Raw genomic sequence first — 113659 nt, 5'->3', positions numbered from 1 at the left:
CTGTGGGCACCTCGGACCGCCCGCGGACCCGGAGTGTGCGCTGGACGCCCTGGTGGCGAGCGGTGCGCTGCGCCCGGCACGGCTCGCGGCGCTGCGCCGGGTCCTGGTCGCCCTGCGCTGACCGGTGTTCGCTAGCGTCTGGCGCCATGGCGGTGAGGGTGGCGCGCGGGCCCGCGTGGCCCGTCCTGCTGCTCACCGTGCTCGCCGGCTTGGTCACCGCGTGTGGGCCGGGGCAGCCGTCCGACGCCGCGCCACCGGGCCTCCCCAAGTTCTACGACGCCACCCAGCTGCTCGACGTCCTCACCCAGCGCCGCACGGCCGACCCGACCGCCCAGCTGTCGGTCGTCGGCGACGTCACCGGCTCGGTACCGGTCACCTTCACCGCGCAGGGCGGGCTGAGCCTCGTGGGTCCGACGCCCGCGCTCGCCCTGGACCAGACGATGACCTGGCCGGGAGCCGCGCCGCAGCAGACCGGCTTCGTGCTGCGCGACGGCGAGGTGTGGCTGCGCACGGCCGACGGCGGGACGCCGTGGCTGCGGGCCGGGTCGGCGACGACGCAGGCCGACCGGATGCGCGTCGCGATCGCCGACGCGCTCGGCGACGCCACCGACCCCACCGCCAACCTGTCCCGCTACGCCGACGCCACCCTGGTCTCCGACGCCGCCGACGAGGTCGTCGACGGCGTGCCCACCGTCCGGTACACCCTGGTCGTCGACCTGACCAGGGCCTCGACGATCGAGCCCGACCCCGAGCTCAAGGCGCAGCTCGACCAGCAGATCCGCGACGGGCTCACCCGCATCACCTCGACGTTGTGGGTCGACGCCGACACCCGTCCGGTCCGCACCCAGCAGCGTCAGGGGCTCGCCGACATGGGCACGCTCGCCACCACGGCCGACTACCGGTCGTGGGGCACGTCCGTCACGATCAGCCCGCCCCCGCCCGCCGAGGTGCGATGACGACGACGGACCCACGGTCGGTCGGCCCGTTCACGATCCACCGCGTCCTCGGCGAGGGCGGCATGGGCAAGGTGTACCTCGGCCGGTCCCGCGACGGGCGGCAGGCGGCGGTCAAGGTGGTGCGCTCCGCGCTGGCCGACGACCCGGAGTTCCGCGCCCGCTTCCGCCAGGAGGTCGCGGCCGCGACGCGGGTGCACGGCGTCTACACCGCGGCGCTGCTCGGGGCCGATCCCGACGCGCCCGCGCCGTGGATGGCCACGGAGTACGTCCCGGCGCCGTCGTTGCGCGAGGCGGTCTCCGAGCACGGCCCCATGCCCGCGGAGTCGGTGCGCCGGCTGGGCATCGGGCTCGCCGACGCGCTGGCCGCGATCCACACGGCCGGCGTCGTGCACCGCGATCTCAAACCCGGCAACGTCCTGCTTGCACACGACGGCCCGAAGGTCATCGACTTCGGCATCGCCCGCGCCACCGACGCGACGACGCTCACCCGCACGGGCGCGGTCATCGGCACCCCGGGGTTCATCGCGCCGGAGGTCCTGGCGCACGGCCGCGCGGGCCCTGCCGCCGACGTGTTCGCGCTGGGCGGGGTCCTGCTGCACGCCGCGACGGGCCGGGCACCGTTCGGTGAGGGCGACGCCGCGGCGCTGCTCTACCGGGCGGCCAACATCGACCCGGACCTGTCCGGGGTGCCGCCCGCGCTGGTGCCGACGGTCGCCGCCTGCCTGCACCGCGACCCCGCGCAGCGACCCACACCGGCGCAGATCCGCGACGCGCTCGGCGGCGACCGTGACCGTCCGACGGCGGGGTGGCTGCCGGGCCGGCTGGAGCCGGCACCGCCGAAACCGGTGGCGCGCAAGCCGTTCTCGCCCGTGCTCGCGATCGGGGCCGTCGCGGCGGTCATCGCGGTGGTGGGTGGGATCGTGCTGGCGCTGCGCCCCGGCTCGACGCCGCAGAACCCGCCGCCCCCGCCGGCCGCGACGGCCACCGGCATCGCCCCGCCCACGTCGGGCGCACCTCAGACCTCGACCCAGGCCTCGACCCAGACCTCGACGGCCCCCGCCGACCTCACGGTCTCGCCGTCGGCCACGGGGTTCAGCACACCGTCGAACAACATCGCCTGCTACGTCTCGCCCAACTCGGTGCGCTGCGACATCTCCGAGCAGTCCTGGGACCCGTCGACGATCCCGGCGCGGCCTGCCGACTGCCAGGGCGTCTGGGGCGACTCGCTGACGGTCAGCGGCGGGGACCGCCCGACGTTCACCTGCCACGGCGACACTGTCTTCGGCACCGGGCCCGTCCTCGACTACGGCAGGTCCCTGCGGGTCGGCGACGTCACGTGCACCAGCCGGACGACGGGCGTCGAGTGCCGGGTGGGGGCCAGCGGGCACGGCTTCTCGATGTCCAAGAGCGGCTACCAGTGGTTCTGAGGGGTCAGCCCGTGAACCGGCCGATCAGCAGGTCCAGCCTGCCCTCCTGACCGTCCGGGGGGATCCGGCCGCTGTCGGCGAGGACGGCCATCCCGTGCACGGCGCTCCAGACGACCTCGGCGAGCGGCTCGCGATGCTCGTCGCCCGCGGGGAAGCAGCCGACGAACTCGTCGAAGCACGCCCGCATGGGGGCCGGCGTCTCGTCCGTCGCGAACGCGAGATCGGTGGGCATCACGAACATCGCCTGGTAGAGCGCGGGGCGTTCGGCGGCGAAGCGCAGGTAGGCGCGGCAGACCGCCCGCAGCGCCACCGGCCCCGGCGCGGCCACGGCCGCCCGTGCGCGACCCAGTTGCTCCGCGAGCTCACCGAACCCGTCCAGCGCGACCGCGCTGACGATGGCGTCCTTGCCCGCGAAGTGGCTGTAGAGGACCGGCTGGCTGTACTCGACGCGCTCGGCCAGCCGCCGGGTGGTCACCGCGTCCCAGCCCTCCGTCTCGGCGAGCTCCCGCGCGGCCGTGACGATCAGCTGGTGGCGCTGGGCGCGTTCGCGTTCGCGGCGCCCGGTGACGGCGGACATGCACCCATCCTAGCAGTGCTAGACATTCTGCCGACGGCAGGTTAGCGTTGACCTAGTTTCTAGCAACGCTAGATTCCGTCTCCGGAAGGACCTCTCATGCTCGTCACCGTCGCGAACGTGCTCGCCGGGCTCGTCGCCGCCGGCATCATCGTCATCGGCGCGCGGGTCTTCTGGGCCCCACGCGCCGCCGCCGGCTTCGGCATCCCGCACACGCCGACCGAGGACCGCACCGTCCAGGCCTGGCTGACCGTCAAGGGCGTGCGCGACATGGCGTGCGGGCTCTTCGTCGTCGTGCTGATGCTCACCGCGACGCCGCACGTGCTGGGCTGGTTCATGCTCGCCGCCGCCGCCATCCCCGTGGGCGACGGGCTGATCGTGCTGCGCAGCAAGGGCGCGAAAGCCGTCGCCTTCGGCGTCCACTGGGGCACGGCCGCGGTGATGGTCGTGATCAGCGTCCTGCTGCTGCTGTCGTGACCCCGGGCCGAACCACCCGTGCCGCTCACCGGGCTTGGTGCGGGTACGTGTGGTCGGTCGGCGGGACGAGGGTCTCCTTCACCGCGCGCGGACTCGTCCACCGCTGCAGGTTGTAGACCGAGCCGGCCTTGTCGTTGGTGCCCGACGCCCGCGCCCCGCCGAACGGCTGCTGCCCGACGACCGCACCCGTCGGCTTGTCGTTGACGTAGAAGTTCCCGGCCGCGAAGCGCAACGCCCCGTGGGCCGCGTCGATCGCGGTGCGGTCGGTCGCGAACACCGAACCGGTCAACGCGTAGGGGGTCGCGGAGTCGACGGTCCGCAGCACCTGGTCCCAGCTGCCGGGCGCCGCGTCGTCCCAGACGTGGACGGCGAGCACCGGCCCGAACAGCTCCGTGGTGAAGACGTCGTGGCCCGGGTCGTCGCCGACCAGCACCGTCGGCTCGACGAACCAGCCCTCGGCGTCGTCGCAGCCACCGCCCGCCAGCACCTCCAGGTCGCCGCGCACGCGGGCGAGCACACCGGAGAGCCGGGCGAAGGCGCGGCCGTCGATGACGGCGCCGCCGAACGTCGACAGGTCCTCGACGTCGCCGAAGCCGACCGTGCGCGTCGTGTCGGCCAGCGCCTCCCGCAGCCCCGACTTCCACAGCGACGCCGGGACGAACGCCCGCGAGGCCGCAGAGCACTTCTGGCCCTGGTACTCGAACGCGCCCCTGACCAACGCCGTCACCAGGGCGGCCGGGTCGGCCGACGGGTGCGCGACGACGAAGTCCTTGCCGCCGGTCTCCCCGACCAGCCGCGGGTAGGACCGGTAGCGCGGCAGGTTGTCGGCGACCGAGCGCCACAGGCGCCGGAACGTCGCCGTCGACCCGGTGAAGTGCACGCCGGCCAGCTCCGGCGACGCGAGCGCCACCTCCGAGACCGCGGCGCCATCGCCGGTGACCATGTTGACCACCCCGGGCGGCAGCCCCGCCTCCTCCAGCAGCCGCATCGTGTACCAGGCCGCGAGGGTCTGGGTCGGGCTCGGCTTCCACACGACGGTGTTGCCCATCAGCGCGGGGGCCGTCGGCAGGTTTCCGGCGATCGCGGTGAAGTTGAACGGCGTGATCGCGAGGACGAAGCCCTCCAGCGGCCGGTGGTCGAACCGGTTCCAGACGCCAGGGCTCGACACCGGCTGCTCGGCCAGGATCCGGCGGGCGTAGTGCACGTTCCAGCGCCAGAAGTCGATCAGCTCGCAGGCGGAGTCGATCTCGGCCTGCTGGACCGACTTGGACTGGCCCATGACCGTCGCGGCGTTCAACGTCGCCCGCCACGGCCCGGCGAGCAGGTCGGCGGCCCGCAGGAACACCGCCGCGCGCTCGTCGAACGGCAGCGCCTGCCACCCGGGGGCCGCGTCGCGGGCGGCGGCGACGGCGGCCTCGACGTCGGCGGCCGTCGCCTGTGCCGACACCCCGAGTACCCGGTGCCGACGGTGCGGGGAGACGACGTCGATCCGCTCCCCGCCGCCCATCCGGCGTACCCCGCCGACGGTGCCGGTGAGCTCGTGGGGGGTGCCGTCGAGCTCGGCGATCCGGGACCGCAACGCGGCCCGCTCGGGGCTGCCCGGGGCGTGCCCGAGTACGGGCTCGTTGCGCGGTACGGGGACGTCGGTGACACCGGTCAGCGCGGACATTCCTCCAGCGTGGACCCGTCACGCGGCCGTGTCATGCCCTGCCGGGCTACGCGTCGCCCGGTTGCGGGTGGCAAGCTTCCGGGCATGACAACGGGGGGCAAGGAAGGCGCCGGACCACCCGAGCGACCCGAACCGGTTCCCGACCGGACGGCGCCCGCATCCTCGCCGGGGCCGCCGCCGCTGCGGATCGGCACCGCGGAGCGCGAGTCGGCGGCCAAGGCGCTCGACGCCCATCTGGAGGCGGGACGGCTCGGCGTCGAGGAGTACGCCGACCGCTCGGCGGCGGCCGCGGTGGCGACCGTCGCGAGCGAGCTGCAGGCGCTGTTCGTCGACCTCCCCGAGCCGCACCCGACGCTGCCCGGCACCGCCGTGACGCCGGTCGCCCCGGCGGCCTCGGTGCCCGCGCCGACGGGCGCGCAGCCGCCCGCCGAGCGCTCGCCGCTGTCGAGCTGGGGGCCGCGGATCGTGGCGATCACGCCGATCGTCGCGCTCGCGCTGTTCCTGGCGCTCAACGGCGTCTTCGCGCAGGCCTGGATCTTCTTCCTGCTGATCCCCGCCGTCGGCGGGCTCGTCTACGGCCGCGAGCGGGGCGACGACCGGGATCGGGACCGGGAGCAGCGCCGGCTGCTGCGCGACGACCGCCGCCGGCTCGACCGCGGCGACGGGGACCGCCCCTGAGGTCGCTCACGGGATCGGTGGCCAGGGAGGGACGACGTCGGGGTAGTCGCCCGGGACGCGTCCGGGATAGACGGCCGGGCGCTTCTCCAGGAACGACGCCACGCCCTCCGCCGCGTCGGGGCCCCGGCCGAGGAGGTCGATCGCGCGCGAGTCCAGCCGGTGCGCCTCCCACGGTCCCGGCGCGCCGAGCATCGACCACAGCAGCTGCCGCGACACCGACACCGACACCGCCGACGTGTTGTCCGCGATCTCGCGGGCCAGCGCGTGCGCGGTACCGAGCAGGGCGTCGTCGGGAACGACCCGGGACACGAGCCGTCCCGCGAGCGCCTCCGCGGCGTCGAACACCCGGCCGGTCGCGACCCACTCCATCGCCTGCGAGATGCCGACCACCCGCGGCAGGAACCAGCTCGACGCGGCCTCCGGCACCAGCCCCCGGCGGGCGAAGACGAACCCGAACCGGGCGGACTCCGCCGCGATCCGCACGTCCATCGGCAGGGTCATCGTCGCGCCGATGCCGACCGCGGGCCCGTTGATCGCGCCGATGACCGGCTTGCGCGAGGCCGCGACCCGCAACGACACCACACCGCCCCGGTCGCGGGGAACGCCGTCGACCTCGCCGTGACGCTGGTCGGCGGCCCGCGCACCGTCGGACGCGTCGAACGTCGACGCGCCGCGGGAGAGATCGGCGCCCGCGCAGAACCCCCGGCCGCGCCCGGTCACGATGACGACCCGGACGTCGCCGTCGGCGTCGGCCGCGTCGAACGCCTCGACGATCTCGTCGGCCATCGTCGAGGTGAAGGCGTTGAGCTTGGCGGGGCGGTCGAGCGTCAGCGTCGCGATGCCGTCGACGACCTCGTACGCGATCTCGGTGAACTCCACGCGGTTCCTCCTCGGCGAGCGGCTGCGCCTCCGTTCTAGCCGACGACGTCGCCGTCCGCGATCACGGGCCCGCTCGCGCGGCGGGACGGCCGCCGGGCACCTACCCTCCGGCGATGAGCGCCCAGGATCCCGGCGAACCGGACGTCGCACAGGCCGACACGGAGCGCACGTTCGACCGCCTCGTCGACGAGGGCACGCAGCGGCTCGGCCGCTCCTGGTCCGGCCTGCTGTCGACGGGCACGCTCGGCGGCCTCGACATCGGCGTCGGCGTGCTCGCGCTGCTGCTGGTCGAGCACGCGACCGGCGACAAGCTGCTCGGCGGGTTGGCGTTCTCGCTCGGTTTCGTCGCGCTCACCCTCGCCCGCAGCGAGCTGTTCACCGAGGACTTCCTCGTGCCGGTCGCCGCGGTCGTCGCCCGCGCGAGCACGCCGCTCGCGCTGGCCCGGCTGTGGGGCGTCACCCTGCTGACGAACCTGGCGGGCGGCTGGGTCATCACCTTCGTCGTCGTCGCGGCGTTCCCGTCGCTGCGCGAGACCGCGATCGAGTCGGCGCAGGGCTACGTCCGGCTCGGGATCGGCTGGCACGCCTTCGCGCTGGCGCTCGTCGGCGGGTTCCTCATCACGCTCATGACGCACATGCAGCACTCGACGGACTCCGACGGCGTGCGGCTGGTCCCGGCCGTCGGGATGGGCTTCCTGCTCGGCGCGGGCTCCGTCGACCACGCCGTGGTCGCCTCGCTGTTGTGCTTCGCCGCGCTGCACGCCGGCGCGCCGTTCGGCTACGCCGACTGGCTCGGCCTCGCGTCGTTCGCCGCCCTCGGCAACATGGTCGGCGGCCTGCTGCTGGTGACGATGCTGCGGCTGCTGCAGGTACCGCACAAGGTCGCGCAGGAGCGCCGCCAGAACGTCCCCGAGGTCACCGCGGAGTCGTGACGGGGCGGCCCCGACCCCCGGCCGGCCGGACTCAGCCCAGCTCCACGACGAATGCGATCTCCGACGGGGCGTACCAGGCCAGCTCGTGGTCCTCGGCCTCGCCGACGAGGAACTCCGCGTCGAGATCACCGAGGTCGGCCGCGTCGACGGCGCCCGCGGCCTGGCGGACCGCGTACTCGGCCTCCTCGTTGTCGACGTGGACCGCGGCGATCGCCGACGCCGGCACCGGCCCCGAGATGCGCACGGCACCGTCGTCGAGGTCGGGACGCAGGGTCACGTCGTCGACGTCGGCGGCCACGACGACCCGTCGCGCGGGCGTCCCCTCCTCACCGAGTCCGAGCTCGACGCCGAGCAGCCGCAGCGACGCGCGCGCCGCCTCCAGCATCGCGGCGTACTCCAGCTCCTCGTCGTCGCCGGACACGTAGGACTCGCGCAGCCGCGGTGTCAGCGCGAACGCGGTGCCGCCGATGGGCTCGAAGTTCCCCGTCTTGACCAGCCGCGCCAGCATCGGCCACGTCCCTGGCAGGTAGATCCGCACGTTCGCCTCTCCCGCACCTGTTCGTCAGCCGGCCGTGGCCAGCAGCTCATCGAGCGCCTCGTCGACGAGGCCGGCGAGGACGTCGACGTCGTGCATCGCGTCCCGGTCGCCGTTGAAGCCGTAGTACACGCCCCCGTCGTAGCTGGTCAGGCCGATCGCGAGGGCCTGCCCCTTGGCCAGCGGAACGACCGGGAACATCTCCAGCATGCGCGCACCCGCGGCGTAGAGGGGGAACTGCGGGCCCGGGACGTTCGTCACGACGAGGTTGAAGATCCGCTTCGAGAACCCGCTCGCCGCGCGGGCGCCCAGCGCGTGCAACGTCGGCGGGGCGAACCCGCCGATCCGTACCAGGGTGTCCGCGCCGACGGACTGGCCGCCCGCGGTGTGCTCGGCCATCGCGTGCGACACATGCCGCAGCCGCACCAGCGGGCTCGCCTCCCCCACCGGCAGGTCGACCAGGAACGACGACACGCGGTTGCCCAGCGAGCCCGCCGTCGCCGAGCTGGGCACGTCGGCCTCGCCGCGCACCGACAACGGGACCATGGCGCGCACCGTGGCCGACGCCGTGACCGGCTCCCCGCGGGAGAGCAGCCAGTTCCGCAGCGCACCGGAGATCACGCTCAGCACCGCGTCGTTGACCGTGCAGCCGTGCGCCGCCCGGATCCGCCGGTAGGCCTGCAGCTCGGTCCGCGCCACCGCGAACCGGCGCTGCGTCGAGATGTCGACGTTGAGCGGGGTCCCCGGAGCGCGCCGCGACGCGGTGCGCGCCACCGTGAACAGCTTCGTCGCCACCCCCGCGACCTTGCCGGCCGTCGCCAGCGCGTCGCCCGCGGCGGTGCGCACGTTGTCGACCAGCTCGCTCGGCCGCGACACCATGTCCCCCAACGCCTCCAGCATCAGGGTGGCGCTGCCCGGCTCGGGGTGGGGCATCCACAGGTCCTCGGGCAGGACCCGCGGCTCGGGCGAGACGTCGAGGATCACCTGCGCGATGTCGATGGCGCTGATCCCGTCGACCATCGCCTGGTGGGTCTTGGTGACGACCGCCGCCCGGTTGTCGGCCAGCCCCTCGACGAGGTACATCTCCCAGAGCGGCCGCGTGTGGTCGAGCGGGCGCGACATCAGCCGCGCGACCAGCTCGGCGAGCGCCTCGTCGCTGCCCGGCCGGGGCAACGCGCTGCGGCGCACGTGGTAGGCGATGTCGAAGTCCTGGTCGTCGACCCACACGGGCCGGGCGATGTTCCCGGGGACGTGGCGCACCTTCTGCCGGTACCGCGGCACCAGCGCGATGCGCTGCTCGACCAGGTCGACCAGCCCGTCGTAGTCGAAGCCGGCGGGCGGGCGCTCGAAGATCGCGACGCCGCCGACGTGCATGGGCGTCGTCGCCTCCTCCAGGTAGAGGAAGGACGCGTCGAGCGCGGAGAGCCGGGGCGGCATGCCGATGATCCTACGGTCGCGTGGGACCCTGGCGGCGTGCCTGAGCCGCGTTCATCGACCCGTTCGCCCAAGGACACGTTCATCACGGTGTACGGGCGCAAGCCGGTACTGGAGGCGCTGGCCGACGAGTCGCTGGTCGTCGACAAGGTCCTGCTCGCCGAGGGCAGCCGGGGCGAACCCGTCCGGGCGATCCGCGACGCCGCCCGCGCCCGCGGCGTGCGCGTCGAGACGGCGTCGGCGCACCGGGTGAAGGTGTTGGCGGGCAACGGCCGGCACGACCAGGGCGTGCTCGCCGACGTCGTCGCGCCGCGGATGGCGCCCGTCGAGGAGTTCGTGTCCGACCTGGGCACCCGCCGCGGCGCCTCGGTGCTGGTGCTCGACGCAGTCACCAACCCCGCCAACGTCGGCATGATCCTGCGCAGCGCCACCGCCGCCGGGCTCGACGGGGTGCTGCTGCCGCGCCGCGGCGTCCCGGCCATCGACCCGCTGGTGATCAAGGCGTCGGCCGGCGTGGCGTTCTCGGCACCGGTGCTGCGCTCCGCGACCGCGGCCCAGGGGTGCGCCGTGCTCAGGGCGGCCGGGTTCGCCGTGCACGGGCTCGCCGCGGGCGGGGACTCGCTGCTCGAGGCCGAGCTGCCCGAGCGGGTGGCACTGGTGCTGGGCAACGAGTCCGAGGGCCTGTCCGCCGACGTGCGCGAGGAGCTCGACGGGACGTTGGCCATCCCCATGTTCGGCGGCGTGGAGTCGCTCAACGTCGCGAGCGCCGGGGCCGTCGCCGCGTACGAGCTGCTCCGCAGGCGGCGCTGATCGGCGGCACGGCGCGCACCGTGACACACCCCGTGGGTGACGGAGTCCGGCCGGCAGCGCCGGGCCGGGTTCAATGGAGCCGATGGAGCCCGTGACGCGCGACGCCGAGCCCGCCGCCGCGGTCCCCGCTCCCGGGGCCGCCGGCCGGCGACGGCTGCCGGCCGGGCGCGTCGTCCCTGCCGCGGTGGCCGGCCTGCTGGCACTGCTGGCCCTCGGTCTGTCGACGGGCCTGCTGCTCGGGAGCCCGGTCGGCGCGGGCGACAACGGCGACGGCGCCCGCCTGTGGTGCGGCGCAGGGCTGGTCCCCAGGACGCCGGACGGTTCGTCGAGCTGGAAGGGCGGTGTCGTCCTCGACTTCACCACCGGCGCTCCCGCCTGCGACGACCCGCTGCCGTCGTCGGCCCTCGACGTGCTGCGCGCCGTCACCCCGGCGGGTCCGGGCACCTGGTCGTTGACCACGCTCGGCTGGACCTACCTCGGCGTCGCCGTCGTCGCGGCGGCCGTCGCCGGATGGGCGGCGTCGGCGCGCGGGCCATGGCGGGCCACCCTGCTGGCCGCGCCCCTGCTGCCGGCGGCCGAGCCGGCGTTCGGGCGGTTCCTGATCTCGACGTTCAGCGAGCCCGCCGGTCTCGTCGGCGTGTTCGTCCTGCTCGTCGGGGTGGTGACGGTGGCCGTCACGCGGCGCGACGACCGCGCCGAGCGAACCGTCGGGCTCGTCCTCGTCGCGGTCGGCGGCGTGCTGGCGGCGACCGCCAAGACCGGCTACGTACCCGTCCTCGCGGCCGCGGTGCTGGTCTGCCTGGTGACCCCGGTCGGGCCGCGCGGGCGGCGCGGGCGGGTGCCGGGCACCGTCATGGCCGTCGCGCTCGTCGCCGTCGCCGTCGGCCCGATCGTCGACACCGCGGACTGGCAGGCGCGGCACTACGCGACCGTCAACACCGTCGACGTCGTCTTCACCACGGTGCTGCCCGAGGTCGGGCACACCGCACTCGGCCCGCTCGGGCTCCCCGCCGACGCCGCGCAGCGTTCCGGCCAGGCCTACTTCCCCCGCGCCGACGAGAGCCTGCCCGGCACCGCCGCCATCGCCGCCGACCCCGACGGGGTCCGCGACGCCGCCTGGACCGAGCTGGCGTCGAGTCCCGGGGCACTGCTGCGGTCGGTCGGGGTGGCCGTCCAGGCGACGCAGGGGCGGGCGATCGACTACCTGCCCTCGGCGCCCTGGACCCCCGCGACGCCTGCGCCCGCCCTCGGCGGCACCACCGGCCCCGTCGGCGCGGACACCGCGACGATGCGCGCCTGGCTCGACGACATGGCCGTGCCGTGGTGGCCGTCGGCGGTGCTGCTCGCGGGCGTCCTCGCGGGCGTCGCCGGGCTGGTCGGCCCGCTGCGCAGACGGTTCCCGGCGGCGACGACCGTCGGGCGGGTCGGCGGGCTGAGCGCGGCCACGTCGCTCGTGCTGGCCGTGACCGCGGTGCTCGGCGACGGGTATTTCGAGATCGCGAAGCACGTCTGGCTCGCGGCCTACCTCGTCGACACCACGGCGGCACTCCTCGTGGCGACGGCCGTCGCGGTGACGCTCGACCTGGTCCGCTCACACGGGGTTCAGCCGGGGCCTGCGGCTGCTTAGGGTGAGGCAATGGTGCACCGCCGCATGCCGAAACCCTCCGAGATCCTGCCGCTCCTCCGACCGGCGCCGATCCGGTGGGACGCGACGGAACGCCGCCTCGCGCGCGCCGCGAACATCGCCGACCTGCGGGAGATCGCCCGCCGCCGCACCCCGCGCGCCGTCTTCGACTACACCGACGGCGCCGCCGACGGTGAGCTGAGCCTGCGCCGCGCCCGGCAGGCCTTCTCGCGCGTCGAGTTCACCCCCAGCGTCCTGCGTGACGTCTCCGAGATCGAGACCGGCCGCACCATCCTCGGCAAGCGTTCGACGCTGCCGTTCGCGTTCGCGCCCACCGGCTTCACGCGCATGATGCACACCGAGGGCGAGAGCGCGGTCGCGGCCGTCGCGCAGGAGGTCGGCATCCCGTTCACGCTCTCGACGATGGGCACCACGACGATCGAGCAGATCGTCGACATCGCGCCGGACGTGCGCCGCTGGTTCCAGCTCTACCTGTGGCGCGACCGCGCCTACGCCAAGGACCTCGTGCAACGGGCCGCCGACGCCGGCTACGACACGCTCATGCTGACCGTCGACACGCCCGTCGGCGGGGCCCGGCTGCGCGACGTGCGCAACGGCCTCACGATCCCGCCCGCGCTGAGCCTGCGGACCTTCCTCGACGGCGCGCGGCACCCGCACTGGTGGTTCGACATGTTCACCACCGAACCGCTGGCCTTCAGCAACCTCGAGGGCACCGACGGCACGATCGCCGAGATGATCAACCGCGTGTTCGACCCGGCCCTGACCATGGCCGACGTCGAGTGGCTGCGCGGCGCGTGGCCCGGGACGCTCGTCGTCAAGGGGATCCAGAGCGTCGCCGACGCCCGCCGCGTCGTCGACGCCGGCGCCGACGCCGTCCTGCTCTCCAACCACGGCGGCCGCCAGCTCGACCGCGCCCCCGTCCCGCTGGAGCTCATCGAGCCGACGGTGGCCGAGCTGCGCGGCGAGGCCGAGGTCCTCGTCGACACCGGGATCACCCACGGCGCCGACATCGTCGCGGCGATCGCGTTGGGCGCCAACGCCGCACTCGTCGGCCGCGCCTACCTGTACGGGCTCATGGCGGGCGGGAAGCGGGGTGTGGAGAAGGTCGTGCAGATCCTGCGCGGCGAGATCGAGCGCACGCTGGCGCTGATGGGCGTCACGCGCGTCGACGACCTCCGTCCGGAGCACGTCCGCATTCGCCCGTACGGGTGAGCCCCGGGTGGCGCCCGCAGCCCGACAGGACCACAGTGGCCGCCATGGGATTCATGGACAAGGCCAAGGAGATGCTCGGTCAGCACGACGACAAGGTCGACCAGGGTCTCGACAAGGCCGGCGACCTGGCCAAGGAGCGCTTCGCAGGACACGACGACCAGATCGACGGCGCCGTAGGGAAGGCGAAGGAGGCGACCGGCGAGGGTGACACCACGGCGGCACCCGCCGAACCCCCGGCCGACCAGCCGCCGCCCGCCTGACGCCCGTACGACTCACTCGAGGTGGAGGTCCAGCAGGACCTCCACCTCGAACACTGTCGTCGCGGCATCGACGTGGCCGACGACGATCGCGCCCGCCTCGCGCGCGCCGCGCAGGTTGGCCGGCTCGTCGTCGACGACGACGCAACGTTCCACCGGCACCCCCACGGCCCGGGCCGCCGCCCGGAAGGCCGCGGGGTCGGGCTTGCGTGGGCCGTCGTCGCCGGTCACCACCACGTCGAACAGCGCCGCGACCTCGGCCGGGACGGCGCGGGCATCGGTGAGCAGTGCCGTCGGCACGCCCGCCCGGCGCGCCCGTTCCGGGAGCGTGGCGACGGGCGGGCCGTCGGTCATGACGCCGCCGTAGTCCATCACCAGCGCCGCCGCGGCAGGTGCCGTCATCGGCCTCGCGCCGTCGCCGACGGCGTGCGTCCGCGCTCGCTCACGGGCGTGTGGCCTCCTCGCCTGCGGGGGTGTGTCCTTCCTCGCCCGTGGGGGTGTCGTCCGCCTCGGCTCGGGCGAGCAACTCGGTGAGGTAGCCGCGGATCTCGTCGCCCGCGACCGGCAGCCAGGCCCGCGACCGCCCGGCGAGATCGGCCGTCGCCGCCCCGAGCACGTCGCGACCACGTGGGCCGAGCGTGATCCCGACCGTCCGACGGTCGTCGACCGCCCGGTGCCGGCGGACCAGATCCTGATCGTCGAGAGCGTCGAGGACCGGCGTCAGCGTCGCGGGAGCGACGCCCACCGCGGCAGCGAGATCGCGGTGCGACGTGCTGTCCGCGCCCGCAAGCGCCTCCAGGACCGCCAGCCCCGTCGTCGTCAGGCCGTGCGCCGCGACCACCTCGCGCCGACGCCGCTCCAGCGCGCGCCCCGCCCGCACGAGCAGCACGTCGAGACCTGATTCGATCGGCGCCACGAACGGACCGTACCCGCGCGACCGTCCGGTGGCGGACGGTTCGTCGCCTCACGATGCGGATGCGTACGGGTGCTAACGCCCGCGCTCCCGCGCGCGGCGAACCGACCCTGCCCACATGAGCGCCGACTCCGACCGCACGACACCCGACGCAGCGCCCGTCCGGCGGGTCCGGCTGCGCGTGCTGCACCACGAGCCGGACGCCGAGCCGATCCCGCTACCACCACCCGCCCCGAGGGGCTGGGTGCTGGTCGGGTCGGCGGTCCCCGTTCCGGAGAGCACCGTTCCGACGTGGCCTCCCCCGGCGGTCCGCGCCGCACCGCCCCGCCCTGCTCCCGACCGGGAGACACCCGCCGCGGCGCCGGCCGGCGACCCCGGGATGCGCGCCGCCGTCGCCCACGCGCTGCGGTTGTTCGTCGAGGTCATCGGCGGGCGGCTCCCGGCGAGCCGGCTCGGCCGCGTCGCGACGCCGTCCGTCGTGCGCTACGCGGCGGCCACCGTCGCGCGCCCCGATCTCCGACGTGCCGTCCCGGTCCGGTCGCATCCCACTGCGTCACGGGCGGGTTCGCGGGAGCGCCCGGCGGGAGCGCCCACGCGATCCGCTGTTGTTGCGCCGCAACGGGTCGGCGACCGCATCTGCTCAGTCAGGTTCGACCAGCCTGCTCCGGGAGTCGTCGAGGTCGCCGCCGTCTGCCGCTTCGGCGACCGGTTCCGCGCGCTCGCCGCTCGCTTCGAGCAGGACCGTTGTCGGCGCACCGGGATCGAGGACGACGCGGACGAGGAGCTCGCGGCCGAACCGCACCGCACCGAGCCGACACACCTCACCCCGCAGGTCGGCGCCGGGCAGGACACCCGCGGCACCGACGGGGCCGCGGGCTCCCGATGGCGCTGCGTCGCGGTGCGCCTCGGCTGACCGCGCGAGCGCCACATGTGCGCCGGTTCCGGGGTGGGGTCGCAACGCGTCGACGACAACCCGGCGAAGGTTGCCTGCCCGGTCCGCCGGGTGCACGCCCCAGTGGCGCCCGCACCGGACTGCCACGCGGCGACAGCGCGCCCGGACAGCGGGCGTGCTCTCGACGCAACCCCGGAGCACCGGCACGCGGCGGCGCCGGGTTCCCGTCGACACCGCACCCCACGGCGAGCCCCGGCTACGGCCTCGTGCTCAGCTCACCGGCCCCGGCGGCGGGCCTTCTCGGCCTCGCGCTGCGCGGCGCGGCGCTCCGAGCGGTTGCCCTGTCCCTGGCCGGCGGGCTGCCGGTTGGGCCGGCGTCCGCCGCCTCCGCGCACGGCCTCGCCGCCGTCCTCGTCGGGACCGCTGTAGCGCAGGTTCTCCTGCTGTCGCGGGCCGCCGAAGATGGCGGGCAGGACCGTGGTCGCGTCCTCGTCGGGCTGCGCCCGACCCGCCGGCACCCGGCTCGGCTGCCCGTTCCCGTTGCGCCCGTTGCCGTTCGTGACCGGCGGCGTCACCGGCACCTCGGTGGTGACGGCCGCGTCGGCGGCGACGGGCTGCGGCTCCGGCTCGGCGACCTGCACCTGAACCTGGAACAGGTGGCCGACCGTCTCCTCCTTGATGCCCTCGAGCATGCGGGAGAACATGTCGAAGCCCTCGCGCTGGTACTCGATCAGCGGGTCGCGCTGCGCCATCGCGCGCAGGCCGATGCCCTCCTTGAGGTAGTCCATCTCGTAGAGGTGCTCGCGCCACTTGCGGTCCATGACCTGCAGCAGAATCTGGCGCTCGAGCTCGCGCATGCCGCCCTGCTCGCCGATCAGCGCGTCGATCTCGGCCTCGCGACGGTCGTACGCCGCCGCCGCGTCGGGCAGCAGCACCTCGAGCAGGGACTCCTTGGTGAGGTCGTCGAGGTCGCCCTCGTCGGCCAGGCTCCTCCAGTCGACCGAGACCGGGTAGATCGTGCGCAGGGCGGTCCAGAGCCGCTCGAAGTTCCAGTCCTCGGCGTAGCCCTCCGCGGTCTCGCCCTCGACATAGGCCGTCACGACGTCGTCGAGCATGTTGCGGATCTCGTCGCGGACGTCCTCACCGTTGAGCACCCGGCGCCGCTCGTCGTAGATGACGGTGCGCTGCTGGTTGAGCACCTCGTCGTACTTCAGGACGTTCTTGCGGATCTCGAAGTTCTGCTGCTCGACCTGGGTCTGCGCGGAGCGGATGGCCTTGGTGACCATGCCCGCCTCGATCGGCACGTCGTCCGGGAGGTTGAGCCGGTTCATGATCGTCTCGACGAGCTGGCCGTTGAAGCGCCGCATGAGCTCGTCGCCGAGCGAGAGGTAGAACCTCGACTCGCCCGGGTCGCCCTGGCGGCCGGAACGACCACGGAGCTGGTTGTCGATGCGCCGCGACTCGTGCCGCTCGGTACCCAGGACGTAGAGGCCCCCGGCCTCGCGGACCTCCTCGGCCTCGGCCACGACCTGCGCCTCGGCCTCGGCGAGCGCGGTGTCCCACGCGGCCTCGTACTCCTCGGGCGTGGACACCGGGTCGAGCCCGCGGGCGCGGAGCTCGAGATCGGCGATGAACTCGGGGTTGCCGCCCAGCATGATGTCGGTACCGCGACCGGCCATGTTCGTCGCGACCGTGACCGCACCGGGGACACCCGCCTGCGCCACGATCGTGGCCTCGCGCTCGTGGTGCTTCGCGTTGAGCACCTCGTGCGGGACCTGGAGCTGCAGCAGTAGCTTCGACAGGTACTCCGACTTCTCGACGCTGGTCGTACCCACCAGCACCGGCTGACGCTTGGCGTACTTCTCGGCGATGTCCTCGGCGACCGCCGCGAACTTCGCCTCCTCGGTCTTGAAGATGACGTCGCCGAGGTCCTGCCGGATCATCGGCCGGTTCGTCGGGATCGTGACGACGCCCAGCTTGTAGATCTGGTGCAGCTCCGCCGCCTCGGTCTGGGCGGTACCGGTCATGCCGGAGAGCTTCTCGTAGAGCCGGAAGTAGTTCTGCAGGGTGATGGTGGCCAGCGTCTGGTTCTCGGCCTGGACCTCGACGCCCTCCTTGGCCTCCAGGGCCTGGTGCATGCCCTCGTTGTACCGCCGACCGGCGAGCACACGACCGGTGAACTCGTCGACGATCATGACCGCACCGTCGCGGACGATGTAGTCCTTGTCCTTCTTGAACAGCTCCTTGGCCTTGATGGCGTTGTTCAGGTAGCCGACCAGCGGCGTGTTCGCGGCCTCGTAGAGGTTGTCGATGCCCAGCTGGTCCTCGACCAGCTCGACGCCTTCCTCGGTGACGCCGATCGTGCGCTTGCGCTCGTCGACCTCGTAGTGGACGTCGCGCTTGAGCATCGGCGCCATCCGCGCGAACTCCTGGTACCAGCGGGCGCTCTGCTCGGCCGGGCCGGAGATGATCAGCGGGGTGCGCGCCTCGTCGATGAGGATCGAGTCCGCCTCGTCGACGATCGCGAAGTTGTGCCCGCGCTGGACGAGGTCGTCCTTCTTCCACGCCATGTTGTCGCGCAGGTAGTCGAAGCCGAACTCGTTGTTCGTGCCGTAGGTGACGTCGGCGGCGTACTGCTCGCGGCGCTCGGCGGGCGTCATCTCCGAGAGGATGACCCCGACGGTCAGCCCCAGGAAGCGGTGGATGCGGCCCATCTTCTCGGCGTCGCGCTTGGCGAGGTAGTCGTTGACCGTGACGACGTGGACGCCCTGCCCGGAGATCGCGTTGAGGTAGGAGGGCAGCACACAGGTCAGGGTCTTGCCCTCGCCGGTGCGCATCTCGGCGACGTTGCCCAGGTGCAACGCCGTCCCACCCATGACCTGCACCGGGTAGGGCCGCTGACCCAGCGTGCGGCTGGCCGCCTCGCGGACGACGGCGAACGCCTCGGGCAGCAGGTCGTCGAGCTCCTCGCCGGCCTCGTAGCGCTCCTTGAACTCGTCGGTCTTCGCCCGCAGCTCGGCGTCGGTCAGTGCCTGGATGTCGGCCTCGAACTCGTCGACGTGGTCGGCGATCCGGGCCAGCCGCTTCACCAGCTTCGTCTCGCCGGCGCGGAGCAGACGGTTCAGGAACGACACTGGTCGACCTCATTCACGATCGCGGCACGGGCACTCTGACACGGGGCTGACTGCGGGCCCACGGCACTACGGACGCCGCACCCGGAGGTCCGGCGCCGTCCATGGTAGAGGCACCCGCGGGGTCTCGGCCCCGCAGCGCCGACGGGGGCGATCCGGCTCGCGCGGGCGCGCGGCCGGACCACCCCCGTCGGTGGCCGCAGGTGGCGTCAGCCGCCCAGCCGGATCAGTCCGTAGTCGTAGCCGCGACGCCGGTAGACCACGCTCGGCTCGCCGCTCTCGGCGTCGGAGAACAGGTAGAAGTCGTGGCCCACGAGCTCCATCCGGGCCAGCGCGTCGTCGACGCTCATCGGTTGCGACGTGTGCACCTTGCGCCGCACGATCCGGCCCGGACACGGGTCCGGGTCGCCCGGGCGGTCACCACCGTGCTCTGCCGCGATGGTCTCGGCGTCGATCTCGGCGAAGCCGTCACCGTCGTTGTCGTCGAGATGCTCGTCGTGCGCACGCGGGGTGGGGATGAGCGCCTCGTCGACGCCCGGGACATCGGGGAGTTCGTCGGCACCGGCTGGCACGCGGCCGGCCATCGCGCGCACCCGGCGGTTGCCGAGCCGGCGGCGGTCGTGCGAGCGGCGCAGCCGCCCCTCGAGCTTGGAGATGGCCAGGTCGAGTGCGGCGTAGAAGTCCTTCGCGGTGGCTTCCGCTCGGGCGACGGAGCCGCATCCGCCTCGCCCGGTGATCTCGACGCGTTGACAGGTCTTGAGTTGGCGACGGTTCGGCTCGTGGAAGAGCTCGACGTGCATGCCCATCAGTTTGTGGTCGTAGCGCTCGAGGCGACCGACCTTGTCGGTGACATGGACCCGGAAGTGGTCCGGCACCTCGACGTTACGGCCGGTGACGACAATCTCCACTAGGACATCCCTCGCTTTCGACGTCGATTCGACGAGTCAGCAGCTGGTGTCGGAGGCTCGTCCCCCGACGACCGGATGGTGTGCCGGTTACCTCCCGAAGCGGGACGGGGACTGTTGGGTGAGCACCGTAGCCCGGATCACGATTCGGCAACAGGGGGCGGCGAACACTGTCGCTGACGCGTGTGGTATCGACGAATGACATTCCCTTCGGCCACCCACGTCGGTAACGTCACGTGGTCGGGCGATCACGATCGGATGTCGCACGACGGAGCCCCGGGAGCGACGTCGAGCCGGGCCGATCTCCCTCCCGTTCATGGCTCTCCGCTGGTCATCGCCCCTGTACGGCTGCGGCGACCGCCGGCCGGCCGGCGCTCGCGTCGCACAGCACGAGAGCGGCCACCGGCGTCACCGCCGCGCTCTCGAGCACCCGTCGGCAGACCCGGAGCGTCGCTCCGGTGGTGACCACGTCATCGACCAGCAGCACGCGTGCGCCAGGTGGCGGCAGCCCGGCCCGGCGGGCGCGGACCCGGCCCGTCAGGTTCGTGGTGCGCTCCCCCGCGTCGAGGCCGACCGAGTCGAGCGCCCCGCCCGAGAGCGCCAGCGCGGGCGCGACGGCCACGTGCCCACCCGACACCGCGAGCAGTTCCGCGAGCCGGTGGCACAGCACCAGGACGTGGTCGCCGCCGCGGGCGCGGGCGGCGGCCGGTCGTGACGGCACCGGGACGATCCAGCGCACCGGCCCGCGGTGCCCGCCGGCCCACGCCGGACCCGGCCACGTCGCCGGCGGCATCGCCGCGGCGAGCGTGGTCGCGAGCAGCCCGGCGAGCGCCGCCGCCAGATCGCGCCGGCCTCGCTCCTTGTAGGCGATCAGCGCCCGGCGCAGCGGGCCGCCGTAGCGACCTGCGGCGAGCACGGGGGGTCCGCCGCGACCCCGGGTCCAGTGCGGCGGCCCGGCCCGCGCCGCGCACGTCGCGCACCACGACGGGCCCGGCAGGTCGCAGCCGCCGCAGCCACCGGGGAGCAGCAGGTCGAGCAGGGCAGGGAGCAGCTCGGTCGTTCGCATGACACGGATCATGGCCGGGCCGACCCACGGCGCGCCCCCGCTCCGGGCCCCGGACACCGAGTTGTCCACAAGCGTGCGCTCACCAGCGCTGCCTGTGGACAACTCCTGCAGCCGGCACGGGCCCGGGATAGAACTGTTCCCGACCCCGTAGGACACCGCGACGGAGGGAGGGACGAGAGGGTCAGCCCGGATAGAACGGAACCGCGTCGGGCATCCCGCCCGCGACGAGCCGCCAGGTGTCGAGGTCACCACCGGAGAAGCTCCACACCCCGCCCTGGTCGGCCACGAGCAGCGGCAGGTTGGGCGAGGCCGCGACGGCCCGCAGCGGCGGGGTCAGGTTCGAGCCCGACACGGTGTCCAGTGCCAGTCCGTCCACCGACACCAGCGACACTGCCCGGTCGCTTCGCGCGCTCGCGACGACCAACGTGTCGGTCGAGCGCCAGTCCACCGCCACCACGTCACCGAGATCCCCGGGGCGCAGCACCCGGGCACCGCGCAGCGTCACCGACCCGTCGGCCGCCCGGGCGACCGACGCCGTCACCAGACGACTGCCCACGACCGCCGCGACGCGCACCCCGTCGCGCGACATCCGAAGGGAGGTGATCGGACCACCGAGTGCAGTGAGTGCCGAGGCGTCGACCGTGCCGCGCCGCGGAGGTGCACCTGCCTCGGTGATCACGCGGGCGACGGTGGAGCCGTCGACGACGGTCCAGACCTCGGTACCGCCCGGCGTCCAGGTCGGCCGGGTCAGCGTCGAGCCGGTGACGTCGGTGACCTCGAGCGGCTTGTCGCCCTCCCCCACGATGAGTCGGTTGCGGCCGCCCTCACGGGAGACGACGGCCTGATGGGAGCCGTCGGGGGTGAGCGCGGCCGCCGCGACGTCGAACGCACCGTTTCCCGTCTGCCCCGGGATCGGCGTCCCGGAGTCGTCGCCACCGAGCTTGCGGACGCGGCCGCCGCTCACGACCAGCGGTTGCTGCTGCGGGGCGGCGGCGTCAGCGGCGTCCGCGGCAAGGGCGGCGACGTCGCTGCGGGTGAGGTCGGGCGTGGCGGGCAGGAGCGGCACGCCGTCGACGAGCAACCGGACCCGGCCGACGTTGATCTCCGACAGCGTCAGCACGACCTGTGCGGCCAGCTGGCGACGGCTCGCGTCGTCGAGGTCACCGAGCCGGGTGAGGTCGACGACGAGCCCGCCGTCCGCGGCGGTGGCGACGTTCGCGTGCAGCCCGGTCGTCGGGAGCAGCCGGCTGGTGACCGAGCCCGCCAGCGCAGGCGACGGCCCGCCCAGCAGCATGTCCACGGCTTGAGCCGCCTGTGCCTTCGCCGGCACCGCGGGCAGGTAGCGCAGGTCGGGCACTACACGCCCGCGAGCGGGGTCGACGAAGTACACCCTGATCGTGCGGTAGTTCGACCGCAGGTCCGAGAGCCGGACGAAGACGCCTTCGGGAAGGGAGGCGATGCGCCACTGGCCATCGCGACGCACGACGGTCACGTCGGCCTCGACGGGAGCCTCGTCGGGCTCGAACGCACCGGTCGAGGACAGCATCCCGATGCGGGTGCCGCGGATGCGGACGGTCGTCGAGTCGGTGCCGGTCGCGACGGGGACGGTGCCGAATTGCTCGTCGAGGACGGTCACGGAGGCGGCGTCGTCCCAGCCGGCCGCCTCTGGCGCGAGGAACCGGCGGGCGGCGCCGTGCCGGTCGGCGCTGCTGCCCGAGGCGTAGACGAAACCGCGGACGAGGTCGAGCGGGTTGGTGCCGTCGGCGGGCCCGGGCGGGGCCGGCGGTGCCGCACCGTCGCTGACCTTGCGCAGCACCTGCACCGACGAGTCGCCGGGAACGGTCGCGCAACCCGCCGCGAGGAGCCCCAGCACGACCAGGAGTGCAGCCAGCACAGCCCGACGGCGCCGGGACACGGACGGCCGGCCGTCCCCGGGACAGCGGCGGGCCGACACGGGACGACGAGCCGGCACGGGACGACGGGCCGACGAGGAACGCCCGAGGGTCGACAGGGAACGGAGGTGCGCTGATGAGGAACGGCCGCGGATCGACGAGGAACGCCGGCGCGCCGACGCGGATGGCCCACCAGCCGAGCGGTCCGCGGGGGCGGCCGGTCGACCGCGCGCGCCGCGTGCAGGCTCGGTCGATGCGCCGACGGGCGGCGCCGCGGGCTGTGCAGCGGCCGTCGGCCCCGGCTCCTGGTGGACCGGCCGTTCCTCCCGGGCGGTCATCGCCGACCACCAGGCCGGCTCACCGGTGGCGCCCCCTGCACGGTGGCCGGGTCGTCGGACTCGTCGTCGCCGTCGAGGAGCCCGCGTGGGATGCCGAGGGGCGGCGTCGGGACGGAGTTGGTCTCGGCCGGGCGGGTGCCGTCCGGCCCGAGCGGGAGGGGGCTCGTCGTGATCTTGCCGTTGACGGTGCGGGGCAGCGTCAGCCGGAAGGTCGAGCCCTCACCGGGGCGACCCCACGCCTGCAGCCAGCCGCCGTGCAACCGGGCGTCCTCCAGGCTGATCGAGAGGCCGAGCCCGCTCCCGCCGCTGCGCCGGGCACGGGACTCCTCGGCACGCCAGAACCGGTTGAACACCAGCCCGGCCTCGCCGGGCCGGAGCCCGACACCGTGGTCCCGCACGGCGACGGCCACGGCGTCGTCGTCGCCGGCCAGGGTGACCTCGACCGGGCGGCCCTCGCCGTGGTCGATCGCGTTCGCCACCAGGTTCCGGATGATCCGCTCGACGCGCCGGGAGTCGACCTCGGCGACGACGTCGATCGGCAGGTCGAGGACGAGGGGCGTGCCGCTCTCCTCGGCGAGGCCCCGGACCGCCTCGACCGCGCGGGAGACGACGCCGTGCATGTCGAGCCGTTCGGCGCCGAGCTCGGCGACACCCGCGTCGAGCCGGCTGATCTCCAGGAGGTCGGCGAGCAGGGCCTCGAACCGGTCGAGCTCGGTGACGAGCAGTTCCGAGCTGCGGCGCAGCGCGGGCAGCAGTTCCTCGCGAGAGGCGTACAGGACGTCGGCGGCCATCCGGACCGTCGTGAGAGGAGTGCGGAGCTCGTGGGACACGTCGGAGGTGAAGCGGCGTTGCAGCGCGCCGAACTCCTCGAGCTGGCGGATCTGGGTCTGGATGCTCGAGGCCATCTCGTTGTACGACTCGCCGAGCCGAGCCATCTCGTCGTCGCCGCGGACCGGCATGCGCTCGTCGAGGTGCCCGTCGGCGAACCGCTCGGCCACCTCCGCGGCCTGCCGCACGGGCCGGACGACCTGCCGCGTCACCAGGCTCGTGATCGCCGCGAGGAGGATGATCAGCACCAGCCCCGAGACGATCAGCGTCGACTGGACGAGGCCGAGCGTCCGCTGCTCGGCGTCGAGCGGGAACAGCAGGTAGAACTGCAGGTCGCGGCCTGCGGTGGTGACGGGCTGGCCGATGATCAGCGTCGGGGTGTCGCCGACGGTGACGTACTTGCGGGCCAGCCCTCCCGCGGCGACGGCGGCGGCCATGTCGGGCGGGATGTCGCCGACCGTGCCCGCCGAGACGGGCCTGCCGGAGCCGCCGGGGGTGTCGCCGGTGGTGAGGACCGCGCGGAACTCGCCCGCGGTCGGCGATCCGGGCTGGTCGGCGATGCTGGAGTTGGTGAGCTGCTCGAGCGCGTTGGTCAGCGTCGCCTGGGCGCCCTCCCGGTCGGGGTCGACGCCGGAGAGGTCGCGTTCGAGCACTGCCCTGGCCGACTCGGTCTGGGTGACCGCGGCGTCGAACTTGCCCTGCACGAGGCGGTCGGCGATCTGGGTCTGCAGCACCAGGCCCAGCACGAGGACCACTGCCGTCGAGAGCGCGAGCGTCGACACGGCGACGCGCAGCTGCAACGACCTGCGCCAGGCGGCCGCGAAAGCGTTGCGGACCTCGGTGACGCCGAGGACGGTGTGGTGCCCGACCGTGGCGAGCCGCCGGGCGACACCGGTGCGGGCCAGCCGTCGACCGACCCGCCCGAGGAGCCGGCCGACACCGCGGCCGGCGCTGATCATCCCCAACCGCCCGACGGCACGCACCGCCCGTACGGCGCGCACCCGCCCGCCGGCGCCGGGCCACCCGGCGTCCGGGCACCCGGCCGCGCACAACCGGGCCGCGCACACCCGGGCGCGGACCCGCGCAGCCCGCACCCGGCCAGCGCGGACCCGGGCAGCGCGGACCCGGGCAGCGCGGACCCGGGCAGCGCGGACCCGGGCAGCGCGGACCCGCGGAGCACATTCCCAGGCCGCGCATACCCGCAGATCGCGCGCCCACGGAGCACGTTCCCGCGGAGCACGTTCCCGCGCGGCGCGTTCCTGCGGTGCGCGTACCCCCGCCGCGCGTTCCCGGAGGGCGCGGCGCCGGTCACGGCGGGCCGGCCTTGTACCCGACCCCGCGGACGGTCAGCACGACCTCGGGGTGCTCGGGGTCGCGCTCCACCTTCGAGCGCAGCCGCTGCACGTGCACGTTGACCAGCCGGGTGTCGGCGGCGTGCCGGTAGCCCCACACCTGCTCGAGGAGCACCTCGCGGGTGAACACCTGCCGCGGTTTGCGCGCGAGCGCGACCAGGAGGTCGAACTCCAGCGGGGTCAGCGCGATCGGCACGCCCCCGCGGGTGACCTGGTGGGCGGGGACGTCGATGTCGACGTCGCCGATCGAGAGCTGCTCGGCGGGCTCGTTCTCCACCCGCCGCACCCGGGCGCGGATACGCGCGACCAGCTCCTTGGGCTTGAACGGCTTCACGACGTAGTCGTCGGCGCCCGACTCCAGGCCGAGGACGATGTCGACGGTGTCGCTCTTCGCCGTCAGCATCACGATCGGGACACCGGACTCCGAGCGGATCGCCCGACACACGTCGATCCCGTTCATGCCGGGCAGCATGAGGTCGAGCAGGACGACGTCGGGCCGCAGCTCCCGGACGGCGGGCAGGGCCTTGGTCCCGTCGCCGACGACGGCGGTGTCGAAGCCCTCCCCGCGCAGAACGATGGTCAGCATCTCGGCCAGTGCCGGGTCGTCGTCGACCACCAGAACGCGCGACTTCATGTGCGCAGCATCCCACCACCGTGCGACACGAGCGGCCGGGGGCCTCGGCTCACACCCGCTCGACGCGGGTGGCGAGAGCGGCGGCGTCGACGGGCGCGGCGCCGTCGACGACCTCCCACTCCGACAGCCACGACGCGGCGGCGAGCTGCGCGTAGACGGCCGCGGTCCGCGCCTGCAGGGCGTCGTCGGACTCGTAGGCGTCGCGGTCGCGGCCGGCCTCGGTGCGCGCGCGGCCGGCCGCCCGCGCCGCGGCGACCGACTGCGGCACCTGCAGCAGCAGCTGCAGGTCGGGCACGGGCAGCCCGAACCGCTCGATCTCCAGCTCGCGCACCCACGCGACGACCTCGCCGGACGCGTCCTGGTGCAGGCGTGCGGCGTTGTAGGCCGCGTTGGACGCGACGTACCGGTCGACGATCAGCACGTCGTGCGCGGCGAGCAGGTCGGCGAGCACGGGCACGGCCGCCCGCCGGTCGAGTGCGAAGAGCACGGCCATCCCGTGCACCGAGTCGGACAGGTCGCCGAGCCGGCCGTAGAGGGCATCGCGGGCGAGCTCGGCGTGCACGTCGTCGTCGTAGCGCGGGAACGCGAGCCGGGCGGTCGAAGCCCCGGCCGCGTCCAGGGCGGCGCACAGCCCGTCGGTCAACGTCCGTTTGCCGGCCCCGTCGAGCCCCTCGATCACGACCAGCCGTCCCACGGACGCGGAACCTATCCGGCGAGCCCCACGCCGCGGACCGCGGGCCAGCTCGCGGCGAACCCGGGGTGCAGGGGTACGTCGCCGAGACCTGCGACGGGCGTCCAGGCGAACTCGACGCTCTCCGCCCCGCGCACGGCGACGGGGGGCATCACGGGCAGCCAGAGCGCGACGGTGGTGTAGGTCCAGCCGCCGTGGTCGTCGACGAACTCGCCGGCGGCGTCGATGCCCACGACCTCGAGGTCGGACTCCTCGGAGACCTCCCGGCGGGCCGCGTCCTCGGCGGACTCGCCGAGGTCGCGGGCGCCGCCGGGGATGCCCCACGTACCGCCGTGGTGGCTCCACGACGCACGGTGCTGCAGCAGCACCCACTCGGCCCCGGCGGGGTCGCGATGGCGCGCGAGCAGGCCGGCCGCACCGTGGATCCCCCAGTGCTTGTGGCCCTGGGCGCAGTACGTCCAGCCGTCGCCCGACGTGCGGGGCGCGACCCCGGCGGTCACCGTGCGCGGCCCGTCAGTAGCGGTAGTGCTCGGGCTTGAACGGGCCCTCGACGTCGACGCCGATGTACTCGGCCTGGTCCTTGCTGAGCTTGGTCAGCTCACCACCCAGCGCCTGCACGTGGATGCGCGCGACCTTCTCGTCGAGGATCTTGGGCAGCCGGTACACGTCCTTCTCGTACTCCTCGTGCTTGGTGAACAGCTCGATCTGGGCGATCGTCTGGTTCGCGAACGAGTTGGACATGACGAACGACGGGTGCCCGGTCGCGTTGCCGAGGTTCATCAGCCGGCCCTCGGACAGCACGATCATCGTGCGGCCGTCGGGGAAGATCCACTCGTCGACCTGCGGCTTGATGTTGATCTTCTTGATGCCCGGGATGCGCGCGAGGCCGGCCATGTCGATCTCGTTGTCGAAGTGCCCGACGTTGCCCAGGATCGCCTGGTGCTTCATCTTCTTCATCAGGTCGACGGTGACGATGTCCTTGTTGCCCGTCGTGGTGATGACGATGTCGGCCTGGCCGATCACGTCCTCCAGGCGCGCGACCTGGTAGCCCTCGAGCAGCGCCTGCAGGGCGCAGATCGGGTCGACCTCGGAGACGATGACCCGGGCGCCCTGCCCGGCGAGCGCCTCGGCGGACCCCTTGCCGACGTCGCCGTAGCCGGCCACGACCGCCACCTTGCCGCCGATCAGCACGTCGGTGCCGCGGTTGAGGCCGTCGATCAGCGAGTGCCGGATGCCGTACTTGTTGTCGAACTTGCTCTTGGTGACCGAGTCGTTGACGTTGATCGCCGGGAAGAGCAGCAGCTCCTGCTCGGCGAGCTGGTAGAGCCGGTGCACGCCGGTGGTGGTCTCCTCGGTGACACCACGGATGTCCGACGCGACGCGCGTCCAGTACTGCCCGTCGGCGGCCAGGCTGCGGCGCAGCGTGTCGAGGATGATCCGGTACTCGTCGGAGACCGTCAGGTCCTCGTCGTCGACGGTCGGGACCACGCCGGTCTTCTCGAACTCCACGCCCTTGTGCACGAGCAGCGTGGCGTCACCGCCGTCGTCGAGGATCATGTTCGGGCCCACGACGGCGCCGTTCTCGTCGCGGAACGCGAACAGCTGCTCGGTGCACCACCAGTACTCCTCCAGCGTCTCGCCCTTCCAGGCGAACACCGGGACACCGGCAGGCGCCTCGGGGGTGCCCGTCGGGCCGACGACCGTCGCGGCCGCGGCGTGGTCCTGGGTGGAGAAGATGTTGCAGCTGACCCAGCGGACGTCGGCGCCCAGCGCGGTCAGGGTCTCGATCAGCACCGCGGTCTGCACGGTCATGTGCAGCGAGCCCGCGATGCGGGCGCCGTGCAGCGGGCGGGCCTCGGCGTACTCGCGACGCAACGCCATCAGCCCGGGCATCTCGTGCTCGGCGAGCCGGATCTCCTTGCGCCCGAAGTCGGCAAGCCCCAGATCGGCGACGGCGAACTCCAGACCGTTGCGCTCCTGGCGCCGGGCTCCGGGGTCGGTCGTCGTCGTGTCGGTCACGCTCATCGGGTGGTCAGTCCTCCTCGTGTGCCGCGCGCGCTCTCGGCACGCGGCGGTGTTCCGTCATGATGCTTCGGGAGCGACGCCGGCGATCAGTGACGCCGCGACGGAGGGGGACGACATGCAGGCGGCCTCCTCCGACGAGTGAGGCGCCCTTCGTTCAGCAATGGCCCGGTGGTCGAGCGTGGCGGACATCCGTCCGTCGCAGCGCCCCTCGACCCCGACTCAGCGATCGCACCTTCCAGCTTCGTCGCCCGGTGCGGCCGGTGTCAACTCGCGTCCCGGAAGGCGGACCAGGACGTCCGGACAGCCGCCTCCGGTTGTGACCGCAGTCACGAAACCGCAGGTCCGCACGGTGGGCGCGCGTCGGCACCGGGGGGCGGCCGACCCCGGTCCCGGGCCGTGCCGACGCGGTACCGGAGAGGTCGCCGCTCACGGCAGGGGTCAGCCGAGCACGTGGTCCTGCAGCAGCGCCTCGGCGACGTCGGCCCGGCCGTCGGCCGCGAGCAGTCCCGCGGGCGCGAGCACGATGTCGTTGTCGACGACGACCCGCGCGCCGTCGAGCACCGGCGCGAGCACGGCGTCGGCCCGCAGTGTGGCGACGACCGCGCGCAGCCCACCGTGGTCGCGCTGGCGGAACACCCCGCCCGAGAGCACGACGAGACCGGGCGGCCGCGCCGCGTCGGGCGGGGCCGCGGCCAGGTGCCTGCGCACCGCGACCGACGCCGCGAGCGCCGCGATGCGCCGGTCCTCGGCCGCCCCACCGGCGTCGCGCGGGACCCAGCCCGGCTCGGCGGCCATCCGTTCGACGGCCGGCCCCAGCAGGTCGGCCTCGACCGGGTCGACGAGCCCCTCGGCCTGGCCCTCGGTCAGGACTCCCGTCGCGGCGCTGCGCATGCCCAGGTCGCCCTCGACGGTCCGGCTCGCCTCGCCGTCGGGGTCGGCGAGGTGGACCGACGTCGTCGCGGACCCGACGTCGACGAGCAGCACCCGGCCTCCGGTGACCCGCGCCAGCTCGGCGACGCCGCGCGCCACCGCGTCGGGCGTCGCGAGCCGCACCAGCCGCCGGAACCGCGGCGCCGCCGACGGTCCCTGCACCCCGACGACGTGGCCCGCGAACATCTCGGCCACGACCTGCCGCGCCGGCTCGGCCACCACGGTCCCGACCTTGGGGACGACGTTGTCGCACACGACGACCGTGCGGCCTGTCGAGCGCAGCAGGGCGAGCGCGTCGTCGCGGGCGGCGACGTTGCCCGCCAGGACGATCGGGTACCGCACGCGGGCCCTGGCGAGCCGTCCGGCGTTGTGCAGCAGTACCGCGGGGTCGTCGCCGTCGGCGCCGCCGATCAGCAGCAGGGCCCCCGGCCGGTGCCCGCGCACGACGCGGACGTCCTCCGCGCTGAGCGCGCCCGCGTGCACGTGCACGACGCGCGCCCCGGCCGAGCGGGCCACCCGGTGCCCCGCCTCGGTCGCGGCCAGTGCGTCGGTCCCGATGACGACGAGGCGCAGCCCCCCACCCGCCGACGACGAGGCCAGCACCGTCGGCTCCCCGTGGGCGCGGGCCGCGGCGGTCACCGCCCCCACCGCCGCGTCGACCCCGGCGAGGACGTCGGCGGTCGTCGTCGGGTGTTCGGCGAAGCCCTGGATCGTCCCGTCCGACCGCACGAGGACGGCCTTCGTCCAGGCCGAGCCCACGTCGAGGCACACGGTGGCGCCCGCGAGGCGGTCCGTGGTCATGGCGGACGAGCCTACTGGTGATCCCGCTCCCGGTCGGCCGACGACGCGGTCCCGACCGGGCGTCACGCGGCGCATGTCCGATCCGTCGGAGCCCGGTAACGTGCGTCACGATGGTGGCGTCGAGGCCACCGGATGCGTCGCCAGGAGGTTCCATGCGCGGGCTCATGCAGGATCGGCCGCTCACCCTGCCCCACGTGTTCCACCGCGCCGAGCAGCTGTTCGGCCACAAGACGCTCGTCACCGCGACGGCCAACGGCCGCACCCGCACGACGATCGCGGACTGGGCCGGGCGGGTCCGCCGGCTGGCCACCGCGCTCGACGACCTCGGGCTCACCGCGGACGGGCGCGTCGGCACGTTCTGCTGGAACACCGACCGCCATCTCGAGCTCTACATGGCCGCCCCGTGCACCGGCCGGGTGCTGCACACGCTCAACATCCGGCTGTTCCCCGAGCAGCTGGTGTACATCGTCGAGCACGCCGAGGACGAGATCGTCTTCGTCGACCGGTCGCTGCTGCCGCTGCTCGTCCCGCTGATCGACAAGATGCCGACCGTGCGGCGCTACATCGTGATCGACGACGGTGCCGACGTGCCGGTCCCCGACGACGACCGGTTCGGCGACTACGAGGAGCTGCTCGCGGCGTCGGAGCCGTTCAGCGGGCGTTTCCGGGTCGACGACGAGAACTCCGCCGCGGCCATGTGCTACACGTCCGGCACCACCGGCAACCCGAAGGGCGTCGTGTACTCGCACCGTTCGTCGGTGCTGCACTCGTACTTCACGATGGCCGCCGACGGGCCGGCGCTGTCCGAGCGCGACACGATCCTGCCGGTCGTGCCGATGTTCCACGCCAACGCCTGGGGCCTGCCCTACGGCGCGCTGATGGCGGGCTCGAACCTCGTGTTCCCCGGCCCCAACATGACGCCGGACGCCATCCTCGACCTGCTCTCGTCGGAGAAGGTGACGGTGACCGGCGGCGTCCCGACCATCTGGATGGGCGCACTCCCGAAGCTGGCCGAGCACGACCTGTCGTCGCTGCGGACGATCCTCTGCGGTGGGTCGGCCGTGCCGCGGTCGCTGTCGGAGGCCTACCGCAAGGCCATCGGCGTCCCGATGCTGCAGGCCTGGGGCATGACCGAGACGAGCCCGATCGCGACGATGGGCGTGCTCCACAGCGAGCACGACGCGCTCGACGACGACGCGAAGGCCGACATCCGCGCCCGCCAGGGGGTGCCGGTCCCGCTGGTGGAGCTGCGGATCGTCGACCCGGAGTCGGGCGAGGAGCAGCCGTGGGACGACCGGGCGACCGGCGAGGTCCAGGCCGCCGGGCCGTGGATCGCCTCGGAGTACTACCGCGGCGAGGGTGGCGGCGCGCAGTTCACCGAGGACGGGTGGCTGCGCACGGGCGACGTCGCGACCGTCGACCCCTCCGGCTACGTGCGGCTCGTCGACCGGACGAAGGACCTGGTGAAGTCGGGTGGTGAGTGGATCTCCTCGGTCGAGCTCGAGAACGAGATCATGGCCCACCCGGCCGTCGCCGAGGCCGCGGTCATCGGCATCCCCCACGAGAAGTGGGTGGAGCGGCCGCTGGCGTGCGTCGTCGTCAAGCCCGGCGAGTCGGTGACCCAGGAGGAGCTGCTCGAGTTCCTGACGCCGCGCGTCGCGAAGTGGTGGCTGCCCGACGCGGTGGAGTTCATCGACGAGGTGCCCAAGACGTCGGTGGGCAAGTTCTCGAAGAAGACGTTGCGCGACAAGTTCTCCGGCTACCGGATCGACGCCCCGGACGTCACCGGCGGCTGAGCCTCCGGCGCGCCTCGCGGTCTTCCACCGCCGGCCCGGCCGGACCGGCCGCCCGTCTCCCGACGAGGTCGGTCTCCGGCCGGGCTTTCTTCGGCCCAAATTTCGCGGTAACCTCATTACCGTGAAAGAGACGCGGCAGTACCGGCAGGCCGCCCGAGCGGACGCGGCGAGCCGCAACACCGAGCGGATCCTGGGCGCGGCCCTCGAACTGTTCATCGAGCGCCCGTACGACCAGATCACGCTCGCGGCGGTGGCCCAGCGCGCCGGCGTCGGACTGCAGACGTTGATCCGCCGGGTCGGCACCAAAGACGGGCTCGCCGAGGCCGTCGGCGCATGGATCGCGCCGCAGGTGGCCGAGGACCTCGGCACCCCGCCCGGCCCCGATCCCGCCCGGGTGGCCGCCGCCTTCCGTCGCCACTACCAGCGGTGGGCCGCCGTGCTCGACCGCAACCTCACCCAGCAGGACAGCTCGCCCGCGCTGGCGGCCAACGCCGAGGGCGGCCGTCGGGCCCACCGGGAGTGGATCGAGGAGGCGTTCGCGGAGCCACTCGCGGCGCTGGCCGAGCCCGTCCGGTCGACGCTGCGCGCCCGGCTCGTCGCCGTCACCGGCGTCGAGCTCTGGCTCGTACTCACCGCACACGAGGGCCTGACCGCCGGTCAGGCCGAGGACACCATCGCCATGCTCGTCCGGGCCGCGCTCGCCGCTCCGGACGCCGACCGGAAGCAGGAGCCATGAGCACGTTCCTCGTCTACACCCCGCCCGCGGCGGGCCACGTGTTCCCGCTGGTCCCGGGCCTGCGCGCGCTCGCGGCGCGCGGCCACCGGGTGCACCTGCGGACCTCCCCCGAGCTCGCCGCCCAGCTCACCGCCGCCGGGATCATCGGGGGCAGGCTCGAGGCGAGCGCCGTCGACCCGCGGATCAGCGCCCACGTCGCGGCCTCCCACGGCCCGGGCGGCCGGCACGTCGACGAGCTGTCCGATCTGCTCGCCCGCTCCGCATGGGAAGCGCAGGACCTGCACGCCGCCGTGGCGACGGTGCGGCCCGACGCGCTGCTCGTCGACGCCAACACCTACGGCGCGGCCACGGCCGCACAGTCCACCGGGCTGCCGTGGGCCACCCTGGTGCCCTCGGTGCTGCCCTACCCGGGGGCCGGGATCCCGCCGTACGGCATGGGACTGCGCCCCCGCACCGGGCCGTGGGGGGCGCTGCGCGACGCGGTGCTGTGGAAGGTCGTCGAGAAGGCGTTCGGCAAGGCGCTGCTGCCGGGGCTCAACGACGTCCGCCGCGCCGAGGGCCTGCCCGCGCTGCGCAGTCCGCTGGAGTACCTCACCGGCGCCGACCGCGTCCTCGTTCTCACCGGCGAACCCCTGGAGTACCCCCGGACCGACCTGCCCGCGCACGTCCGCATCGTCGGCGGGCAGCCGTGGGACCCGCCCGCCGACGAGCCCGCGTGGCTCGCCGAGCCCGGTGAGCCGTGGGTGCTGGTCACCTGCTCGACGCACTACCAGGGCGACGAGGCGCTGGCCGCCACCGCGATCGAGGCACTGCGCGACGAGCCCGTGCGCGTCGTCGTCACCCTCGCCGGTGCCTACGACTCCGCGACGCCGCCGCAGGCACCCAGGGTGCGCGTCGAGCGGTTCGCCCCGCACGCGGCGGTGCTGGCCCGGGCCGCGGCCGTCGTGTGCCCGTCCGGGATGGGGATCGTCGCCAAGGCCGTCGGGGCGGGGGTACCGGTGGTCGCGGTGCCGTTCGGCCGCGACCAGCCGGAGGTCGCCCGCCGCGTCGCGCAGGCCGGAACGGGAGTCGTGCTACCGGCCCGCCGGCTCGACGCGGCCCGGTTGCGCCGTGCGGTTCGGAGCGCGATCGCGCTACGGGACCGGGCTCGTGCGGTCGCCACCACCATCCCGCCCGGCGAGGCCGCGGCCGCACGGTTCGCCGACGCGGCCGACGAGCTCCTCGGGCTGCGAGCAGGCCGATCCGCGCCGGATACCTGCCCGGCGTAGCCCTCCGGTTCGGGGCCGCCCGGCCGCCCGACGGGGGCCTGCGTCTGCCGCTCCGTCTCGACCCCCCGCCGCTCATCGGCTAATGTCCAGACATTAGCCGTGCCGCGTCCTACATTTCGGACGTCGACGTCGAGCACAGAGGGGACGCCGATGAGCAGCTGGGCACACGGTCCGGGACATGGCTGGTCGTGGTCGATGCCCCACCGGCTCGCAGGTGGGGCAGCGCGGCTGCGGCGGACCGCTCCCGGACTGGTGCTGGCGCTCGCCGTCGCGGTCGTCGCGACGGTGCTGGGGCGATGGGTGCCGGTCGTCGGAGGACCGGTGTTCGCGATCGTGCTCGGCGGGGTCGTCGCCGCCCTGTTCGCGCCCGGCGAGCGGATGTCGCCCGGTATCGCCGTGGCCGCGAAACCCGTGCTCCAGGCCTCGATCGTCGTGCTCGGGACGGGGCTGTCCCTGCAGCAGGTGATCACGGTCGGCGCGGGGTCGCTGCCGGTCATGCTCGGCACGCTCGCGGTGGCGCTCGGCGGCGGCTGGCTGATCGGGCGGATGCTCGGGGTCGGTGGTGCGACCCGGATTCTCGTCTCCGTCGGCACCGGCATCTGCGGGGCCTCGGCGATCGCGGCGACGACCGCCGTCATCGACGCGCGCAAGCACGAGATCGCCTACGCCGTCGGCACGATCTTCGTCTTCAACGTCGCCGCCGTACTGGCCTTCCCGGCGCTCGGGCACCTGTTCGGCCTCTCCGACCACGCCTTCGGCCTCTGGGCGGGCACCGCGGTCAACGACACGTCGTCGGTCGTCGCGGCAGCCGTCTCGTACGGCGGCGACGCGTCGTCGTACGCGATCGTCGTCAAGCTGACGCGGACGTTGCTGCTGGTCCCCGTCGTGATCGCGCTGGCGCTGTGGACCGCGCACCGGCAGGCGGGTGCCGACCGCGGGCTGCGCGGCATCCCCTGGCACCGGGTGCTGCCGCTGTTCCTGCTCGGCTTCCTCGCCGCCGCGACGCTCGACACCCTCGGCGTCATCCCCCCGGCGTGGCACCCGACCCTGTCGCTGCTCGGGACGTTCCTGATCACCGTCGCGCTCGCCGGTGTCGGGCTGTCGCTGCGCCCGTCGGAGATCCGCGGCGCCGGGACGCGGCCCCTGCTGCTCGGCGGAATCCTGTGGATCATGGTGGCGGCGTCGAGCCTCGGCCTGCAGGCGCTCACCGGGACGCTCTGACGCGCCGCGTCAGCGCCCCGACGTCTCCTGCTGCCGCTCGTTGCGCACCCGTGAGTGCGTGCGGCCGTAGAACGCGTAGATCGCCCCACCGACGATCATCCAGACGATGAACCGCAGCCACGTCTCCACCGACAGGTTGAGCATCAGCCACACGCAGGCGAGGACCGACAGGATCGGCACCAGCGGGACCAGCGGGGTGCGGAACGAGCGCTTCAGGTCCGGGCGCGTCCGGCGCAGGATGACGACGCCGATCGAGACCAGCACGAACGCGAACAGCGTCCCGATGTTGACCATCTGCTCGAGGTCGCCCGCCGGGAAGAACGTCGCACCGAGCGCGACCAGCGCCCCGACGATGAGCGTGGCCCGCAGCGGCGTCCCGCGCGATCCCGTGCGCGACAGCGGCCGGGGCAGCAGGTTGTCGCGGCCCATCGCGTAGATGACGCGGATCTGGCCGAGCATCAGGACCATGACGACGGTCGTGAGGCCGGCGAGTGCGCCGATCGCGATGACCGTCGCGGCCCAGTTGACGCCGAGATCGGCGAAGGCCGTCGCGAGCGTGGCCTGGGTCCCGTCGGGCTGGTCGGCGAGCTGGGTGTACTTGACCATGCCGGTCAGCACGAGCGAGACCGCCACGTACAACACGGTGACGATGGCCAGCGAACCGAGGATGCCCCGCGGCAACGACCTCTGCGGGTCCCTGGTCTCCTCGGCCGCCGTGGCGACGACGTCGAAACCGATGAACGCGAAGAACACGACGGACGCGGCGGCGAGCAGCCCGTAGATGCCGAAGTTGCTGCTCCCGGCGCCGCCGAACACCGACAGGAGCGACTGGGTCAGGCCGGTCTCCCCCTCGGTCGCCGGCGCCGCCGGCGGCACGAACGGCGAGTAGTTCGCGGCCTTGACGTACCCGATGCCGACGACGATCACCAGCAGCACGATCGCGACCTTGATCGTGGTGAAGACGAGGCTGACCCGGCTGGAGAGCTTGGTGCCGAGTGCGAGCAGCGTCGTCAGGACCGCGACCAGCAGGAGGGCGCCCCAGTCGAACGCGAGCGGCCCCATCGGCAGCTGCGTCGGGAGGTCGACGCCGATCTGGCCGAGGACCTGGTTCAGGTACTTCGACCAGCTCTTGGCGACGACGGCGCTGCCGACCGCGAGCTCCAGGATCAGGTCCCATCCGATGATCCAGGCGATGAGCTCCCCGAACGTCGCGTAGGAGAACGTGTAGGCGCTCCCGGCGACGGGCACCGTGGAGGCGAACTCCGCGTAGCAGAGGGCGGCGAGCCCGCAGGCGATCGCGGCGATCACGAACGCGACCGACACCGACGGCCCCGCGACGTTGCCCGCGGTGCTCGCGGTGATCGTGAAGATTCCGGCCCCGACCACGACGGCGACCCCGAACACGATCAGGTCCCAGGTGCCGAGGTCCTTGCGCAGCTTGCTGTCCGGGTCGTCGGTGTCCTTCATGGACTGTTCGACGCTCTTGGTCCGGAACACCCCGTGACGCTGTTTCGCGGGTCGCAGGTCCTCTGCCGTCATGAGACGGGGAGGCTACGCGCGTCGGGGTTCGTCGGCATGCGCTGGCGAGCGCCCGCCCGCCGGCTGCAGAGCCGGCCGGTCCGCTCGCGGCCGTCGCGGGCCGGGCTCCGCGCGAGTCACGCGGCGCCAACCCGCCGCGCGCGCCCGCCCTACGCTGTCCGGCCGCCGATGGTCCAGTGGCACGGCCCAGGCGCGCACGGTCGAGGTGCGCACGGTCCAGGCTCAACACGAGCCGAGCGGAGCCCCTTCGCCGTGATCGCCGCTCGCGGGACGTGAGCGCAGCTGACGGCGTCCATGTCCCGGGAACGGTGATCACCTCGGGTTGGAGCGCCGCCGACCGGGGTCCACGTCCCGCATCCAGCGATCACCCCGCGCACTCACCCACCGAGCGCTCACCAACGCCGCCGCACCCCGCGACCGGCCCACAGCCGAGCCACCGGCACAGCCGCCCGGCCCCGGTCGCCCTCGTCGCAGCCCGGCATCCGCGCAAGCCCCGGGGAGCGATCCCGTGCCCCCCCCCGACCCGACGCGGTTCTGGTACCACGGTCCCCCGCCGCACACGGTCCGGCCGCGACGCGAACCCGACCGGAGCCGCGTCGCCCGTGATCGCCGTTCGCGGGACAAGAGCGCACGTGACCGCGTCCATGCCCCGGGATCAGTGATCACCCCAACACGATCGCTCCGGACCGCCCCGGACCATCCCGGGCCGCACCGGCGCCGCCGCGGCAGGACCAGCCCCGGCGCAGCCAGGCTCGGGACGACCAGGCCCGGACGACCGGGACCCACATGACCGCGACCCACACGACCGCGACCCACACGACCGGGGCCCACGCGACCGGGGCCCACGCGACGGCAGGAGGCCGACGGAGGACCCGCGCGACGTCGCGCGGCGCCACGCGCGCGAGCCACCCCAGCGCACCGAGGCCCGCGGCGCGGAACCCCGTCATCAGGCCAGGACGTCGGCCGGGGCGGTGAAGGGCAGGTCGTGGGCGGCGGCGACGGCGGCGTTGGTCAGCGATCCGGCCCAGGTGTTGAGGCCCCCGGCGAGACCGGCGTCGGCGCGCAGCGCGGCGAGCGGACCGAGCTCGGCCAGCCGCAGCACGTAGGGCAGCGTGACGTTGGTCAGCGCACGCGTCGATGTCTCCGGCACCGCGCCGGGCATGTTGGCGACGCAGTAGTACACCGTGTCGTGCACCCGGTAGACGGGGTCGGCGTGCGTCGTGGGCCGCGAGCCCTCGAAGCACCCGCCCTGGTCGATGGCGACGTCGACGAGCACCGCGCCGGCGCGCATCCCGGCCACGACGTCGTCGCGCACCAGCTTGGGGGCCTTCGCACCCGGGACGAGCACCGCCCCGACGACGAGGTCGGCGGCCAGCAGCTCGCGCTCGAGGTCGTGGGCGGTGGAGTACACCGTGCGGACGCGGCCGTGGTACTCGGCGTCGACCGCCTTCAGCTTCTCGACGTCGACGTCCGCGACGACGACGTCGGCATGCAGGCCGACGGCCATCGCGACCGCGTTGCGACCCGCGACGCCGGCGCCGATGACCAGGACCCGGGCGGGCGGGGTGCCGGGCACGCCGCCCATCAGTACGCCGCGGCCGCCGACCGGGCGCATCAGGTGGTAGGCGCCGACCTGGGTGGCGAGCCGGCCCGCGACCTCGCTCATGGGCGCGAGCAGCGGCAGCCGTCCGTCGGCGGTGGTGACCGTCTCGTAGGCGATCGACGTCGTGCCGGCGGCGAGCAGCGCGTCGGTGCACGGGCGCGACGCCGCCAGGTGGAGGTAGGTGAACAGCGTGAGGTCGCTGCGCAGGTACCCGTACTCCGCCGCGACCGGCTCCTTGACCTTGAGCAACAGGTCGGCGCTCTCCCACACGGCCTGTGCGCCCACCAGGACCTGCGCGCCCGCGGCCTTGTAGTCCGCGTCGGGGATCGAGGATCCGGCCCCCGCGTCCTGCTCGACGACGACCTCGTGGCCGCGACCGACCAGCTCGTGCACCCCGGCGGGGGTGAGCGCGACCCTGAACTCGTTGTCCTTGATCTCGCGCGGAACGGCGATCCTCACGGTGACCTCACAGTGTTCAGCGGCTCGCTATTTCTCCATGATGAACTTGATACGTGTTCGTGCCAACATTTCCGAAGAAGATTCATGAGGAGACGATATGGCCGACGAAGATTCCAAATCAGTGTTTCCGCGGGGCCCTCAGCCGAACGATGTGCGGGCGTTGCCCGACCGGATCGACCGCGAGCTGCTGCGCCTGCTCGAGCACGACGCCCGGATGCCCAACAACGCGCTCGCCGAGGCCGTGGGCATCGCGCCGTCGACGTGCCTGGGGCGGATCCGGGCACTGCGCGAGCGCGGCGTCATCCGCGGGTACCACGCCGACGTCGACCCGGCCGCCACGGGCCATCCGCTGCAGGCGATGATCTCGGTACGGCTGCAGAGCGACGCCCGCAGCCGCCTGGCCGAGTTCGTCGAGCGCGTCGGACGGCTGCCGGAGGTCCGCGACGTCTACTTCCTCGCCGGCGACGACGACTACATGCTCCGCGTCGCGACCGCCGACTCCTCGGCCCTGCGCGACTTCGTGATGACGCTCAACACCCACCCCGACGTCGCGGCGACGCGGACAAGTCTGATCTTCGACCACATCCGCCCGCCGCAGACGTACTAGGCCGCAGACGTACTAGGGAGAGCCGGCGACGACGGTCCGCTCGAGGTCGGGCTCGAGGTAGATGAGCCGCGCGACGGGGACGGCGTCGCGGACGCGCGCCTCGGCCGCGTCGATCGACGTGGCGACCTGCTCGACGGACATGCCCGGCCGCAGCGCGAGCTTCGCCGCGACGAGCAGCTCGTCGGGGCCCAGGTACTGGGTGCGGATGTGGATGACGCGCACGACCTCGTCGGCCGCCTCGAGCCGCTCGGTGATCGTGCCCAGCACCGGTGCGGTGGCGCCCTCGCCGATGAGCAGGCTCTTCATCTCGATGATCAGGATGATGGCGATGATCCCGAGCAGGGTGCCGATGCACAGCGTGCCGATCGAGTCCCACACCGGGTCGCCGGAGAGCACCGTCAGCCCGACGCCGAACAGGGCGAGCACCAGGCCGATCAGCGCGCCGAAGTCCTCCAGCAGGACGACGGGCAGCTCCGGCACCTTGGACTGGCGGATGAAGCCCCACCAGCTGCCGGACCCCTTCAGCGGGCGCGACTCGTGGATCGCGGTGCGGAAGGAGAAGCCCTCGAGGGCGACCGCGACGAGCAGGATGATGACCGCGACGATCGGCGTGGTGAGCGGCTCGGGATGCTGCAGCTTGTGGATGCCCTCGTAGATCGCGAAGACCGAGCCGAGGGTGAACAGCAGCAGGGCGACGACGAACGAGTAGAAGTAGCGGTCGCGGCCGTAGCCGAAGGGGTGCTCGGGGGTGGCGGCGCGCTGGGCACGCTTGCCGCCGATGAGCAGCAGGCCCTGGTTGGAGGTGTCGGCCACCGAGTGCACGGCCTCCGCGAGCATCGACGACGAGCCCGTCACCAGGAAGCCGATGAACTTCGCGAGCGCGATGCCCGCGTTGGCCAGCAGCGCGGCGATGATCGCCCGGGTTCCGCCGTTCGCCGACACGTCCACTCCTCAGCCGTCCCCGCCGCCGGGGATGTCCGGCGCCGGGGAAAACCCTAGCGAAACGGACGTCTGGGCCCGTCGCGCCCCGTCAGACCCCGAGGCCGTCGCCGGCCAGGAAGAGCTGCGTCCCCGGAGCCGCGGAGTCGACGACGACACCGGCGTCGGCGTCCGGCAGGAACACCGAGGTTCCGGGGGCGAGCTTGAGCACGCCCGAGTCGCTGCGGATGATCGCCGAACCGGAGGTGCACGCCAGGATCCGCGGCCCGCCGTCGGGCACGACCACCGATGCCTGCGGCCCCTCGGCCACGAACCGGCGCAGGCAGAACTCCACGGCGGGGGTGTCATAGCGGATCCAGCCGCGGTCGGGGTGCCCGGTGCAGATCGGCGGGGGTGCGGCGGCGAAGTCGAGGACGCGCAGCAGCTCCGGGACGTCGACGTGCTTGGGCGTGAGACCGCCGCGCAGCACGTTGTCGGAGTTGGCCATCACCTCCATCCCGGCGCCGGACAGATAGGCGTGCAGGTTCCCGGCTGGCAGGTGGAGGGCCTCGCCCGGCTGCAGGACGGTCCGGTTGAGCAGGATCGACGCCAGCACCCCCGCGTCGCCGGGGTAGCGCTCGGAGAGCTCGAGGATCGTGCGGGCCTCCATGCACCACTCGCCGCCGGCCGCGGCCAGCCGGACGGCGCCCTCCTGGACGGCCGGCACCAGGTCGTCGAGTACCGACTGGGGCAGGGTGATCCACGTCGTGAACAGCGCGCGCAGCCCGTCAGGACCCGGCTGCGCGGCGAGCAGCTCGGTGTAGGCGGCCAGCGCCGGCACGTCGAGCGCCCGCAGCAGCCGCACCGACGCGTCGGCCTCGCGGAACCCGACGAGCGCGTGGAACTCGGTGAGCGCGCAGATCAGCTCGGGCTTGTGGTTGGGGTCGCGGTAGTTGCGATCCGGGGCGTCGGCCGGGAGGCCCATGGCGTTCTCCCGCTCGAACCCGGCCGCGGCCTGCTCGGCGCTGGGATGCGCCTGCAGGCTCAGCGGCTCGTCGGCGGCGAGCACCTTCAGCAGGAACGGCAGCCGCCCCGACCAGCGGTCGACCCGGTCGGGGCCGAGGGCGCGGACCGGGTCGGCGTCGATGAGCTCGATCAGCGACTCCGCGGTGACGTCGTCGCGGACCACGTGCGACGGGTCGGCCGGGTGCGCGCCGAGCCACAGCTCCGCCTGCGGGTGCGGGGACGGCGACGGGCGCCCGAGCAGCTCCGCGATCACGGTGCGGGAGCCCCAGGCGTAGGGCCGCACCGGATTCTCCAGCAACTCCACGGTCGACGTGCTCCTCGTTCGGACTGCGCGGCCCCGGTGGGGCCGACGGTCAGGCCGGCTCGATGGTACGGGTCGCCAGTCCCAGGTACACGGCGGCGATGTCCAGGCGCGACGCCAGCACCCCGGCACGCAGGACCGCGGCGTTCGGGGTGCCGCGGACGATCTCCTCCACCGGATGCAGCACGTCGGCGACGGGCCAGTCACGGCCCGTGCGCCGCAGCAGGGCCTGGCCGGGCTCGTCCTCGCCGGTCGCGAGCAGGACCAGGCGCAGCGCGAGCGCGGCGGGCGCGGGGTCGTCGAACGGGTCGTGGAAGACGTCGCGCTCGGCGGCGCCGGACTCCAGCGCGCGACGCAGCCCGGTCGCGGTCGCGGCGCGCGCGGCGTCGTCGGCGTGGGCGACGACCCCGGCGTGGGTGGCCAGGGCCGCGGCGCCGTGCGCGGCGACGGCCGACGCGACGGCGTCGACGCCCCACAGCAGCGGCGTGTGCTCGGCCAGCCGCAGCGCGAGCGCCTTGGCGGGGTTCATGAACGGCTCGTGGCCGGGCTGGTTGCGCTCCGCCTCGCCGTCGAGCGCGTCGGCGAGCGCGTCGAGCCGGACGTCGAACCCGGCTCCGAGCAGCCCGAGGGTGCCCGCGACGACGAGGCCGACGGCGTAGGCGCGCGGCAGGTCGAGGGCCGGCGGCACCGGGATCCGGGGTTCGACGAGCCGGACGCGGCCCGCGCCGGCCGCGGCCACCGGGCCGTCACCGGGCGCCGAGAGCACGACGTCGCTGCCGCGGCGGACCGCGGAACCGACGGCGTCGGCCAGCTCGGCGTCGTTCGCGTCGTCGGTGTGGACGACGACGACGTCGAGCGGACCGGTCCAGAGCGGGACCGTGTCGGCGAGCACGACGGGCACGGGACACGCGGGGCCGAGCACGGCGGCGACCAGCGGCATCGCCGTGGCCGAGACGCCGGGCCTGCGGACCAGCACCAGCCCGCGGGGGCGGTGCCCCGACAGGTCGGGGACGCCGGCCTCGTCGGTGCTCAGGGCCGCCGAGCGGACCTGGGCGCCGGCCGTCGCCGCGGCGCGCAGCACACCGCCGGTGTCGACGGCTGCGAGCGCCGCCGCATCGAGCAGCAGGGTGTCGTCGAGCACGGACTCACCCGTCGCCACGGGGACCGGTACCAGTGGTGTCGGCGGGCAGGGCCTCGTCGAGCAGCAGCACCGGGATCCCGTCGACGACGGGGAACCGCCGGCCGCACTCGGTGCAGGTCAGCACGTCCTTGCCGGCGACGGACCCGGGGCGCAGCGGCGCGTGGTCGTCGGACGGGCACGCCAGGATCTCCAGCAGCTGGGGGTCGAGCTCGATGGCCACGGTCCTCCTCTTTCCCTGCACGGGGTCGCAGCCGACGGTGCGGGCCCCACCCCTGCGATGCTGCCAGTCCGGGCGGGTCCGCGCCGGGTCCGTCCGGGTACCGGACCGACCGCCTGCGGATCGATGTCTGTGACGCGGGGGCCCCCGCGTGGGTCGCGACGGGTCGCGCGCCCCTCAGGCGCGCACGATGGCCAGCACCTCGTCGCGCAGGACGGCGACGGCGTCGGCGTCGGCGGCCTCGACGTTGAGCCGCAGCAGCGGTTCGGTGTTGGACGCACGCAGGTTGAACCACGCGCCGTCGGCCAGCGTGACGGTCAGGCCGTCGAGCTCGTCGAAGGCGGTCCCGGGACGCGCGCCGAAGACCTCGCGGACGGCGGCGACCCGGTCGGCCTGGTCGCCGACCGTCGAGTTGATCTCACCCGACGCCGCGTAGCGCTCGTAGCCGGCCATCAGCGCCGAGAGCGGACCGTCCTGCCCGGCGAGCGCGGCCAGCACGTGCAGCGCCGCGAGCATCCCCGAGTCGGCCCGCCAGAAGTCGCGGAAGTAGTAGTGCGCCGAGTGCTCGCCGCCGAACACCGCGCCGGTCTCGGCCATCGTCTGCTTGATGAACGAGTGCCCGACGCGCGTCCGGACCGGGGTGCCACCGAGCTCGGTGACGATCTCGGGCACGGCCTTCGAGGTGATGAGGTTGTGGATGACCGTGTCGCCGGGCGAGCGCGCCAGCTCGCGCGCGGCCACCAGCGCGGTGATGGCACTCGGGCTCACCGGTTCGCCCCGCTCGTCGACGGCGAAGCAGCGGTCGGCGTCGCCGTCGAACGCCAGCCCGATGTCGGCGCCCTCGGCGACGACCGCCTTCTGCAGGTCGACGAGGTTGGCCGGGTCGAGCGGGTTGGCCTCGTGGTGGGGGAAGTTCCCGTCGAGCTCGAAGTACAGCGGCACGACGTCGAACGGCAGCGGCGCGAACACCGCCGGCACGGTGTGTCCGGCCATCCCGTTGCCCGCGTCCACGACGACCCGCAGCGGGCGTGCGCCCGACAGGTCGACGAGCGAGCGCAGGTGGTCGGCGTAGGCCCCCAGCAGGTCCCGCTGCTCGACGGTGCCGCCGCCCGGACCCGCCGGGACGCCCGCCTCGACGGCCTCGCGGAGCGCGGCGAGGCCGGTGTCCTGGCCGATCGGCGTGGCGCCGCCACGGCAGAGCTTGATGCCGTTGTAGCGCGCGGGGTTGTGGCTCGCGGTGAACATGGCGCCGGGCACGTCGAGCGTGCCCGCGGCGAAGTAGAGCATGTCGGTGCTGGCCAGCCCGATGTCGACGACGTCGAGCCCCTGGCCGGTGACACCCTCGGCGAACGCGGCGGCGAAGCCGGGCGAGGAGTCCCGCATGTCCCTGCCGACGACCACCCCGCACGCCCCCTCCGCGCCGACCAGCCGGGCCAACGCCCCGCCGACGGCGCGCACCGTGGCGGCATCGAGCTGCTCGCCGACGACGCCGCGGATGTCGTAGGCCTTCACGATCGAGGACAGGTCGGGCACGCCGCCGACCCTATCGGGGGCGCACGACGCTGCGAGCCGGGTCACCCCCGGCCGGGCCGTCCGGCCGTGCGGGGGCGGCGGCGGTCAGCCGTCGGCGCCGGGGAGAACGCGCAGGTGGCCACGGCGGCCGGTGCCCTGGGTGGGCACCGAGGGCGGCGGGTCGAGGGGACGGTCGGCCCGGCCGGCCTCGCGGACGGCCTCGGCGAGCGCGGTCAGGTCGTCGGCCGACGGCTGGGGCGGGGCGAACTCGCCCTCGAACCGGACGACCTCCCAGCCGCGCGGCGCCGTGAGCCGATGCGCGTGGGCGGTGCACAGGTCGTAGGAGTGCGGCTCGGCCTGCGTGGCGAGCGGCCCGACGACGGCCGTGGAGTCGGCGTACACGTACGTGAGTGTGGCCACCGCGAGCTCGGTGCACCCTGTCCGCGAACACCTCCGCACACTCAGCACGTCGTCGACGATAGCGCCTGCGCCGTGCGGGACGTGGCTGCGACGCGCGGCGCGACCGGGTGCGGGCGTCGGTCGTACTATTCGCCGGGTGACCACCGCGCGTCGAACGCTGCGCCGATCGCCCCGACGGCGCGACCGCCGGGGCCGTGGCCTGCGTGGCCTGCTCTACCCGGTGTCGCTGCCCGCGTCGCGCACGCGGGCGGAGAAGTTCGACCTGCTCGTGCTGGAGGCGCTCGAGCCGATCGAGCTGCGCTGGGGGCCCGAGCTCGCCGAGCTCGACCTCGCGGTCGACGAGGTGCCCGAGGTCGACGAGACCTCGCCCGACGACGTCGTGTGGGGCGCGGGTGTGCTCGCCGACGTGGGCGTCCCGCTCGCGCAGCTGGTGCCCGCGGGCGTCGACCACGCGGGACTCCCGTCGCGGGCCCGCATCGTGATCTACCGGCGCCCGCTCGAGGCGCGGGCGCGTGGCGGCGCCGACCTGGCCGACCTGTTGCACGAGGTGCTCGTCGAGCAGGTCGCGGAGTACCTCAACATCGAGCCCGACGCGGTCGACGGCGGCGCCGAGTAGGGCGCGCGCCGGTTCTCGTCACGGCGACGGGAACCGGGCCCGACCTGCCCCGTCGGCCCACGCGTCGACGACACGCCGCGCACGCGCACCCATCAGCACTGTCCGCGGCCCCGCCGACGAGAGCCACGCCGACGAGAGCACGCCGACGGCAGCCGCGGCGTCGCGCGAACCGGCCGACGCCTGCACCCGCACCGGCCCGTACCGACCCCACGAGACGTCGTCGACCCGGTGGGCGGTGGCCCACGGGGAACGACCCGCTCGTCGCGCCGCGCGGACCCCCCGGCCCGTGCCGCGCTCGTCCCGTGGGCTCAGCCGGCGGCGCGACGCAACCGGCGCCGCTCCCGCTCGGACAGCCCGCCCCAGATGCCGAAGCGCTCGTCCTGGGCCAGCGCGTACTCCAGGCACTCGGCCCGGACCTCGCACCCGCCGCAGATCCGCTTCGCCTCCCGGGTCGAGCCGCCCTTCTCCGGGAAGAAGGCCTCCGGATCGGTCTGGGCGCACAGCGCCCGTTCCTGCCAGTCCGGCTCCGCCCCCGCCTCGCCGAGCACGTCGACGTGCACGAGGTCACCCTCGGGTTCCGGCGCCGCCACGCTCGCGACGAAGCCGTCCCCCACCAACCGAAGTGTGTCACTGATCACGTTCACTCGCCCACCTCTCCCCGCGCCCCGGCGAATGACACCGACGTAAGTACATCGCTGCGGTTCGCCGCTTGGCAAGTTGGGGCGGCCGTACGGGTGACGCGTTCCACCCCATCGGTCGCCCGTTCGGCAGACTGGTCAAGTGACGGGTGTGTCGAGCCGAGTGAGTCCGTGGTTCCTGCTGCTGGTCGTCGTGACGGTCGTCGGCGGCGTGGTCGCGGCCTCGGCGGCGCCGTTCCTCGTGCAACCGCACTCGTCGACGGCCCTGACCGTCGGCGTCGTGCTGCTCGTCCTGGGGGGCTGGACGGTCTCACTGTGCCTGCACGAGTTCGGTCACGCTTTCGTCGCATTTCGGGCAGGCGACTTCACTGTGCGTGACAAGGGTTACCTCACGCTCGACATCCGCCGCTACACCGACGTCGGGCTGTCGTTCGTGCTGCCGATCCTGTTCCTGCTCATCGGCGGCATCCCGCTGCCGGGCGGCGCGGTGTGGATCAACCACGGGCTCGTCCGGTCGCGGGCGGCGCGCAGCCTGGTCTCGCTCGCCGGCCCCGCGACGAACCTGATCCTCGGCGCGGTGCTGACCATCGCCGTCGCCACGATCTCCATGCCCTACGGGCTGGTCATCGGGCTCTCGGCGCTGGCGCTGATCCAGGTGCTGGCGTTCGTGCTCAACATCCTGCCCATCCCCGGGCTCGACGGCTTCGGCGTCATCGAGCCCTACCTGTCCGACGGCGCGCGCCGGACGGCCGCCAAGGTCCGCCCGTGGGCCCCGCTCGTGATCTTCGTCCTGCTGATCTCCCTGCCGGTGGCCCAGCAGGTGTTCTTCGGCATCTCCTCGTGGGTGTTCGGGGCGGTCGGCGGCAACCCGACCGCGGCGAGCCTCGGCTACACCGAGCTGCTGTTCTGGCGCTGAACCGGACGCGCGGCCGTGATCATCTCCGGAACCGTGTCGGAGTCGGCAGGCAGCCCGTCGACGGGCCACCAGCGCAGGTCGAGCGACTCGTCGGAGATCCGCGGCTGCGCGCCCGCCGGTGCCCGGACGAGGTAGCGGACGTCGAGGTGGCGCGTCGGCACCCCGAGCGAGCACGTCACCGGATGGACGTCGATGTGCAACGGACGCGCGGAGATCGTGAGGCCCTCGATGCCGGACTCCTCGGTGGCCTCGCGCAGCGCCGCCGCCCGCAGCGACGCGTCGCCGGGCTCGCAGTGCCCGCCGAGCTGCACCCAACGGTGGACCCGGCGGTGCAGCGTCAGCAGGGTGTGCTCTCCCGCCGCGTCGAGCACCAGCGCCGAGGCCGTGAGATGGCCGGGGACGCAGGAGCGGTCGCACGCGTCGTCGGGCCGGGCGTCGAGGAACGCGAGCAGCGCCTGCCGCAACGCCTCCTGCCCGGCGGTGCCCGGCACCCAGTCCCGCAGCTCGGCGGCCGCGACGGCAGCGGCTACCACTCGACGAGTCCGGCGGCCGGATCACGCGGCGGGCGCGGGACGAGCGCCACGTCGGGCGTCCCGACGGCGACGGCACCGAGCGGCTGCCAGTCGTCGGGCAGACCCAGCACGTCGCGCACGACGTCGCCGGCGAAGATCGTCGACCCCACCCAGCACGACGCCAGCCCCTCCGCCGCGAGCGCGACCAGCAAGGACTGCACGGCCGCGCCCCCGGCGACGGTGAACATGTCGCGCTCGGCGGCGGTGCGGACGGGGTCCGGGTAGGGCTGCGCCCCGTCGCCGGTCCGGAACGCCAGCACCAGCTCCGGGGCCCGACGCAGCAGGTCGCCGCGGGCGAGGCGGCGTTCCACCTCGTCGGCGGGCCTGCCGTCGGCCTCGAGATCGGCGCGCCAGCGGTCGCGCATCGCGTCGAGCAGGGCGGTGCGCCGGTCCGGATCACGTACCCAGCCGAAGCGGAACGGCGCCGAGTGGTGCGGGGCGGGGGCGGTGAGCGCGACGCCGACCGCGCGACGCAGCGCCGCCGCGTCGACGGGGTCCGGTCCGAAGCTGCGCGAGCTGCGCCGCAGCAGCACGGCCTCCCGGCGGCCCTGCGCCAGCGCCTCCTCGGTGCCCAGCCAGAACAGGTCCTCGTCGAGCGCGCGGACGAGGTCGCGGGCGCCGGAGCCGTCGTCGACGACGCGCAGCCCGCGCACCACCGCGACCGGCAGCCCGCCGAGCTTGCCCTTGGCGAGGTCGGCCGCGGCGGCGATCTCGTCGGCCACGGCGACCTCGGTGACGACCAGCTCGTTGCCCTCGGCGTCGACCGCGCCCTCGTAGCCGTGCAGCACCCGCAGGCCCGCGGAGCCGATCGCGACGTCGGTCTGGCCGACCCGCCACGTGCGGCCCATCGTGTCGGTGACGACGACCGCGACCTCGACGCCCAGTGCCGCAGCCAGACCCGCGCGGATCCGGCGGGCGCTGGCGTCGGGGTCGACGGGCAGCAGCGCCAGCTCGTCGCGCCGGACGTTGGACGCGTCGATCCCGGCCGCGGCCTGCACGAGGCCGAGCTTGCTCGCGACGATCAGCGTCCGGCCCCGGCGCGCGACGACCCGCTCGGTCTCCTCGTCGACCAGGCTGCGGCGCAGCGCGTCGCGCTCCTCGGGGTCCGCGGGCGCGGTGACGAGCCTGCCCTCGGCCTTGGAGACGATCTTGCTCGTGACGACGACGACGTCGCCCTCGGCCAGCCACGGTGCGGCGGCGGCGATCGCGGCGGCCACGTCGTCGCCCGGCCGGAACTCGGGCAGCCCGCGGACGGGCAGGACGGTGACCGCGTCGGGGGACGCGTGATCGCCCGGGAGCGCTTCCGGACGCTCAGACACCGTCGATCCCGGCGAGCTCGAACGCCGCGCGGGCCATCGCGGCGGTGGCCTCGACGTCCGTCATCAGCAGCGGGACCTCGCGGACCTCGGCGCCGGGCACCTCGCACCCGTCGCCGGTGTGCACGAGCCAGCCGTCGAGCAGGCCGCCCTCCGCCCGGCCGCCGTAGTGCCGGCCGACCGCCTCCGCGCTGGTCCCGACCCCGATCGCGGTGAGGCACGCGTCGGCCATCCCGCGCAGCGGGGCGCCGCCGACGATCGGCGAGAGCCCGACGATCCGCGCCGGCGTCGCGACCAGCGACTGGGCCATCCCGGGCACCCCGATCAGCGTCCCGATGCTCACGACGGGGTTCGACGGGGCGACGAGCACGACGTCCGCGGTCTCGAGCGCGTCGCGCACCTCGGGCAGCACCCGGGCCTCCTCGGCGCCGACGGAGGCGAAGCGGTGCGCGGCCGGCTTGGCCTGGTGCCGGACCCACCACTCCTGGAAGTGCACCGCCACCTGCGGGGGCGCGCCGTCGATCGCCGCGTCGGGGTTGTCGATGACCACGTGGGTCTCGACCCGGTCGTCGGTGACGGGCAGCAGCCGCACCCCGGGCTGCCAGCGGTGGCACAACGCCTCGGTGACCTGCGACAACGGGTAGCCGGCACGCAGCATCCGGGTGCGGACCAGGTGCGTCGCGATGTCGCGGTCGCCCAGGGAGAACCAGTCGGGGTCGGCGCCGTAGGCGGCCAGCTCCGCACCCACGGTCCACGACTCGTCCTTGCGGCCCCAGCCGCGCTCGGTGTCGATGCCGCCGGCGAGGGTGTACATGCAGGTGTCGAGGTCGGGGCAGATGCGCAGGCCGTGCAGCCAGATGTCGTCGCCCACGTTGACGACGGCCGTGACCTCGTGCGGCGCGTCGGCCGGACCGGGACCGACCGCGGGCAGCCCGAGCGCGGCCTTGACCCCGAGCAGGAAGCGGGCGCCGCCGACGCCACCGACGAGCACGACGACCTTCACGAGGCACCCTTCGTCGCGGGACTCACGCGGCGACCCTACGTGGCGGGTCCGACGCTCATGAGGGCAGCACGGCCGTCAGGGCCGCGACGACCTCGTCGGACCCCGGTTCGGTCCGCGGCCGGAACCGGGCGACGACCGTCCCGTCGGGCGCGAGCAGGAACTTCTCGAAGTTCCACTGCACGTCGCCCGCCTCGCCCGAGGCGTCGGGGTGCGCGGTGAGCCGCTGGTAGAGCGGGTGCCGGCCGGGGCCGTTGACCTCGACCTTCTCGGTCAGCGGGAAGCTCACGCCGTAGGTCGTCGAGCAGAACGTCGCGATCTCCTCGGGCGACCCGGGCTCCTGGCCCCCGAACTGGTTGCACGGGACACCCAGGACGGTGAAGCCGCGGTCGGCGAAGCGCTCCTGGAGCTCCTCCAGCGCCGTGTACTGCGGCGTCAGCCCGCAGCGCGAGGCCACGTTGACCACGAGGACGGCCTTGCCGGCCAGGTCGGGGAGGTCCGCGCCGTCGAGTGCGGCGATGTCGGCGTCGAGCACGGCAGCCATGATCCGCACGCTACCCCTGCCGTGACCGGCGTTACCGGCCATGGCGAGCAACGCCACTCACGGCCGGCGGGCCCACGATCGGCTGCTCACGAGTCGGCGGCCCACCCGGCGGGGTCACATCGCCCGGTAGTCCTTCGGCGAGTAGCGCGGGCCGAAGCGCGGGCGGCGGAAGCCCGACAGCTCGACGTACCGGACGGCCCGGTGCCGTTGCGGTACGTAGGGTTCGAGGACGGCGAGCATCCCGGCGTCGTCGAGCGGACGACCCACGAGCGCCCAGCCCACGACCGTCGGGATGTGGAAGTCGCCGAAGCTCACGGCGTCGGCGTCGCCCCAGGCGCGCTGCGCGGTCTCGGCCGCGGTCCAGACGCCGATGCCGGGGACGCGCCGCAGCAGGATGCGCCCGTCCTCACCGCCGAGGTCGGCCGCCGCCTCGAGCCGGTGCGCGACGGCCGCGCAGGCGAGGATCGCCCGCCGTCGCGCCGAGTCGACCCCGGCGCGGTGCCACTCCCAGTCGGGGATCGCGCGGGTGCGCTCCGGCGACGGCGGCACCCGCATCCCGTCGGGCGCGGGCCCCGGCGCGGGCTCACCGAAGCGTCGGCACAGCTCCCGCCAGGACCGCCGCGCCTCGGTGCCGGTGACCTTCTGCTCGAGGATCGCGGGGAACAGCACGTCCCAGACCCGCCGCGTCGCGCCCAGCCGCAGACCCGGCAGCCGTCGCGCCGCGTCCTCGACCAGCGGGTGGTGGGCGACGAACGAGTCCGGGTCGTCGTCCGCGCCCAGCAGGGCGGGCAGGTGCTCGACCGACCACGCCGCACCCGGACCCCACGCCGCGGCGACGACCGTCCCGTCGGTCCGCCGGTGCACGCGCAGGGTCGCCGCGCCGTCGGGGGTGGTGCCGGTGCGCCAGATCGCGCCGCCGTCGGCGGCCGAGTGCCAGGTCGGGTCGCCCCGGCCGCGCCGCAAGGGCGCGAGGACTCCCGCGACGTCGAGGCGGAAGGCCGGGCGCCACTCGCGTTCCAGGGGTTCCGGCACCGGCTACACGTCCGGGGAGAAGCGCACGCCGCCGGCGGGCAGCACCACGTCGGGCCAGATGCGCATGCCGCCGCGCAGCTCGCAGGCCTCGCCGACGACCGCGCGGTCGCCCACGACCGTGTCGACGACGCTCGCGCCGGCCCCGACCCGGGCACCGGCCCCGACCACGGAGTTCTCGACGGTCGCGCCCGCGCCGACGACCGCGCCGTCGAACAGCATGCTCCCCACGACCCTGGCCCCCGTCCCGACCTGCGCGTCCACCCCCACGACCGTGCCGCCCGCGACGTGCGCGTCGGCCGCGACCTCGGCGCCCGCGAGCCGCAGCGCGTCGCCGGTGGGGCCGGGCAGCGCGTCGGAGGGTGCGATGCCGCGCACCAGGTCGGCCGAGCCCTGCACGAGGTCGGCGGGGGTGCCCATGTCGCGCCAGTACGCGTCGTCGACGTGGCCCGAGATCCGCGATCCGGCCGCCAACAGCCCGGGGAACGTCTCGCGCTCCACCGACACCGCGCGGCCCGCCGGGATCGCGTCGATCACCGCGCGGCGGAAGACGTAGCAGCCGGCGTTGATCTGGTCGGTGGGCGGGTCCGGGGTCTTCTCGAGGAACTCGAGGACGCGCCCGTCGGGGTCGGTGGGCACGCAGCCGTAGGCCCGCGGATCGGGGACGCGGACCAGGTGCAGCGTGACGTCGGCCTGCGTGTCGCGGTGGGTGGCCACCACGGCGCGCAGGTCGGTCCCGCACAACACGTCGCCGTTGAACACGAGCACGTCGTCGGCGGTGAGGTGCCCGGCGACGTTGCGGATGCCGCCGCCCGTGCCCAGCGGCTCGTCCTCGACGACGTAGGTCAGGTCCAGGCCGAGCGCCGCACCGTCGCCGAAGTGCTTCTCGAACGTCTCCGCCAGGTACGACGTGCCGAGCACGACCCGGCGCACGCCCGCCGCCCGGATGCGCGAGAGCAGATGGGCGAGGAAGGGGACGCCGGCGGTCGGCAGCATCGGCTTCGGCGCGGAGAGGGTCAGCGGCCGCAGCCGCGTGCCCTGCCCGCCGACCAGCACCACGGCCTCGACGTCGTGCAACACCTGTCCGTCCCCCTCGTCGTGGCGTCCCGCGGACGCCCACCTCATCCTGCCGGTCGGCCTGCCCGGCCCGCGGCCCCCGCCCCGCGCGCGGCCAGCAGCGCCCGGGCGGCGATGCCACGCGGCCCGCCCCCGACCGTGCGCCGCGCGGCGGCGTGCCGCTCCGCCGGGGACTCGGGGACGTCCGGCACAGCGTCCCGCACCGCCCGCGCCGAGGGGACGGCGACCCGGAGCCAGCCGGCCTCGTCCAACCGGCGGGCGAGGTCCAGGTCGGCGAACGGGGCGGCGAGGCGCGCGTCCCAGCCACCGACCGACTCCAGGGCCGCGCGCCGCAGCAGCACCGCGGGGCCGGGGAGGTCGGCGGGCGGGGTGACGACGTCGGGTGCCAGCCGCGCGAGCAACGCGTCGCCGACCCAGCGACCCGGCAGTGCCGGGGCCGGCGACGACCCCTCCAGCCGAGGGACCAGCGCGCCCGCCCGGGGAGTGTCCCGGGCCGCCGCGCGCAGCGCCGCGACGGCGTCGTCGTCCCAGGTCACACCGACCTCGGTGACGAGGACGAACGCGACCTCGGGCCCCAGCGTCACGACGGCGCGGTTCACCGCCGCGGGCCGGCCCAACCGCTCGCCGAGGTCGATCACGCGGGCGCCCGGCAGCTCCGCGGGCGCGGGGTCGCCCGCGACGAGCACGACCTCGTCGACGAGACCCAGTGACGTGAGGCAGCGCTTGACGTCGTCGACCGACCCGTTCCCCGCGACGACCACGGCGCACGCCCCAGCCGCCTCGTCGCTCCCGGCCTCCACGGCGGCACCTTAACGGCCGGGTGCGGCCCCCGCCGACGGCGTCCGGCGGAGCCGTGACGTGCGGGCCCCGGTGAGGGCGCCCGGGTCGCGCGACCGGCTGATGCTCCGCCCGGAAGCGGCCCCGGCGGTCGCTCCGCCCGCGGGCGGCCCCGGCGGCCGCTCCGCCCGCAGGCGGCCCCGGCGGCCGCGACGACACAGACCGAGCGCAACCCAGGTGTCGTCCCGCGAGCGCGCGGGGACCGTGAGGTTGCGCCCGGGAGGGGGCAGCGCCGCACCGCACCGCCCGGGGCAGGGCCACACCGCCGCGCGGCCCCGCCCGGGGCAGCCGCTCGACCGCGCGCGGGAGCGTCCGGCGCGGCGGTCAGTCGTCGTCGGGGTCCTCGCCGTCGAGCTCGGCGAGTGCGGCCGCGGCGACGCGGTCCCCGGCCGTCGCGCCGACGACGAGGTGCTCGCGCCCCTCGGCCACCCGCCCGTCCTCGACGAGGAACAGCCCCAGCGCCGCGGCCGACCCCGGCTCCCGGTGCCGACGCGCCTCCCGGAGGTGCTGCTCGGCGTGCACGCGGTCGGCGCGGGTGGCGAGCAGGAACGTCGCGTAGGCGGTGTGGGCGCGCAGGGCACCGAGCTCGTCGGCGAGCCGGTAGAGCTCCTCGGCCTCCGCGTCACGCCGCGCCGCGGTCCGGGCGTCGGCCAGCGCGACGACGGTGTCGGGCCGCGCCCGGTCGGCGTAGCGCTCGGCGGCCTCGACGGCGGGCGCGAGCTCGTCGGCGTCGAGGAGGAACGAGACGAGATTGTCGACGGCCAGGCCGTCCCCGTCGTCGGCCGCGCGGGTGAGCACCTGGACGGCCTCGGCGTCACGCCCCATGTCGCGCAACAGGATCGCGAGGTCGTTGGCCGCGGCGGTCTCCCCCGTCGCGATCGCCAGCCGCAGTGCCTCCTCCGCGGCGTCGCGCTCGCCGATCTCGGCGAGCGCGATCCCGAGCCGGCCCGCGAAGCGCAGGTACCCGCGCTCGACCAGCAGCCCCAGCCATTCGGCCGCGGCGTGGAAGCTGCCGCTGTCGAGGTAGGCGTCGGCGAGGACGTCGGGTGCGGACGGCTCGCCGCGCGCGACGGCGCGGCGCAGCACCTCGACGGCGTCGAGCGCGAGGTCGCGGTTGAGCAGGTCGCGGCCCTGCGCGGTGAGCGGCTCGGCAACCGGGGGCGCGACCGGCGCCTGCGTCGCCCCGGCGCGCCCGGGATGTCCGTCGCGGGGTTGTGCGTCGAGCGGCTGCGCGGCAACGGGATCCGCCGCAACCGGAGCCGCGGCGAGGCCCGTGCCGACGGGCGGCACGGGGCCGTCGGCCCGCGCGCCGGGAACGGCCCCGACGGGCCCTGCGGCGGCCGACGGCTCACCGGCCGGCAGCGGTTCGCCGACCGGCACGCGGTCCGCGGTGCGCACCGGGCCGTCGGCGAGGACCGGGCCGTCGGCGAGGACCGGAGCGTCGGCCGGCACCGGGGCGTCGGCCAGGACCGGGACGTCGGCGACGACCTCGGTGGGCGCCGGCGCGGCCCCGACCGGAACGGTTCCCACGGCGAGACCGGCACCGGGATCGGGCAGGTCGAGAGCGGGCCGTCCCGGGCCGGGCCCGTCGCCGAAACGCTCGTCGAAACGCTCGTCGAAACGCTCGTCGAGGCGCTGGTCGAAACGCTCGTCGAAGCGCTGGTCGAAGCGCTCGTCGGAACCCCCGCGGACACCGCCGCCGGCCGGCTCGTCGAGGCGCTCGGCGGGCTCGCGCGCGGCGGCCTGCCGCGGTGCGCCCGGACCTCCCGAGGGCCGGTCCCGCCCATAGGTCTCGACCGGGGCGGCGTCGCCCGCCCGGAACCCGTCGCGGTCGACGACGTCGGGCTCGTGACGCGGGACCTCGTCGCGCACGATCTCGTCCCGCGGCGCGACCGGCTCCCGCTCCACGAGGTCGGCCGCCGCGAACGACGGGTCCGGCTGCGGCCGCTCGAGTCCGGTGGGCGGGTCCGTCGTCGCGTCGACCATGACGCCTCCTCGGTCGGTGCCCGAGGGCTACCCGTTCGACTCCCCCGATAGTCCCGCAGAACGGGGCGGACGGGGACCGGCGTTCAGGGGGTGGCGCGCGGCCGGTGGACGGCGACCACGCGCCGGTAGGCCAACCGGCGCAACGACTCCGGGACGAGCCGGTACCCGCCGCGGACGACGACGTTGCGCAACGCCTGCGCGGGCGTCGTGAAGCCCATGGCGTGGAACCGGCGCTGCAGCCGCAGCTCCGCGCGCAGCTGCCCGAGCCCACCGCGCCGGGCGTACGCGCCGGCCCCGATCCGGTAGCGCACCAGCGGCTCGGCCACGTTGGCCACCCGCGCCCCCGCCATGATCATCCGCGCCCAGAGGAGATAGTCCTCCATGAGCGCGAAGTCGCCGTACCCGCCGACCTGCTGCACCAGCGACCGGCGGAGGACGACCGTCGGATGGTTGAAGGGATCGGCGAACCGGGACCGGGCGCGGATCTCCTCCGGGCTCGTCGGCGGGATGCGCCTGCCGACCTCGACGGCGGCGTCGTCGGCGAACTCGATCAGGCCCGACCCGACGAGGTCGGCACCGGCCTCGACGATCGGCAGCTGGACGGCGAAGCGGTGCGGCTCGGAGACGTCGTCGGCGTCCATCCGGGCCACGATGTCGTGACCGGCCGCGGCGAGCCCGGCGTCGAGCGCGGGGCCCAGACCGCCGTTGCGCTCCAGCGCGACGATCCGCACGGGCACCGGTGACGAGGCGGCGAGCTCGTCGAGCGCCGCGGCGAGCACGGACCCGACGGGCCCGTCCCGGACGATCACGACCTCGTCGGGCCGGCGGTGCTGGTCGTCCACGCTGGACCGGAACGCCGCGGCGAGGAAGTCGGGCCGGTCGCCGGCCCACACCGGCAGCAGCAACGTGAACGGCTCGGACACGGACGGTGAGGGTAGTGCGACGGGAGCGGACCCGACCGAGGAGCCCCGGGCCGGGTGTGCGACACGCCGTCTCGATCACTCCCCGTGTCGCGGCCGCGTGATGCACAGTGTGTGACGCCGTTCGACGTCGCCGGGCCCGCCAGGCCCGGGGTGCGTCCGCACCGCCGTCCGGCGCACGCGACCGGGAGGGGGCACGTGAACCAGCGGACCGACGCCGCACGCCGCCCCGGCACCCGCACGGCCGACGACGCCGACCCCGCCCGCAGGACCCGCCCGCGCCGGCCCGCCTCCGCGACCGACGGGGCCGACGGGGCCGACGGGGCCGCTCGCCGCGCGGCCACGCCACGGGCGCCCGCGGACTGGCCGCGCCGGATACGGATCGGGACCGTCGTCGCGTCGGTGCTGGTGCTGCTGCTCACCGGCACGGCGTGGGGCCTGTACCGCGACGTCACCGCCGGCCTGACGACGACCGACGTGATCTTCGGCGGCGACGACGGCCAGGGGCTGAACATCCTGCTCGTCGGGATCGACAGCCGGACCGACGCACAGGGCAACCCACTGCCCAAGGCCGTCACCGACGCGCTGCACAGCGGCGCCGACACCGGCGTGCTCAACTCCGACACGATCATCCTGCTGCACCTGCCCGCCGACGGCGGCGCGGCGGTGGCCTTCTCGATCCCGCGCGACTCCTACGTCTCCATCCCCGGCTACCGCAAGGACAAGATCAACGCGGCGTACCCGGCGACGAAGGCGCTGGCGGCCGCGGACCTCGTCAAGCAGCGCAAGAGCGCCAAGGAGGTCGACACGGAGTCGTCGGCGGCGGGGCGCAGCAAGCTCATCGAGACCGTCCAGGACCTCACCGGGGTCCACGTCGACCACTACGCCGAGATCAACCTGCTGGGCTTCTACAACCTGACCCAGGCCGTCGGCGGCGTCGACGTCTGCCTGAAGAACCCGGTCAGCGACGAGCTGTCGGGCGCGAACTTCCCCGCCGGGCCGCAGACGATCTCCGGCGCGGCGGCGCTGTCGTTCGTCCGGCAGCGCCACGGGCTGCCGGAGGGCGACCTGTCCCGAATCCGCCGTCAGCAGGTGTTCCTCGCCGCGATGGCCGACAAGATCCTCTCCAGCGGCACCCTCACCAACCCCTCGACACTCGGCGCTCTCGTCGACGCCGCCCAGAAGTCGCTGGTCATCGACTCGGGGTGGGACCTGCTCGGCTTCGCGCGGCAGGCGTCGGACATCGCCGCGGGGCACATCGAGTTCATGACGATCCCCACGCAGGGCGGGCAGAGCAACGACCGTGGCGACGTCGTGCTCGTCGACCCGGGGCAGGTGAAGAAGTTCGTCACCGACCGGACCGAGGCGACCGACGACGTCGCGTCGTCCGCGGCGACGACACCGCCCGCCGCCGACGACGCACCCGCGGTCCCCCCGCACACCGTCACCGTCGACGTGGGCAACGCCTCCGGCCGGACGGGCCTGGCCGGTCAGGTCGCCGACACCCTCAGCGCGGCGGGCTACGTGCGCGGGACGGTGGGCAACGCGCCGACGGCCGCGACGACGGCCGTGCGCTACTCGTCCGACTCCGCGGAGGCGGGGGCACGCGCGGTCGCGGCGAAGCTGGGCGGGCTGCCCGTCGTCAAGGCGGCCGACGCGCCCGCCGGACGGGTGCAGGTCGTGCTGGGCACCGACGGGGCGGGACCCGGCGGCACCGGTGGCGCCACCTCGAGCCCCGGGACGACGCCCGGCGCCGCTCCCGGCGACGCGGCCGCCCCCGCCGTCAACGCCGGCGGCGTACCGTGCATCGACTGATCCGCTCCCCGTACGTGAGGCCCGTCCCGTGACGCTGACCGCCGCCCTGCTCGACCCGATCCTGCGGGCGAACCCGGCCCGCCCGCTGATCACCTTCTACGACGACGCGACGGGCGAGCGCATCGAGCTCTCCGGCGTGACGACGGCGAACTGGGCGGCCAAGACGGCCAACCTGCTGCGCGACGAGTGCGACGTCGAGACCGGCACGACCGTCGCCGCGATGCTGCCCGCGCACTGGCAGACGGCCGCGGTCCTGCTCGGCGCCTGGTGGTGCGGCGCGCACGTCGTCGCGACGCCCGCCGAGGCCGACTGGGTGCTCTGCGACGGCGACCGCGTCGACCTCGCGCTCGCCGCGGCCCCGTCGGGCGGGGTGGTCGCGCTCTCCCTCGACGCGTTCGGCCGCGGCCTCGACGGCCTGCCGGCCGGCGTGATCGACTACGCGACCGAGGTCCGCAGCCACGGCGACGACTTCGTCCCCTGGGAGCCCGTCGACGACTCCGCGCCCGCCCTCGACGGCCGCTCGATCGTCGAGGTGCTCGACACCGCCCGCCGCCGCGCCGGGGAGCTCGACATCACCCCGACCGACCGGGTGCTGTCGATGGCCGAGTGGTCCAGCAGCGACGGGCTCGTCGACGGGCTGCTGTCGGTGCTGGCCGTCGGCGCGTCGCTCGTGCAGTGCCGCAATCCGGACATGGGCCGGCTGATCGCGCGGGCCGCCGCGGAGAAGTGCACCCGGCGGCTGTGACGGGCCCCTGAGCTGCGGCGGGGCCGCCGTCGGGCTCACGCGGGCCGCATGGCACCGTTGTCGGGTGGACACCGTGACCGCTCATGACGTCGACCTCGCGGCCGAACGGCTGCGCGCGGTGATCGGCCCGAGCCCGCTGCAGATCTCGCCGCGGCTCTCCGACGCCGTCGGCGGCGAGGTCTGGCTCAAGCGCGAGGACCTGCAGCCCGTGCGATCCTACAAGATTCGCGGTGCCTACAACCTGATCGCGCAGCTCTCGCCGGAGCAGCGCGAGCGCGGCGTCGTCTGCGCGAGCGCCGGCAACCACGCGCAGGGCGTGGCGTTCGCCTGCGCCAGGCTCGGGGTCAAGGCGCGGGTCTACCTGCCGCGCACCACGCCGCGCCAGAAGCGCGACCGGGTCGCCAAGCTCGGCGGCAAGGTGGTCGACGTGATCGTCGTCGGCAACGCCTACGACGACGCCGCCGCGGCCGCCGCCCTCGACGCCGAGCGCAACGGCGCGACCCTCGTCCCCGCGTTCGACGACGCCCGCACCGTCGCGGGGCAGGGCACCGTCGCGCGCGAGATCATGAGCCAGCTCGGCAGCGAGCCCGACCTGGTCGTGGTGCCCGTCGGCGGCGGGGGGCTGCTCGCCGGCATGACGACGTACCTGCGCGAACGGCACCCCGGCGTCGGCATCGCCGGCGTGGAGCCCGCGGGCGCCGCGAGCATGACGGCCGCGCTCGCCGCCGGCGGTCCGCTGCCGCTCACCGACCTCGACCCCTTCGTCGACGGTGCTGCGGTCCGGCGCGTGGGCGACACGACCTTTCCGATCGTCCGCGACGCCGACATCCCCTTGACACCCGTCGCCGAGGGCCGCATCTGCATGGAGATGCTCGCGCTCTACCAGACCGACGGGATCATCGCCGAGCCCGCGGGTGCCCTCGCGCCGGCCGCGATCGACGCACTGCCGATCCCCCGCGGCTCGGTGACCGTCTGCATCCTCTCCGGCGGGAACAACGACGTCAGCCGCTACGCCGAGATCGTCGAACGCGCCCTGATCCACGAGGGCCGCAAGCACTACTTCCTCGTCGACTTCCCCCAGGAGCCGGGCGCGCTGCGCGGCTTCCTCGACGACGTCCTCGGCCCCGACGACGACATCACGCTCTTCGAGTACGTCAAGCGCAACAACAGGGAGACCGGTCCGGCACTCGTCGGGATCGAGCTGGGCCGCCCCGAGGACCTCGAGGGGCTGCTCGCCCGCATGGAGAGCGCGCCCCCGCACATCGAGCGCATCCCGCCGGACTCCCCGCAGTTCCGCTTCCTGCTCTGAGCGGCGACCGGCCGGGCGTCCCTCACAGCGGAGCCGCCCGTCACAGCGGGTCCGTGCTGGTCGTGCCGCGGTCGTCGGTGTGGGCCGGGCCCCGCGGCGCGCCGGGCCGGTCCGCGCGGGCGGCCAGCTCTGCGCCGACGACCGCGGCCGACACCAGCAGGACCCCGAGCACGACGAGCCACGACAGCAGCACGAACGCGATGCCGATCAGCCCGTAGCGGTCGGCCTGGTGCGCGGCGACGGGTGGCAGGTAGATGTCGGACACGGTGATGACCGCGAGCTGGCCGAGCCCCGTGACGATCGTCCCGGGGAGCAGGGCGCGCGGGCCGATGCGCCTGCCGAGCATCAGGTACTGCACGGGCCACCACAGCAGCGCGGCGCCGACCGCGTGCGCCACGGCGGCGATCAGCGCCGACCCGGTGAACACTCCGAGCAGCGGCGAGAGGACGACCACCGCGACGACCTCGGCCAGCAGCGCAGTCGCGCCGAGCAGGCCCGGCCACAGCCCGGCCAGGCCGGGCGCGGGGAGCCCCCAGGCCGCGACGAAGGCGCGCTGCATGGTCCGGGTGAACCCGACCAGCGAGACGACGAGCACGACGGCCCCCGCCGCGGTCGCGGGCGCGGTGACCTCACCGCCGGTCCGCAGGAGACCGAGCACCACCGCGGCCGCGTCGCCGGACAGCCCCAGGTTCGCGACGAGCTGGTCGCCGAGGCTCGCGCGGCGTGCCGGCGGCACCGTCGCGACGACGACCATCAGCATCGGCACGAGCGTCACGAAGGCCTGTGCGGCCAGGGCCAACGCCCGGTCGTAGCCGTCGATCGCGGTGAAGCGAGCGAGCACCCGGCCCGGGAACGACGCCGCTCCCCACGCGGCCCACGCGTCGACACGCAGGCGCCACGACGACCGCCCCGCCATCACCCGTCGCCCGGCCGTTCGGTGAGGGGCTCGACGTCGGAGGGCCCGTCGGCCGGCTCCCCGGGCTCGGCCTCGGCGCGCCCGTCGCGGGGCGGGACGTCGGCGACGGCGCTGCTGGTCAGCAGGCGGGACACCCACCGCGTGCCGGGATCGATGTCGACGAGCAGCGCCTTGGTCAACAGCGTGAGCGGGATGGCCAGCAGTGCCCCGAGCGGGCCGACGACCCAGCCCCAGAACACCAGCGACAGGAAGGTCAGCGTCAGCGAGAGGTCCACGGCGTCGCCGACGTACTTCGGCTGGATGACGGACTGGATCACGAAGTTGATGACGCAGTAGACGACGATGACGATCACCATCAGCTTCGGCCCGCCCTCGAGCAGCCCGAGGATCGCCGGCGGCGCGAGCCCGATGATGAACCCGATGTTGGGGATGTAGTTGGTGATGAAGGCCAGCAGCCCCCACAGCAGGGGCAACGGGATGCCCAGCGCCCACACCGCGATCGTGTCGGCCACCGCGACGATCAGCCCGAACACCGTCGTGACGACGAGGTAGCTGCGGGTCCCGCGGGCGAACGTCTCCAGCGCCGTGACGATGCCGGGTCGCTCCCCCGTCAGGGACCGCACACCGCGGCCGAACCGGGCCGCGTCGATGCCCATGAACAGGAGCAGGGCGAGGATGAAGACGAGGTCGGAGAACGCACCGGTCAGGCCGACGAGGACGTCGCCCACCAACCCCGCGATCGTGCCGAGGTCGATCTGCGACAGCGCCGCGCGCACCTGCTCGTGCCCGACCCCGAGGCTCGCCAGCAGGGCGTCGACGTCACCGAGCAGCGCCGCGAACCGGTCCTGATAGGACGGCAGCAGCGTCGCCAGCCGGGCCACCGACAGTGCCAGCGCGGCCGCCAGCGCGATGACGACCGCGAACGTCGCGAGCAGGGTCAGCAGGGTGGCCAGCCACACCGGGACGCCGCGCCCGCGCAGCCGGCCCATCAGCGGATGCACCGCGACGGTGAGCATGAGCGCGAGGAAGACCGGTCCGAGTATCGACGAGAAGGCCTTCAGCCCGGCGACCGTGACCACGGCCGCGGCGACGCTCAGCAGGACGATCAGCCCGCGCGGCAACGAGGAGGACGGCACGGCGGGGCCGGGCGAATCGGTCATCGCCGGATTCTGACCCATCCGCGGGCCCCGGACGGTGCGATCCGGTGTGGACGGTGCCCGTGTCGCCCGGACGAACGGCCGACCACGGGCCGGACGGACGGCGCAGCCGCGCGAACGGGGCGCGCGACCGCGCCGTCGGTCCGGCCGGGACGGCGGGGGTTACCTCAGGGGTTGCTTCAGGGGGTTACTTCAGCAGGGCGCGCGCCATGACCATGCGCTGGACCTGGTTGGTGCCCTCGTAGATCTGGGTGATCTTCGCGTCGCGCATCATGCGCTCGACGGGGAAGTCCCGGGTGTAGCCGGCACCACCGAGGACCTGGACGGCGTCCGTGGTCACGGACATCGCGACGTCGGACGCCATGCACTTGGCGGCGCTGGAGATGAAGCCCAGGTTCGGCTCGCCACGCTCGGCCCGCGACGCGGCGACGTACACGAGCTGGCGCGCGGCCTCCACCTTCATCGCCATGTCGGCGAGCATGAACTGCAGGCCCTGGAACTCGGCGATGGCCTTGCCGAACTGCCTGCGGTCCTTGGCGTAGGCGATCGCGACGTCGAGCGCGCCCTGGGCGATGCCGACGGCCTGCGCCCCGATCGTCGGACGGGTGTGGTCGAGGGTGCGCAGCGCCGTCTTGAAGCCGGTGCCCTCCGCGCCGATGATCCGGTCACCCGGGATGCGGCAGCCCTGGAAGTAGATCTCGCGGGTCGGGGAGCCCGCGATGCCGAGCTTGCGCTCCTTGGGCCCGACCTCGAAACCGGGGTCGTCGCGGTGCACGGCGAACGCGGAGATCCCGTTGGCACGCTTCTCCGGGTCGGTGACGGCCATGACCGTGTACCAGGTCGACTCGCCCGCGTTGGTGATCCAGCACTTGGTACCGTCGAGGATCCAGTCGTCGCCGTCGCGGCGGGCGCGGGTGCGCATCGACGCCGCATCCGACCCCGCCTCGCGCTCCGACAGCGCGTAGCTGATGCCCGCGCCGCGTGCGATGTCGGACAGCACCAGCTGCTTGAGCTCCTCCGAGCCCGACAGCAGGATCGGGATCGAGCCCAGCCCGTTGACCGCCGGGATCAGCGACGACGACGCGCAGACCCGCGCGACCTCCTCGATGACGATGCAGGCGGCCAGCTCGTCGGCCCCCTCCCCGCCGTACTCCTCGGGGATGTGGACCGCGTGGAACCCGGCCTTGACCAGCGCGTCGCGGGCCTCGACGGGGTAGCGCGCCTGCTCGTCGACCTCCGCGGCGAACGGGGCGATCTCCTTCTCGGCCAGGGCCCGCACCGCCTCGCGGAGGGCCTCGTGCTCGTCGCTGAGCCGGTAGGTGTCGAAGTCGGCGTTCATCGTCCCGTTCCTGTGGAGGTCAGTTCCTGTGGAGGTCGCAGTGATGTGCCTCGATCGTAACGGCACGCAGTGCCACCAATCAATGCGTCGACGGGACGGAGTGCTGTTAAGCTCACAACCCATGGGAGCTCCGGTCCGACGTGGACGGTCCGCCGCCGGCCGTGCCGAGGTGCGGGGTGAATTGGTGCGCGCGGCGCTCACCCTGTTCACCGAGAAGGGGTACGACGAGACGACCGTCGACGACGTCGCGGCCGCAGCGGGCGTCGGACGCCGCACGTTCTTCCGCTACTTCCGCGGTAAGGAGGACGCGGTCTCCCCCGACCACGAGACCTGCCTCGCGCGCGTCGACGAGGTCTTCGCGACGGCCCACGACAGCGAGCCGCTGACGCCCCTCGTGCTGCGCGCCGGCGACCGGGTCTTCGACCTCTACCTCGACAACCCCGCCGAGGCCAGCGCGCGCTTCGCGCTGACCCGCAACGTCCCCGCGCTGCGCGACCGCGAGGCCGCGAGCGTCGACCGCTACCGGCGGCTGTTCGGCAGGCGGCTGCGCGAGCGGCTCGTCGGCCGGCCGGACGGTGAGCTCGTCGCGGCCGTCACGGCCGCCGCGGTCGTCGCCGCGCACAACCATGCGCTGCGGACCTGGCTCGTCGACGGCGCCCGCCCCGAGGAGGCCGACGCCTGCCGCGCCGCGTTCCGCCGGGTCGAGACGATGCTGCCGGTCGCCCCCGACCGTCCCGACGACCTCGCCGAGATCGCCCGCCGCCTCGAGCGTGCCGCCGACCGCCTCGACCGCGCGGGCCCGGCGCACTGATCTGCCGCGCTCGACGCGTGTGCAGTGTCGGTGCGCGCCCGTACCCTGCCCGATATGTCGGAACCGGGCACGCCGCAGGAGTACATCGACACCCTGGCCGAACCCCGCCGTGGCGACATCGCCGCGCTCGACGCGCTGATCCGCGAGGCCGCGCCGGACCTCGAACCCGTGCTCGCCGGACGGATGCTGGGCTACGGGCCGTTCCACTACCGTTATGCCAGCGGCCGGGAGGGCGACGCCACCCTCATCGCGCTGGCGTCCCGGAAGCGCTACATCTCGGTGTACGTGCTGTGCTCCACCGAGGGTGCCTACCTCGCCGAGCGGTACGCGCCGCGGCTGACGGGGGCGTCGGTCGGGAAGTCGTGCGTGCGGCTCCCACGCCCCGCCGCCGTCGACACCGCGGTCCTGCGGGAGCTCGTGGGGAGGCGGCCCGGCTCGGCCCGGCCGATGCCACGACCGCCGGACATGCGTGATCCCCGGGCCGCACCTGACGGCGCGTGATCGGGCTGGACGGGCCCGAACCCGGGGATCGCGGGTGACTGCCTGGAATTCGCCGGTACCACATTCCGGCTTCCATCGGCCGTCGGAGATCGTCCCGTGGTACTAGCGGACAGCCACCTCACAAGTCCAGCAGCTATTCAACGTCGGACCACCTCCTCTCCTGTGTACCGCCACGCTACGTCCGCACCCGACCACGCGGCAACGGCAATTCACGGAGGACCGTCACACCCTCCCCGCGCCGTCGCGGGGTGCCGTCGCAGGGCGGCGCTCACTCGCCCCGCGCTTCGCGCAGGGCGGCGCTCACTCGCCCCGCGCTTCGCGCAGGGCGGCGTCCTTGGCCAGCACCGAGTCGGCGAGGTCCCGCTGGAACCGGACCATGCGGGCGCGCAGGGCGTCGTCGGCCGCGGCGAGGATCCTGACCGCCAGGAGTCCCGCGTTGCGCGCCCCGCCCACCGCGACGGTGGCCACCGGGACGCCGGCGGGCATCTGGACGATCGAGAGCAGGGAGTCGAGCCCGTCGAGCCGGGCGAGCGGGACGGGCACGCCGATCACCGGCAGCGGGGTCGCCGCCGCCACCATGCCCGGCAGGTGCGCCGCACCGCCGGCGCCCGCGATGATCACCCGCAGCCCGCGCGACTCGGCCTCGGCCGCGTAGTCCAACATCCGCTGCGGCGTGCGGTGCGCGGAGTAGACGCCGACCTCGCAGGGCACGTCGAACTCCGCGAGCGCCTCGGCGGCGGCCTCCATGACCGGCCAGTCCGAGTCGCTCCCCATGATCACGCCCACCTGGGCCTCGTCCGACGTCACGATGCACGCTCCGATCCGGTCCGGGCACCCGTCGCGGGGCCGTCGTGGACCGACCAGCCGTCGGTCCAGGTCGCGGTGGACAGCCAGGTCGCCGCGAGGGCCGCGCGCTCGCGCACCGCCGCCGGGTCGTCGCCGAGCGCCGTCACGTGCCCGACCTTGCGCAGCGGGCGCTCTGTCTTCCCGTACAGGTGCACCTTGACGTCGGGGAACCGCGCCATCAGGTGGTGCAGCCGCTCGTCGACGCTCATCCCCGGCTGCTCCGCGGCGCCCAGCACGTTCGCCATCACGACGACGGGCGCCGTCATCGCCACGTCGCCCAGCGGGTAGTCGAGCACCGCGCGCAGGTGCTGCTCGAACTGCGACGTCCGGGCGCCCTCGATCGTCCAGTGGCCCGAGTTGTGCGGCCGCATCGCCAGCTCGTTGACGACGAGCCCGTCCGCGGTGTCGAACAGCTCCACCGCGAGCAGCCCGACGACGTCGAGCTCGTGGGCCAGCCGTAGCGCGAGCTGCTGCGCGGACACGGCCGTGGACTCGGCGAGTCCCGGCGCGGGCGCGAGGACCTGCACGCACTGGCCGTCCTCCTGCACCGTCTCGACGACGGGCCAGCCCGCGGCCTGCCCGAACGGCGACCGCGCGACCTGCACGGCCAGCTCCCGGCGCATGACGACGGCCTGCTCGACCATCAGCGGCGTCCCGGCGGCGAGCAGCTGGGCGACCAGGTCGGGGTCGGCCGCGTCGAGCATCCAGACGCCGCGGCCGTCGTAGCCGCCCCGCACCGCCTTGAGCACGACCGGCCAGCCGTGCTCGGCCCCGAACTCCTCGACCTGCGCGGGCTCGGTGATCTCGGCGTAGGCCGGGATCGGAGCACCCAGCTCGGCCAGCCTGCGACGCATGACGAGCTTGTCCTGCGCGTGCAGCAGTGCGTCGGGCCCGGGGCGCACGGCGGCGCCCGCGGCGACGAGCTCGCGCAACCGCTCCTGCGGCACCTGCTCGTGGTCGAAGGTGACCACGTCGCAGCCCACGGCGAAGGCCTTCATCGCGGCGGCGTCGTCGGCGGTCCCGAGGTGCACGTCGGGCGCGACGAGCGCGGCAGGCTCGTCGGGGCGCACGGCCAGCACCCGCAACGACTGGCCCAGCGCGATCGCCGCCTGGTGCGTCATGCGGGCGAGCTGCCCCGCCCCCACCATCCCGACGACCGGCATCCTCGCGTTCCCACCCGTGCCCACGGGCTGCAGAGCCTATGCGGTGCCCGGCCGGTCGCCGCCGATGGGATGGGTGATTTCTGGCGGGTCCCGGCAGGCGGGGCCGAACGGTCGTACCGGGGTGCCCGGGCCGCGCGGACACGTCGGGGCCCCGGAGGACGCGGGCGGGGGTCGCCCTGGCGACCCGGCCGCGGCGGGGGATCCGTCGCGGGACACCGGGTCCGGACACTCCGTCCGTTCGGCCCCCGGGCCTGCCCCGGCCGCCCGCACCAGCGGCGGGTCTGGCACGATCGATCAGGTGTCAGTGGTCGAATCCGTTCTGCTGAGCATCCCGCAGCCGTATCGCGACATCGCGATCAAGCACCGCGAGCTGGTCAAGTTCGCGGTCGTCGGCGGCACCACCTGGGTCATCGACACGGTGGTGTTCCTGGTGCTCAAGGCCGGCGTGCTCGAGCCCAAGCCGATCACGGCGAAGGTCATCGCAGTGCTGGTGGCCACGATCGTGTCCTACGTGCTCAACCGCGAGTGGTCGTTCCGCACCCGCGGCGGCCGTGAGCGCCACCACGAGGCCGCGCTGTTCTTCCTCATCAGCGGCATCGGCGTCGCCGTCTACACCGCGCCGCTCGCGATCTCGCGCTACCTGCTCGACCTGCGGGTCCCCGACATCTCGATGTTCGGCCAAGAGGTCTCCGACTTCGTCGCGGGCCAGATCATCGGCACCATCGTCGGCATGATCTTCCGCTGGTGGGCCTTCCGCAGGTTCGTCTTCCCCGACACCGACGTCCGCCGCCAGCAGCCCGTCGCGCACTCCGGGGACTGACCGGCGGACCGATCCCGGTCAGCGGATCCCGGTCGGCGGATCCCGGTCGGCCGGTCCGCGTCAGCGCGGTGTGCCCGCCGGTCGCGGCGGCCCGACGACGTCCTCGGCCCGCGCCACCGGCAGGAAGATCGTGAACAACGGCGGGCGCGCCCGGGAGAGCTCGAGGCGGCCGCCGTCGGCCTCGACGAGCGCCCGGGCCAGCGCGAGCCCCAGGCCCGTCGAGGAGTTGACCGACACGCCGCGGTCGAACACGTGCGGCACGAGCTCCTCGGGGATGCCCTGACCGCTGTCGGTGACCTCGATGATCAGCAGGTCGTCCCGGGCGCGGGCGCTCAGCGTCACCGGTCCGGCGCCGTGCCGCATCGCGTTCTCGACGAGTGCGCCGACCGCTTCACGCAGCCGCGCCGGTGTCACCCTGGCCATGAGCCCGTCCGGCACCCGCAGCTTGAGCTGGCGCCCGGCGCTGCGCAGCGTGGGGCGCCACTCGTCGGCGACCGAACGCAGCCCGGCCCGCAGGTCGACCGGCTCGGCCCCGGCAGCACGGGCCAGCCGGGCGGCCTCCAGCAGGTCGTCGAGGACCTGGGTGAGCCGCTCGGTCTGCTCCAGCGCGGCCAGCGCCTCCCGGCGGGCGCTGGGATCGGGGTGGGTGCTCAGCTCGTCGAGCCGCAGTTGCAGCGCCGTCAGCCTGCTGCGCAGCTGATGGGACACGTCGCCGACCAGCGCGCGCTCGCGCTGCACCAGTTCGGCGAGGGCGGACGCCGACGCGTCGAGCACGTCGGACACCCGGTCGAGCTCGGGGACCCCGTAGCGGTGCGGTGCCGGCCGGAAGTCGCCCGCGCCGAGCCGTGCGGCGCGGTCGGCGACGTCGGAGAGGGGATGGGCCAGCCGGCGGGCCGTCACCGTCGCGACGAACGCGCCGACCCCCACCGAGAGCAGCACGAGCAGCAGCACGATGACGGTGACCTGGATCTGCTGGGCACGCATCGTCGAGAGCGGTTCGGCGAGGGTGAGCGAACCGCCGGAGCCGAACGGCAGCGTCTCGGTGACGGCCTCCGCCCCGACGTCGGCACCGAGCATCTCGGAAGGGCGGCCGGGGACCTGGATGGTCAGCCTGCCGCCGACCGGCACGGCGAGGCTGATCGCGGCCCGGTCGGCCTGGTCGACGATCTGGTCGTCGTCGACGCGGGCGACGATGCGTTCCAGCGCCGAGGTCAGCTCCGCGCGGGTGATGTCCTCGACGAGCTTCCACGTCGTGAACGCCAGCGGCCCGCCCAGCACCAGCGCCGTGATCATCACGACGAGCAACGTCGACTGGAGGATGCGGCGGCGCACGGCTCAGGCGTCCCGGCTCAGTCGTGGTTGAAGCGGAAACCGACCCCGCGGACCGTCGCGATCCGCCGCTCGCCGCCGATCTTGCGCCGCAGCCACGACATGTGCATGTCGAGGGTCTTCGACGTCTTCAGGTCGGGGTCGTTCCACACCTCGCGCAGGATCTCCTCGCGGGTGACGACCTGGCCCGCGCGCAGCATCAGCACGCGCAGCAGCTCGAACTCCTTGTTGGCCAGGCCCACCTCGACGCCGTCGACGAGCACCCGGCGGCCCGACAGCTCCATCCGGACGCCGCCGACCTCGACCATCTCGGGCGTGAGCCGGCGCAGCAGCGCGCGGACCCGGGCGAGCAGCTCCGCGAGCCGGAACGGTTTGCCGACGTAGTCGTCGGCACCGGCGTCGAGCCCGACGACGAAGTCGACCTCGTCGGTGCGGGCGGTGAGCATGAGGACGGGCAGGTCCGGGAAGTCCAGGCGCAGCCGCCTGCACACCTCGAGGCCGTCCATCCCCGGCAGGCCCAGGTCGAGGACGAGGAGGTCGACTCCGCCGCTGCGGACGTGCTCGAGGGCGGCGGTACCGTCGTCGGCGACGTCGACGTGGTAGCCCTCGCGTTGCAGGGCGCGGGAGAGCGGCTCGGCGATCGCCGCGTCGTCCTCGGCCAGCAGGACTGTCGTCACGCAGGCAGCTTATGCCCGTCGATCGTCGGGGTGACCAGGGCAGGCGGTCCGCGGACCGGCGCGGCTGGCAAGCTCACCGCACGTGGACGCCGACCTGACACTGGCCCTGCGCCTCGCCGACCTCGCCGACGCCGTCACGCTCCCCCGGTTCCGCGCGTCCGACCTGCGGGTCACGCGCAAGCCCGACCGCACGCCGGTCACCGACGCCGACACCGCGGCCGAGGACGCGCTGCGCGCGGAGCTGGCCACCGCGGCGGCCGGGGACGCCGTGGTCGGCGAGGAACGCGGCGGCGCCGTCCCGGACAGCGGCCGCGGCTGGGTGCTCGACCCGATCGACGGCACGAAGAACTTCTCCCGCGGCATGCCGGTCTGGGCATCGCTCATCGCGCTGACCGTGCACGGCAGGGCGGTCGTCGGCGTCGCGAGCGCGCCCGCGCTGGGCAGGCGCTGGTGGGCGGCGGCGGGCGCAGGGGCCTGGACGTCCGACGCGCCCGGCGGACCCGCGCGACGGATCGGCGTCTCCGGCGTGGCCGAGCTGGCCGACTGCGCCGTCTCCACGACGAACCTCAACACCTTCCGCGAGCACGGCACCCTCGACGCGTGGCTGGCGCTGACCGAGCGCTGCTGGGAGACCCGCGCGTTCGGCGACTTCTGGCAGCACTGCCTCGTCGCCGAGGGGACGATCGACCTCGCCGTCGAGCCCGAGGCCAGCGTCTGGGACCTCGCGGCGCTGCAGGTCATCGTCGAGGAGGCCGGCGGACGGTTCACCGACCTCGCCGGCACGCCGACCTTCGCCGGGGGCAACGCCGTCGCGTCGAACGGGGCGCTGCACGACGCGGCGCTCGCCTGCTTCGCCGTGTGATCCCCGCGGCTGCGGTTCGCGGCGATCCGACGGCCGCACGTAGGGTCCGACCATGCCGGAGCTCGCCTTCGAGGACCTCACGCCCGGTCGCGTGTTCGACCTGGGGACCGTCACCGTCGACCGTGACGAGATGGTCGACTTCGCCCGCAAGTTCGACCCGCAGCCGTTCCACCTCGACGAGGAGGCCGCGCAGCAGTCGCTGTTCAAGGGCCTCGCCGCCTCCGGCTGGTTCACCACCGGCCTCTGGATGCGCGCGTACGTCGACCACGTCCTGCTGCGCGCGACGAGCCTCGCCTCACCCGGCGGCGAGGAGATCCGCTGGCCCGCGCCGGTCTACGCGGGCGACGTGCTCACCGCGAGTCTGGAGATCCTCGACGCGCGGCGCTCGCGCAGCCGGCCCGAGATGGGGCTGGTGACCCTGGGTGCCCGGATGCACCGCGGCGACACGCTCGTCTTCTCGGCGAGGTTCACCGGCATGTTCGGCGTCCGCGAGGCCTGACCCGTCGCGTCCGCGTCGCGGGCCCGGCCACCTCCGTCCGGGCATCGCGTCGAAGACGGCGAGCGGGTCGAGGTGGTCCCGCCGCCAGGCGATCTCGCGGTTCTCGATCCCGATCACCGAGATGTCGCGGTCTCGCACCGCGCCCCGGTCGCAACCGGGGCGCGGTGAGCGCCGTACTCCGGCACGGGCCGGGGTCACCGGGGCCGCACGGCGCAGGCGTCCAGGGCGCGTCTGACCGAGCACCCGCCGCGGTCCCGCCGCCCGGACGGCCCCGTGACCGCGTTGTCGTCGAGCCCGAGTACGCCCGGATGCCGCCCCGGCTCCGCCTTGCCACGAACCGCCCGGATCACCGAGCCCGTCGACGGCGATCCGTCAGACATCCCCTGGCGAGGTCGCGAAGGTCTGCAGGTGGTCGATGGCGGCCGTCAGCGCGTCCCTGAGCGGGGCGATGTCGCGCGCGACCTGGGCGAGGAGCATGCCGCCCTGGAAGGCGGCGAGGACCAGGTTGGCCAGCTGCTCGGGGTCCGCCCCGGCCCGGAGGCGGCCGAGCCGGCGCATGCGGGCGATCCCGTCGCGGAAGATGTCGCGCCACTGGTCGAACGCACTCGCCAGCTCGTCGTGGACGTCGAGATCGGTCTTGATGATCTCGCTCGCCAAGGAGCCGAGACTGCAGCCCTCCCGGTAGGCGCGCTCGTAGCCGATGTAGTGCGTCGCCCAGTCCCGGAACGCGTCGAGACTGTCGAAGCAGGCGAACCGCTCGCCGCGATGAAAGGTGAGCACGCGCTCGGCCTGCCAGGCGATCACCGCCAGGACCAGGCTCTCCTTGGTCGGGAAGTAGTGGTTGAGCTGCGACCCGCTGACCCCGGCGGCCCGGCGGAGCAACTCGTTGTTGGTCCCGTGCACCCCGTGGACGTAGATGAGCTCCGCGGCGTGCTCGAGGATGCGCGCCCGCGTCGCCTGCCCGCGACCGGTGAGCGCGTGCGGCTCCCGAACTCCTGCGGTGGGTGTCATGTCGCACACCATACCCGAAACTGGGCTTGACAGCCCAGTCCGACCGGTGTTCACTCCAGAAGTGGGCTGCTGAGCCCAGTTCTTGCCGAAGCCCGGCCACGCCGGGCAGTCACCGGAGGTTGATCCACCATGTCTCGCCTGCACACGCCCGCCCGCGACGACGTCTCCGAGGCGACGCAGGGCATCCTCGATGCCGTCGGCGCACAGTTCGGCTTCGTCCCGAACATGTTCGCGACCCTCGCGTCGAACCCGACCGTGCTCGACGTCGTCGTCGGCCTGCAGACCAGCCTGAGCCGGGTCCTGGACGCGAAGACGCGGCACACCATCGCACTCGCCGTGTCGCAGGCCAACGAGTGCGACTACTGCGTCGCGGCGCACTCGTTCGTGTCGTCCGAGCTCGGCGGCATGTCGAGCGACGACATCGACCTCGCCCGTGCCGGGAGCTCGGTCGACCCGAGGCGCGCCGCGGTCGCCCGGTTCGCCCAGCAGGTGGTGGAGAGCCGCGGCCGGGTGAGCGACGCCGACCTGGCGGCGGTTCGCGGCGCCGGGTACACCGACCCGCAGATCCTGGCGATCGTCACCGTGGCGGTGCAGGCCCTGCTGACCAACTTCATCAACAACGTGAACCGGACCGACGTCGACATCCCGGCCGTCACCCCGGCCGGAACGCCCGGATGACCCGCGGCCTCCTGGTCGAGGCGGCCCAGCCACCGGCCGACCGGCCCGTCCCCGGTCCATCCCCGTCTCACCGATCGTTTCCGGAAAGGCCCTCCGATGTCGGGTTCTGAACTCTTCGAGCGGTTCATGGCGCTGCACACCCGCGACGGCGGCGTCGTCATGCCGAACGCGTGGGACGGCCTCTCCGCGCTGATGCTGGCCGATGCCGGCTTCGAGGCGATCGGGACGTCGTCCTTGGCGTTCGCGGCCACGCTCGGCCGCCGTGACGGTCGTCGCGAGATCACCCGCGACGACCACCTCGAGCACGCCCGGCTGTTCGCGCGACTCACCGAGCTGCCCGTCAACGGCGACTTCGAGGACGGCTACGGCGACACACTCGACGACGTCGCCGCGACGGTCGAGGCCGCAGTGGACGCCGGGCTGGCCGGCATCGGGATCGAGGACACCTCGGGCGATCCCGCGCACCCGATCCGCGACTTCGACGACGCCGTCGCCCGGGTGCGGCGCGCCGTCGAGGCCGCCGGGCGACGCATCGTGGTCACCGGCCGCACCGACAACTTCATCCAGGGCCGGCCCGATCTCGACGACACCATCCGGCGCCTGATGGCCTTCGCCGAGGCCGGCGCGGACGTGGTGTACGCCCCCTACCCGCCCGACCTCGACGCACTCGTCGCGATCGTCACCGCCGTCGCCCCGACACCGGTCAACGTCCTCATCTCACCGGCGGACACGGTGCTGACCGTCGCCGACCTGCAGCAGGCCGGGGTCAAGCGCGTCAGCGTGGGCCCCGCGCTCTACCGGCACGCGATGGCCGCCCTCGACCAGGCCGTCACGGCGCTCCGCGCCGGCGACCTGGCCACCGCGACCACCGGGCTCGACATCGGGCGCATCGCCGACCTCCTCGCCCGCGGTCCGCACTGACCACAGCCCTGACGTACCGCTCCCCACCCACTCGTTCTCGCAGGAAGGCGGCCCGACGTGAATCTCGACGCGCTCATGAACAAGCACCTCACCCGGTACTTCGATCCCGGCAGGACCATTCCCGAGGACACCCTGCAGCAGCTGCTGCGGTTCCTGCGCTCGACCCCGTCGTCGGTGAACGTGCAGCCCAACCACTTCTACGTCCTGGCCACCCCCGAAGGAAAACAGCGGCTCGCCGACAACCTGGGCGAGCGCTTCCAGGACAACGCCGAGAAAATTCTCAACGCCTCGCACACCATCATCCTCACCACCCGCGCGGACGTTCCCGACAGCCACATCGAGGCGGTGTTCGCGAAGGAGCGGGCCGACGGCCGGTTCCCGGACCCGTCGAAGCAGCAGCGGTGGGAGGCGATGACCCGCGACTTCCTCACCCTGCGCGGATATGGCTACAAGGACCTGAACCACTGGATGGAGAAGCAGACCTACATGGCGGTGGGCCTGACCATGATGGCGGCCGCCGCACTCGGCGTCGAGGCCACCCCGCTCGAGGGATTCGACCCCGCAACCGTCGACAAGGCGTTCACGATTCGCGAGGCCGGACACAGCACGACGGTCCTGTTGGCCCTCGGCTACCCCGACCCACAGAAGGTGTACACGAACCCGATCTCGCGATTCGACGCCGACCAGCTGTTCACCTTCATCTGACCATTCACCACGAAACACCCACACCCGAGGAACAGGAATTCGAAATGAAGGCGATAGTGGTCACCGACCAGGCCGCGGGAACAGCCGGAATGACGTTGACGCAACGGCCCGACCCGTCCCCGGCCATCAACGACGTCGTCGTGCGGGTGCATGCCTCGGGCTTCGTCCCGACCGAGATGGACTGGCCGTCGACCTGGACCGACCGCGCCGGCCGCGACAAGACCCCGTCGATCCCCGGCCACGAACTGGCCGGCGTGGTCACCGCGCTCGGCTACGGCGCGACCGGACTCTCGGTGGGGCAGCGGGTGTTCGGCCTCACCGACTGGCACCGCGACGGCACCCTCGCCGAGCTCGTCGCGGTCGAGGCCCGCAACCTCGCACCCCTGCCCGGCGACGTCGACTTCACCGTCGCCGCCTCCCTGCCGATCTCGGGGCTGACCGCGTGGCAGGGACTGTTCCGGCACGGGCGCCTCCAGCCCGGCCAGACCGTCCTCGCGCACGGCGCGGCCGGGGCCGTCGGCACGATGGTGACCCAGCTCGCCCGTGAGGCCGGAGCCCACGTCATCGGCACCGGGCGCGCCGCCGACCGCGCCAAGGCCCTCGCCTTCGGGGCCCACGAGTTCGTCGACCTCGCCGACGACGCGCTGGCCGACGTCGGGAGCGTCGACCTGGTCTTCGACGTCATCGGCGGCGACGTCCAGCGGCAGTCCGCCGCGCTGATCAAGCCGGGCGGCACGCTCGTGTCCGTCGTCGGACCGGTCGAGGCGCGTCCCACCGACGGCCTCGCGGTGGACTTCGTCGTCGAGGCCGACCGGGCCGAGCTGGCCGAGATCGTGCAGCGGGTACGCGACGGCCGGCTGCGAACCAACATCGGGGCCGTCGCGACCCTCGACGACGCCGTCGCCGCCCTCAACCCGACCACGCGACGCAACGGGAAGACGATCATCAGCCTGGTCCCGTAGGCACGTCCGGCCGACCCCATCGGGCCGGCTGCTGCCCGCCACAGGCGCGCCCCGACGGGTGAGGAGAAACGGAAATGCTCGGCTCGACACGACACCCGCCACGCACGACCGCCCGGGGCCGCCGCCCCGGGCGGCTGCGGCTGGCATTCGTCGCCGCGGTGGTCTCCCTCGCATCTGCGTTCGCCGCGGTGGGTTCGACGATCCCCCTGTTCAACGTCTACCGGGCCGAGGACGGGTTCACCAATGCCGGCATCTCCATGTCGGTCGCCGCCTACTCCGTCGGCACGATCGGGACATTGCTCGTCGCGGGGCGGCTGTCGGGCCACGTGGGTCGACGGCCCACCGCCGTCGCCGGTCTCGGGCTGCTCCTGCTGGGATGCGTGGTGCTGCTGGACGTGCACCACCTCGGCGTCCTGATCGCCGGGCGGCTGCTCATGGGCCTCGGCGCCGGCCTGGGCAGCAGCGCCCTCACCGCGTACATCGTCGACACCGCACCCGCGAGGCCGACGTGGCTCGCCTCGGTCGCCTCCAGCCAGACGGTCATGATCGGTCTGGCCCTCGGCGCCGTCGCCTCCGGCGCCCTCGTCCAGTTCGGCCCTTGGCCACGTGAGCTGGGCTATCTCGTAGCCGCCGGGCTGCTCCTGCTGTCGCTGGTGCTGATCCTGATCAGCCCGGAAACGGCACCCCGGACCCCGGGGGCCGTGCGGTCGCTGCGGCCGAGCGTCCGCGTACCGGCCCGGGTCAGGAGCCTGGTTCCCGTCGTCGCCGCGGTGTCGCTGGCCACCTGGGCGACCGGGGCGTTCTATCAGGCCTTCGTGCCGGCACTCGTCGAGGAGCAGCTCCGCACAGACAGCTCGCTCGTCCTCGGCCTGGTGTTCGCCGCGTACATGGCTCCGAGCGCTCTCGGCGCACCTCTCGGCGGCCGGTTCACCCCCGCGACGGCCCAACGCATCGGCATGACGGGCTTCCTCGCCGGCTGGGCCGGCATCGTCGCCGCGATCGGCACCGGCGCGCTGCCGGTGTTCGTCGCCGCGACCGTCGTCGCCGGCGTCGGCCAGGGGATCGCCATCAGCGCCGCAACGCGCGGCCTGCTGTACGGCAGCACCGTTGCGGATCGAGCATCGATCTTCTCCGTGATCTACCTGCTCAGCTACAGCGGCGCGACCTTCCCCGGTCTCGTCGCCGGCGAGCTGTCCACCATCGTCTCGACGCCGCACATCGCGTTCGGATACGTCGCGCTCGTCCTCGCCGCCACGCTGTTCACCGTGTTCGCCGCACGTGATCCGGACCCCGACACGGCCGACCGACAGGACCGCCGCCACGTGCCGAGCTGAGCGGCGCGCGGGCGCGTTCCCGGACGGGCCGGGCGGCTACGGTTCGACCACGGCGCCGTCGCCGTCCGCGGCGCGACCGTTCGCGAGCGCCCCCCGTCGGGCCCGCGAGGCGCGCAGATTGACCGCGTTGCCACAGACCCGCACGTCGTGCCAGACGCCGCTGCAGTTCTTCGACCGGTCGAAGAACGCCACGGCGCACCGGGTGTTGCGGCACAGCTTCAACCGTCGCCACGAGTCCACCTGCTGCGCGGCGGCGATCTCCAGGAGGACCGCCGTCGCGAGCGGACGCCAGCCCTCGCCGCGGGGCGCGAGCACGACGCGCCCGTCGCGGTGCAGCGCCACACTCGCCGTGAGGGTGCGCAGGACCTCCCGGCTCGACGCCGTCGACGCGCCCATGCAGGAACGCAGGTCCGCGCGCAGGTCACGCAGCCGGGCCACGTCGTCCTCGGCCAACCCCCGCGGCTCGACCGTGATCCCGGAGCCGGCCGACCACGCGTCCATCGCCGCGGTGGCCCACTCGTCGGCCAACACGAGGTCGGCGAGGAGGTCGCGTTCGCGCGGGCGGCCGGCGCCGACCGTGTTGAGCAGGTCCTGCACTAGCGCGAGGCCGCCGGGCGCCGGCCCGATCCCGTACCGTTCGCCGGCCGTCCACGTCACCCGGCCGATGGTACGGGTCGGGTCGGACGGCACCGACGACCTCGACCGCGGCCGACGCCTGCCGCCACCGGCCGCCACCGGCCGGTCGCGGCGCCACCGCCCGCGGCGAACCGCGGGTCGTACGGCGGCCCTTCCCGACGGCCGCCGGCGCACGCCGGGGCTGCGCCGGGAGGAGGTCGCGCAGCTGGCCGGGGTCAGTACCGACTACGTCGCGAGGCTGGAGCAGGGCCGCTCGTCGCAGCCCTCGACCCAGCTGCTCGCCGCCCTCGGCCGCGCGTTGCGGCTGACCCGCGCGGGCCGCCCTCGACCGCCTCGGCGGTGTCGACGTCCTCGTCCACTCGATCGGCGGCATCCCGCTGGGCCGGCCGAGCCGCCCGGAGGTGGCCGAGCTGGTCGCCTTCCTGTGCTCGGACCGGTCCGCCGGCATCGTCGGCGCCGAGCTCGTCATCGACGGCGGCAGCCTGCGCACCGTCTGACGTCGCCACGTCGCCGCGTCGCCCGCGCCCCCGGCCGCGCCGGCGACGCGGTCTTGCTCCGACCCGGCGCCGCAAAGTAGTATTCGAAATACCGATTCAGGGCACCGGGGCCCCGTCCGGGCCGCGGCGCCGCACGATCCACCACAGCGAACGAGCGGGCACGTCCGGAGCGAGACGAGCTGACCGTGCGACACACCCAGCATGCCGACTTCGCGTTGCGGGTCCTCATGTTCCTGCGCGTCGCCCCCGGACGCCGGGGGTCCATCGGCGACATCGCCCTCGCGCACCGGGTCTCGCGCAACCACCTCGACAAGGTCGTCCGCCGGATGAGTACGGCGGGCCTCGTCGAGACCAGCCGGGGACGCGGCGGCGGGGTTCGCCTGGTCCGCGATCCCGCCAGCATCACGGTGGGCGACGTGATCCGGTCCATGGAGGACGACTTCGCCGTCGTCGAATGCCTCGGCCCCGCCCGCTACTGCCGGGTGGCGGGTGTCTGCGGCGCGCGCACCGTCTTCGCCGCGGCCCTCGACTCGTACTTCGCCGTCCTCGACCGCGCCACCCTCGACGACGTCGCCGCCAACGACGGGGGCCTGCGCGGCGCGCTCGGGCTGACCGGACCCGGGCCCGGCTGAGCGAACGGGCCACCGTCGTACCGCCGCCCGGCACCCGGGGGTCAGCACCGACTTCTCGACGAGGAGGGACCGTGTCGATCGACTTCGAGCTGACGCGTCGCCAGCGCGCGCTCAAGTACGACGTGCGGGAGTTCGCCCGCGAGGTGCTGCGGCCCGCGGCGGAGCGGGCCGACGCGATGTCCGACGCGCAGGCGGCGTTCGTCGCGATGAAGCCGGCCTTCGAGCAGGCCTACATGATGGGCCTGGCCACGTCGTTCCTGCCGCGGGAGTACGGCGGCGGCGGGGCGAGCAACGTCGACATGGTGATCGCCACCGAGGAGCTGTGCGCCGTCGACGCCGGGTTCGCGACGATCATCCTGGTCAACGGCCTGGCCCTGCTGCCCGTGGTCTGGTTCGGCACCGAGCGGCAGCGCGAGCGGTGGATCACCGCGGCCACCGGGTGCCCGACGATGGACCACCTCGGCGGCTGGGTGGTCAGCGAACGCGGCGGGACCGCCAACTTCGACCATCCCCACCCGTCCGCCGGGATCCAGCTGTTCGCCCACCACGACAAGGCCAACAGCGAGTACGTGCTCAACGGGGAGAAGCACTGGCCGTGCAACGCCGGCGGCTGGGACCTGCGCGGCGCCGACACGAACGTCTGCATCGTGCGCACCGACCGGACGCGGGGCGGCACGCAGGCGCTGAGCGCCGTCGTGGTCGACCGCGGTACGCCCGGCCTCGAGTACGAGGTCATCGACAAGATCGGGCTGCGCACCTGCCAGAACGTCACGATGCGTTTCGACGACGTCCGGGTGCCCGAGGAGAACCTGTTCGCCGAGGGCAACGGCGACCTGGTCGTGAACCGGGCGTTCACCTGGTCCGCCCCGATGGCGAGCGCGGCCGCCGTCGGGGTCGCGCGCGGTGCGTACGAGTTCGCCCTGAAGTGGGCCAAGACCTACACCGGCGGCGGATCGTCACCGATCATCGCCCACCAGGCCGTCGGGCACCTGTTGACCGAGATCGCGGCGCGGATCGAGGCCGGCCGCTACATGTGCTGGAAGGCGGCCCACTACCTGGACCGGCACGACGGGCAGGGCCACGCGCTCGCCGCGATGAACAAGGTGTACTGCGCGGACCTCATGAAGGACGTCGTCGTCGACTGCATGCGCATCGTCGGGGTGAACGCCCTCGACCGGAAGTTCGGGATGGAGAAGTTCTACCGGGAGGCGATCGTCTTCCCGCTCTACGACGCGGGCAACCTCGGGATGCAACGCCGGAAGAGCTGGGGCGTGATGGCCGATCCGGCCTTCACACCCGACCTGTTCGCCGACGACGACCCGTTCGCCTTCACGAAGTCGATGGAGGGTTACGGGGTGCTGGGCGGGTCGCCCGCCGACGCCGCCCCACCTCGGTTCCGGACGACCTGACCAGGACGGCCCCGCAGGGCCGAGCAGCACAGAGGAGCGATGCATGCCCACCGACGTCGCCGCCACGACACCGGCCACCCGCGACGCCCGGCGCCGGCGCGCGGCGACGCTGCTCGCGTGGGAGCGCTTCGTCGCCGGTGACGACGAGCCCGCCGTCGCGACGGTGCCCGCGCCGATCCTGCGGTCCTGGCGGCGGTGCCGCGACGTGCACGGGCTCGACCCGATGCGGCCCACGGGCCGTGCACAGCGGCCGGCACCGGTGGCCGCGCCGCGCGACACCGGGATCTACGCCCAGCTCGGCGCCGTCGCGGCCACCGTGGTCCGCGAGATCGGCGGCTGTCTCGCGACCGTCACCGACGCGGACGCCGAGATACTCGCGTGCTGGAGCGCCCCCGACCTGGGTGCCGACGACCTCGACAGCCGCTTCGAGCCGGGGACGTGGTGGCCGGAGTCGGTGGGCGGGACGAACGGGATGGGGACCGCCCTGCTGCAGTCGCAGCCCGTCGTCATCCGCGGTCCGGAGCACTGGCGCCGGGACATGCACGAGTGGTCCTGTGTCGGCCTCGCGGTGCACGACCCGGTCACCGCGCGGCCGGTCGGAGCCGTCAACGTCGCGGCCCGCAGCGCGGACCTCGTGGCAGGTCTGGCGACCCGGCTCGCCGACGAGCTGGAGGCAGCCCGCCGCCACCTCAGGTTCCGGGCCGTCGACGACGCGCGGGCGGTGTCCGAGCGGTTCGCGGCGGAGGACTCCCGCCGGACGGGCACCGTGCTCGGGCTCGACCTCGCGGGGAACGTCGTCGCCGCGAGCGACAAGGCGCGCAGGTCCGTCGGGGGCATCCCGGCCGGGTACCTGTTGGACCCCGCGCTGCGCCGCGGGCTGACCTTCCCCCCGCTCGCGGAGATCGGGCGACGCTCGTGGGCACAAGCGGTCGCGGACCCGTCGTGGACCGGCACGGTGGTGATCGGACCGCCGCTCGGGCCCGCCCCGCACAGCTACACAATCACACCGGTGAACGGCACGGGCGGCCCCGCGGGCTGGATCGTCTCCGACGGGCCCGGGCCGGACACCGGCAGCGCCCTCGTCCTCGACCCCGGCACGACCGCGAACCCCACCTCCGGACGGATCGCGGCGCTGGCCGGTGACTCCGTCCTGCTCCTCGGTCCCGAGGAGATCCGCTTCGCGGAGGCGAACCGGCACGACGTCTGGCTGACCACCGACTGCGGCCGGTTCCGCGCCGCGACGAGGGGCATGGACCACCTCGCGCGCGAGCTGAGCCCGTACGGGTTCCTGCGGGTGCACCGAAGCTTCCTCGTCAATCCGGCGCGGATCCGCCGCGTCGTGTCCAAGGGCAACGGGCTGATCGCGCTCAGCACCGATCACCATCGCGCCGAGGACATCCCGGTGTCGCGGCGCAGCACCCACGAGGTCAGGCAGCGCCTCGGCATCTGACGGTGTGCCGGCACCACCGGACGGTGCCGGCGCAGCGGCCCGACCGTTCGTGCCGGGGGCACCGTCGTTCATGCCCGGAACGCCGCTGTCCGTTCACGACGACTGCCGCCGGCGGGCGCCCCACGGCGACACTGGGTGCACCCGCGCACCGCGTCCCCGGCTCGCCGCGCGATGCGAGGCGCATCGAATCAGTGCCGATTCTGTGAGGTGTCCGAATGGCGATCGACTTCACTCTCAGCGATGCCCAGAAGAAGGTCCAGCACGACGCCCGGGACTTCGCCGAGGGAGTGCTCGCACCGGCGGTACGCGACGCCGATCGCGAACCGGACCCGTTGAAGGCGTTCCAGCGGACCAAGCCCGTGTACGTCGAGGCCTACAAGGCCGGTATCGCGTTCTGCATGCTGCCCAAGCAGTACGGCGGCGGTGGGCTCACCAACGTCGAGCTGATCCTCGCCGCGGAGGAGATCTGCGCCGTCGACCCCGGTTTCGCCTGCACGGTGCTCGTCAACGGGCTCGGTCTGCTGCCCGTCTGGTACTGGGGCACCGAGAAGCAGAAGTCCGAGGTCCTGGGTGCGGCCACGTCCGACCCGACCGGCGAGTGGATCGCCGGCTACGGCGCGAGCGAGCCCGCGGGCTCCCCCGGGGGTACCGCGAACTTCGACACCCCGCTCCCCCAGCCCGCCGGGATCGGCGTCACGGCGCGGTTCGACGGCGACTGCTACGTCGTCAACGGCCGCAAGTACTGGCCGTGCAACGTCGGCGGCTGGGACAACCGCGGCGCGAACACCAGCCTCTACGTCGTGCGCACCGACCCGGAGAAGGGCGGCACCGAGGGCCTCGCGGCGTTGCTCGTGGACCGGGACACCCCGGGCGTCACGTTCAACACCATCGACTCGTTCGGGCACCGGCTCACCCCGAACTCCGAGGTCATCTTCGACAACGCCCGGGTGCCGGTGGAGAACATCGTCGAGGGGACGAAGGGCAACGGCGACCTGCTCATCAACCGCAACTTCGCCTGGTCCGGGCCGGTCGCGGGGATCGCGGCCGTCGGGGTGGCCCGGGCGGCCTACGAGGCCGCGCTGTCGTGGGCCAAGACCTTCACCGCGGGCGGGCCGCACCCGATCATCCACCACCAGTACGTCGGCTACGTGCTCGGTGACGTCGCGGGGAAGATCGAGGCCGCCCGGTACTTCTGCTGGAAGGCCGCCCACTACATCGACCAGCACGACTACCACGGCGAGCTGATCGGGGCGATGAACAAGGTGTTCTGCACCGAGACGCTCTTCGACGCCGTCTACAAGTGCCTGCAGGTCGTCGGCGTCAACAGCGCGGACCGCAAGCACGACTTCGAGAAGTACCTGCGTGAGGCCGCGATCTTCCCGATCTACGACGGCGGCAACTTCGGCATGCAGCGCCGCCGGGTGCACGGGATCATCGCCGACCCGACGTTCGACCCACGCGCCCTGATGGACGACGAGTACGTCGAGTTCACCAAGCAGATGGAGACGATCGACACGGTCGCGGCACCGACGGCGGTCGCCGTCTGAGAGCACGGGGCCGGCCGCGGGTGCACCGCCACGGCCGGTCCCGTCCCGTGCGGTGGACGCAGCGGTGCGTCCGGGACGGCGGGCGGTGGCGGTCAGCCCGCCAGCGCCCGCACCACCCGCGACGGCGACGGCCGGCCCAGCTGCGCGGCCATCCACACGCTGGTGTCGACGAGCTTGTGCAGGTCGGCGCCGTGCTCGACGCCCAGCCCGTCGAGCATCCAGACGAGGTCCTCGGTGGCGAGGTTGCCCGTGGCGGACTCCGCGTACGGGCAGCCGCCGAGGCCGCCCGCGCTGGCGTCGACCGTCGTGACGCCACGGCGCAGCGCCGCGAGCGTGTTGGCCAGCGCCTGCCCGTAGGTGTCGTGGAAGTGCACCGCCAGTGCCGCGACGGGCACGCCGCCCGCGACGCACGCGTCGACCACCGCGTCGACGTGCCCGGCGGTGCCGGTGCCGATGGTGTCGCCCAGCGACAGCTGCCAGCACCCCATCTCGACCAGGCGCCTGCCCACGCCGGCGACCTGCTCGGGATCGACCGGCCCCTCCCACGGGTCGCCGAACGCCATGCTGACGTAGCCGCGCACCCGCAGCCCCTCGGCGAGCGCCCGGGTGACGACGGGCTCGAACATGGCGAACTGCTCGTCGAGCGTGCGGTTGAGGTTCTTGCCCGCGAACGTCTCGGTCGCGCTGGCGAAGATCGCGACGTGCTCGACACCGGACTGCAGCGCGCGGTCGAGGCCGCGCTCGTTCGGGACCAGCACCGGGTAGTCGACGCCCGCGCGCCGGTCGAGCCGGTCGAGGAGATCGGCGGCGTCGGCGAGCTGCGGCACCCACTTCGGGTGCACGAAGCTGGTGGCCTCGAGCGTGGTGAGCCCGGCGTCGGCGAGCCGGTCGATGAACTCCGCCTTGACCTCGACGGGCACGACCGCGCTCTCGTTCTGCAGCCCGTCGCGCGGCCCGACCTCGTAGATCGTGACCCGCGGGGGCAGTCCCTCGACGGGCAGGCGCATCGGCAGCCCGGACGCGGTCATCGGCGGCTCTCCCAACGGTCGTCGCGGTCCTCGTCGTCGCCGTAGCCGGCGCGGGCAGGGTCGTCGCCGTAGCCGGCGCGGGCAGGGTCGTCGCCGTAGCCGGCGCGGGCAGGGCGGCCGGCGCGGCGCTCGTCGAGCTCGGACATCTGGTTGTAGAGCATCGAGTGGACCTTCTCGACGCCCGGCACGTCCTCGAACTCCAGCGGTTCGTCGGACGCCGACTCGATGACGAGCGTGCCACAGCCGAGGAGCCGTTCGACGATCGTGTGACGGAACTGGACGCTGTTGATGCGCCCGATCGGGATGTCGATGCCCTGCCGCGACACGACGCCCTCCCGCACCAGCACCCGCCGGGTCGTCACCACGAAGTGCGTCGTCCGCCACCGCACCAGTGGGACCAGCGTGAACCGCACGACGACCGCCACCGCGACGACCGCCAGCACGATCCAGGCGATCGTCGCCCAGCTCAGGTTGCGCGCCAGGGCGGCGAGATAGACCGCGAGACCGACCGTCACCAGGAACACGAGCACCGGCACCACGAGCATCTTCGGGTGCGGGTGCTTGTGCAGCACGACGCGCTCGTCGTCGACCAGGAGCTCGTCGGGATAGGCCATGGGGCGCATCATGGCACCCCGGCTCAGGAGTCGGCGGGACCGGCGGCGCGCAGGTGCACGACGTCGCCCGCCGCGACCGGACGGCGCGTCCCGTCGGCGTCGAGCAGCAGCAGCCGCCCGTGCACGTCGACGTCCTCGGCCATGCCGGTGAGCGACTCGCCGCCGGGCAGCTCGACCCGCACCCGCGAGCCGAGGCTGGAGCAGCCCGCGCGGTAGTCGGCCCGCAGGCCGACGGCCTCGGCGTCACCGCGCGCGTCGCGCCACGCGGCCTCACGCGCGGCGAGCCTGCGCAGCAGGGCGACCAGCAGCTCGGCCCGGTCGACCCCCACGGCTCCCTCCTCGGCCAGCGAGGTCGCCCCCGCGGGCAGCTGCGGGATCGTCGCGCCGACGTTGAGACCGATGCCCAGCACGACCCCGGGCCCGCCGCCGGTCACGGCCGTCATCTCCGCGAGGATGCCGGCGGCCTTGCGGCCCTCGGGCCCGAGCAGCAGGTCGTTGGGCCACTTCAGGCCCGACGGCGCGGCGCAGAACTCGCGGACGGTGTCGAGCAGCGCGAGCCCGGCGAGCATGGGCAGCCAGCCGAACCGGTCGGCCGGGACCTCCTGGGGCCGCCACAGGACGCTGACGGTGATGCCGCTGCCGGGCGGTGACTCCCAGCTGCGGGTGAGCCGGCCCCGTCCGGAGCTCTGGTGCTCGGCGACCAGCACCGACCGGTCGGGGGCACCGCGCGCGGCCGCCGCGAGCAGGTCCGCGTTGGTCGAACCGGTCTCGGCGACGAGGTCGACCCTGCTCCAGGGCCCGACCGGCGCCAGCAGCGCGGGGCGCAGCAGATCGATGTCGAGCGGCACGGCCTGCCTGGTCATGGACGGGACGCTAACCGGTCCCGGGACGCCCTCGACCGCGGCGGACGGCCCGCTCGACGGGCGGCGCGTCACCGTCGCCCGGCGAACGGGACGGTGTGGTCGCGGGGCGCCGAGCGTGACAGATACCGCTCCCCGAACGCCCCCCGGCGGGGGAATCGCCGGGTTAGGCTCCCGGCCCATGAGCGCCGCGAGCGAACCGACGGGGGTTCCGCCGCAGTCCGGGGACACCCCCGGTGACGCATCCCCCGACATCGACATCCACACCACGGCGGGCAAGCTCGCCGACCTGCACCGTCGCTACGACGAGGCGGTGCACGCGGGTGCCGAGGCGGCCGCCGAGCGCCAGCACGCGAAGGGTCGTCAGACCGCGCGCGAACGCGTCGAGCAGCTGCTCGACCCCGGCTCGTTCGTGGAGCTCGACGCGCTCGTCCGGCACCGGTCCACGAACTTCGGGATGCAGGAGAAGCGACCGTTCGGCGACGGGGTCGTCACCGGCACGGGCACGATCGACGGCCGGCCGGTCGCGGTGTTCAGCCAGGACGCCACGGTGTTCGGCGGCTCGCTCGGCGAGGTCTACGGCGAGAAGATCGTCAAGGTCATGGACCTCGCGGCCAAGGTCGGGTGCCCGGTCGTCGGCATCAACGACGGCGGTGGCGCGCGGATCCAGGAGGGCGTCGTCGCGCTCGGCCTGTACGGCGAGATCTTCATCCGCAACGTCCGCAGCTCCGGGGTCATCCCCCAGATCTCACTGATCCTCGGCCCGTCGGCGGGCGGCGCGGTGTACTCCCCGGCACTGACCGACTTCGTCGTCATGGCCGACGAGACCAGCCACATGTTCATCACCGGCCCGGACGTCATCGAGACCGTCACCGGTGAGCGCGTCGACATGGAGGAGCTCGGCGGCGGCCGGGCCCACAACACCCGCTCGGGCGTCGCCCACTACCTGGCCTCCGACGAGGAGGACGCCTTCGCCTACGTGCGGGACCTGCTGGGCTACCTGCCGTCGAACAACCTGTCCGAGCCGCCGAGCTACCCGGCGCCCGAGCCCGTCGGCGGTTCGATCGAGGACTCGGTCACCGACACCGACCGCGAGCTCGACACGCTCGTGCCCGACTCCCCCAACACGCCCTACGACATCCGCGAGGTCATCTCCCGGGTCGTCGACGAGGGCGACTTCCTCGAGGTCCACGAGCTGTTCGCGCCCAACATCGTCTGCGGCTTCGCGCGGGTCGAGGGCAACAGCGTCGGCATCGTCGCCAACCAGCCGACCCAGTTCGCCGGCTGCCTCGACATCCACGCCTCGGAGAAGGCCGCGCGCTTCGTCCGCACCTGCGACGCGTTCAACGTCCCCGTCGTGACGTTCGTCGACGTCCCCGGCTTCCTGCCGGGCACCGAACAGGAGTGGAACGGCATCATCCGCCGCGGCGCGAAACTGATCTACGCCTACGCCGAGGCCACCGTCCCCAAGATCACGGTCATCACCCGCAAGGCCTACGGCGGCGCCTACGACGTCATGGGCTCCAAGCACCTCGGCGCGGACGTCAACATCGCGTGGCCGACGGCGCAGATCGCGGTCACGGGCGCGTCGGGCGCGGTCGGCATCCTCTACCGCAAGCAGCTCAAGGGCCTGGAGGGCGACGAGCTCGCCGCCAAGCGGGCGGAGCTGCAGACCGAGTACGAGGACACCCTCGCCAACCCCTACATCGCCGCCGACCGCGGGTACATCGACGCCGTCGTCCCGCCCTCGCACACCCGCGGGTACGTGGGCCGGGCGCTGCGGATGCTCGCCACCAAGCGCGAAGAGGTCCCGACGCGCAAGCACGGGAACATCCCCCTGTGAGCGACGATCCTGTGAGCTCCCCCTCGGAAGAGCAGACGCCGGAGGAGCGGCGGGCCCTGTTCCGGGTCGTGCGCGGCGAGCCGTCCGACGAGGAGGTCGCCGCGCTGACGGCGGTCCTGCTCGCGGCGGCCTCCTCGGCGGGCACGGGCGCCGCCCCGGCGCAGCGCGACCGCTGGTCCGACCCGGTCCGGCGGATGCGCGCCCCCCTGCGCCCGGGCCCCGGCGCCTGGCGCGCCTCCGCCCTGCCCCGCTGAGGCCCGCCTGCCCCTGACCCCGCCCGCCCTTCTGCCGCCTGCCGCCGACCCACTCTGCAGGAACGGCACTTTCCCGCAACCGGGTTGCAGGAAAGTGCCGTTCCTGCAGCCGGGGTCCGGCCGCGGCACCCGCGCGGGGACACTCGCGACATCGACGCGGCGCCGGGTGAGCGGCCCGCGCGGGCACGGCGTGCGATGGGCGTTGCGACGGAGGTGGCGTCCGTAGGCTCGCGGGGTGCGTCTCGTTCTCGCCTCCGCCTCCCCCGCCCGGCTCTCCGTCCTGCGCGCCGCCGGGCTCGACCCCGTCGTCGAGGTCTCCGACGTCGACGAGGACGCCCTCCTCGCCGCGATCCCGGACGCCTCGCCCGGCGAGAAGGTGACGGCGCTGGCGGGCGCCAAGGCCACGACGGTGGCCCGTCGGGTCGCCGGCCCGCGCCCCGGGGCGGTCGTCGTCGGCTGCGACTCGATGCTGTCGATCGACGGTGAGCTCGTCGGGAAGCCCCTCGACGTCGACACCGCCCGCCGGCGCTGGAAGGCGATGGCCGGGCGCACCGGCGATCTCGTCACCGGGCACGCCGTGCTGCGCCTCGTCGACGGCGAGATCGACCGTGTCGCGGAGGGGCACGCGACGACGACGGTGCGCTTCGCCGAGCCCACCGACGCCGAGCTGGAGGCCTACCTGGCGACGGGCGAGCCGCTCGCGGTGGCGGGGGCGTTCACCCTCGACGGGCTGGGCGCGTGGTTCGTCGACGGCATCGACGGCGACCCCTCGAACGTCATCGGGATCAGCCTCCCGCTGGTGCGCAGGCTGCTCGGCGCGATCGGCGTCTCGCCCGTCGACCTGTGGGCCCACCGGAGCGGGTGAGCGGCACCCACCCCGCGCGCCGCGGCGGACTATCGTCGCGGCCATGGCGCTGCCCGCTGACAACGACCCGAAGCTCGCCGACTACGCCCACCCGGAGCGGCTGGTCACCACCGAGTGGCTCGCGGCCAACCTCGGCTCCGACGGCCTGGTCGTCGTCGAGTCCGACGAGGACGTCCTGCTCTACGACACCGGCCACATCCCGGGCGCGGTGAAGGTCGACTGGCACACCGAGCTCAACGACCCGGTGACCCGCGACTACGTCGACGGCGCCCGCTTCGCCGAGATCTGCGGCGAGCGCGGCATCGCCCGCGACACCACCGTCGTGTTCTACGGCGACCGCAACAACTGGTGGGCCACCTACGCGCTGTGGGTGTTCGCCCTGTTCGGCCACGAGGACGTGCGCATCCTCGACGGCGGCCGCGCGAAGTGGGTCGCCGAGGGCCGGGAGATGACCACCGAACAGCCGAAGCCGGCGACCGTCGACTACCCGGTCGTCGAGCGCGACGACACGACGCTGCGCGCGTTCAAGGACGACGTGCTCGCGCACCTGGAGAAGGTGAAGGGCGGCACGGGCGCGCTGGTCGACGTCCGCTCCCCCGGCGAGTACTCCGGCGAGCTGCTGCACATGCCCGACTACCCGCAGGAGGGCGCGGTCCGCGGCGGGCACATCCCGGGCGCCGCGAACGTGCCGTGGGCCCGCGCCGCCGCCGAGGACGCGACGTTCAAGCCGCGCGCCGACCTCGAGGCCATCTACCTGCAGGAACAGGGCCTGTCGGCCGACGACGACGTCGTCGCCTACTGCCGCATCGGCGAGCGGTCGAGCCACACCTGGTTCGTGCTCACCCACCTGCTGGGCTTCGGCACGGTCCGCAACTACGACGGCAGCTGGACCGAGTGGGGCAACACGGTGCGGGTCCCCATCGCACAGGGGGCCGAGCGTGGCTGATCTCCCACCCAGGCTGGCGGAGCTGGTCGAGGACTTCTCCGCCGTCGGCCCGAAGGACCGGCTGCAGCTGCTGCTCGAGCTGTCGCAGGAGCTGCCGGACCTGCCGGAGCGCTACGCCGACGCCGCGGACTCGATGGAGCAGGTGCACGAGTGCCAGTCGCCGCTGTTCCTGGCGGTGGAGGTCGAGGACGGCGCTGCCGCCCCCGACCGGCCCGTGCACCTGTTCTTCTCCGCGCCGCCCGAGGCCCCGACGACGCGCGGCTTCGCCTCGATCATGCACACGGGTCTCGACGGCGAGTCCGCCGCGGACGTCCTGGCCGTGCCCGACGACTTCTACGTCGCGCTCGGGCTCGGTCAGGCCGTGAGCCCGCTGCGGCTGCGCGGGATGGCGGCGATGCTCGCCCGGATCAAGAACCAGGTGCGCGCCCGGACGGCGTGAGCCGCGAACCTCGGAACCTCAAGTCTTGGTGAGGAACGTTCCCCCGATGCGATGACGCCGACCACACTGTGGCCAGTCCCAAGAGGACGAGTCAGGGGGTGGTTCGGATGGGCACACTCGCGGCCTCGGGCGACACCTGGGGGATCAGCGGCTCGACGTTCATTCTCTTCTACCTGGTCATCGCCGTCGTCGTCTGGATCTGGGCGGTCCGGACGCGGCGGCAGATCGCGGGCGCGCGCGGCGGGGGCCGCCCACCCGCGGATCTCACCGGCACGCCCTACGACGCGGCGTACCTCAACGGTGGCGCGGACCTCGCGGTGTACGCCGCACTGTCGTCGATGCGCGTCGACGGGACGATCGAGACGGCGGGCCGCGGCAACGTCGTCGCGGTGGGCGCGCTGCTGCCCGGCGCCGACGAGCTGGAGCGGGCGATCCACGCGACGGCCACGTCCCCGGTCGGCCGCGGCCGGCTGCGCTACCACGAGTACGTCGCCGCCGCGTTGGCGGCGATCGAGCGGCGGCTCACCGCCGAGGGCCTGCTCGTCACCGACGACGAGCGGCGCGGCGTCCGGCAGGCGGGCGCGTGGATGCTCCTCGTCGCCGGGCTGGGCCTGGCCCGGCTCGTCGCCGGGGTCGCCAACGGCAAGCCCGTCACGTTCCTGGTGCTGGCGACGCTGGGCGCGGCCGTCGTCGGCGTCGTGCTGATGGCCCGGGTCCCGCGGCGCACGCCGCTCGGCGACGCCACGGTCTCCGCGATGCGGGCCCAGCACCATCGGCTGTCGCCGGCCAACCGGCCGGACTGGATCGCGAACGGGGCGACGGCCGCGGCGCTCGGCGTCGGCGTCTTCGGGATGAGCGCGCTGTGGGCCTCCGACCCGGCGTTCGCTGACGAGCTCGCCGCGCAGAAGCTCGCGTCGTCGGGCGGCGGCTGGTCGGGCGGCGACTCGGGCAGCAGCTACGGCGGGGGCGCCGGCTGCGGTGGGGGGAGCAGCTGCGGTGGGGGGAGCAGCAGCTGTGGCGGAGGGGGTGGCTGCGGCGGCGGGGGTGGCTGCGGTGGCTGAGCCCGGCGCCGGCCCCGCGACCCGGCTGGGCACGGGCATCGGCTGGCGTCCCGAGATCGCGGGGATCGTCGCCGAGCTGCCCGGTCTGCGCTTCTGCGAGGTCATCGCAGAAGCGATCGATCCCGCGGCTCCGCCTCGAGGGGTGGCGGAGCTGCGGGATCGGGGGGTCCCGGTGATCCCGCACGGCGTGCGGCTGTCCCTCGGCAGTGCCGACGGGCTCGACCCCGAACGGGTCGCCCACCTCGCGGCGTGCGCCGATGCGCTGGACGCGCCGCTGGTCAGCGAGCACGTGTCGTTCACCCGGGTCGCCGGGCGCGACGCCGGGCACCTGCTCCCGGTGCCGCGGACCCGGGAGGCGCTCGACGTGCTGGTCGCGAACGTGGCCCGGGTGCAGGCCGAGCTCGACGTCCCGTTGGCGCTGGAGCCCGTCGCGGCGCTCTTCGACTGGCCGGGCGACGAGTTCACCGAGGCCGAGTTCCTCACCCGGCTGCTCGACCGCACCGAGGCGTGGCTGCTGCTCGACGTCGCGAACGTCCACGCCAACGCCGTGAACCGTGGCGGCGACCCGTGCGCGGTCCTCGACGGGCTGCCGTTGGACCGGATCGCCTACGTGCACGTCGCGGGCGGCAGCGAGCACCCCGGCGACACGGCCGCCGGCGACCCCGGCGTGTACCACGACAGCCACACCGACCCCGTTCCGCCGGAGGTGTTCGCGCTGCTGGGCGAGCTGTGCGACCGGCGGCTGCCGCCCGCGGTGATGCTGGAGCGCGACGGTCGCTACCCGCCCGCCGCCGAGCTGGCGGCGGAGCTGGCCGCGATCTCCGCGGCAGCCCGGTTCGCACCACCGGCAGCCCGCGCTGCGGCGGCGGGCCAGGTCGTGCCGGCGGCGGCCGGGGTCGCGCCCGGGGTGCTCCGGTGAGCGCCGGGCTGGCCGCGCGGCAGGCTGCGCTCGTCGACGCACTGGTGGCGGGCGCCCCGGTGCCCGACGGCTTCGACCCCGTCCGCCTCGCGACGACGCGCCGCGCCCTGCTGCGCAAGCGCGCCGGGGAGGCCGCCCGGCACTGGCCACTGCTCGCGGCCGCGCTCGGCCCCGGGTGGCCGGCGGCCGTCGCCGAGGCCCTCGACGGGGTACCGCCGGGCGGCTCGTTGCGCGACGGCTGGGACGTCGCCCGGTGGCTGCGGGCGGCCGGGCGGCTGCCCGCCGGCGCCGTCGACGAGCTGGCCGCGCGAGAGGTCGCCACCCGCTACGACGGCAGCGGCGCGCCCCGCGCCCGCCGGGCGCCCGCGGTACGCCGCGGCCGGGGGTCCGTGTTCGTGCAGGTGGGCGGCCGGACCCTTCGGCTCCGGCTCCGCAACCGCTGAGCGACGAAGACCACACCTGCCTGGCTCGATCCAGTTCCGCAGGCCGCGCAGGGGGCGCTCCGAACGTCGGAAACGCCACAGGTCCGCGGCCCGGAGAAATTCGTCCGGTCCTCCTAGACTCCCTGCAACGCGCCGGCGCGACGGGCCGGCCGATTCACCGAGGAGCGGACGTTGCCCGAGCTGACCAAGATCCTCGTCGCGAACCGGGGGGAGATCGCGGTCCGTGTGATCCGCGCGGCCAAGGACGCCGGCCTCGCGTCGGTCGCCGTGTACGCCGACCCCGATCGCGACGCCCTGTTCGTCCGGCTCGCCGACGAGGCGTTCGCGCTGGGCGGCAGCACCGCCGCCGAGTCCTACCTCGACTTCGACAAGGTGATCGGCGCGGCGAAGCAGGCGGGCGCCGACGGCATCCACCCGGGATACGGCTTCCTGTCGGAGAACGCCGACTTCGCGCAGGCCGTCATCGACGCGGGGATCACCTGGATCGGGCCGTCCCCGCAGTCGATCCGCGACCTGGGCGACAAGGTCACCGCGCGGCACATCGCGATGCGGGCGGGCGCCCCGCTGGTCCCCGGCACGGCCGACCCGGTCTCGGGCGCCGACGAGGTGATCGCGTTCGCGAAGGAGCACGGCCTGCCCGTCGCGATCAAGGCGGCGTTCGGCGGCGGCGGGCGCGGCATGAAGGTCGCGCGCGAGGAGAAGGAGATCGCCGAGCTCTACGAGTCGGCCGTCCGCGAGGCGACCGCGGCGTTCGGCCGCGGCGAGTGCTTCGTCGAGCGTTACCTCGACAAGCCGCGGCACGTCGAGACCCAGGTCCTGGCCGACCAGCACGGCAACGCGATCGTCGTCGGCACGCGCGACTGCTCGCTGCAGCGCCGCTTCCAGAAGCTGGTCGAGGAGGCCCCGGCGCCGTTCCTCACCGACGAGCAGCGCACGACGCTCTACGACGCGTCGAAGGCCATCGTCAAGGAGGCCGGCTACTACGGCGCCGGCACCGTCGAGTTCCTCATCGGGCAGGACGGGCTGATCACGTTCCTCGAGGTCAACACGCGGCTGCAGGTCGAGCACCCGGTCTCGGAGGAGACCTCCGGGCTCGACCTCGTCCGCGAGATGTTCCGCATCGCCGAGGGCAAGGAGCTCAACGTCCTCGAGGATCCGGCGCCGCGCGGGCACTCCATCGAGTTCCGGATCAACGGTGAGGACGCCGGTCGCAACTTCCTCCCCGCGCCCGGCACGGTCAGCTCGATCGCGTACCCCGCCGGCCCGGGTGTGCGCGTCGACGCGGGCGTGGAGGCGGGCTCGGTCGTCGGCGGGAACTTCGACTCGCTGCTGGCCAAGCTGATCGTCACCGGTTCCGACCGCGCCCAGGCGCTGGAGCGCTCGCGCCGCGCGCTGGCGGAGATGCAGGTCGAGGGCATGGCGACGGTGCTGCCGTTCCACCGGCTCGTCGTGTCCGACCCCGCGTTCGCCGCCGACACCGAGGACGGGTTCACCGTCCACACCCGGTGGATCGAGACGGAGTGGGACAACACGGTGCCGCCGTTCGAGGGCGGCGCCGAGGCCGGATCCGAGGAGGCACCTCGGCAGTCGGTCGTCGTCGAGGTCGGCGGGCGCCGGCTCGAGGTGTCCCTGCCCGGCGACCTCGCCATCGGCACCGGCGGCGGCGGCGCGAAGGCGGCGCCCCGCAAGCGCGGGAAGTCCGGCGGGGGTGGCACCAAGGCGTCGGGCGACTCCGTGACCGCGCCCATGCAGGGCACCATCATCAAGGTCGCGGTCTCCGACGGCGACACCGTCAGTGCGGGCGACCTCGTCGTCGTGCTCGAGGCGATGAAGATGGAGAACCCGGTGACCGCCCACAAGGACGGCACGATCACCGGGCTGTCCGCCGACACGGGCTCGTCGGTCACCCAGGGCACCGTCATCTGCGAGATCAAGGACTGACGCTGGAGCCCGTCGAGATCAACGCGGGGACCTGGTACCTGCGGGCGCCGCGCGCCGACGACCGCGTCGACGACCGGCCCGCCTACGCCGAGGCGGGTGTCGACGGCGACGCGGGCGTCGCGGCCGCGACGGCCGGCTGGGCGGGCGACCGCACCTGCACGTGGGCGGTCTGCGAGCCGACGACGGGCCGGATGGTCGCCGAGGTCGTCCTCGACGGCGTGCTCGGCGACGGCGGAGAGGCCGTGCTGCGGGTCTGGGAGCTGCCCGCCGGGCAGGCGGCCGGCGCGCTCGCCGAGTCGTTGCCGGCCGTGCTGCGGTTCGCCGTCGGGGGCCTGGGCGCGGCGCGGGTCCGCTGGCCGGGGGCCACCGACGAGCTCGCGGCGTCCTGCGGGTTCAGCTCCGACCCGCGCGCGCAGCTCACCACCGCCGCTCCCGGGGATTGACCGCGAGATCCGCTGCTGGTTACCGTCGGCGCGCACCGTGCCGTCCGGCGTCAGCGTCGACGCGGCCCGGCACCGTGCGGACAACTGCACAGCGACACCGCACTCCCGTGTGTTCCACCACGGGGCCGGTAGTTCCGCCACGCGGAAAGACCGCGCCGCGGATCCGTCACCACGTCGGCCGAGCCACGTCGTGAGCTGTCCATCGCCACATCGGACACCAGGATCCGTCATGCCCCAGCAGTACGTGTACGTCACGACGCACATGCACGTCGAAGGGCCGATTCCGGGCCCGCACTCCCTGCTCACCCTGGCGTCGGCCGCGCACCGCGCGGACGGCTCCCTGATCGCGACGTTCACCACGAACGTCGCCGAACTGCCCGGTGCCACGATCCACCCGGTCGCGCTGAGCTCGTGGCGCGGCCGAGCGGAGGACTGGCTCGCCACCCGCCGGGCACCCCGCCCACCCGCGGCGGCGACCGCCGACTACGCCCGCTGGGTCGACGACCTCGCGGCGCCCGCGGTGTTCGTCACCGACCAGGACGGGCAGGACCACGTGTACCTCTACTGGTACCTGCAGCGGTTCGTGGGCAGCTGGCCGTTCGTCGCGGCAGGCTCCCGCGCCGCCGTCCCGGGCATGCTGCCCGCGGCGGCGGTCTGCCCGCTGCGCCGCTGCCGTCCGGCGGCGCACCAGCAGGTCGCGGCCTGATCCGCCCGGTCGTGACCCCCGCCCACCCGGCGGGGGTCACGCCGGTGCGGCGCTGCCGGTCAGTCCGTGGCCGGGTTCCTCCTGCCGACGACGGCACCCGCGACCCCCGCGACCAGTGTCAGCGTCGCCAGCACCATCGACAGCCAGCCGAACCCGCTGACCGCCAGCCCGATCCCTGCCGACAGCGCACCGACGGCGAGCCCCGTGCGCGCGACCGCGACACCCGAGAGCCTGCGGGTGACGAGCCGGGCGCCCAGCGCGGTCAGCAGCACGGCGATGAACGCCGACGCCGGGGCGAGCAGCGCGGCGGGCGGGAAGACGAAGTAGGCGACGTCGTCGACGAACTGCGACGCGACGGCGGCGACCACGACGGGGACGACGGGGACCCGGGTCGTGGCGTTCTGCAGTGTGGTCATGCCATCGAGCATCGCCGCCGTGCGGCCCCGGGAAATCGGGGTTCCCCCGGACCCGACCCCGAGCTCCCGTGAGCTCCCGTGAGCGACCCGGCCGGGCGGCTCAGTCGAGGTCGTCGTGCTGCATGAGGCGGCGGCCCGCCTCGGTGATCGTCCCCGACAGCGAGGGGTAGACCGAGAAGGTGTGGGCGAGGTCGTCGACCGACAGGCCGTTCTGCACCGCCATCGCGATGGGCAGGATCAGCTCGCTCGCCACCGGCGCGACGACGACCCCGCCGATGACGACGCCCGTCGCCGGCCGGCAGAACAGCTTCACGAACCCGCGGCGGATGCCGCGCATCTTGGCGCGCGGGTTGGTGGCCAGCGGCATCATGACCGTCCGCGCCGGGACCTCGCCGGAGTCGATGACGCGCTGGCTGATGCCGACCGTCGCGATCTCGGGACGGGTGAAGACGTTGGCGGCGACGGTGCGCAGCTTGATGGGCGCGACGCCCTCGCCGAGGGCGTGCCACATCGCGATCCGGCCCTGCATCGCGGCGACGGAGGCGAGCATGAGCACGCCGGTGCAGTCGCCCGCGGCGTAGATGCCGGGCACCGAGGTCCGCGACACCCGGTCGACGGTGACGAACCCGCCTGCGTCGGTGCGCACGCCGATCTTCTCCAGGCCGATGCCGGACGTGTTGGGCACGGAGCCGACCGTCATGAGCGCGTGCGAGCCGCGGACCTGCCGGCCGTCGGTCAGCGTGACGACGACCCCGTCGCCCTCGCGCACGACGGACTCGGCGCGGGCGTTGGCGAGGATCTCGGCGCCGCGCTCGGCGAACACCTCCTCCAGCACCGCGGCGGCGTCGGCGTCCTCGCCGGGCAAGACGCGGTCGCGGCTGGACACCAGCGTCACCCGGCACCCGAGCTCGACGTAGGCCGAGACGAACTCCGCACCCGTCACCCCGGAGCCGACGACGACCAGGTGCTCGGGCAGGGCCGGCAGGTCGTAGAGCTGGCGCCAGGTCAGGACGCGCTCGCCGTCCGGGCGGGCGGAGTCGAGGATGCGGGGCGTGGCGCCGGTCGCGACCAGCACGACGTCGGCCGGCAGCTCCTCCTCGGCACCGTCGGCCGTCGTGACGTGGACCAGGTGCGGGGCGCGCCCGGGGACGGGCTCGTCGAAACTGGCGGACCCGGCGATGATCCGGACGCCCTCGCCCGCGACGCGGTCGCGGATGTCGGCCGACTGGGCCCGGGCGAGGCTCTGCACGCGCCCGTGCACCTTGGGCAGGTCGATGCCGGCGGTGTCGCGGTCGACGAGGACGCCGAGGTCCTCGGCCCAGTGCAGGTCGACGCGCACGGCGGCACTGGAGATGAAGGTCTTCGACGGGACGCAGTCGTCGAGAACGCAGGCGCCGCCCATTCCGTCGCGTTCGACGACGGTGACGTCGCTGCCGTGCTGCGCGGCGACCAGGGCCGCCTCGTAGCCGGCCGGCCCACCACCCATGATCACGATCCTGGTCACGCCGCTTCGGCCTCCTCGCGTCGGTCCGGACCTCGCATACAGTACGCCCGTCCTGTGAACGGGACATCGCGCCGGGGTGAGGTCCTCGATCAGGTCCGTACAGCGCATCGCTAGTCTGTCGGGGTGCCGCTCTACGCCGCTTATGGGTCGAACATGGACCCCGCGCAGATGAAGGAGCGCGCCCCGTACAGCCCGATGGCCGGGACGGGGTGGCTCCAGGGCTGGCGGCTGACCTTCGGCGGTGAGGACTTCGCCTGGGAGGGCGCCCTCGCCACGGTCGTCGAGCACCCGGGCTCGCAGGTGTTCGTCGTGCTCTACGACGTGCCCGACCACGACGCCGCCACCCTCGACCGCTGGGAGGGCGGCGAGCTCGGGCTGCACAAGAAGCTGCGGCTGCGCGTGCACACCCTCGAGGGCGACGTCCTCGCCTGGATCTACGTGCTCGACGCGTACGAGGGCGGCATGCCCTCGGCGCGCTACCTCGGCGTGATCGCCGACGCGGCCGAGCAGGCCGGCGCCCCGGACGACTACGTCGCCGCCCTGCGCAGCCGCCCCTCCCGCAAGTCCCTCTAGTTCCCCCGCCGCGGACGACGCCGCCCGCGCGCAACCTCAACCGTCGCCGACCCGCTCCGGGACAGCACCCAGGTTGCGCACAGGACCTCGTCAGCGGGGTCAGGCCGGCGCGTCGGCCAGGTCCAGCCGGCACAGCAGCGCGTCCTGCGCGACGCTGTCGCCCACCTTCACCACGACCTCCGCGACGGTCCCGGAGACGGTGGCGCGCACGGCGTTCTCCATCTTCATCGCCTCGACGACGGCGACGACCTCACCGGCCGCCACCTGCTGGCCCCCCTCCACCGCGAGTTGCACGACGGTGCCCTGCATCGGCGAGAGGAGCCGGTCGGGCGCGGCGGCGGCGCCGGCAGCACGGTCGGCGCCCGCGAGCAGGCCCGCCCGGACGGCCTCGGCCGCGGTGCCGGTGAGGACCGCCATCCCGGGCAGCGACACCCGCAGCGTCCGACGGCCCAGCCGCAGCAGCCCGACGGTCGGGTCCGGCTCCGGCGGCCGCCGGCGCGGCAGGTACTCCTCCTCGATCCAGCGCGTGTGGACGCCCAGGGAGTCGGGGCCGGTGAACGCCGGATCGGCGAGGACGTCGCGATGCACGTCGAGGACCGTGGGCACCCCGTCGACGCGGGTCTCGGCGAGCACGCGGCGCGCCCTGGCCAGTGCCTGCGCACGGTCGCGACCGGTGACGACCACCTTGGCCAGCAGCGAGTCGTACTCGGCGCCGACGCGCCCGCCCGCCGCGATGCCCGTGTCGACGCGGACGCCCGGGCCGGTGGGCACCTCGAAGCGGGTCACGGTCCCCGGCACGGGCGCGAACCCGCGGTCGGCGTCCTCGGCGTTGATCCGGAACTCGATCGCGTGCCCGCGGACGGGCACCCCCGCCGGCAGGTCGAGCGGCTCGCCCGCGGCGACCCGCAGCTGCGCGCCGACGACGTCGACGCCCGTGACCTCCTCGGTGACCGGATGCTCGACCTGCAGCCGCGTGTTGACCTCGAGGAACGTGGTCGTGCCGTCGGCGCCGACCAGGAACTCGACGGTCCCGGCGCTGGTGTAGCCGGCCTCGCGGCAGATCGCGGTCGCCGACGCGTGCAGGGTCTCGCGCAGCGCGTCGGGCAGGAAGGGCGCGGGCGCCTCCTCGACCAGCTTCTGGTTGCGCCGCTGGACGGTGCAGTCGCGCGTGCCCAGCACGGCGACGGCGCCGTGGGTGTCGGCCAGCACCTGGACCTCGACGTGGCGGGCCTGCGGCAGGAACCGTTCGACGAAGCACTCGCCGCGCCCGAACGCGGCCGTCGCCTCGCGGACCGCGGACTCGAACGCCGACGCGATCCCGGCCGCCTCGTGCACGACCTTCAGCCCCCGGCCACCCCCGCCGAACGCCGCCTTGATCGCGATCGGGAAGCCGTGCTCGGCGGCGAACGCCTCGACCTCGTCGGCGCCGGCCACCGGCGAGGAGGTGCCGGGGGCCATCGGCGCCCCGACCCGGCGCGCGATCTCGCGGGCCGAGACCTTGTCCCCCAACGCGCGCATGGCCTCGGGCGTCGGCCCGACCCAGACGAGCCCGGCGTCGACGACCTGCTGGGCGAAGCCGGCGTCCTCGGACAGGAAGCCGTAGCCGGGATGGACGGCGTCGGCACCGGCCAGGGCGGCGGCGTCGAGCAGCGCGGCGGCGCAGAGGTAGGTCTCCCCCGGCGCCGTGCCCGGCAGCCGGATCGCCTCGTCGGCGAGCAGCGTGTGCGGCGCACCGGCATCGGGGTCGGCATACACCGCGACGGCGCGCAGACCCGCGTCGTGACACGCCCGCACGATGCGGACGGCGATCTCCCCGCGGTTCGCGACGAGCACCGTCTCGATCTTCCTCACTGCGTCTCCCCCGCCCGGGCCAGCACCTGGCGGGCCAGTTTCAGGTGCACGGCGTCGACCATCTCCCCGTCGACGACGGCCACCCCTGCCGACTCCGCCGCCAGGACCCGGCGCGCCCGGTCGACCTCGTCCTTCGACGGGGTGAACACCTCGTGGGCGAGCGCGACCTGGCTCGGATGGATGCAGATCTTCCCCGTGTAGCCGAGGTCGCGGCCGTCGGAGGCGTCGGCGCGGAAGGCCTCGGCGTCGTCGATGGCGGTGACGACCTGGTCGAGCAGCGGGATCCCCGCGAGCCGGCTCGCGAGCACGACCTGGCTGCGCGCGTAGAGGACCTCCAGGCTGCCGGCGGTGCGCCTGCCGCCCAGGTCGGCGATGTAGTCCTCGGCGCCGAAGAACCCGGTGTCGGCGTGCGCGAACAGCTCGCGCGCGTTGACGACGCCGAGCGCGGACTCGATGCCCGCCATCAGGATCCGGCCCCGGGTGCGCTCACGCACCGCGGCGAGCACCGCGGGGTCCTCCGCCTTGGGCACGATCACGCCGGCGGCCGGGCTCGCGAGCACCGCGTCGAGGTCCGCGTCGAACCACGGGGTGCCGGGAGCGTTGACCCGCACCAGGACGACGGCCTCGCCGGCGTCGAGCGACGCCGCGGCCACCCCGGCCCTGGCGGCGTCCTTGCCCGGCACCGCGACGGCGTCCTCCAGGTCGACGGCGACGGCGTCGGGCGCCCAGCGCGGGACCTTGGCGAGCAGGTCGAGCTTGTCGGCCGGAACGAACAGCAGGCTGCGGAAGGTGCTCATACCGGGCTCACCACGTGGTGTCGCCGGTCGCGCGTGCGGTCCCACCCGTCGGCGGCCGCGAGCCGCGCGACGAGCTCGGCGCGCATGTCCCCCGGCTCGACGACGGCGTCGACGACCAGGTCGCTGCCCATCCGCAGCAGGTTCACCTCGGCCTCCTGCTCGGCGACCCGGCGCGCGACGAACGCCGCCCGCTCCCCGGGATCCTCGATCTGGGCGATCCTGTTGGCGTACATGGCGTTCGCCGACGCCTCGGGGGCCATCGTGCCGATCGTCGCCGTCGGCAGGGCCAACGTCGCGCGGGGCTCGAAGCCGGGGGCGCACATCGCGTAGTAGCCCGCGGCGTAGGCCTTGCGCAGCACGACGGTGAAGCGCGGCACCTCCGCCGAGGCCATGGCCACCAGCATCTTCGCGCCGTGCCGGATGATCCCCTGCCGCTCGACGGCCACCCCGACCATGAAGCCCGGCACGTCCTGCAGGAACACGATCGGGATGTTGAAGGCGTCGCACAGGGAGATGAACCGGGCGGCCTTGTCGGCGGAGTCGACGAAGATCGCCCCGCTGCGCACCGACGGCTGGTTGGCGACGACGCCCACGACGCGGCCCTCGATGCGCCCGAGCCCGCAGACCATCTCGGTGGCCCAACCCGACTTGATCTCGAAGAACGAGCCCTCGTCGACGATCCGGTCGATGACGTCGTTCACGTCGTAGGGCTGGTTGGGGTCGCTCGGGACGAGGTCGTCGGGCCAGTGCGGCAGCGCGGGCGGCCGCGGCTCGGCGACGGCGGGCCGGTCGCGGAACGAGTCGGGCAGGTAGGTCAGCAGCAGCCGGGCGGCCGCGATGGCCTCGCCGTCGCTGCCGAAGACCTCGTCGCCGCAGCCGGAGACCGTGGCGTGCATGCGCGCGCCGCCCATCTCCTCCAACGTCGTGACCTCGCCGGTGACCTTCTCGGCGACCCGCGGCGAGGCCAGGTACATCGACGCGTTGCCCTCGACCATCCCGACCCAGTCGGTGAACGCGGGCATGTACGCGCCACCCGCCGCCGAGGGGCCGAGCAGGCAGCACACCTGCGGCACCCGCCCGGACAGCCGGACCTGCAGGTGGAAGATGCGCGACGCGCCCCGGCGGCCCGGGAAGAAGCCCATCTGGTCGTTGAGCCGCCCGCCCGCCGAGTCGACGAGGTAGACGACGGGCAGCAGGTCGCGGTCGGCGCGCTCGAGGATGCGGATCTGCTTCTCGCAGCCCAGCTCGCCCCACGAGCCGGCCTTCACCGTGAAGTCGTGCGCGATGACGGCGACGAGCCTGCCCTCGATCCGGCCCACCCCGGTGACGACACCGTCGGCGGGCAGGCCCTCGCTGCGCGCGTTGGCCAGCAGCCCGTCCTCGACGAACGAGCCCGGGTCGAACAGCAACGTCAGCCGGTCGCGGACGGGGAGCTTCGCGGGCCAGCGGGACGTGTCGAGCCCCGCGAGCGCGGCGGCGCGGGCAGCCGCGACGTCGTCGCGACGGCCGAGCTGGGCCGTCACGACGACGCCTGCGGGGAGCGGCGGATCAGGCCGGTGCGCCGGGCCTTGCAGACCAGCTCGTCGCGCTGGTTGTGGGCGCGGTGCTCGAAGACCACGATGCCCTGCGTCGGCCTGCTCTTCGACGCGCGCGCCGAGACCACCTCGGACTCGACGCGGATCGTGTCGCCGACGAAGACGGGCTTGGGGAACACGACCTCGTCGAGGCCGAGCTGGGCGAGGATCGTGCCGTGGGTCAGCTCGGGCACCGACAGCCCGACGACGAGCGCGACGGTGAACATGCTGTTGACCAGCACCTGCCCGAACTCGGTGCCCTTCGAGTAGTCGGCGTCGAGGTGTGCGGCCGCGGGGTTCATCGTCATCGTCGTGAACAGGACGTTGTCGGTCTCGGTGACCGTCCGCCGGATCGCGTGCTCGACGACGAGCCCCTCGGTGAGCTCCTCGAACCAGAGCCCGGACACGACCCTGCCCTCGGCGTCACGACGTTGCTGCAGAACCACTCAGACTCCCTGGAATTCCGGTGCACGCTTGCCGGCGAACGCGGCGAGCCCCTCGCGGGCGTCCGGGTTGCCGGTCAGGTGCTCGACGACGGTGCGCTGCTCGGCCGCGAGCGCCTCCCGGTAGGGCACCGCGAGCCCGTCGAAGTACATCCGCTTCATCCCCGCGAGCGCGCTCGGGCTGTGCCGCAACAGCCGGGCGACGATGCCGCCGACGGTCGGCTCGAGGTCGTCGGGCTCCACGCACCAGCCGACGAGTCCCATCGCCGCGGCGGTCGCGCCGTCGACGATCTCGCCGGTGTAGAGCAGCCGGCGGGCCAGCGCGGCGGGGAGCACGCGCGGCAGCCGGACCGATCCGCCCGCGCCGGGCAGCATCCCGTACTCCATGTGCCGGTCGCCGATCCTGGCCTCGGTGGAGGCGACGACGAGGTCGCACGCCAGCATCAGCTCGCACCCGCCGGCGACGCCGTAGCCGTCGACGACGCAGACCGAGATGAACGGCGCGGCCTCGATCGCGTCGAGCGCGGCGCCGATCTGCGCGATGTACGCGGCGACGGCGTCGCGGTCGTCGCCCAGCCCGAGCAGGTACGGCAGGTCCGCGCCGGCCGAGAGCGCCCTACCGCGGCCGCGGACCGTCGCCACCCGGCAGCCTGCGTCGGTGACCGCCTGCACGGCGGAGTGCAGCCCCTCGAGCAGGTCGGGGCTCATGGCGTTGTGCGCCTTCTCGCGGGTGAGCGTGATCGAGGCGGCGCCCCCGTCGATCACGACCTCCACCGGCGGGGCGCTCATCGCTGCCTCCGCACGGTGATGCCCGCCTTCTCGCGGTCCCACAACTCGTCCCTGCCGTCCACCGCAGCGGCCTTCAACTTGAACTTCTCCACCTTCTGGCTGGGCGTCTTCGGCAGCTCGTCGATGAGCTGCCAGTACCGGGGCACCATGAAGTACGCCATGTTGTCGACGCAGTAGCCGACCAGCTCCGCGAAGTCGGGCGTCGCGCCCTCGGCCGGCACGACGTAGACCATCACGTCGTCCTCCGAGAGGTCCGACGGCACCGCGACGGCGGCGGCCTCGTGCACGTCCGGGTGCTTGCAGAGGATGGTCTCCAGCTCGTAGGCGGAGATGTTCTCGCCACGGCGGCGGATGACCTCCTTCTTGCGCTCGGAGAAGTACAGGTAGCCGTCGGCGTCGAGCCGCCCGCGGTCGCCGGTGAGGAACCACAGGTCGCGGATCGCCCCGAGCGTGGCCTCCGGCATGTCGTGGTAGCCGAGCATGATCATGCCGGGGCCGTTGGGCCGGATGCAGATCTCCCCGACCTCGCCCGGGGGCAGCGGGTTGCCGTCGTCGTCGGCGATCTGGACGTCGACGTGGTCGCGCACCCGCCCCGCCGACGCGGCCTTCTCGGGCGGGTCGTCCGGGCCGAGCACGGTGACCGCGCAGTTCTCGGTCATCGCGAACACCGACGTGACGGTGATGCCGTAGCGCTGCTTGAAGCCGTCGACGAGTGGGCGCGTCGTCGGCACGACCATCGACGTGCGGACCCGGTGGTCGCGGTCCTGCGGGCCCTCGGGCAGCTGCCAGATGATGTTGGCCATGGCACCCAGCGCGTTGAACTCCGTGGCGCCGGACTCCCGGATGTCGGTCCAGAACGAGCGCGCCGAGAACCGCGGCGCGAGCGCGACGCACGAGTCGCCCCACAGGGCCGCGTACACCGAGTACCAGATCGCGTTGCCGTGGAAGAGCGGCAGGCAGGTGTAGAGGACGTCGTCGGGGCCGTACTCGCAGTACCGGGCCATCAGCTCGCCGACGGCGTGGCCCTGCGAGTGCGGGGAGACCACACCCTTCGACGGGCCCGTCGTGCCCGACGTGTACATGATCAGCATCGGGTCCGACGGCGTGATGTCCTCGTCGGGGGTGAAGCCCTCCCCCGGCGCGGCGGCGATGTCGGCGAGGTCGTGGTCCCCGCCCGGCCCGCCGTGCACGATCAGGCCCTTCATCGCCTCCGGGGCGCGCACCGCGTGTGCGAGCGTGGGCAGGAAGTCCGCCTCGGCGACGATCCACTCCGACCCGGACTGCCGCAGGTAGTACTCGAGCTGGTCGCCCTTGGCCGCGGTGTTGAGCGGCACCGCCACCGCGCCGATCTTGCCGAGCCCCCAGCACACCCACAGGAACTCCGGGCAGTTGCCCAGCATCACCGCGACCGTCGTCCCCTTGCCGACGCCGAGGCGGGCGAACCCGCGCGCGTAGTCGTCGGTGATCCGGTGGACCTCGGCGTAGCTGGTGTCGGCCCACCGGCCGTCGGCGCCGCGGAACCGCAGGAACGGCCGGTCCCCGACGCGCGCCGCCTTCTCCGCCAGCACCCGGCCGATCGTGCGCTCCTCGCGCGGATACACGTGCATCGCCGTCACCCCTGGGGCTTCCGGGCCACGAGCGCCTTCAGGTCGGCGACGCAGCGCGGCTCGTCACGGTGGTTGAGCACGACGAACCGGTATGTGACGACGCCGTCGCCGTCGGGGCGTTCGGCGACGTCGAGCACCTCGGTCTCGACGCGCACCGTGTCCCCGATGACGGTCGGCGCCACGAACCGCAGCTTGTCCAGCCCGTAGAAGGCCTTCATCGCCGGCGGCCAGAACTCGACCAGACCCAGCCCGAACGAGATGACCAGCGCGCCGTGCGCGATGCGCTGCCCGAACCGCGGGTCGGCCGCGGCGTACTCCTTGTCGGTGTGGATCGGGTGCCAGTCGCCGGTGACCATCGCGAACTGCACGATGTCGGTCTCGGTGATCGTGCGGCTCCGCGACACGGAGGTGTCGCCGACGCGGATGTCGTCCAGGTAGGTCGTGATCACGTGCTGCTCATCCCTGCTTGCTCGGCACGCCGGCAGCGACGATGGCCGTCTCGTCGAGGTCCGCGCTGCCGCGGGCGATGGTCCGGGCGCTGATCGCCCACACGCACACGAGCGAGATCAGCGACATCACGCACACGTAGACGGCCACCGACACCACGGTCCCGGTGCCCTTCACGAGCGCGGCCGCGATGATCGGCGCCAGCGCGCCGCCGAGCAGCACGCCGATCTGGAAGCTGGTCGACGCCGCGCTGAAGCGGACGCGGGCGTCGAACATCTCGACGATGTAGGTCGCCTGCGGGCCGTAGGAGATGCTGAAGAAGACCGCGCCGACGAGGTAGGCGAGGATCATCAGGGTCAGGTTCCCGCTGTCGACCGCGAGCATCGTCGGGAAGATCCAGACGGCCATCGCGGCGAGCCCGGTGAGGATCATCCGTTTGCGGCCGAAGCGTTCGGAGAGGGCTCCGAAGACCGGCAGTGCCGCGGCCGCGACCGCCGCCGACAGCAGGATCGCGAAGAGCATCTCGTTGCGGGAGAACGACTTCACCGACGGGCCATAGCTCAGCGCGTAGGTGTTGACGACGTAGAAGTACGAGCCCGTGCTGACGATCGAGCCGATGGCCAGCAGGATCTGCAGCGGGTAGGTCCTGATCGCGAGCCACAGCGGGACACGGGCCTCGGTGCGCGTCTCGCGGACCTTCTCGAACACCGGCGTCTCGGTGAGCTTCAGCCGGATGAACAGCCCGATCGCGACGAGCACGATGCTGATCAGGAAGGGGATGCGCCAGCCCCACGACCGGAACTGGTCGTCGGGCAGGCCGCTGACCGCGAGGAACGCGAGCGTCGAGAGCAGGAGGCCGGCCGGCACGCCGATCTGCGGGAGGCTCCCGTAGAGCCCGCGTCTGCCCTTCGACGAGTACTCGACGGCGGTCAGCACCGCGCCGCCCCACTCGCCGCCGACCCCGAAGCCCTGGAACAGGCGCAGCACCACGAGCAGGATCGGCGCCCAGATGCCGATGCTCGCGTACGTCGGCAGCAGGCCGATGAGGAACGTCGCGACGCCCATCATCGTCAGCGACATGACGAGCACCTTCTTGCGCCCGATCCGGTCGCCGAAGTGCCCGAAGATGATGCCGCCCAGGGGCCGGGCGCCGAAGCCGATCGCGAAGGTCGAGAACGCGAGCAGGGTGCCCGCGACGGGGTCGACCGTCGGGAAGTACAGCGGGGCGAACACCAGGGCGGCGGCCGCGCCGTAGAGCTGGAAGTCGTACCACTCGATCGTCGTGCCGATGAGCACCGAGAGCGCAACCCTGCGCATCGGTGGTCGCTGCTGCGTCGTTGCAGGCGTCGCCATGTCGTCTCCTCGTCGATCCGCAGGCCCGCCCGGGTGGGGTGGTCCGCGGACGTCTCCACGGTTCGTGACTGACAGACGCGAGATGGGCCGCGTGGCGGGAGCGGCCGCTCGCGGGGCCACCGGTCCGGCGTCGCCGGCGGCCTCGTGCGTTCGTTCGGCTTAATTAACGTTCATTCAGCGCGGAGTGACGATAGTGTGGCCACGTGACGCGGTCAACGCCCGTCTCCCCGCAGACGGTTCAGCACGCGGCGCGCGACCTCTTCGCGAGCCAGGGCTACCGCGGCACGTCCATGAAGGACATCGCGCAGGTACTCGGGGTGTCGGCGCCGAACCTCTACAACCACGTGCCGTCGAAGCAGGTCCTGCTCTACACGATCATGGACGTGGCGATGGACCGGGCGCTCGACGCGCTCGAGGCCGCACTGGCCGGAACCGCCGACGTCGCCGAGCAGCTGCGGCTCGCCACCGTCGCGACCGTGCTGGACTTCCTGGAGAACCCGGCCGAGGTCACGGTGTGCAACACCGAGATCCGCAGCCTCGTCGAGCCCTACCGGACCACGATCATCGGCAAGCGCGACGCCTACGGCGCCCGGATCCGCGCCATCGTGGAGCGAGGGTGCGCGGAGGGCCGGTTCCACGTCCGCGACCCCCGCACCGCCAGCTACCTCATCCTGGAGATGGGCAACAGCGCCAAGGCCTGGTTCCGCCCGGCCGGCACCTACACCGCCCGCCAGGTCGCCGAGCAGTACGCCGACTACGCGCTGCGGATCGTCGGGTGCACGGACGCGGCCGATCACCCCGCCGGCCGATGATCCACCGATCGCTTGACCTGCCGTTGACCTGTGACGCTCACCACTGTTAGCGTGCGTCGTCTGAATTAACGGTCGTTCAGGGCGCCGCCGGTCCAGGTATGCGCGCCCTGCCGTCCGGGCGTCCCGTGCCGGGCGCCCGGTCCCGGCCCGCTCGGGCACGCCGCCCGCTCCGGTCGCCGGCCCCCACCCTCGCCGTCGGCCGCCCCTGCCGCCGGCCCACCCCGCGAAGGAGCACCCTCATGCCGTTCGTCCCTGCCGACGACGGTGTCCTGCTGCACTACCGCAGCGTCGGCACCGGCCGCCCGATCGTCCTGATCCACGGCTGGACGATGAACGGGCGGTTCTTCGACCGCAACGTCGAGCACCTCGCCCGCACCCACCGGGTCGTCACGATCGACATGCGCGGTCACGGCCGGTCGGGCCGCGATCTCGTCCACCTGACGATGGAGCAGCTCGGGCAGGACGTCGAGACCGTCCTCGACCACCTGGACCTGCACGACGTCGTGCTCGGCGGCTGGTCGATGGGCATGGCCGTCGTCTACAACTACCTGGACCTGTTCGGGACCGGCCGGCTGGCGGGCGTCGTCGACATCGACATGACCCCGTACCTGTTCGCCACCGACGACTGGGAGCACGGCGTCTTCGGCACCCTCGACCCCGCCGCCTCGCTCGCCGTCCAGCGTCAGATGGTCAAGGACCGGATCGGGCTGTGCGAGACGCTGATCCCGGCGATGTTCGCCGCGGGCGCCGAGGTGGACCCCGCGACGCTGGAGTGGTGGAAGGACGAGTCGACGACCGTCCCCGACCTCACCGCGCTGGCCCTGTGGGTCTCGTTCTCCAGCCAGGACTGGCGTCCCCTGCTGCCGACGATCGACGTGCCCGTCCTGCTCGCGCACGGCGCCCGTAGCCAGATCTATCCCACCAAGGTCTGGGAGGCACTCGCCGCGGCGATCCCCCGCACCAGCACCGTCATCTTCGAGAACAGCGGCCACTCGCCGTTCTGGGAGGAGCCCGACCGGTTCAACGCCGAACTCGAGGCGTTCGCCGAGAAGCTCTGACGGCCGGCCCTGGACCGCCCGGCGCCGCACCCGTCGGGGCGGGGGCGCCGGGCGGCGTGGCCGTCCGGGGAGCGGACCGTCAGGCGAGGGGCTGCTCGAACGCGGCGAGCACGGAGCGGACCAGGATCCGGACCCCGACGGGCAGCGCGCGCTCGTCGAGGTCGAACGTGGGCTGGTGGATGTCGCGCATCGGGCCGTGGCCCGGCCACACGCCCAGCCGGGCCATCGAGCCCGCGGCCTCCTCGAGGTACCAGGCGAAGTCCTCGCCGCCCGAGGACTGCTCGGTGCCCGTCGCGCCCTCGGGGCCCAGCGTCGCGATCGCCGCGTCGCGCAGGATGCCCGCGCTGACGGCCTCGTTGACCACCGGCGGGACGCCGCGGACGTGGTCGAGCACGTAGCCGACGCCGGTCGGCGCGAGCACCGCGGCGACCAGCGACCGCAGCTTGGCCTCGACCTCGTTCCACGTGGCGTGGTCGGCGGTGCGCAGCGTGCCGCGCAGCACGCCGCTGCGCGGGATCGCGTTGGCGGCGTGCCCGGCCTCGACGGCGCCCCAGACGAGCACCGTTCCCGAACGCGGATCGACCTGGCGGGTCAGCAGAAGGGGGAGCTGGGTGATGAGCAGGCCCATGGCCTGCACCAGGTCGGCCGTCAGGTGGGGACGGGCCGTGTGGCCGCCCGGCGAGGTCAGCCTGATCTCGATCAGGTCGCACGCCGAGGTGATCGGGCCGACGCGGGTGCCCAGACGTCCGACCTCGAGCCGGGGGTCGCAGTGCAGGGCGAAGATCCGCTCGACGCCCTCCATCGCACCGTCGGCGACCATGTCGAGCGCGCCGCCGGGCTGGACCTCCTCCGCGTGCTGGAAGATCAGCCGCACACGGCCGGGCAGCGACGGCGCCGAGGCCAGCGCGAGCCCCGCGCCGAGCACCATCGCGGTGTGCGCGTCGTGCCCGCAGGCGTGCATGACGCCGGGGACCGTCGAGGCGAAGGGCAGACCCGTGTCCTCCTCCAGCGGCAGCGCGTCGAGGTCGGCGCGCAGGGCGACGCACCGGTCGCCGAACCCGACGTCGCACACCAGGCCCGCGCCACCGGGGAGCGTGCGCGGCTCGAGCCCGGCGGCCATGAGCCTGCGGGCGATCATCTCGGTGGTGCGGCGCTCGGCGCGGCCGAGCTCGGGGAGCGAGTGGAGGGAGCGGCGCCACGCCACGACGTCGGTGCGCCGGGCCTTCAGCCATGCGTCGAGCCAGTCCGGTCCGGTGCCGGCTCCGAGGTCGGTCACCGGGAGGTCACCGAGCGCCGTGAGTCCGGCGTCGGCCTCCAGCAGCGTCACGCCTCATCACCGTCCCTCGGATCCGTGTGCGCCCCGGGGAGGGCGCATGCCGTGTGAACCATTTCCCCATGGTCCTCACCCGGTCGGCGGTTCACCATCCGTAAGTCGGCACAATGCGGATATGCGCGGCGAGGGGTCGCCGCGCTGCTGCGGACGGACGAGGGGACGCCGTTCGGCGACCGCGCCACCCGGATTCCGGGTGACGTCCGGCGTCCGTCACGACGTTCGCGCCGCTCATCGCGCCGGAGCGGCCGCGTCGACAGCTCGCCGCACCAGACGTACCGGCCGCCCGCGCGGCGATCGGTGAGCCGGACGGATCCAGCGCGGACCGTCGACCGGCCGTCACGGTCCGTCACGGCTCGCGACTGCGTTCGGGGGTTGCCCGACCGGTGTCGCGGCGGTGTGGCGACAATGGGCCGGTGTCGAGCCCCGGACAGGACGGCGAGCGTCGCGTCGGCGGGCGCTACACGCTGTCCGCCGAGCTGGGCAGCGGCGCGATGGGGACGGTCTGGCGCGGCTGGGACGAGGTCCTGCGGCGCGCGGTCGCCATCAAGGAGCTCAAGGTCCCGCTGGGCATCCCCGAGCGGGAGGCGCTCGCGATGCGCGAGCGGATGCTCCGCGAGGCGCGCGCTCTCGGCGGGCTGTCCAACCCCCATGTGATCACGGTGTACGACGTCGTCGACGTCGACGGCGCCCCGCTCGTCGTGCTGGAGATGCTGCCGTCGCGCAACCTCGCGACGATGATCGGCGACCAGGGCAGGCTGAACGCGCAGCAGGCCGCGGTCGTCGGCTACGCCACGGCGGGCGCGCTGCGGGCCGCGCACCGCGCCGGCATCACCCATCGCGACGTCAAGCCCGGCAACGTGCTCGTCGCCGACGACGGGCGCGTCAAGCTCACCGACTTCGGCATCGCGCGCAACTCCGCGGACGCGCCGATGACCACGGCCGGGCTCGTCCTCGGCTCCCCCGCCTACATCGCGCCGGAGGTCGCCGCGGGCGCGCCCGTCACACCGGCCGCCGACCTCTGGGGCCTGGGCGCGACGCTCTTCGCCGCGATCGAGGGCCGTCCGCCCTACGACGTGCGCGGCGACCCCGTCTCGACGATCACCGAGGTCGTCGACGGCGACGTGCCACGTCCCCGCGACGCCGGCCCGGTGTCCGCGGTCATCGCGGCGCTGATGGTGAAGGACCCGTTGCAGCGCATGCCGCTGGAGGAGGTCCGCAACCGGCTGCGCCCGCTGATCCCGGACCCGGACGATCCGCTGTACCCGGGGTCGCCGGACTCGCCCACGCTCGCGGCGATGGCCGCACCCGTACGCCCGCCGGAGGCCCCGCCCGGCGAGGCGGCCGACCCGTCGGCCGTGTCGGCGTCGGCGCTGAACCCGCTGCCGCGGCCGCGGGTGTCGGCGTCCGGCCCGGTCCCGACGGCGGGCTCCGCCCCGCTCGCACTGTCCCCCGGGTCGATCCCGGGCCTGCGGCTGCCCCTCGACGGCACGGGCAACACCCCGCTGCACGCGACCGGCGCCGCGCCGGTGCACGCGACCGGCGCGCGGCTCACCCCGGCTCCGGAGGGCACCGGGCAGGTCCCGGCCGCCCCGCCGCGGCCCGGGCTCGCCCTGGCTCCGCGCCGGACGGGTCGCGCCACGGCGACGCGCGAGATGCCGAGCTGGTGGGCGGCGCCGCTGGTCGTCGCGGGCGCGCTCGTCGTGCTGCTCGGCGCCGCGGGGGGCTGGGCCGCGGTCCGCTCGATCGCCGGGCAGTCGCCGCTGTCGACGATCACCGTCACCACCGACCGGGCGCCGATGGTCGCGCACAACGACCCGCTGGGCTTCTCCGTCGACGTCCCGCAGAGCTGGGCGCAGTACCGCTACCAGGCCGCCGACGCGACGGGCGTGCGGTTCGTCAGCCCCGACGGCACCGAGGAGCTCGGGGTGCAGAAGGCCCCGGGCCCCGAGGAGGTGCTCGGCGGGCTCACCGCCGACAAGCTGGGCGTCGACAGTGTCAGCGCCGATCCCGCGGGCCCGGTCGCGGGCACGACGGCGGGGGTGCAGCAGACGGTCTACCGCACGACGCAGGGCTCCCAGGAGCGCACGACGTGGCTGCGGATCGTCCCGGCGCCCGACGGTGTGTGGGCGCTGCGGTTGACGGTGCCCGGCGACCGCGCGCAGAGCACGTCGGCCGACCTCTTCGCGACGATCGCGGCCGGGTTCACCGCCACCGGCGCCTGAGCGCCGGGCCACGCGCGTTGATCTACGCTGCGGGCATGGCAACACCGGGCCCCGACCCCGTCGCCGTCGCGGCCCGGGCCGCGCAGGCACTCGCCGACGCGACCGGCCACCCCCGCCACGACGTCGCGCTCGTGCTGGGGTCGGGCTGGCGGCCCGCGGCCGACGAGGTCGGCACCGCCGACGCCGAGGTCGCCATGGCCGACCTGCCGGGCTTCGTCCCGCCCACCGCGGCGGGGCACGCGGGCACGGTGCGCTCCGTCCAGGTCGACGGCCGGCGGGCGCTGGTCGTGCTGGGCCGCACGCACCTCTACGAGGGCCACGGCGTCGACGCCGCCGTGCACGGCGTCCGCACTGCCGTCGCCGCGGGATGCCGGACCGTCCTGCTCACCAACGCGGCGGGCGGGATCCGGCAGGGCATGGCCGTCGGCGACGCGGTGATCGTGTCCGACCACCTCAACCTCACCGCGCGGTCGCCGCTGGTCGGAGCCCGGTTCGTCGATCTGACGAACCTGTACTCGCCGCGGCTGCGGGCCCTCGCGCGGGCCGTCGACCCGACGCTGACCGAGGGCGTCTACGCGGGGCTGCCCGGACCGCACTTCGAGACGCCCGCGGAGATCCGGATGCTCCGCGCGGTCGGCGCCGACCTCGTCGGCATGTCGACGGTGCTGGAGGCGATCGCCGCGGCGGCGGAGGGTGCGGAGGTGTTCGCGCTGTCGCTGGTGACCAACCTCGCCGCCGGGCTGTCCGGGCAGCCGCTGGACCACGAGGAGGTGCTCGCCGCCGGTGCCGCCGCCGCGACCCGCACCGGTCCGCTGCTGCGCGAGCTGATCGCCAGGTCATGACCGCACGGGCCGTCCGCGACGCGGCGATGCGCTGGATCGCCGACGACCCCGACCCCGTGACGGCCGCCGAGCTGCACGGGATCCTCGCCGCGGCGATGGCCGGTACCCCCGGGGCCGACGACGCGCTCGCCGACCGGATGGCCGAGCCGTTGCGTTTCGGGACCGCCGGGCTGCGCGGGCCGGTGCGGGCCGGCCCGGCGGGGATGAACGTCGCGGTCGTCCGGCGCACGACGGCAGGGCTCGCGGAGTGGTTGCGGCGCAACGGCCACGGCGGTGCGACGGTCGTCGTCGGGCGGGATGCGCGGTACGGGTCGGCGGCGTTCGCGGCGGCCGCGGCCGGGGTGCTGGGGGCCGCCGGGTTCGACGTCGTCGCGCTGCCCGGCACGAGCCCGACCCCGCTGCTCGCACATGCGGTCCGGGCGGCGGGCGCGGCGGCAGGCGTCCAGCTCACCGCCTCGCACAACCCCAAGGCGGACAACGGCTACAAGGTCTACCTGGCCGACGGTGCGCAGCTGGTCCCGCCGGCGGACGCCGAGATCGAGGAGCTCGCCGCGGCGGCGGGCGCGGCCGTCGCGATCCCGGCGGACGGGCCGGTCCGCGAGGCCGACGCGGCGCCGGCGTACCTGGAGCGCGTGGCGGCGCTGCCCCGCGGCACGGCGCGCACCCTGCGGATCGCGCTGACCCCGCTGCACGGCGTCGGCGGGGCCACCGCGGTGCACGCGCTGGCCCTGGCGGGCTTCACCGACGTGCGCGTCGTCGCGAGCCAGGCCGTGCCCGACCCCGAGTTCCCGACGGTACCGTCCCCGAACCCCGAGCACCCCGGCGCCACCGACGCGCTCCTCGCCCTCGCCGCCGACGTCGGCGCCGACCTCGCGGTGGCGCTCGACCCCGACGCCGACCGGTGCGCGCTCGGCGTACCCGGCCGCGACGGCCGGTGGCGCATGCTCTCCGGCGACGAGACCGGCGTCCTGCTCGGCGACCACCTGCTGCGCACCGGCGACCGTCCG

Annotated in this window: 112 protein-coding genes and 1 pseudogene (2 of these 113 running past the window's edge); 54 read left to right on the top strand and 59 right to left on the bottom strand. The window is 74.0% G+C overall.

The window, feature by feature from the left end; all coding sequences use genetic code 11:
- The 3 genes in view from rsgA to PSD17_RS30810 are tightly spaced (at most 25 nt apart) and all read left to right on the top strand, a layout consistent with a single transcriptional unit that may run on beyond the window.
- A protein-coding gene (gene rsgA / locus PSD17_RS30820; RefSeq protein ID WP_339125935.1) for a ribosome small subunit-dependent GTPase A crosses the window boundary here: on the top strand, window positions 1-121 show its final stretch. It extends 881 nt beyond the left edge of the window; only the last 121 of its 1002 coding nucleotides appear in the window; its start codon lies off the left edge, out of view; its stop codon occupies window positions 119-121.
- Between the two features lie 25 nt (window positions 122-146).
- Window positions 147-956 (top strand): hypothetical protein, encoded by an 810-nt coding sequence (locus PSD17_RS30815; RefSeq protein ID WP_339125934.1) that lies wholly within the window; start codon window positions 147-149, stop codon window positions 954-956.
- Complete coding sequence (locus PSD17_RS30810; protein ID WP_339125933.1) at window positions 953-2383, top strand: serine/threonine-protein kinase; 1431 nt, start codon at window positions 953-955, stop codon at window positions 2381-2383. Before PSD17_RS30815 ends, PSD17_RS30810 begins: the two co-directional genes overlap by 4 nt.
- 4 nt (window positions 2384-2387) lie before the next feature.
- Here the strand turns inward: PSD17_RS30810 and PSD17_RS30805 are convergent, their stop codons facing one another.
- Window positions 2388-2960, bottom strand: a complete 573-nt coding sequence (locus tag PSD17_RS30805; protein ID WP_339125931.1) for a TetR/AcrR family transcriptional regulator — start codon at window positions 2958-2960, stop codon at window positions 2388-2390.
- Window positions 2961-3056: 96 nt separating this feature from the next.
- Here PSD17_RS30805 and PSD17_RS30800 point away from each other — a divergent pair, with 96 nt between their 5' ends.
- Window positions 3057-3434, top strand: coding sequence for a DUF4267 domain-containing protein (locus PSD17_RS30800; RefSeq protein WP_339125929.1), 378 nt, complete (start codon window positions 3057-3059; stop codon window positions 3432-3434).
- Window positions 3435-3459: 25 nt separating this feature from the next.
- On the opposite strand, the gene pruA is transcribed toward PSD17_RS30800, so the two are convergent.
- A complete protein-coding gene (gene pruA / locus PSD17_RS30795; protein WP_103380072.1) occupies window positions 3460-5094 on the bottom strand; it encodes an L-glutamate gamma-semialdehyde dehydrogenase in 1635 nt (544 codons plus the stop codon).
- 93 nt (window positions 5095-5187) lie between these two features.
- Here pruA and PSD17_RS30790 point away from each other — a divergent pair, with 93 nt between their 5' ends.
- Window positions 5188-5781: a DUF1707 SHOCT-like domain-containing protein gene (locus tag PSD17_RS30790; protein WP_013677211.1), complete on the top strand. Its 594-nt coding sequence runs from the start codon at window positions 5188-5190 to the stop codon at window positions 5779-5781.
- 6 nt (window positions 5782-5787) lie between these two features.
- On the opposite strand, the gene PSD17_RS30785 is transcribed toward PSD17_RS30790, so the two are convergent.
- Window positions 5788-6660 carry an enoyl-CoA hydratase-related protein gene (locus tag PSD17_RS30785; RefSeq protein WP_103380024.1) on the bottom strand — a complete coding sequence of 291 codons (873 nt, stop codon included), beginning with the start codon at window positions 6658-6660 and terminating at the stop codon, window positions 5788-5790.
- Between the two features lie 113 nt (window positions 6661-6773).
- On the opposite strand from PSD17_RS30785, the gene PSD17_RS30780 reads away from it, so the two are divergent.
- Entirely contained in the window at window positions 6774-7592 is an 819-nt protein-coding gene (locus PSD17_RS30780) for a formate/nitrite transporter family protein (RefSeq protein WP_013677213.1), read from the top strand.
- Window positions 7593-7623: 31 nt separating this feature from the next.
- Here the strand turns inward: PSD17_RS30780 and PSD17_RS30775 are convergent, their stop codons facing one another.
- On the bottom strand, window positions 7624-8130 hold the full coding sequence (locus PSD17_RS30775; RefSeq protein WP_013677214.1) for a DUF6912 family protein: 507 nt from the start codon (window positions 8128-8130) through the stop codon (window positions 7624-7626).
- Between the two features lie 24 nt (window positions 8131-8154).
- Window positions 8155-9564: a WS/DGAT/MGAT family O-acyltransferase gene (locus PSD17_RS30770; protein ID WP_339125925.1), complete on the bottom strand. Its 1410-nt coding sequence runs from the start codon at window positions 9562-9564 to the stop codon at window positions 8155-8157.
- 36 nt (window positions 9565-9600) lie between these two features.
- On the opposite strand from PSD17_RS30770, the gene PSD17_RS30765 reads away from it, so the two are divergent.
- From PSD17_RS30765 to PSD17_RS30750, 4 genes are all read left to right on the top strand, one after another.
- Window positions 9601-10371, top strand: a complete 771-nt coding sequence (locus PSD17_RS30765; protein ID WP_013677216.1) for a TrmH family RNA methyltransferase — start codon at window positions 9601-9603, stop codon at window positions 10369-10371.
- Between the two features lie 82 nt (window positions 10372-10453).
- Window positions 10454-11998, top strand: coding sequence for a glycan biosynthesis hexose transferase WsfD (gene wsfD, locus PSD17_RS30760; RefSeq protein WP_339125924.1), 1545 nt, complete (start codon window positions 10454-10456; stop codon window positions 11996-11998).
- Window positions 11999-12007: 9 nt separating this feature from the next.
- Window positions 12008-13228 (top strand): alpha-hydroxy acid oxidase, encoded by a 1221-nt coding sequence (locus PSD17_RS30755; protein ID WP_013677218.1) that lies wholly within the window; start codon window positions 12008-12010, stop codon window positions 13226-13228.
- A 44-nt stretch (window positions 13229-13272) separates the two neighbouring features.
- A complete protein-coding gene (locus PSD17_RS30750) occupies window positions 13273-13488 on the top strand; it encodes an antitoxin (RefSeq protein ID WP_041760013.1) in 216 nt (71 codons plus the stop codon).
- Window positions 13489-13500: 12 nt separating this feature from the next.
- Here PSD17_RS30750 and PSD17_RS30745 read toward each other — a convergent pair whose 3' ends face one another.
- Both PSD17_RS30745 and PSD17_RS30740 read right to left on the bottom strand, forming a co-directional pair.
- On the bottom strand, window positions 13501-13887 hold the full coding sequence (locus tag PSD17_RS30745) for an HAD-IA family hydrolase (protein WP_132975752.1): 387 nt from the start codon (window positions 13885-13887) through the stop codon (window positions 13501-13503).
- A 40-nt stretch (window positions 13888-13927) separates the two neighbouring features.
- Window positions 13928-14401 carry a MarR family winged helix-turn-helix transcriptional regulator gene (locus PSD17_RS30740; RefSeq protein ID WP_339125921.1) on the bottom strand — a complete coding sequence of 158 codons (474 nt, stop codon included), beginning with the start codon at window positions 14399-14401 and terminating at the stop codon, window positions 13928-13930.
- A gap of 115 nt (window positions 14402-14516) precedes the next feature.
- On the opposite strand from PSD17_RS30740, the gene PSD17_RS30735 reads away from it, so the two are divergent.
- Window positions 14517-15311 carry an Rv3235 family protein gene (locus PSD17_RS30735; protein ID WP_339125919.1) on the top strand — a complete coding sequence of 265 codons (795 nt, stop codon included), beginning with the start codon at window positions 14517-14519 and terminating at the stop codon, window positions 15309-15311.
- Between the two features lie 254 nt (window positions 15312-15565).
- On the opposite strand, the gene secA is transcribed toward PSD17_RS30735, so the two are convergent.
- The 10 genes from secA to PSD17_RS30685 all read right to left on the bottom strand — a co-directional run bounded on the left by secA (window position 15566) and on the right by PSD17_RS30685 (window position 29883).
- Window positions 15566-18424, bottom strand: coding sequence for a preprotein translocase subunit SecA (gene secA / locus PSD17_RS30730; RefSeq protein ID WP_339125917.1), 2859 nt, complete (start codon window positions 18422-18424; stop codon window positions 15566-15568).
- A 206-nt stretch (window positions 18425-18630) separates the two neighbouring features.
- Window positions 18631-19329 carry a ribosome hibernation-promoting factor, HPF/YfiA family gene (gene hpf / locus PSD17_RS30725; RefSeq protein ID WP_339125915.1) on the bottom strand — a complete coding sequence of 233 codons (699 nt, stop codon included), beginning with the start codon at window positions 19327-19329 and terminating at the stop codon, window positions 18631-18633.
- Window positions 19330-19657: 328 nt separating this feature from the next.
- Window positions 19658-20392 carry a ComF family protein gene (locus PSD17_RS30720; protein WP_063822005.1) on the bottom strand — a complete coding sequence of 245 codons (735 nt, stop codon included), beginning with the start codon at window positions 20390-20392 and terminating at the stop codon, window positions 19658-19660.
- A gap of 181 nt (window positions 20393-20573) precedes the next feature.
- The gene (locus tag PSD17_RS30715; RefSeq protein WP_339125911.1) at window positions 20574-22286 is read right to left on the bottom strand and encodes an LpqB family beta-propeller domain-containing protein; all 1713 of its coding nucleotides are present in this window, start codon (window positions 22284-22286) and stop codon (window positions 20574-20576) included.
- Window positions 22287-22618: 332 nt separating this feature from the next.
- The gene (mtrB, locus tag PSD17_RS30710; RefSeq protein ID WP_103380073.1) at window positions 22619-24409 is read right to left on the bottom strand and encodes an MtrAB system histidine kinase MtrB; all 1791 of its coding nucleotides are present in this window, start codon (window positions 24407-24409) and stop codon (window positions 22619-22621) included.
- Window positions 24410-24758: 349 nt separating this feature from the next.
- Window positions 24759-25436, bottom strand: a complete 678-nt coding sequence (gene mtrA, locus PSD17_RS30705) for an MtrAB system response regulator MtrA (protein WP_013677227.1) — start codon at window positions 25434-25436, stop codon at window positions 24759-24761.
- 49 nt (window positions 25437-25485) lie between these two features.
- Window positions 25486-26130 carry a dTMP kinase gene (locus tag PSD17_RS30700; RefSeq protein WP_013677228.1) on the bottom strand — a complete coding sequence of 215 codons (645 nt, stop codon included), beginning with the start codon at window positions 26128-26130 and terminating at the stop codon, window positions 25486-25488.
- Between the two features lie 11 nt (window positions 26131-26141).
- On the bottom strand, window positions 26142-26627 hold the full coding sequence (locus tag PSD17_RS30695) for an NUDIX domain-containing protein (RefSeq protein ID WP_013677229.1): 486 nt from the start codon (window positions 26625-26627) through the stop codon (window positions 26142-26144).
- Window positions 26628-26640: 13 nt separating this feature from the next.
- A complete protein-coding gene (gene ahcY, locus PSD17_RS30690) occupies window positions 26641-28152 on the bottom strand; it encodes an adenosylhomocysteinase (RefSeq protein WP_013677230.1) in 1512 nt (503 codons plus the stop codon).
- A gap of 438 nt (window positions 28153-28590) precedes the next feature.
- Window positions 28591-29883 carry a glutamate mutase L gene (locus PSD17_RS30685; RefSeq protein WP_013677231.1) on the bottom strand — a complete coding sequence of 431 codons (1293 nt, stop codon included), beginning with the start codon at window positions 29881-29883 and terminating at the stop codon, window positions 28591-28593.
- A gap of 152 nt (window positions 29884-30035) precedes the next feature.
- Here PSD17_RS30685 and PSD17_RS30680 point away from each other — a divergent pair, with 152 nt between their 5' ends.
- The 4 genes from PSD17_RS30680 (at window position 30036) to PSD17_RS30665 (ending at window position 34904) form a co-directional block, all read left to right on the top strand.
- Complete coding sequence (locus PSD17_RS30680) at window positions 30036-31679, top strand: long-chain fatty acid--CoA ligase (RefSeq protein WP_103380037.1); 1644 nt, start codon at window positions 30036-30038, stop codon at window positions 31677-31679.
- A gap of 121 nt (window positions 31680-31800) precedes the next feature.
- On the top strand, window positions 31801-32415 hold the full coding sequence (locus tag PSD17_RS30675; RefSeq protein WP_103380038.1) for a TetR/AcrR family transcriptional regulator: 615 nt from the start codon (window positions 31801-31803) through the stop codon (window positions 32413-32415).
- Complete coding sequence (locus PSD17_RS30670) at window positions 32412-33683, top strand: glycosyltransferase (RefSeq protein ID WP_339125904.1); 1272 nt, start codon at window positions 32412-32414, stop codon at window positions 33681-33683. The genes PSD17_RS30675 and PSD17_RS30670 overlap by 4 nt, the downstream gene beginning before the upstream one ends.
- Window positions 33684-33833: 150 nt before the next feature.
- Window positions 33834-34904 carry a YeiH family protein gene (locus tag PSD17_RS30665; protein WP_339125902.1) on the top strand — a complete coding sequence of 357 codons (1071 nt, stop codon included), beginning with the start codon at window positions 33834-33836 and terminating at the stop codon, window positions 34902-34904.
- A 9-nt stretch (window positions 34905-34913) separates the two neighbouring features.
- On the opposite strand, the gene PSD17_RS30660 is transcribed toward PSD17_RS30665, so the two are convergent.
- The 3 genes from PSD17_RS30660 to ald form a co-directional block, all read right to left on the bottom strand.
- On the bottom strand, window positions 34914-36443 hold the full coding sequence (locus PSD17_RS30660) for an amino acid permease (RefSeq protein WP_339125901.1): 1530 nt from the start codon (window positions 36441-36443) through the stop codon (window positions 34914-34916).
- Between the two features lie 662 nt (window positions 36444-37105).
- On the bottom strand, window positions 37106-37390 hold the full coding sequence (locus tag PSD17_RS30655) for a hypothetical protein (protein ID WP_339125899.1): 285 nt from the start codon (window positions 37388-37390) through the stop codon (window positions 37106-37108).
- Window positions 37390-38505 (bottom strand): alanine dehydrogenase, encoded by a 1116-nt coding sequence (gene ald / locus PSD17_RS30650; protein WP_339125897.1) that lies wholly within the window; start codon window positions 38503-38505, stop codon window positions 37390-37392. The genes PSD17_RS30655 and ald overlap by 1 nt, the downstream gene beginning before the upstream one ends.
- 151 nt (window positions 38506-38656) lie before the next feature.
- On the opposite strand from ald, the gene PSD17_RS30645 reads away from it, so the two are divergent.
- Entirely contained in the window at window positions 38657-39112 is a 456-nt protein-coding gene (locus tag PSD17_RS30645; RefSeq protein WP_233899158.1) for an Lrp/AsnC family transcriptional regulator, read from the top strand.
- A gap of 12 nt (window positions 39113-39124) precedes the next feature.
- On the opposite strand, the gene PSD17_RS30640 is transcribed toward PSD17_RS30645, so the two are convergent.
- From PSD17_RS30640 to PSD17_RS30615, 6 genes are all read right to left on the bottom strand, one after another.
- On the bottom strand, window positions 39125-40054 hold the full coding sequence (locus tag PSD17_RS30640) for a cation diffusion facilitator family transporter (protein WP_013677240.1): 930 nt from the start codon (window positions 40052-40054) through the stop codon (window positions 39125-39127).
- 88 nt (window positions 40055-40142) lie between these two features.
- Window positions 40143-41360 carry a mannose-6-phosphate isomerase, class I gene (gene manA, locus PSD17_RS30635; RefSeq protein WP_339125893.1) on the bottom strand — a complete coding sequence of 406 codons (1218 nt, stop codon included), beginning with the start codon at window positions 41358-41360 and terminating at the stop codon, window positions 40143-40145.
- 49 nt (window positions 41361-41409) lie between these two features.
- Complete coding sequence (locus PSD17_RS30630; RefSeq protein WP_041762432.1) at window positions 41410-42498, bottom strand: SIS domain-containing protein; 1089 nt, start codon at window positions 42496-42498, stop codon at window positions 41410-41412.
- A gap of 4 nt (window positions 42499-42502) precedes the next feature.
- Complete coding sequence (locus PSD17_RS30625) at window positions 42503-42718, bottom strand: Trm112 family protein (protein ID WP_103380041.1); 216 nt, start codon at window positions 42716-42718, stop codon at window positions 42503-42505.
- Window positions 42719-42892: 174 nt separating this feature from the next.
- Complete coding sequence (locus tag PSD17_RS30620; RefSeq protein ID WP_103380042.1) at window positions 42893-44248, bottom strand: phosphomannomutase/phosphoglucomutase; 1356 nt, start codon at window positions 44246-44248, stop codon at window positions 42893-42895.
- An 84-nt stretch (window positions 44249-44332) separates the two neighbouring features.
- Window positions 44333-44686, bottom strand: coding sequence for a DUF3499 domain-containing protein (locus PSD17_RS30615; protein ID WP_445261044.1), 354 nt, complete (start codon window positions 44684-44686; stop codon window positions 44333-44335).
- A 97-nt stretch (window positions 44687-44783) separates the two neighbouring features.
- Between PSD17_RS30615 and PSD17_RS30610 the strand changes: the two genes are divergently transcribed.
- Window positions 44784-45263: a metallopeptidase family protein gene (locus PSD17_RS30610; RefSeq protein ID WP_013677246.1), complete on the top strand. Its 480-nt coding sequence runs from the start codon at window positions 44784-44786 to the stop codon at window positions 45261-45263.
- Between the two features lie 308 nt (window positions 45264-45571).
- Here the strand turns inward: PSD17_RS30610 and PSD17_RS30605 are convergent, their stop codons facing one another.
- On the bottom strand, window positions 45572-45823 hold the full coding sequence (locus PSD17_RS30605; RefSeq protein WP_041762434.1) for a WhiB family transcriptional regulator: 252 nt from the start codon (window positions 45821-45823) through the stop codon (window positions 45572-45574).
- 241 nt (window positions 45824-46064) lie between these two features.
- On the opposite strand from PSD17_RS30605, the gene PSD17_RS30600 reads away from it, so the two are divergent.
- Complete coding sequence (locus PSD17_RS30600; protein ID WP_103380043.1) at window positions 46065-46817, top strand: site-2 protease family protein; 753 nt, start codon at window positions 46065-46067, stop codon at window positions 46815-46817.
- Here the strand turns inward: PSD17_RS30600 and PSD17_RS30595 are convergent.
- From PSD17_RS30595 to PSD17_RS30555, 9 genes are all read right to left on the bottom strand, one after another.
- Window positions 46790-47350 carry an NUDIX hydrolase gene (locus tag PSD17_RS30595; RefSeq protein WP_339125891.1) on the bottom strand — a complete coding sequence of 187 codons (561 nt, stop codon included), beginning with the start codon at window positions 47348-47350 and terminating at the stop codon, window positions 46790-46792. The two genes, PSD17_RS30600 and PSD17_RS30595, sit on opposite strands and share 28 nt — an antisense overlap.
- Window positions 47344-48708 carry a coenzyme F420-0:L-glutamate ligase gene (locus tag PSD17_RS30590; RefSeq protein ID WP_013677250.1) on the bottom strand — a complete coding sequence of 455 codons (1365 nt, stop codon included), beginning with the start codon at window positions 48706-48708 and terminating at the stop codon, window positions 47344-47346. Before PSD17_RS30590 ends, PSD17_RS30595 begins: the two co-directional genes overlap by 7 nt.
- Complete coding sequence (gene cofD / locus PSD17_RS30585; RefSeq protein WP_103380046.1) at window positions 48701-49708, bottom strand: 2-phospho-L-lactate transferase; 1008 nt, start codon at window positions 49706-49708, stop codon at window positions 48701-48703. The genes PSD17_RS30590 and cofD overlap by 8 nt, the downstream gene beginning before the upstream one ends.
- A 55-nt stretch (window positions 49709-49763) precedes the next feature.
- Window positions 49764-50249, bottom strand: coding sequence for a glutathione peroxidase (locus PSD17_RS30580; protein WP_339125889.1), 486 nt, complete (start codon window positions 50247-50249; stop codon window positions 49764-49766).
- Between the two features lie 114 nt (window positions 50250-50363).
- Window positions 50364-51281, bottom strand: a complete 918-nt coding sequence (locus PSD17_RS30575) for a DNA-3-methyladenine glycosylase family protein (protein ID WP_013677253.1) — start codon at window positions 51279-51281, stop codon at window positions 50364-50366.
- 3 nt (window positions 51282-51284) lie between these two features.
- Entirely contained in the window at window positions 51285-52403 is a 1119-nt protein-coding gene (locus PSD17_RS30570) for a sugar phosphate nucleotidyltransferase (RefSeq protein ID WP_103380047.1), read from the bottom strand.
- Window positions 52400-53155 carry a glycosyltransferase family 2 protein gene (locus PSD17_RS30565; RefSeq protein ID WP_339125886.1) on the bottom strand — a complete coding sequence of 252 codons (756 nt, stop codon included), beginning with the start codon at window positions 53153-53155 and terminating at the stop codon, window positions 52400-52402. The genes PSD17_RS30570 and PSD17_RS30565 overlap by 4 nt, the downstream gene beginning before the upstream one ends.
- Before the next feature lie 361 nt (window positions 53156-53516).
- Window positions 53517-55178 (bottom strand): hypothetical protein, encoded by a 1662-nt coding sequence (locus PSD17_RS30560; protein WP_339125885.1) that lies wholly within the window; start codon window positions 55176-55178, stop codon window positions 53517-53519.
- Between the two features lie 83 nt (window positions 55179-55261).
- Window positions 55262-56101, bottom strand: coding sequence for a glycosyltransferase (locus tag PSD17_RS30555; protein ID WP_339125884.1), 840 nt, complete (start codon window positions 56099-56101; stop codon window positions 55262-55264).
- A gap of 195 nt (window positions 56102-56296) precedes the next feature.
- Between PSD17_RS30555 and PSD17_RS30550 the strand changes: the two genes are divergently transcribed.
- The 3 genes from PSD17_RS30550 (at window position 56297) to ilvA (ending at window position 59967) form a co-directional block, all read left to right on the top strand.
- Entirely contained in the window at window positions 56297-57913 is a 1617-nt protein-coding gene (locus tag PSD17_RS30550) for an LCP family protein (RefSeq protein WP_339125883.1), read from the top strand.
- A 28-nt stretch (window positions 57914-57941) separates the two neighbouring features.
- On the top strand, window positions 57942-58658 hold the full coding sequence (locus PSD17_RS30545) for a TIGR03089 family protein (protein WP_339125881.1): 717 nt from the start codon (window positions 57942-57944) through the stop codon (window positions 58656-58658).
- Between the two features lie 73 nt (window positions 58659-58731).
- Window positions 58732-59967, top strand: coding sequence for a threonine ammonia-lyase IlvA (ilvA, locus tag PSD17_RS30540; RefSeq protein WP_013677260.1), 1236 nt, complete (start codon window positions 58732-58734; stop codon window positions 59965-59967).
- A 40-nt stretch (window positions 59968-60007) separates the two neighbouring features.
- Here the strand turns inward: ilvA and PSD17_RS30535 are convergent, their stop codons facing one another.
- The 3 genes from PSD17_RS30535 to PSD17_RS30525 all read right to left on the bottom strand — a co-directional run bounded on the left by PSD17_RS30535 (window position 60008) and on the right by PSD17_RS30525 (window position 63379).
- The gene (locus PSD17_RS30535; RefSeq protein ID WP_013677261.1) at window positions 60008-60883 is read right to left on the bottom strand and encodes a YhjD/YihY/BrkB family envelope integrity protein; all 876 of its coding nucleotides are present in this window, start codon (window positions 60881-60883) and stop codon (window positions 60008-60010) included.
- Entirely contained in the window at window positions 60883-62043 is a 1161-nt protein-coding gene (locus PSD17_RS30530) for an AI-2E family transporter (protein ID WP_339125878.1), read from the bottom strand. The genes PSD17_RS30535 and PSD17_RS30530 overlap by 1 nt, the downstream gene beginning before the upstream one ends.
- Window positions 62044-62227: 184 nt before the next feature.
- Entirely contained in the window at window positions 62228-63379 is a 1152-nt protein-coding gene (locus tag PSD17_RS30525) for an acyl-CoA dehydrogenase family protein (protein ID WP_013677277.1), read from the bottom strand.
- Window positions 63380-63500: 121 nt separating this feature from the next.
- Here PSD17_RS30525 and PSD17_RS30520 point away from each other — a divergent pair, with 121 nt between their 5' ends.
- Window positions 63501-64190: a TetR family transcriptional regulator gene (locus PSD17_RS30520; RefSeq protein WP_041760020.1), complete on the top strand. Its 690-nt coding sequence runs from the start codon at window positions 63501-63503 to the stop codon at window positions 64188-64190.
- A gap of 54 nt (window positions 64191-64244) precedes the next feature.
- Window positions 64245-64691: a DUF1801 domain-containing protein gene (locus tag PSD17_RS30515; RefSeq protein ID WP_339125875.1), complete on the top strand. Its 447-nt coding sequence runs from the start codon at window positions 64245-64247 to the stop codon at window positions 64689-64691.
- A gap of 300 nt (window positions 64692-64991) precedes the next feature.
- On the opposite strand, the gene purE is transcribed toward PSD17_RS30515, so the two are convergent.
- Window positions 64992-65498: a 5-(carboxyamino)imidazole ribonucleotide mutase gene (gene purE / locus PSD17_RS30510; RefSeq protein WP_013677280.1), complete on the bottom strand. Its 507-nt coding sequence runs from the start codon at window positions 65496-65498 to the stop codon at window positions 64992-64994.
- Window positions 65495-66700 carry a 5-(carboxyamino)imidazole ribonucleotide synthase gene (locus PSD17_RS30505; RefSeq protein WP_013677281.1) on the bottom strand — a complete coding sequence of 402 codons (1206 nt, stop codon included), beginning with the start codon at window positions 66698-66700 and terminating at the stop codon, window positions 65495-65497. The genes purE and PSD17_RS30505 overlap by 4 nt, the downstream gene beginning before the upstream one ends.
- Before the next feature lie 298 nt (window positions 66701-66998).
- On the opposite strand from PSD17_RS30505, the gene PSD17_RS30500 reads away from it, so the two are divergent.
- Entirely contained in the window at window positions 66999-67520 is a 522-nt protein-coding gene (locus tag PSD17_RS30500; RefSeq protein WP_041760021.1) for a GtrA family protein, read from the top strand.
- Between the two features lie 60 nt (window positions 67521-67580).
- On the opposite strand, the gene PSD17_RS30495 is transcribed toward PSD17_RS30500, so the two are convergent.
- Entirely contained in the window at window positions 67581-68852 is a 1272-nt protein-coding gene (locus tag PSD17_RS30495) for an ATP-binding protein (RefSeq protein ID WP_103380055.1), read from the bottom strand.
- Between the two features lie 17 nt (window positions 68853-68869).
- Window positions 68870-69526, bottom strand: coding sequence for a response regulator transcription factor (locus tag PSD17_RS30490; protein ID WP_013677284.1), 657 nt, complete (start codon window positions 69524-69526; stop codon window positions 68870-68872).
- An 82-nt stretch (window positions 69527-69608) separates the two neighbouring features.
- Between PSD17_RS30490 and hisN the strand changes: the two genes are divergently transcribed.
- Both hisN and PSD17_RS30480 read left to right on the top strand, forming a co-directional pair.
- The gene (gene hisN, locus PSD17_RS30485; RefSeq protein ID WP_013677285.1) at window positions 69609-70388 is read left to right on the top strand and encodes a histidinol-phosphatase; all 780 of its coding nucleotides are present in this window, start codon (window positions 69609-69611) and stop codon (window positions 70386-70388) included.
- A 52-nt stretch (window positions 70389-70440) separates the two neighbouring features.
- Window positions 70441-70887 (top strand): MaoC family dehydratase, encoded by a 447-nt coding sequence (locus PSD17_RS30480; protein ID WP_013677286.1) that lies wholly within the window; start codon window positions 70441-70443, stop codon window positions 70885-70887.
- 372 nt (window positions 70888-71259) lie between these two features.
- Here PSD17_RS30480 and PSD17_RS30475 read toward each other — a convergent pair whose 3' ends face one another.
- The gene (locus tag PSD17_RS30475; protein WP_339125870.1) at window positions 71260-71898 is read right to left on the bottom strand and encodes a TetR/AcrR family transcriptional regulator; all 639 of its coding nucleotides are present in this window, start codon (window positions 71896-71898) and stop codon (window positions 71260-71262) included.
- A 129-nt stretch (window positions 71899-72027) separates the two neighbouring features.
- On the opposite strand from PSD17_RS30475, the gene PSD17_RS30470 reads away from it, so the two are divergent.
- The 5 genes from PSD17_RS30470 to PSD17_RS30450 all read left to right on the top strand — a co-directional run bounded on the left by PSD17_RS30470 (window position 72028) and on the right by PSD17_RS30450 (window position 76498).
- On the top strand, window positions 72028-72576 hold the full coding sequence (locus PSD17_RS30470) for a carboxymuconolactone decarboxylase family protein (protein WP_013677288.1): 549 nt from the start codon (window positions 72028-72030) through the stop codon (window positions 72574-72576).
- Window positions 72577-72672: 96 nt separating this feature from the next.
- Window positions 72673-73497 carry an isocitrate lyase/PEP mutase family protein gene (locus PSD17_RS30465; protein WP_013677289.1) on the top strand — a complete coding sequence of 275 codons (825 nt, stop codon included), beginning with the start codon at window positions 72673-72675 and terminating at the stop codon, window positions 73495-73497.
- Window positions 73498-73554: 57 nt separating this feature from the next.
- A complete protein-coding gene (locus tag PSD17_RS30460; protein ID WP_013677290.1) occupies window positions 73555-74202 on the top strand; it encodes a nitroreductase family protein in 648 nt (215 codons plus the stop codon).
- Between the two features lie 44 nt (window positions 74203-74246).
- Complete coding sequence (locus PSD17_RS30455; protein ID WP_013677291.1) at window positions 74247-75164, top strand: NADP-dependent oxidoreductase; 918 nt, start codon at window positions 74247-74249, stop codon at window positions 75162-75164.
- Between the two features lie 74 nt (window positions 75165-75238).
- Entirely contained in the window at window positions 75239-76498 is a 1260-nt protein-coding gene (locus PSD17_RS30450; protein WP_339125867.1) for an MFS transporter, read from the top strand.
- Between the two features lie 36 nt (window positions 76499-76534).
- On the opposite strand, the gene PSD17_RS30445 is transcribed toward PSD17_RS30450, so the two are convergent.
- Window positions 76535-77155, bottom strand: coding sequence for a CGNR zinc finger domain-containing protein (locus PSD17_RS30445; protein WP_339125866.1), 621 nt, complete (start codon window positions 77153-77155; stop codon window positions 76535-76537).
- A 7-nt stretch (window positions 77156-77162) separates the two neighbouring features.
- On the opposite strand from PSD17_RS30445, the pseudogene PSD17_RS30440 reads away from it, so the two are divergent.
- The 6 genes and pseudogenes from PSD17_RS30440 to PSD17_RS30415 all read left to right on the top strand — a co-directional run.
- Window positions 77163-77396 (top strand): annotated as a pseudogene (locus PSD17_RS30440) (hypothetical protein); the annotation flags it as partial.
- A gap of 100 nt (window positions 77397-77496) precedes the next feature.
- Window positions 77497-77631: an SDR family oxidoreductase gene (locus PSD17_RS30435; protein WP_083845295.1), complete on the top strand. Its 135-nt coding sequence runs from the start codon at window positions 77497-77499 to the stop codon at window positions 77629-77631.
- A gap of 185 nt (window positions 77632-77816) precedes the next feature.
- Window positions 77817-78263, top strand: coding sequence for an RrF2 family transcriptional regulator (locus PSD17_RS30430; protein WP_013677294.1), 447 nt, complete (start codon window positions 77817-77819; stop codon window positions 78261-78263).
- Window positions 78264-78334: 71 nt separating this feature from the next.
- Window positions 78335-79672 (top strand): acyl-CoA dehydrogenase family protein, encoded by a 1338-nt coding sequence (locus PSD17_RS30425; protein WP_013677295.1) that lies wholly within the window; start codon window positions 78335-78337, stop codon window positions 79670-79672.
- A 43-nt stretch (window positions 79673-79715) separates the two neighbouring features.
- Entirely contained in the window at window positions 79716-81122 is a 1407-nt protein-coding gene (locus PSD17_RS30420; protein WP_339125864.1) for a DNA-binding protein, read from the top strand.
- Between the two features lie 215 nt (window positions 81123-81337).
- Window positions 81338-82669, top strand: a complete 1332-nt coding sequence (locus tag PSD17_RS30415) for an acyl-CoA dehydrogenase family protein (RefSeq protein ID WP_013677297.1) — start codon at window positions 81338-81340, stop codon at window positions 82667-82669.
- Window positions 82670-82761: 92 nt separating this feature from the next.
- Here PSD17_RS30415 and PSD17_RS30410 read toward each other — a convergent pair whose 3' ends face one another.
- Genes PSD17_RS30410 through PSD17_RS30400 form a run of 3 tightly spaced genes read right to left on the bottom strand, consistent with a single transcriptional unit; the run spans window position 82762 to window position 85174 of the window.
- Window positions 82762-83697 (bottom strand): hydroxymethylglutaryl-CoA lyase, encoded by a 936-nt coding sequence (locus tag PSD17_RS30410; RefSeq protein ID WP_013677298.1) that lies wholly within the window; start codon window positions 83695-83697, stop codon window positions 82762-82764.
- Complete coding sequence (locus PSD17_RS30405) at window positions 83694-84311, bottom strand: PH domain-containing protein (protein WP_339125863.1); 618 nt, start codon at window positions 84309-84311, stop codon at window positions 83694-83696. Before PSD17_RS30405 ends, PSD17_RS30410 begins: the two co-directional genes overlap by 4 nt.
- 23 nt (window positions 84312-84334) lie before the next feature.
- Complete coding sequence (locus PSD17_RS30400) at window positions 84335-85174, bottom strand: biotin--[acetyl-CoA-carboxylase] ligase (protein WP_013677300.1); 840 nt, start codon at window positions 85172-85174, stop codon at window positions 84335-84337.
- 178 nt (window positions 85175-85352) lie between these two features.
- Between PSD17_RS30400 and PSD17_RS30395 the strand changes: the two genes are divergently transcribed.
- The 11 genes from PSD17_RS30395 to PSD17_RS30345 all read left to right on the top strand — a co-directional run bounded on the left by PSD17_RS30395 (window position 85353) and on the right by PSD17_RS30345 (window position 95031).
- Window positions 85353-87014: an acyl-CoA carboxylase subunit beta gene (locus tag PSD17_RS30395; RefSeq protein WP_013677301.1), complete on the top strand. Its 1662-nt coding sequence runs from the start codon at window positions 85353-85355 to the stop codon at window positions 87012-87014.
- Window positions 87011-87268: an acyl-CoA carboxylase subunit epsilon gene (locus PSD17_RS30390; protein ID WP_233899164.1), complete on the top strand. Its 258-nt coding sequence runs from the start codon at window positions 87011-87013 to the stop codon at window positions 87266-87268. Before PSD17_RS30395 ends, PSD17_RS30390 begins: the two co-directional genes overlap by 4 nt.
- A 235-nt stretch (window positions 87269-87503) precedes the next feature.
- Entirely contained in the window at window positions 87504-88133 is a 630-nt protein-coding gene (locus PSD17_RS30385) for a Maf family protein (RefSeq protein WP_013677303.1), read from the top strand.
- Between the two features lie 43 nt (window positions 88134-88176).
- Window positions 88177-89079: a sulfurtransferase gene (locus tag PSD17_RS30380; RefSeq protein ID WP_013677304.1), complete on the top strand. Its 903-nt coding sequence runs from the start codon at window positions 88177-88179 to the stop codon at window positions 89077-89079.
- Window positions 89072-89518: a SufE family protein gene (locus tag PSD17_RS30375; RefSeq protein WP_013677305.1), complete on the top strand. Its 447-nt coding sequence runs from the start codon at window positions 89072-89074 to the stop codon at window positions 89516-89518. Before PSD17_RS30380 ends, PSD17_RS30375 begins: the two co-directional genes overlap by 8 nt.
- 107 nt (window positions 89519-89625) lie before the next feature.
- The gene (locus tag PSD17_RS30370) at window positions 89626-90579 is read left to right on the top strand and encodes a TIGR04222 domain-containing membrane protein (protein WP_339125859.1); all 954 of its coding nucleotides are present in this window, start codon (window positions 89626-89628) and stop codon (window positions 90577-90579) included.
- Entirely contained in the window at window positions 90572-91498 is a 927-nt protein-coding gene (locus PSD17_RS30365; RefSeq protein ID WP_143770635.1) for a DUF692 domain-containing protein, read from the top strand. Before PSD17_RS30370 ends, PSD17_RS30365 begins: the two co-directional genes overlap by 8 nt.
- Window positions 91495-91941: a hypothetical protein gene (locus PSD17_RS30360; RefSeq protein WP_103383092.1), complete on the top strand. Its 447-nt coding sequence runs from the start codon at window positions 91495-91497 to the stop codon at window positions 91939-91941. Before PSD17_RS30365 ends, PSD17_RS30360 begins: the two co-directional genes overlap by 4 nt.
- A gap of 171 nt (window positions 91942-92112) precedes the next feature.
- Window positions 92113-93882, top strand: a complete 1770-nt coding sequence (locus PSD17_RS30355; RefSeq protein ID WP_013677309.1) for an acetyl/propionyl/methylcrotonyl-CoA carboxylase subunit alpha — start codon at window positions 92113-92115, stop codon at window positions 93880-93882.
- Window positions 93883-94073: 191 nt separating this feature from the next.
- Window positions 94074-94325: a hypothetical protein gene (locus tag PSD17_RS30350; protein ID WP_013677310.1), complete on the top strand. Its 252-nt coding sequence runs from the start codon at window positions 94074-94076 to the stop codon at window positions 94323-94325.
- Window positions 94326-94554: 229 nt separating this feature from the next.
- Complete coding sequence (locus PSD17_RS30345) at window positions 94555-95031, top strand: hypothetical protein (protein ID WP_339125854.1); 477 nt, start codon at window positions 94555-94557, stop codon at window positions 95029-95031.
- A gap of 59 nt (window positions 95032-95090) precedes the next feature.
- On the opposite strand, the gene PSD17_RS30340 is transcribed toward PSD17_RS30345, so the two are convergent.
- The gene (locus PSD17_RS30340; protein ID WP_339125852.1) at window positions 95091-95447 is read right to left on the bottom strand and encodes a hypothetical protein; all 357 of its coding nucleotides are present in this window, start codon (window positions 95445-95447) and stop codon (window positions 95091-95093) included.
- A 100-nt stretch (window positions 95448-95547) separates the two neighbouring features.
- The gene (locus tag PSD17_RS30335) at window positions 95548-96951 is read right to left on the bottom strand and encodes an NAD(P)H-quinone dehydrogenase (RefSeq protein WP_339125850.1); all 1404 of its coding nucleotides are present in this window, start codon (window positions 96949-96951) and stop codon (window positions 95548-95550) included.
- A gap of 123 nt (window positions 96952-97074) precedes the next feature.
- Between PSD17_RS30335 and PSD17_RS30330 the strand changes: the two genes are divergently transcribed.
- Window positions 97075-97524, top strand: a complete 450-nt coding sequence (locus PSD17_RS30330) for a gamma-glutamylcyclotransferase (RefSeq protein WP_013677314.1) — start codon at window positions 97075-97077, stop codon at window positions 97522-97524.
- A 99-nt stretch (window positions 97525-97623) separates the two neighbouring features.
- Here the strand turns inward: PSD17_RS30330 and PSD17_RS30325 are convergent, their stop codons facing one another.
- Genes PSD17_RS30325 through PSD17_RS30290 form a run of 8 tightly spaced genes read right to left on the bottom strand, consistent with a single transcriptional unit; the run spans window position 97624 to window position 106385 of the window.
- On the bottom strand, window positions 97624-99375 hold the full coding sequence (locus PSD17_RS30325; protein ID WP_339125847.1) for an acetyl/propionyl/methylcrotonyl-CoA carboxylase subunit alpha: 1752 nt from the start codon (window positions 99373-99375) through the stop codon (window positions 97624-97626).
- Entirely contained in the window at window positions 99372-100172 is an 801-nt protein-coding gene (locus tag PSD17_RS30320; protein ID WP_013677316.1) for an HpcH/HpaI aldolase/citrate lyase family protein, read from the bottom strand. The genes PSD17_RS30325 and PSD17_RS30320 overlap by 4 nt, the downstream gene beginning before the upstream one ends.
- Complete coding sequence (locus PSD17_RS30315; RefSeq protein WP_013677317.1) at window positions 100169-101695, bottom strand: acyl-CoA carboxylase subunit beta; 1527 nt, start codon at window positions 101693-101695, stop codon at window positions 100169-100171. Before PSD17_RS30315 ends, PSD17_RS30320 begins: the two co-directional genes overlap by 4 nt.
- Window positions 101692-102192, bottom strand: coding sequence for a MaoC family dehydratase (locus tag PSD17_RS30310; RefSeq protein ID WP_233899166.1), 501 nt, complete (start codon window positions 102190-102192; stop codon window positions 101692-101694). The genes PSD17_RS30315 and PSD17_RS30310 overlap by 4 nt, the downstream gene beginning before the upstream one ends.
- Complete coding sequence (locus PSD17_RS30305) at window positions 102193-102978, bottom strand: enoyl-CoA hydratase/isomerase family protein (RefSeq protein ID WP_339125843.1); 786 nt, start codon at window positions 102976-102978, stop codon at window positions 102193-102195.
- Window positions 102975-104585, bottom strand: coding sequence for an AMP-binding protein (locus PSD17_RS30300; RefSeq protein ID WP_339125841.1), 1611 nt, complete (start codon window positions 104583-104585; stop codon window positions 102975-102977). The genes PSD17_RS30305 and PSD17_RS30300 overlap by 4 nt, the downstream gene beginning before the upstream one ends.
- A 5-nt stretch (window positions 104586-104590) precedes the next feature.
- The gene (locus PSD17_RS30295; RefSeq protein WP_013677321.1) at window positions 104591-105034 is read right to left on the bottom strand and encodes a MaoC/PaaZ C-terminal domain-containing protein; all 444 of its coding nucleotides are present in this window, start codon (window positions 105032-105034) and stop codon (window positions 104591-104593) included.
- A gap of 7 nt (window positions 105035-105041) precedes the next feature.
- The gene (locus tag PSD17_RS30290; RefSeq protein ID WP_339125838.1) at window positions 105042-106385 is read right to left on the bottom strand and encodes an MFS transporter; all 1344 of its coding nucleotides are present in this window, start codon (window positions 106383-106385) and stop codon (window positions 105042-105044) included.
- Window positions 106386-106588: 203 nt separating this feature from the next.
- Between PSD17_RS30290 and PSD17_RS30285 the strand changes: the two genes are divergently transcribed.
- Both PSD17_RS30285 and PSD17_RS30280 read left to right on the top strand, forming a co-directional pair.
- Window positions 106589-107197, top strand: coding sequence for a TetR/AcrR family transcriptional regulator (locus PSD17_RS30285; RefSeq protein WP_103383087.1), 609 nt, complete (start codon window positions 106589-106591; stop codon window positions 107195-107197).
- 239 nt (window positions 107198-107436) lie between these two features.
- Window positions 107437-108255, top strand: a complete 819-nt coding sequence (locus PSD17_RS30280; protein ID WP_013677324.1) for an alpha/beta fold hydrolase — start codon at window positions 107437-107439, stop codon at window positions 108253-108255.
- Between the two features lie 79 nt (window positions 108256-108334).
- Here the strand turns inward: PSD17_RS30280 and PSD17_RS30275 are convergent, their stop codons facing one another.
- Window positions 108335-109582, bottom strand: a complete 1248-nt coding sequence (locus PSD17_RS30275; RefSeq protein ID WP_013677325.1) for an amidohydrolase — start codon at window positions 109580-109582, stop codon at window positions 108335-108337.
- Between the two features lie 419 nt (window positions 109583-110001).
- Here PSD17_RS30275 and PSD17_RS30270 point away from each other — a divergent pair, with 419 nt between their 5' ends.
- The 3 genes in view from PSD17_RS30270 to PSD17_RS30260 are tightly spaced (at most 35 nt apart) and all read left to right on the top strand, a layout consistent with a single transcriptional unit that may run on beyond the window.
- On the top strand, window positions 110002-111810 hold the full coding sequence (locus PSD17_RS30270; RefSeq protein WP_339125835.1) for a serine/threonine-protein kinase: 1809 nt from the start codon (window positions 110002-110004) through the stop codon (window positions 111808-111810).
- A gap of 35 nt (window positions 111811-111845) precedes the next feature.
- Complete coding sequence (locus PSD17_RS30265; RefSeq protein WP_013677327.1) at window positions 111846-112652, top strand: purine-nucleoside phosphorylase; 807 nt, start codon at window positions 111846-111848, stop codon at window positions 112650-112652.
- Window positions 112649-113659 carry the 5' portion of a phospho-sugar mutase gene (locus tag PSD17_RS30260; protein ID WP_339125833.1) on the top strand. It continues 582 nt past the right edge of the window, so only the first 1011 of its 1593 coding nucleotides appear in the window; the start codon lies at window positions 112649-112651; the stop codon falls past the right edge of the window. The genes PSD17_RS30265 and PSD17_RS30260 overlap by 4 nt, the downstream gene beginning before the upstream one ends.

The organism is Pseudonocardia sp. D17 (assembly GCF_036984265.1).
Taxonomy (GTDB): Bacteria; Actinomycetota; Actinomycetes; order Mycobacteriales; family Pseudonocardiaceae; genus Pseudonocardia; species Pseudonocardia benzenivorans.
This window is presented reverse-complemented; position numbering and strand designations above follow the sequence as displayed.

What these genes read in the sequence shown, in the direction of transcription:
- PSD17_RS30815 (WP_339125934.1), top strand. Translation starts at nt 147, where the DNA reads ATGGCGGTGAGGGTGGCGCGCGGGCCCGCGTGGCCCGTCCTGCTGCTC.
- PSD17_RS30810 (WP_339125933.1), top strand. Translation starts at nt 953, where the DNA reads ATGACGACGACGGACCCACGGTCGGTCGGCCCGTTCACGATCCACCGC.
- PSD17_RS30805 (WP_339125931.1), bottom strand. Translation starts at nt 2,960, where the DNA reads ATGTCCGCCGTCACCGGGCGCCGCGAACGCGAACGCGCCCAGCGCCAC.
- PSD17_RS30800 (WP_339125929.1), top strand. Translation starts at nt 3,057, where the DNA reads ATGCTCGTCACCGTCGCGAACGTGCTCGCCGGGCTCGTCGCCGCCGGC.
- PSD17_RS30790 (WP_013677211.1), top strand. Translation starts at nt 5,188, where the DNA reads ATGACAACGGGGGGCAAGGAAGGCGCCGGACCACCCGAGCGACCCGAA.
- PSD17_RS30780 (WP_013677213.1), top strand. Translation starts at nt 6,774, where the DNA reads ATGAGCGCCCAGGATCCCGGCGAACCGGACGTCGCACAGGCCGACACG.
- PSD17_RS30770 (WP_339125925.1), bottom strand. Translation starts at nt 9,564, where the DNA reads ATGCCGCCCCGGCTCTCCGCGCTCGACGCGTCCTTCCTCTACCTGGAG.
- wsfD (WP_339125924.1), top strand. Translation starts at nt 10,454, where the DNA reads ATGGAGCCCGTGACGCGCGACGCCGAGCCCGCCGCCGCGGTCCCCGCT.
- PSD17_RS30755 (WP_013677218.1), top strand. Translation starts at nt 12,008, where the DNA reads ATGGTGCACCGCCGCATGCCGAAACCCTCCGAGATCCTGCCGCTCCTC.
- PSD17_RS30750 (WP_041760013.1), top strand. Translation starts at nt 13,273, where the DNA reads ATGGGATTCATGGACAAGGCCAAGGAGATGCTCGGTCAGCACGACGAC.
- PSD17_RS30745 (WP_132975752.1), bottom strand. Translation starts at nt 13,887, where the DNA reads ATGACGGCACCTGCCGCGGCGGCGCTGGTGATGGACTACGGCGGCGTC.
- PSD17_RS30735 (WP_339125919.1), top strand. Translation starts at nt 14,517, where the DNA reads ATGAGCGCCGACTCCGACCGCACGACACCCGACGCAGCGCCCGTCCGG.
- PSD17_RS30720 (WP_063822005.1), bottom strand. Translation starts at nt 20,392, where the DNA reads ATGCGAACGACCGAGCTGCTCCCTGCCCTGCTCGACCTGCTGCTCCCC.
- mtrB (WP_103380073.1), bottom strand. Translation starts at nt 24,409, where the DNA reads ATGATCAGCGCCGGCCGCGGTGTCGGCCGGCTCCTCGGGCGGGTCGGT.
- mtrA (WP_013677227.1), bottom strand. Translation starts at nt 25,436, where the DNA reads ATGAAGTCGCGCGTTCTGGTGGTCGACGACGACCCGGCACTGGCCGAG.
- ahcY (WP_013677230.1), bottom strand. Translation starts at nt 28,152, where the DNA reads ATGAGCGTGACCGACACGACGACGACCGACCCCGGAGCCCGGCGCCAG.
- PSD17_RS30685 (WP_013677231.1), bottom strand. Translation starts at nt 29,883, where the DNA reads ATGACCACGGACCGCCTCGCGGGCGCCACCGTGTGCCTCGACGTGGGC.
- PSD17_RS30680 (WP_103380037.1), top strand. Translation starts at nt 30,036, where the DNA reads ATGCGCGGGCTCATGCAGGATCGGCCGCTCACCCTGCCCCACGTGTTC.
- PSD17_RS30670 (WP_339125904.1), top strand. Translation starts at nt 32,412, where the DNA reads ATGAGCACGTTCCTCGTCTACACCCCGCCCGCGGCGGGCCACGTGTTC.
- PSD17_RS30665 (WP_339125902.1), top strand. Translation starts at nt 33,834, where the DNA reads ATGAGCAGCTGGGCACACGGTCCGGGACATGGCTGGTCGTGGTCGATG.
- PSD17_RS30660 (WP_339125901.1), bottom strand. Translation starts at nt 36,443, where the DNA reads ATGACGGCAGAGGACCTGCGACCCGCGAAACAGCGTCACGGGGTGTTC.
- PSD17_RS30655 (WP_339125899.1), bottom strand. Translation starts at nt 37,390, where the DNA reads ATGACGGGGTTCCGCGCCGCGGGCCTCGGTGCGCTGGGGTGGCTCGCG.
- PSD17_RS30580 (WP_339125889.1), bottom strand. Translation starts at nt 50,249, where the DNA reads ATGGCTGCCGTGCTCGACGCCGACATCGCCGCACTCGACGGCGCGGAC.
- PSD17_RS30570 (WP_103380047.1), bottom strand. Translation starts at nt 52,403, where the DNA reads ATGAGGTGGGCGTCCGCGGGACGCCACGACGAGGGGGACGGACAGGTG.
- PSD17_RS30560 (WP_339125885.1), bottom strand. Translation starts at nt 55,178, where the DNA reads ATGGTCGACGCGACGACGGACCCGCCCACCGGACTCGAGCGGCCGCAG.
- PSD17_RS30535 (WP_013677261.1), bottom strand. Translation starts at nt 60,883, where the DNA reads ATGGCGGGGCGGTCGTCGTGGCGCCTGCGTGTCGACGCGTGGGCCGCG.
- PSD17_RS30530 (WP_339125878.1), bottom strand. Translation starts at nt 62,043, where the DNA reads ATGACCGATTCGCCCGGCCCCGCCGTGCCGTCCTCCTCGTTGCCGCGC.
- PSD17_RS30525 (WP_013677277.1), bottom strand. Translation starts at nt 63,379, where the DNA reads ATGAACGCCGACTTCGACACCTACCGGCTCAGCGACGAGCACGAGGCC.
- PSD17_RS30520 (WP_041760020.1), top strand. Translation starts at nt 63,501, where the DNA reads ATGGGAGCTCCGGTCCGACGTGGACGGTCCGCCGCCGGCCGTGCCGAG.
- PSD17_RS30515 (WP_339125875.1), top strand. Translation starts at nt 64,245, where the DNA reads ATGTCGGAACCGGGCACGCCGCAGGAGTACATCGACACCCTGGCCGAA.
- PSD17_RS30505 (WP_013677281.1), bottom strand. Translation starts at nt 66,700, where the DNA reads ATGCCGGTCGTCGGGATGGTGGGGGCGGGGCAGCTCGCCCGCATGACG.
- PSD17_RS30480 (WP_013677286.1), top strand. Translation starts at nt 70,441, where the DNA reads ATGCCGGAGCTCGCCTTCGAGGACCTCACGCCCGGTCGCGTGTTCGAC.
- PSD17_RS30475 (WP_339125870.1), bottom strand. Translation starts at nt 71,898, where the DNA reads ATGACACCCACCGCAGGAGTTCGGGAGCCGCACGCGCTCACCGGTCGC.
- PSD17_RS30470 (WP_013677288.1), top strand. Translation starts at nt 72,028, where the DNA reads ATGTCTCGCCTGCACACGCCCGCCCGCGACGACGTCTCCGAGGCGACG.
- PSD17_RS30465 (WP_013677289.1), top strand. Translation starts at nt 72,673, where the DNA reads ATGTCGGGTTCTGAACTCTTCGAGCGGTTCATGGCGCTGCACACCCGC.
- PSD17_RS30455 (WP_013677291.1), top strand. Translation starts at nt 74,247, where the DNA reads ATGAAGGCGATAGTGGTCACCGACCAGGCCGCGGGAACAGCCGGAATG.
- PSD17_RS30450 (WP_339125867.1), top strand. Translation starts at nt 75,239, where the DNA reads ATGCTCGGCTCGACACGACACCCGCCACGCACGACCGCCCGGGGCCGC.
- PSD17_RS30420 (WP_339125864.1), top strand. Translation starts at nt 79,716, where the DNA reads ATGCCCACCGACGTCGCCGCCACGACACCGGCCACCCGCGACGCCCGG.
- PSD17_RS30415 (WP_013677297.1), top strand. Translation starts at nt 81,338, where the DNA reads ATGGCGATCGACTTCACTCTCAGCGATGCCCAGAAGAAGGTCCAGCAC.
- PSD17_RS30410 (WP_013677298.1), bottom strand. Translation starts at nt 83,697, where the DNA reads ATGACCGCGTCCGGGCTGCCGATGCGCCTGCCCGTCGAGGGACTGCCC.
- PSD17_RS30405 (WP_339125863.1), bottom strand. Translation starts at nt 84,311, where the DNA reads ATGGCCTATCCCGACGAGCTCCTGGTCGACGACGAGCGCGTCGTGCTG.
- PSD17_RS30400 (WP_013677300.1), bottom strand. Translation starts at nt 85,174, where the DNA reads ATGACCAGGCAGGCCGTGCCGCTCGACATCGATCTGCTGCGCCCCGCG.
- PSD17_RS30395 (WP_013677301.1), top strand. Translation starts at nt 85,353, where the DNA reads ATGAGCGCCGCGAGCGAACCGACGGGGGTTCCGCCGCAGTCCGGGGAC.
- PSD17_RS30380 (WP_013677304.1), top strand. Translation starts at nt 88,177, where the DNA reads ATGGCGCTGCCCGCTGACAACGACCCGAAGCTCGCCGACTACGCCCAC.
- PSD17_RS30370 (WP_339125859.1), top strand. Translation starts at nt 89,626, where the DNA reads ATGGGCACACTCGCGGCCTCGGGCGACACCTGGGGGATCAGCGGCTCG.
- PSD17_RS30350 (WP_013677310.1), top strand. Translation starts at nt 94,074, where the DNA reads ATGGTCGCCGAGGTCGTCCTCGACGGCGTGCTCGGCGACGGCGGAGAG.
- PSD17_RS30345 (WP_339125854.1), top strand. Translation starts at nt 94,555, where the DNA reads ATGCCCCAGCAGTACGTGTACGTCACGACGCACATGCACGTCGAAGGG.
- PSD17_RS30340 (WP_339125852.1), bottom strand. Translation starts at nt 95,447, where the DNA reads ATGACCACACTGCAGAACGCCACGACCCGGGTCCCCGTCGTCCCCGTC.
- PSD17_RS30320 (WP_013677316.1), bottom strand. Translation starts at nt 100,172, where the DNA reads ATGAGCACCTTCCGCAGCCTGCTGTTCGTTCCGGCCGACAAGCTCGAC.
- PSD17_RS30305 (WP_339125843.1), bottom strand. Translation starts at nt 102,978, where the DNA reads ATGAGCGCCCCGCCGGTGGAGGTCGTGATCGACGGGGGCGCCGCCTCG.
- PSD17_RS30300 (WP_339125841.1), bottom strand. Translation starts at nt 104,585, where the DNA reads ATGCACGTGTATCCGCGCGAGGAGCGCACGATCGGCCGGGTGCTGGCG.
- PSD17_RS30290 (WP_339125838.1), bottom strand. Translation starts at nt 106,385, where the DNA reads ATGGCGACGCCTGCAACGACGCAGCAGCGACCACCGATGCGCAGGGTT.
- PSD17_RS30280 (WP_013677324.1), top strand. Translation starts at nt 107,437, where the DNA reads ATGCCGTTCGTCCCTGCCGACGACGGTGTCCTGCTGCACTACCGCAGC.
- PSD17_RS30265 (WP_013677327.1), top strand. Translation starts at nt 111,846, where the DNA reads ATGGCAACACCGGGCCCCGACCCCGTCGCCGTCGCGGCCCGGGCCGCG.